Below are 111,620 nucleotides of genomic sequence, written 5' to 3'. Positions count from 1 at the left end.
CGACGAACACGTACGTCAGATAGCGCTGGACCACCATGATCATCGCGTGGCCGTACACGCCGACGGCGATCACGACCAGGGCCGCGACCGCGAAGCACACGGCGGTGGTCGTGGTGGCCGGGATGCCGGGCGCGAGCCGCCGCAGGATCTCCGCGCCGCTCTGCGCCGCGAGCGTGACCAGCACGATCTCCCAGCCGACGTTGGAGATGTAGGAGAACATCGTGGGCAGCTTGTTGCCCTGGTAGCCGAACGGCGCGCGTCCCAGCGTCATCGTCGGCACGCCCGAACGGGCGCCGCCGATGGCCACCAGGCCGACCAGCAGGAACGACAGCGCGTACCCGATCGCGCCCGTGACGATCGCGGGCACCACGCCGAGTTGCAGGCCGACGATGTAGACGCCGAAGGCCACCCCGAAGAGTGACAGGTTGGAGCCCGCCCAGGGCCAGAACAGGTCTCTCGGCCGGCCGCGCCGCTCGCCCTCGGGGACCGCGTTGATGCCGTTCTGCTCGACCGCCATCGTTCCCATGATCGGACGTTACCCGCGTGCGGGGGCTGCGGGCAAAGAAATCATCGCTCAAAGATATTTCCGGATTTGTCGGGAATTATGAGCGCAAGGGGTACGGGCGTCGGGAAGGCGCCCGAGGGGCTTGCCCGTCGGGTGGCCGCCTGGGACAGACACCTGACGGGGTATCCGCGGGAGTCGCCTGAGACGGGCATCCGAGAGGCACTCTTGAGGGGATGCCTGAGGGGTGCCTTGAGGGGGTTGCCTGAGGGGAGTGATCGTGGCGCCGGATACGCGACGGCGCGCACTGGCCGTCTGCCTCGTGGCCGCGTTCATGACGGGGCTCGACGTGAGCATCGTCAACGTCGCGCTGCCGTCGATCCGCGACGGGCTGCACGCCACGGACGACGGCCTGCAGTGGACGGTCTCCGGGTACGCGCTCACGTTCGGCCTCCTGCTGGTCCCGGCCGGACGGCTGGGCGACGCCAGGAGCCGCCGGACGATCTTCATGTGGGGCGTGGCGCTCTTCACCCTCTCCAGTGCCGCCTGCGGCCTGGCCGGCAGCATGAACGTGCTGATCGTGGCGCGGCTGATCCAGGGCATGGCGGCCGGGATGATGAACCCGCAGGTCTCCGGCATGATCCAGCAGATGTTCCAGGGGTACGAGCGGGGCCGGGCCTTCGGCGCGCTCGGCGCCACCATCGGCGTGGCCACCGCCGCCGGGCCGCTGATCGGGGGCGCGCTGGTGACCGCCTTCGGCGCCGATCACGGCTGGCGGTGGGTGTTCCTGGTGAACCTGCCGATCGGGCTCGTGCTGCTGCCGCTGGCCTGGCGGCTGCTTCCGAGGCAGCAACTGGTGCACTGGCGGTCGGAGAGCATGGACCCGGTGGGCGTGCTGCTGCTCGGGATCGGCGTGGCGGGGCTGCTGCTGCCGTTCATCCAGCGGCACCAGTGGGAGGGCGACGCCAAGTGGCTGCTCGTGCCGGCCGCGCTGGTGGTGCTGGCCGGCTTCGTGATCTGGGAACGGCACTACCGCCGTGAGCCGCTGGTCACGCTGGCGCTCTTCCGCAAGCGCTCCTACACCTTGGGCTCGACGATCGCGCTGTTCTACTTCGCCGGCTTCACCGGCATCTTCTTCATCTTCACGCTGTACCTGCAGAGCGGGCACGGCTACAGCCCGCTGCTGGCGGGGCTGGCGATCACCCCGTTCGCGCTCGGCTCGGCCTCGGCGGCCGTGGTCGGAGGCCATCTGGTGGGGCGGCTCGGGCGGCGGCTGGTGGTGATCGGGCTGTCGATGGTGATCGCCGGGCTGCTCGCCACGATGGCGGCCACCGCGCTGGTGCCGGGACAGGCGACCGGGCTGGCGACCGCGCTGCCCCTGCTGTTCGCGGGCATGGGCAGCGGCCTGGTCATCTCGCCCAACCAAGCCATCTCGCTGTCGGAGGTGCCGCCCGAGGGTGGCGGGAGCGCGGCGGGGGTGCTGCAGACCGGGCAGCGCCTGGGGTCGGCCTTCGGGATCGCGGCGGCGGGCACGACGTTCTTCGGCTCGCTTGGTCAGGGGTGGGCGACGGCGTTCAGGCACGGGCTGGTCGTGGTGACGATCTCGGTCGCCATCGCCCTGTCCGCCGCCCTCTACGACCTCTTCCGCACCTCCCGCTCACCCACCTGAAACCACCCTCCGTTCACCCGCGTAAAGCCTCCCGCGACCCTCGCGGACACCCTTGAAACCACCCCCCCTGGCTCATCCTCCGAGCAGCTTGGCCTCCACCGCCGGGTCGAGGCCCACGGCCGGGCGGTCGGGCCGCATGGGGGCCTTCCCGCCGATGCTCCGCAACCAGGCCCACGTGTCGGCGACGGTCTCCTCGACCGGCCTGACCTCCAGCCCGGCCGCCACCGCCTTGCCGACGTCGCCCCCGTACATGAAGTCGTAGCCCTCGCCCGTCAGCCAGAGCGGCAGCTCGGTCCACTGCCGCACCTCGGCCGCCAGCAACCGCTCGCCCTCGACCCAGCGCAGCTCGGCCCCCGACCCGGTCACCCGCGCACAGGTCTCCAGCAGCTCCCGCATCGTGGTGAACCCCGGCGGGCTCACCACGTTGAACGCCCCGCCGACGCCCCGCGCGGCCGCCCGCAGGCACCAGGCAGCCAGGTCACGGGCGTCGATGTACTGCAGCCCCGCCTCCGCCGGGCCGGGCGCGAGCACAGGCCCGCCCCTCGCCATCCGGGTCAGCCACCACGGCAGCCGCCCGACGTTCTCGTAAGGCCCGAGGATCAGCCCCGCCCTGGCCAGCAGCGCCCGATCGCCGAACGCGGCCACGGCCCCCAGCTCGGCCCCCGCCTTGTTGCGCGCGTAGTCGCCGTCACCGTCGCCGGCCGAGGCGGCCACCACGGGCGCGCTCTCGCCGGCCCCGAACGGCACGGGATCGGCGTAGACCGACCGGCTGGAGACGTAGACGTAGCGGCCGGCCCGCTCGGCCAGCAGCGCGGCCGTGTCTCTGACCACGACGGGCGCCCACGACCAGGTGTCGACCACGACGTCCCACTCGCCACGCTCCAGCGCCGCCAGCCCGCCGGGAGCCGACCGGTCACCGCGCAGCGCCGTCACCCCCGCGGGCGGAGCGTGGCTGCCCCGGTTGAAGACCGTCACCTCCCACCCCATGGCCACGGCCTCCTCGACGACCGCCCGTCCCACGAACTCCGTACCGCCCAGCACCAGGACCTTCATGACCCTCACCCTGCCCGCCGCAGCCCGACGGCGGAACCCGTGCACGCCGTCAGCGGAATCGCCCGGAGCGGAATGTGCGGAGAGTAGCCGCCGCGCGCTCAGCCTCCGGCGAAACCCCATGTTGCGAAGCCTCGCGGCGGGTAAAGGTCACACACAGTGATGCTGTGTGGAGGGTGGGATGGGATGTGCGGCTGTTTCCCCGCTCGATCCGGGCACGCCTGACCATGTTGGCGGTCCTGGTGGCGGGCGTCGTCCTCATCGGCTCGGCCTTCCTCACGCTCGGCATCGTGCCCGACAGCCTGCGCGGCGTCGTCCACGGCGGGGTCGAGCTGGCCGTACGCCGGGTCGCCATCGAGGCCCGCGACGGAAACCTGCCCCCGCAGCTTGAGCCGCCGGCCCGCGTACCGCTGCTCCGGGCGGTCGCGGAGGACGGCCGGGTGGTCGCGAGCAGCCCTTCGTTCCCCGAGGCGGCGCGGGTCACGGCGGCGCTGCGGCCGCGCACGTTCGACCGGGTCGAGACCACCAGGATCGAGCTGACCAGGCACCAGGAGGACACCGAGACCAACCACCTGGTCAAGGCCATGCGGGTGCGCACGCCCGACGGCCCCGTCACCGTGTACGGGGCCTCCTCCCTCGCTGACGTGGAGCGCGGCCTGATGGTGATCCACCTCATGGTGTTCCTCGGCATCCCGCTCATCCTGGCGCTGATCGGCGGCATCACCTGGGCCGCGGTCAGGGGCGCCCTGCGCCCGGTCGAACGCATCAGGGCCGAGCTGGCCGAGATCACCGGGCGCGACCTGAGCAGGCGCGTCCCCGTACCCGCGACCGGCGACGAGATCGCGGGGCTGGCCGTCACCACCAACCACACGCTCGACCGTCTTGAACGCTCCGCCGAGACCCAGCGCCGCTTCGTCGCCGACGCCTCGCACGAGTTGCGCAGCCCGGTCTCGGCCCTGCGCGCCCAGCTGGAGGTGGCCGGCGCCTACCCCGGCGAGACCGACTGGCCGGTCGCCGGGGCGCGCGCCCTGGCCGCCGCCGACCGCCTCACCGGCATCATCGACGAGCTGCTGATGCTGGCCAAGCTCGACGCGGGCGCGATCGTCCATCGTGAGGTGGTGGACATGTGCGCGCTGGTCACCGACCAGGTACGCCGCCGCGAAGGCGGAAAGATCCCCATTCATGCGCAGTTGTACGGGGAGGCCCCGGTCTTCGGCTCGTCGCTGCAGCTCGACCGGCTCCTGACCAACCTGCTCGACAACGCCGCCCGGCACGCCGCGATCCGCATCGACGTCGAGGTGACGGTACGGGAGGACCGGGTGGTGCTGACGGTGACCGACGACGGCGACGGCATCGCGCCGCAGGACAGGGAGAGGGTGTTCGAACGGTTCACCCGGCTGGAGGCGGCCAGGGCGAAGGACAAGGGCGGCAGCGGCCTCGGCCTGCCCCTGTCGAGGGAGATCGCCACCGCGCACAAGGGCACCCTCACCGTCGCCGACCACGAGCCCGGCGCCCGCTTCGTCGCCGTCCTGCCCCTGTATCAAGCCTGAGCGCCGTTCGTCCTGCCCCGCACCCGGCGGTCTGGCGCCGCATCGGGCCTAGACTCGGCGGAATGGATCTGCGTGAGCTCGCCGACGAGATCGAGCCGATCTCGGCCCGCTACGCGAGCAGCATCGGGGTCGAACGCGACGACGCCTGGTTCCTGCTCAAGCTGCAGGAGGAGGTGGGCGAGCTGACGCAGGCGTTCCTCATGCTCACCGGCCGGGCCAGGACCAAGGGCCGCACCGAGGAGGAGCGCGACGCCGACTTCCGCGCCGAGCTGGCCGACGTACTGTGTCACGTGGTCCTCTTAGCTCGTCAGCACGGCGTGGACCTGGAGGCGGAGATCGAGCGCAAGTGGCTGGTCTGGAAACGATGAGGGCCCGCCTCCTGACGGAGGCGGGCCCTCGCTCGGTGAGATCGGTCAGTCCACCACGGTGATGCGGTTCGTCGCCGGAGAGGCGATCGGGTTGTCGCGGCCGAGCTGCTCGACGAAGGCGTCGATGTCCAGCGGCCCGCTCCACAGCTCCGTGCCCTCGGTGAAGGCGAGGAAGGCGTCACCGCCGCCGACCAGGAAGTTGTTGGCGGCGACCCGGATCGTCTGGGTGTCCGTCACCGGCACCCCGTCGATCTTCATGTCGGAGACCTTGGAGCCCCAGGCGGCGCCCCGGCTGTAGGTGTAGGTGAAGTTCGCCGACGGCTGCAGGATCTTGGTGAAGGCCTGGTTGTTCGGCCCGCCGGTGAACTGCTGCTCAAGCAGCGTCTTGAGCTGGGCGCCGGTCAGCGTGACGACCTGCATCAGGTTGTTGAACGGCTGCACGGTGAACGCCTCGCCGTAGGTGACGACGCCGTCCCCCTCGTTCGCGGGGGAGCCGGCGAACGCCAGCGACGCCCGTACGCCGCCCGGGTTCATCAGCGCGATCTGCGCGTTGCCGCCCGTCCGCGTGGCGGCGAGCTGGCCGTCGGCGATGAGGTTGCCGAGCGGCGACTCGCCTGACGGCGCGGCCGTGTTCGTGATGTCGGCGCCGATCGTCCCGACCGCCCGGTTGGCGACGGGCGCGACGCGGTCCTTCCAGGTCTGCACGAACGCCGAGATCTCGGGGTCGGCGGTGACCGTACGGGTCACGACGTGGTTGTCCGCGACGACCGAGGCGCGTTCGACGTCCCGCGTCTTGGTGTTCACCTTCAGGTCGACCTGCGTGATGACGCGCCCGAACGAGCCGCCCTGGGAGTACAGGCGGTCCTTGCCGGCCGGGTCCTTCACCTTGCACAGGTACGCCTGGTGGGAGTGGCCGCTCAGGATGAGGTCGATCTCGGCGTCCACCTGCGTGGCGATGCGGTTGCCCGCTCCCGGGACGGCGCTGCAGGCGTCCGGCGACTGTCCGGCGGTGACCTGGTCACCCTCGTGCACGAGGACGACCTGGGCCTTCACGCCCACCAGCCTGAGCAGCTTGGAGGCCACGTTCGCGGCCTTGACCTCGTCAACGAATTTGAGGTCCTTGATCCCCTCGCTCGTGACGATGCTCGGCGTCGTCTGCGTGACCAGCCCGATGAAGCCGATCGGCACGCCGTTCATCCACTTGATGCTGACCGGCGGCAGCGCGGGCACGCCCCAGTCGGCCAGGGCCTGCTTGACCTCGGCCGAGTTCGACCCGCCGAGTGCGGCCAGCGCGTCGGTGCGCTCGCGGGGGTTCTTGAACAGGACGTTCGCGCCCACGTAGTCGAACTTGGCGCCCTTCCACTTGCCGGCCGGCGAGCAGCCGTCGACCGGGTGGCAGCCGCCGTTCATGATGCGGCGCAGCTCGGCGTAGCCCTCGTCGAACTCGTGGTTGCCGACCGCGGCCACCTTGAGCCCCAGCTTGTCCATGAACTCGACCGACGGCTCGTCGTGGTAGGCCGCCGAGACCAGCGGCGTCGCCCCGATGAGGTCGCCCTGGGCGACGGCGATGGTGTTCCTGTCGGTCAGGCCCTTCATGTGCGTGGCGACGTAGGCCGCGCCACCGGCGTCGACCGTGTTGCCGTTCTCGTCCACCATGCGGCCGGAGGATCCGGTCGGCGGTTCGAGGTTGCCGTGGAAGTCGTTGAGCGCGAGCAGCCGGACGGGAACCGTCTTGGGGGCTTTGCCCGCGTCCGCCGGAAGGGTGGTGAACAGGACCCCACCCGTGGCGACGGCTCCGGCCAGCGCCAGCCGGAGGAAGGAACGAGACGTCATGGCCCAAGACGTTACGGCGGGAAGCTATGCAGCCAATGTCGCAAAGGTAACGATTTGCCGGGCTGCTGCATGGCGTTATTTGCCAGTCGGACGCCTAGAGTTCGTTCTGTGACTGCGCGCGTGGAGATCAGAGAACGGCTGGATGACCAGGAGATCGACAGAGTGCTCGCCCTGGTGGCGGCGGCGACGGAGACCGACGGCGTCCGCCCGCTCAACGAGCACGTGATGCTCCATCTACGGTACGGCGGCGATGCGCAGGCGCGTTCGCTGCTGGCGTACGCGGATGACACTTTGGTGGGTTATGCCCACGTCGACCCGACCGACGAGGTCGAGGGGCCGAGCGTGGAGCTGGTCATCCATCCCGCCCACCGCCGCCACGGCCACGGCACGCGCGTGCTCCGCACGGTCATGGAGCTGACCGGCGGCAGGCCCCGGCTGTGGGCCCACGGAGACCACGCCGGCGCCGGCGCCCTCGCCGCCGCCTTCGGCTTCGACCGGGTGCGGTCCCTGTGGCAGATGCGGCGTTCCCTGTTCGCGCCGCTGGCCGCGTACACGCTGCCCAAGGGCGTGAGCCTGCGCACCTTCGTGACCGGGCAGGACGAGGAGGCCTGGCTCAAGGTCAACGCGGCCGCCTTCGCCCACCACCCCGAGCAGGGCGCCTGGACGATGGACGACCTGCTGCGGCGCGAGCAGGAGCCCTGGTTCGACCCCGAAGGCTTCTTCCTGGCCTTCAGGGACGAACGCCTCGTCGGCTTCCACTGGACGAAGATCCACGGCTCGTCCGACCACGGCCACGAGCCGCTGGGCGAGGTGTACGTGGTCGGCGTCGACCCCTCCCAGCAGGGCACCGGCCTGGGCAAGATCCTCACCCTGGCCGGGCTGAGCCATTTGCGCTCGCGCGGTCTCGCCCAGGCGATGCTGTACGTGGACGAGACCAACACGGCGGCGATCCGGCTGTACGAGTCCCTCGGCTTCAACCGGTGGGACGTGGACGTGATGTACGCGCCGGCGGAGTGAACTGAACGTGAGTGGACCTGTCACCCTTCCACGATGGCGTGCAGGACGAAGTAGGACAGAGCAGCCACCAGCGCGGCCGCGGGGATCGTCAGGATCCACGCGGTCACGATGTTCCCCGCGACCCCCCACCGCACGGCACTGAGCCGCTTGGTGGCCCCCACGCCCATGATCGCCGAGGTGATCGTGTGCGTGGTGGAGATGGGCGCCCCGAAGCCGATGGCGGCCCCGTACAGGACGGTCGCCGCCGCCGCCTCCGCGGCGAACCCCTGGGGCGGGTCCAGCGCGATGATGCGCCGGCCCAGCGTGCGCATGATGCGCCAGCCGCCCGCGTACGTACCCAGAGAGATCGCCCCCGCGGCGGCGAGGATGACCCACTGCGGGATGCTGTCCGTCGGCTGCGCGAAGCCGCCGACGGTGAGGGCCAGAAAGATGACGCCCATCGTCTTCTGCGCGTCCTGCAGCCCGTGCCCGAGCGCCATGGCGGCGGCCGAGACGGTCTGCGCGTAGCGGAAGCCGCGGTTCGTCTTGCCCGGCTGGCTGTTGCGGAAGATCCAGTAAATTGCGATCATGATCGCCGCGGCGAGGGAGAACCCGATCAGCGGCGAGAGCACCATCGGGATGACGACCTTCTCGACCACACCGTCCCAGTGCACCACGGTGGCCGAGGCCAGCGCGGAGCCCACCAGGCCGCCGATGAGCGCGTGGCTGGAGGAGGAGGGCAGGCCGAAATACCAGGTGATCAGGTTCCACGTGATCGCCCCGATCAGCCCCGCGGCCACGACGACCAGGCCGTGCGAGCCGTCGGGAGCGTCGATGATGCCCTTGCCGACCGTCTGCGCGACCTGGGTGCCCAGGTGGGCGCCGATGAAGTTCATGGCCGCGGCCATGAACAACGCGGCCCTGGGGGTCAGGGCCCGGGTCGAGACGGAGGTGGCGATGGCGTTCGCCGCGTCGTGGAAACCGTTGGTGTAGTCGAAGATCAGGGCTATGACGACCACGCCGATGACGAGGCCGAGCGTGAGGTCCACCGCTGGTCCTAGCTTTCCTTGACCGCGATCGACTCGACGGTGTTGGCCACGTGCTCAAAGGCGTCGGCGGCCTCTTCGAGCGCGTCGACGACCTCCTTCATCTTCATCACCGTGAGGGCGTCGTACTCACCGCTGAACAGCTTGGCCAGCAGCCTCCGGTAGACCTGGTCGCCCTGGTTCTCGAGCCGGTTGACCTCGATCCAGTACTCGTTGAGGTTCTTCATCGAACGCAGGCGCGGCATGGCCTCGGCGGTCAGCTCCGCCGCCCGCTCCAGCACTTCGACCTGCCGGACGACGTCCTTGGGCAGGTGGTCGATCTGGTAGAGCACGATGAGGTCGGAGGCGGCCTCCATCGCGTCCATGACGTCGTCGAGGTTCGAGGCGAGCCGGTAGATGTCCTCGCGATCGAACGGGGTGATGAAGCTCTCGTTGAGCCGGTTCATGATCGCATGGGTGCGTTCGTCACCGGCGTGCTCGCAGGCGCGCATCTTCTCGGCCAGGGCTTCCCGGTCCGAGCCGTCACTGATGATCTCGACCAACAGACGGGATGCCGTGACCAGGTTGTTCGCGGAGTCGGCGAACAGGTCGTAGTAGCTGTCCTCACGTGGCGTGAGACGCAGGCGCACGTCGTTCTCCAGATGTGCGGGGATGGTCCGTGGAAGAGGTTATGGCTAACCAGGCGAAATGCGAACTTCATGTCACCTTCGCCTAATGGCTACCCGGCGTATGTTGTGCGACACCGCGAATCCGCGTAGTTTCCGGGCTTTCTCTGCAGCTCGAACCACTTCGAGAGCCGGTCAGAACACCTCGCGCGCGGGCGATGCCCTGCTCTTGGTCACCTACTTGTTCCGCTGATGTTCACCTGTTGTTCATCTAGTGCGGATCTTCTGATTCAGATCTTTGTCCGATGGAAGTTCCGGTACGACCGGGACGGGGTCGGCCCCCGCTGACCCTGATAGCGCGAACCGTACTTGCTGGACCCGTACGGATGCTCCGACGGGGAGCTGAGCCGGAACACGCACAACTGCCCGATCTTCATCCCCGGCCACAACTTGATCGGCAACGTCGCCACGTTCGACAACTCCAGCGTCACATGCCCGTTGAACCCCGGATCGATGAACCCCGCCGTCGAATGCGTCAGCAACCCCAGCCTCCCCAGCGAACTCTTCCCCTCCAGCCGCGAGGCCAGATCGTCGGGCAGGCTGACGACCTCGTAGGTGGAGGCCAGCACGAACTCCCCCGGATGCAGGATGAAGGGCTCGTCCCCGCTCGGCTCCACCATCCGCGTAAGATCCGGCTGCTCGACCGCGGGGTCGATGTGCGGATATTTATGATTTTCGAAGACCCGGAAGAAACGGTCGAGCCGTACGTCGATGCTGGACGGCTGGATCATCTCCGGGTCGAACGGATCCAGAGCCAGCCGGCCGGAGTCGATCTCGGCAAGGATGTCACGATCAGATAGCAACACGGGGAGCAACTTACCGGTCGGGTGGGGATGGGGTGCGAAGTTGGGTGGGGCTGGGATTGCTGAAGTGCGCCAAGTTTCCGCTAGAGTGGGGGGACGCGCCTTCGGGCCGCACGCGGGTGTAGTTCAATGGTAGAACATCAGCTTCCCAAGCTGACAGCGCGGGTTCGATTCCCGTCACCCGCTCTCATAGGGAAAGCCCAGGTAGACCGATGGATTCGGTGCCTGGGCTTCGTTGTTTCCTTGGGCTGTTGATCTCTGCGTGCCATTAGCGTGCCATTACTGGCCTCTGCCTGGGAAGACGAAGAGGTCGGAGCTCCTCGATGAACGGCAAGGAACTCCGACCTCTTCCAGAGAGTGCTAGACCCGTGTCGCTATCAGGCGTAGCTCTTGAGCCGCCAGGTGACCGCCTTGTTCTGGTACGGCGGCATGACGTTGGTCTTCGCGATGGGCGCAGTGGTCGTCGGCGCGGTCGTGACCTGCCAGACGCCGCTCTCAGGGCACTTCTCACCGGTCTTCGCGGTGGTGCCGATCGGCTGCTTCACTGTGTCTCCTTTGACACGCCAAGGGAGTCTTTCCCCCTTGCCGAGCACTGAGGAGCTTGATCACATCCCGATCAAATGTCGGCCCTGCGCGGCGCAGGTAAACATCCGAATGCTAGGGTCGCTAACTGCCAAGTAAGAGCGGGCCCCGGCTGCAGGCATAGATCAGGCACCAGCCCTGACCGTCTGTGGTCGGGGTTTTCGTGCTCACTCAGAGTCTAGTGGTACGAACCGACACCCGTGGGGCGCCGGAGCCGAACACGCGCTCGCTTTTGTCGGCAGGGGTTGATGACCTGGCTAAAAGCGATCAAGGTCGGGCGTGTCGGGCGTGTCGGAGGGCCGAACTTGCCCTAGGGCTTGACTGTCTGTCATTGCAGCCCGTGTTGATCGAGCCGTCTATCGATCGCATCCGTGATCACCTTGTCGGCCCCTTTGGCGGCGTGCTGATAGATCATCGCGGCGCGGACGTTGTCGTGTCCCATGCGCGCCATGAGATCTTTGAGGCCCGCGCCCGAGTCCGCGGCGATCATGTTCCCCGTGTGGCGGAGATCATGGAAGTGCAGGCCCGGAACGCCGACCGCCCGTACGGCCTCCATCCAGCCGGAAAGCTTGTTGAACCCGCTCCGGCGCATGGGGCCGCCCTTGATACCGGTGAAGATCAGCGATCCGGCTTCGGGCTTCACGTAGAGCCGCAGGTGCTCCTTGAGAGCCGGGATGATTGCTTGCGGGATGCCGACGATGCGCTTACCAGCCTTGGACTTGGGTGGGCCAAGAACTAGCTCGCCTGTGGAGCGTTCCACGTAAGCCAGGCGTACCCGGACCGTACCGGCGTTGAGGTCGAGGTCTGATCGGGTCAGTGCGGTGATCTCGCCCCATCGGAGGCTGGCGAACGTGGCCAGGAGCACGAAAGTCTGGTAGCGGCGATCATGCGTGCAGTCGGCTTGCCCGGTGTCAATCATCCGCCACAGCGCCCGCTCGGCTTCTGCTCGCGTGGGGAATGCCTCTGGGTAGGTCCGCATCTCACCATGCCTCTGGAAGCGGATGCGGTGCCCTTCGCCTCTCTTGAGCCCCCGGATGCTGCCCACTGGGCGGCGCCCAATCCTGTCCGCCAGCTCGAAGACCTGCCCCACGGAGAGGACCGGTCGCTCTTCGGCGTGCTCGTCGCCGGCCCCGCGGATCCTGCACGGGTTGCGGGAGATGATCCCGTCGTCCTCGGCCGCCGTCATGAGCACGGCACGGAGGAGGCGGTACGCCTTGGCCGCCATGCTCACCGAGACGCCCTTGCCGAGCAGATCCGCCCGCCACTGCCGAATCATCGCCGTGGAGAGCTTGCCGAGCGAGACGTTGCCGAGGTACGGCGTGATGTGCTTCTTGAGCAGCCAGCGGTAGAGATCGATTGTCCTCGGTCGAAGCCCAGGGCGCTGGTCGATCCAGGTTGCCGAATAATCGGCGAGCTTGATCTTGGCCCGCTCGGGGTCGGTCCACGTTCCGGCGAGAATGCGCCCCTCGATCAGGGTGAGCGCCCGGTCCGCGTCACCCTTGCGCTCGTAAGTCTCCTCGCCGGTCCTCATACGCCCATCAGGTCCGGGATAGCGGATCTGGAACCGCCCCGAGGGCAGCTTGCGGATGTTGCCGAAACGGCGGTGGTTGTCCTTGTTCGCCATCAGGCGGCCCTCCCAGTTGCGTCGAAGGCCGTCATGGGCGCGACGGTCCCGGCGACGACGAAGGCGATCAGTGCGGACTCTCGGATGCGGACGTGCCGCCCGACCTTTACGAACTCGATCCGGCGTTCGGCGATCAGTCGGCGGACGAAGCGAACCGAGGTGCTGAGCAGTTCGGCCGCTTCCGGGACGGTGAACAGTTGGTCCAAGATCTCCTCCTCTCAGGCGGCCTGTGGAGTTGCCGAAAGTTCTTCGAGGCGTCTCAGGTGAGCACGCCATCGTTGGCGTTCGGCGATGGATCGAAGGAGCCGGACCCCGATCGGAGCGACATCGGGATCGCCTGGCTTGACCGGCTGCCAGACGTAGCGGTGCGGGTCGGTGGGCTCGTCGGCCTGGCCGAGCGCTTCCAGGACCCAGGTACGACGGTCCTGCTTGTGTTCGGCGAGTGTCTTGTTGCTCCACTTGCGGGAGACGAGGACGCGCCGACCGGCGTAGCCGAGGTGTTCGGGCTTGTGGGCCTTAGACCTGCACCGGCCAGGGACCATGCCCGGCTTGGCGTTCTTGGGCTGCACGCCGTACCGGAGCCAGTTCGGGCAGGTCGGCGAGCACGGCTCGTAGCGGAGGGCATCGACGAAGCGGGCCGCGTGCTCCCGCTGAGCTTGGCCGTCCAAGGTCTCGCCGAGGCTCTTCGTCAGGTACTTGGACAGGTACCGGATGCACTGGTCAGCGTCCGACGACCCGGCGAGTACGCCCTTGACGTCCACCTGGTCACCGAAGCGGATGACGTGCATGGGCTCGTCGCTGAGCTGGTCGAGAGCTTCGTCCCAGGTGGGCAGGACCTCGCCCGTGTCAGGGTCCACGTAGCCGATGCCGTCGTTCCAGACGGGCAGGTGGTCACCCTCGAAGTGGGTTTCATCCGCCTGAGGCCACCAGACCTGGTGATAGGTCGCCGCTGCGATCTGCTTCATCTCGGCGCGCGGCAAGGTGCCCCGGACGGCCATGTGCAGATGCGGAGCGAGCCGTTTCTGAGGCTCCACCGTGGCGAAGTACTGCACGTCGTAGCCAGCGACGCGGCGAAGGTTCTGCACGAACCGGTCCACGAGCTTGGAGAAGTGCAGCGCGTCACGGGCCGCCCGAACGTAGTCGTACGTGTCCGGATCGATGGGAGTGCCGTTCATGACCTTGCCGTAGCTCGGCAGGGTGAGCGTGACGAACAGAGAAGGCCGGTAGATCTTGCCGTCCGCCGCCTCGAAGGTTCGCCCCAGAGTCGTGCTGGCCATCTTTCGCTTGGGCAGGTCGGGCGCGTCCTGGCGGCGCTTGGTGGAGCGGACGCGCTTGGACCCTGTACGACCGAGCACGTTGCCGCGCATCCCGGCCTCGTTGATCTCGATGTCGAGCCCGGTGAGCATGGCGTCCAAGTCGGAGGTGTCGCCGCCGGCCTTTTCCTCCTCGTCGCGCTTGGCCTGCATGTCGGCCCGGAACTCGACGAGCCAGCGCTGCCCATCGGTCGGTTCGTCGGGCGTGATGATCGGCTCCTCGTCGAGGTGCCAGCCCTCGCGGCACTGCGCCATCCGGAGCTGCCGGTTGCGCTTGGCGCACGGAGGGCACTTGCTCTCCAGCGGTGAGCCGCACGGGACATCGATGACCTCTGACTTGCCGGTCGTCATGTCGAGCCGCTTGAGCGCCACGGGCCGGATGCAGACGCCGTGAAGCTTGGCGATCTCCTCGGCCACGTCGCGGGCGAGCGGTTGAGCCATGCGGACAGCGCGCGGAGTCTTGCGGTCGTTCAACGGACCTCCTCTTCGATCTCGGGAAACGTGAGCGCGGTCTGTCCGCACTCAGAGCACTCGACCAGGCCGCGCACCGTGTCGAGCCAGAGGACATTCAGCGCACGGCACGAAGCGCAGCGGAGGCCGTCAAGGAAGTGAGCCAGGGTCATCGGACCTCACCGACCATCGCGCGGATGTCGTCGTCGGAGACGTACGCGGCCCGGACACGGATCGGATCGGGACTGGTCTCCAGCCGCACATATCCGACGCCCGCGCCCCGCTCCGGACGAGAAGAGATGCGATCGGCCAGCGCGCCGCGATCCCTCGCCCCGTCACCGAGCACCATGTCCACCTGCTCCGACTCGTCGAGCCGCAGAGCGATCTTGTCCGGGAAGAGGTTGCGGATGTTCATGACCTCCTTGCGAGGGTCCTGGAGCGCCGCCAGGACGCCGACGCCGACCGCGCGTCCTTGAGTGGTCAGCGTGGCCAAGGCAGCGGAGATCCGTTGCTTGAGCTGTCTGTCGGCCTGGTAAGCGGTCAGGAACGCCACCTCATCGACCACGACCAGGACGAAGGGGTCGTCGAGGGTAGGCGTGTGTGATCGCTGGACTCCGGCGAAGCGAGCCGCACGCTTCTGCATGACGCTCACGGCCTCGTCGAGCAGGTCAGCGCAGTCAGCGGGATCGGCCGCGTACCGACCGCCGAAGAGCGCCTTGCCGTACGACAGCTCCATGAGCTTCGGATCGAGCGCCCAAACCTCCGCCAGGCCCGCATGCATCGCAGGCATGAGCCCACGAATCGCTGACCAGATGATCGAGCCCTTGCCCGCCCCGGTGGCACCGGCGACGATGACCTGAGTCCCGTGCAGCCGGAGAAACCAAGGCGAGCCGTCCTCTTGCCTGCCGATCTCGACCGGCCCGACGGTCGGCGTATCGGGAATAGGAAGCGCTGCTATCGGTGTCGCCAGCGGATCGTGACGCGGGAAGGTCAGCCCGAGCTGACCGGCCTTGACCACTGAGATGCGGCACGTCTCCGATCCGAAGCCATGGGACAGGTTCTCGATCCTGTCGGACCAGTCCTTGACCGCTTGGCCGTCGAGCATGCGAACGGTGAGCCTGTCGGCCCAGGAGTCGGAGGTGACCTTGACCAGCCGCGGAATGTACTCCCGTCCGCGTATGTGCCGAGCGAGACCAGCGACGGTCATGACCGGCTGCCAGTGCCGCCGATAGATCCAGAACCAGCGGACGAAAGCGAGCAGCCGCCAGCCGATCCACCGCGCGAACGTCGGCCTGTCGAGGATTGCCCAGGCGCCCATGGCCACGAGAGCCGGAACGACGAGCAGCAGCGCGACGCGCCAGCCGTACACGAGGCAGAGCCCAGCAGGAACGGCGATGGCCGCCAACGCGATGGGATGCCGCCAGATCAGCCGGAAGAGGCCGGCTACGAACCGGGCGATGAAGATGACCAGAGTGATGATGGCCGGGGTCTGCACCACAGCCGGTTTGAAGACCACCGCCGTGTCAGGGGTGGTGGAGACGATGCGGTGCGGCTCGTCGCCGGGCATCCTCTTGAACATTAGGGTGAAGTCCTTCCTTGCATGTCGCGTGTGTGCGGAAGACCGAGGGGCCGCCGGAAGTTGCCGCTTCCTGCGGCCCCGCTGAGCATCAGGCCGCCTCGCTGTCGGTGGCCTTGTCTGACTGGCCGGAGTGCAGTCGTTCGCAATCGGCCAGGTACTGGGCAGCGGCGTTGAAGATCTCGCGAGCAACGGTCAGGTCGTCGTCGGTCACCGGCCCTGCGGTCGAGACGGTCACCGAGGCGTCCGAGGCGTTCAGGTCGAAGCAGGGCTTGCCGTTCTCCCCGAGCCAGGCGCGTGCCCGCAGCTCCACCGAGCAGAAGGCGACACTGAACCGCGACGGCTGATCGGGCCGCATGGAGACGGTGACGTAGGTGTATGGGCTGAGCGTCATCGACCCGCCACCCCCAGCCCGTTCGGCAGGCCGTGGAACATGCGCTCCACCGCGCCCGCGAACATGGCGGCCTCCCGCGCCAGACTCCGAGCGAACTCGACGTCGTCGAGGGTGACGTGATCGTTGGCCGATGTGGTGACGAGCACCTGGGTGCCGCCGAAGACGAGCCCCAGGACCGGCGACCGCTGCGGATACGGATGGTTCCGCACATCAGCGCCCTGGCCGACCTTGAGATTGATCGTGCTGACCGGACGAGCCTTCTGCCGCCCCATTACGCCGCGTCCTTGGCAGCGGCCGTCGCCTTACTGGCCGGACGAGGAGCACGCATCTCGCGAACCTTGATCGAGTACGCCAGCCTCCCGGCCTGGTTGACGTACGGCGTTGCGGTCATGTGGTCGAACTCGACCGGCGTGAACGGTAGCCCGGCCATCGGAGCCGGAGGAACCGGCTGCACCGGGCTGAGGATCTTGACGGAGACGGTCTTCTGAGCCGCCTTGAGCGTGGGGTCGGCGTCCATGACGCTGACCTGCCAGACGAGCTCTGCACTCTGCTTGTCGCGGGTCTGGACGAAGCGCCCGTTGGTCGAGGCGTCGAAGTCCTTGACGGGCTCGACCTCGCCCACGATGTAGCAGCCGTGCGGGAAGACCATGTCGAACGTGACGGGGATGGGACCTTGCAGTGCCATGAAGCCTGCTCCTAGCTTGTCGTCTTGTCGCTAACTCGTCTTGTCGAGTTGTCATGAAGGTACCCGCAGGTCAGAGACTTGACAACACGAGTTAGCGGGATTTCTTCAAGATCTTTTGCGAGCTAGGAAAAACCCACCCATAAGCTATGCGGCAAATAGGGTCTTTTCATGGAATGGAAAGAAAATCGCTAAGGCGAGGAATTTCCTGACTTGGGCCGATTGTCGTGAATGATTGCGCTGTAGAACAGGCCCCGAACTAGAGCGAGTAGGAGTCTTCCAACTCGTGCAGGTCTCCGGGCAGCACTAGGTCCACAACAAGCACGGGCCGCCCTCCACCGTTGAACACGCTGGCCAGCACTCCGAGAACGGGCGCACTCTTGCGAATCTCCATGAGCTTGGCTTCGTCTGTTGAAGGGTGCCTGGCGCTCAGTCGTTCGACGACGTGTTGCAGCTTGAGACCCTTGCTCGCTCGGAGATGTTCCCTGATGCCGGCGGTGAGAGGCTGCGCCTCGCCGAGCTGCGTTCCCTCGGCCTGATGCACCGGACACCACACGGTGAACAGGTCCGTCGGTCGCTCATCATCGCGAAAGAGAACACGGCGACGTACGACCGTGGATCCCTCCGGCACGTCCAACAGCTTGGCCACTGCCGCACTGGCTGCCAATGATCCGGCGTCGATGACCGTGCTGTTCTCGTCGGCTTCCACACGATCCAGGACAGCGCGTCCCGGACGGGGATTCTGGCTGGATGCGCCCGGCGGGGCAGCCTTCACGAAGGATCCCTTGCCGTGTTCCCGCTCGATGACTCCACGGAGCTGGAGAACTTGGAGGGCGCGGACGACAGTCGGACGGCTCACCTTGAAGTCTCGAACAAGCTGCGTCTCGGAGGGCAGCAGAGAGCCAGGCGGATAGGTCCCGTCCGCGATCTTCTGCCTGATCGTCTGCACGATCTGGGCGTACTTCGGTGGCGCGAACTCTTCAGAGGACATGACGACCATCCAACAACTCGACTTGTCGTAAAGCCTAGTTCGAGTTGGACAGCCTGTCTCCCCTCAGCTACAGGAAGCGTACGAGCTGGTGGAGGAAACCATCTGACTGCGCAACAGACAGCCCCTCCACCAGCACCAAGACGCGACGGAATGGCACCCCTGTACTCGCCAACCGCCGCGCCCGCCTATCGAGCCTCACCATTGAGGAGAGCAATCCAGACGTCTTGCGCCTTCTTGGACTGCCAGCGATACGTCTCGTCAACCTGCTGCACCACCCCATCGAGACGCGTAGTCCGACGGATATAGGCAAGACCACCCTCGCGACACCGTTCGTAAACCGTGTCCTCGCACTCGCAGGTGTACTCGATCACGCGCGGTGGACCCTGCTCGCGGACGACCTCCCGCCAGATCAGGCGCATGTGGTTCGGCCGAGGCGGACCAACATGAGGCGCAAAACAGCCGACGTAAATGTTCACAGCAGCGCACCCGCCCGTCCGGTCCCGTTGCACCGCCAGCAGTCATCGCGGTGGCGGTCATCGGGACCGACATCGCCCGAGCTGTTCTCGGCCACCACCACGGCCCGGCGGAGGCTGATGTATTTCCAGCCCCGCCCTGAGCAGGAGTTACACGGCGCAGTCATGCAATGAGGATTGCCCGAGGATCTGTCACGTCTCGATCGCGCACGAGTACCGTCTGTGATCGACTCGTCTCTGTTCGTCTCCTCTTTGTCTCGTCCGAGCCCGTCTCTGTCGCTAACCTGGGCCTATATGGCACCCCAGCCCGAGGCGCGGATCATGACTGACCAGCCGATCCTGTTGAAGACTCTCCTGACGCAACGCCACTGGCAGACCTACAGCACGTTCTGTAAGGAGTACGACAAGGCGGCCAAGAAGGTGGACCCGTCATTGCAGGGAGGTTGGCCGAGCCGGGCGCAGCTCCACCGGTGGCTGAACGGGGAGCTCAAGGGCTTGCCGTACTCAGGCCACTGCCGCGTCTTGGAAGCGATGTTCCCGGGCAGGTCGGCACATGAGCTGTTCACCGCGACCGCCGTCGAGATCCCCGCACAGAGAACAGACCCAGAGCCAGTCAGAAGGGCCGGCCCCGACATCGCAGCCTGCGCCATGCCGCAGATAGCCGATGTGACCGCTGTCTTCAGTAGCCGCTCGGCCTTCTCCTCCGCTTACCCGGCATCGTTGATGTTCGGCGATGCGAAGGAGATCAACGCAGCAGGCCTGTCGCTCAACATCCTCTGCCAGAGCTACCCCGATCACCAGCTCAAGCGTCTGCTGGACTCCGGCACGCGCATCCGCTGCCTCTTCCTCGACCCGAAGGGCCAGGCGATTCGCGCCCGTGAAGCAGAAGAGGGCTACACCGACAGCACCCTGACAACCCTCACAGCGCTCAACATCAGCATGCTGACCAGGCTGCGCGATCGGCTCGACACCACGTCGGCCCAGCGCCTTGAACTCCACGTCTACGACGAGACGATCCGATTCAATCTGATCATCGTGGACCGGGCGTTGTGCGTGGTCCAGCCGTACCTGCCGGAGGCACGCGGAGTCGATTCACCTACGTTTGTGATCACAGACAACACCGCTGCAGAGGGGTTGTTCCCCATCTTCGACCAGGTGTTCAGGGATATGTGGGAGCGGAGCAAACCCGTATGACCATCGACGCCCGGACTCTTCTCCCCATCGCTGAGCGTGCCGTGTCGATGGCCAGCGAAATCATTCGTACCAAGGCTCCCGGCGTCATCACGGCCAAGGGTGACCGGGACATGGCGACGGAGGTGGACTACGCCGTAGAGCATGCCGTGCGGGAGTTTTTGTCCCGCGAGACGCCTGAGATCGGATTCCTTGGCGAGGAGGAAGGTGTCAGCCATCTGGGCGACGGCCTCATGTGGGCGCTGGACCCCGTGGATGGAACGGCCAACTTCCTGCACGGCATCCCACTCTGCGGTGTCTCTCTCGGCTTGGTCGATAAGGACACGCCCACACTCGGAGTGATCGACCTGCCGTTTCTCAACCTTCGCTACTCGGCGGCGGAAGGTGCCGGCGCTGTCGTCAACGGCTGCGCAATCCGGGTAAGCGATGCCCGCGAGTTGCAGACCGCAATCGTGGCGATCGGTGACTACGCCGTGGGGGAGAACGCCAGCGAGCGTAACCGGCCACGGCTCGCCCTGACCCAAGAACTCGCCGCTCGCGTTCAGCGCATCCGGATGTTCGGCTCAGCTGCAATCGATCTCGCCTGGGTGGCGGACGGCAAAATCGACGCCAATATCATGCTCAGCAACAACCCCTGGGACACCGCAGCGGGCGTCATCATCGCCCGAGAGGCGGGAGCCACCGTGGTGGACTTGGACGGCAGTTCACATAACATGGCTGCCCACGCCACTATCGCAGCGAGTCCACAACTCGTGGCTGATCTCGTTGAGATTGTCGCCGAAGCTAGACTATCCAGCGATAGTAGATCTCGTTCGAAGACAGAAGAGTTGCGCTAAACCCGCTACCTATTCTGCGCATCCAAAATCACCTCGGTTGCAAGAAGGCGTATCAACTGCACATCGGGAGCAAGAGACTCTGCTTCATCGCTCCTGGGAAGCAGGACACGTTCATTAGCGAAGCGGGGGTCGTCCTTTGCGTGAACAATTCTATTGCGTATCTTGTAGACTCGGCTGGCGATCTGATCCAGGATATCTCTATTTGGATTATCGGAATTCAGTGCCTCTACCCCCTTGATCGGTCCCTTCTTTGAGAAGTGATCTCTCATGCCTTCTTGTTGCAGGAAACTGATCACCCGATCTCGGCGGACACACTCGGTGATCAGTGTGTTGAAGTGAGCGGCCTCATCGGGCCGCACGGCTGCCTCGGTAACTGTCAAGAGGCGCATCAACGCCTCATCGCGAGATTTGTCGAAAAGCGGATCGCTAAGCTCCTTGCGCATTTGGCGGATTGCGCTTCTTCGGGCCGCCATTGGAACGTAGTACTCTAGGCTCTGATAATAAGACAGAAACGCGAGCGGCAGGTTGCCCAATGCAGAGCTGGCGAAGTTAAATAGAGATGCAACCTCAGTGCGAACTGACACCTCTGGGAAGCGCGCAGCCGGGATCGGGTCGGAGGAGCGCATTCGCGACGCACGCGAAGAAGGAACCTCTCGTCGCTCGACGTTTAGCACCAGACTGTTGCGTACATCTAGTTCATAAAGTAGTGATTGGAGAAGGTCTTCAATTTGCTGAATAAGTTCTTCGCTGCTCAACGATCCCTGGAGGTCAAACTTGATACTTCCGTAGAACCGATCCAATTGAGACCCGACGCGGGGATGATATATTGCGCCCAGCGGTGAGATATTTGAAATCTCAATGCAAGTCCGCCCATCTGGCGCTGTTAGATGTACGCGTGGACTTTCTGCAATCTCGCGCACCGTGATGTCATATCGACACATCATTGCAGGCACCATATCTTCAGGTGCCCTATGTGGGCAGGATGAATTGGAGTCCGCAGTGAGTCTCGATATCCTGCTCCCGATCCAATCTGGACGACCGAAATTGTTAGTTACCAGAAGTTCAGCAACGCCCCTCTTTGGTGATATGTAGCCCAGGTAGATAGGGTGCTCTCGCACCTCCCAAGATACTTGTCGCTCGAGAATAGAAACCACGCTGCGCGGAAATCTCAGCTCGCGTCGAATCATGCGTCCAATTCTCGGTCCCTGAACTGAGATGCTATCCAAAGATGCAAGTGTAAATTCAAACCCTAGAGCCTTGAGGGCAGATGCGACCCCACTTTCGGTTTCGGTCAGATCGTTCTGTAGGTCGGGTCGAGTTGCGTTCGTTGTGGCGTCTTCGATCTCCCCGTCATCATCGCTCAGCAGGCGAGGCATCTCTTCTGTCATAAGGCTCCAATCATCAAGTACTAAATATCACATAACGTAAGCATGGTCGGCGGTGATACCGGTTCGTTGCTGAATTGTTCTTGTGAGTATCAAGGGCGGCGCTCCGCGCCGCCACGCGGCCCGCTCGCGGCCACACGCTGCGCGTGCGGCCTGGGGGCCGTTCTCGCGCGCGCCCGCGCTCGGGCCGCGCAAGAGTGTCAGAGCGACCGGGAGACCCAATGGACAAGCCGCCCGAAGCTGACTCGCGATACGATGCCATTCGACGAATGATGCGAAGCCGTGGAACAAAACATGGAGTGATTGCCGACATTCGATGCCCCAAGGACGGCCGCCGCCTGGCTGCGTTGCTTCAGCTACACGACGGGTTCTGGCTGTGGCACGTTGGCATCCGATTCTCTCGCTCGCTTAGCCGGTACGAGGCCGAAGCCCAGTTCAGTGACGCGTATGACGGCTACGTTTCAGAGGCCGACAGAGCGGCGATCCGTGAGGCTGGACTCGAAATTTTACCCGAGGGCGAACGCCTGGATCTCATGGATGAGGTCATGCATGTCATCATTCAGAGCGACGAGCCCATCCAGAGTTACAGGCTGCCCAACTGGACCATTGGGGGCCTTCCCAGCATCGCAACCGGCACGTGTCGATGCCATCGCACGTACCTTCTGGAGCTCTTCGAGCTGATACGCGCCGCCGCTGCCAAGGTCGAGGGCGTAGGCGCTCGCTCGACGGTCCATGTCCGTCCGAGGGCGATTGAACGGTTCCCCTTTCATCGATCGGACGAAGTCTGATGATCTGCTAGTCTGCAGCAAAACCACAGAGCTCGTGCGTGACACGCCACCTCCGCGAGATGAGCACCGCGGATGGCCCCCTGGGGGATGCGTGTTCGCCATGTCCTCGTCTGTCGCAACCGTGATCGTCTGCGCGCTGCTGATGTTCCTTATCATGGCTCTCGTGGCGCTCAGAAATGCACCGCCAGAGCAGCGAGTTCCCATCCTGAACGCTCTGGCCCGGCTTGCGCGCGCAATCTTTCGTGGCCGTTAAGGCGGCCTCCGGCAGGGGCACTCCGGCTCCGGGATGATCACCGCTTGAGCCTGAGGTTCGTAGGTGGCTGAGGTGGAAGCCTGATCATCCCGCCCGCCATCGACCCGGGACAAGCCGAGCAGACCAGGGCCACGGGTACCAGATCGTTCGTCCGGTAGGGCGCTCCATCTGGTACCCGTGGCCCTGGCCCGCTTCCCCTTCGGGCGGGTCGACGGCAGACGGGATGATCAGGCGGGCGGGGTACGCGCGTCGCGCGAGAAACACCAGGTCGCGGGGCGATCGTCGTGCCATTAGCGTGCCATTAAGGGCGGTAACGAGGGGTCAACCACGGTCACTCACGACCGGCCTCAGACCCAGGTCAACGCCCCTACAAGGCAAGATCCCTGCAATTCCCAAGCTGACAGCGCGGGTTCGATTCCCGTCACCCGCTCCAACCGCTTCCGGGGCCTCACTGCATGGCCTTCCACGTGGAGCGCTCCGCGCCCTGGTGTTCCAGACCGCGCCTCCCAGGGGGCTCCGCCCCCTTCGACCCCCTGAAAACCCCGCTCGCTTCGCTCGCCTTCGGGCCCGCCCATTGCCTGGTTACGCGGTGGGCTGGCTGATGCTCGCCCCGAACAAGCCTCGCTGACGCACGGATTGTCCCTTCCGGGTCTAGCCACCGGGTCGTTGCAAGATTGCCGCCCCTCCTCCCCTGGGCCGGCTGTCGATCTCGACGACGGATCACACAGCACGCCTCCGCCAGGCGTTCCAGCATGGGAATGGTCGGTATGGTCCGCCTGCCTCGAAGCGTGCCAATGCCGGCTACTTCAGCCCAGTGCGCTCCGCCAGTTCAGCCGCGCCGCACGGACCGAACTCTCCGACCGGGATTGTCGCGCCGCCGCACAGATGCATCTCGTCACGGCGTAAGCACCACACGCGCTTGGGACGATCGCCGGTCCACGCAGCGTTCCTCACCGCAGCTCTATGGAGAAAGTCGAAGGGGTGTCCCACCCCGCAGCTTCCGCGACAATCACCACGTGATTGATCACTACCGCAGTCTGTTCAGCCGGCAGCAGCGGTTTGAGGACGCCCTCTGTTGGACTGTGGTGCAACCCCTCGATGAAGAGATCACGGTGGACGATCTCCTGCGGTGGCTGAACGGAGGCCGTGATCCCGAGAAACGCACCATGGCGTATCCCGGAGAGGAGGCCGGTGAAGAGGACTTGCCTGTGCTCTTCGTCTACGAAGGTGAAGGAGCCTGGGGTTTCCTCGAGTTCTCCTACGGCTTCGCGACACCCGATCACATCCTCACCGAACTCAGCAAGGAGTCACGCGTGTGGATGACGACCTGGCACTTCAACGGGGGATACACGATGCTCCACGCAGCCGACGGCAAGATCCGGGCACGGATGCGGAACTTCATCTTCGCCGAGCACACCTGCCAAGAAGGTGATTTGAGTGTCCTGGCCGAGTTCCGTTCCATGCTCAAGGGCCTAGACACGGAGGATTACCGCGGCAAACGCAGCGCAGCGTTCGCCTTCATCGAGTCGTCCACTGGCATGGGTATCGAAGCCGAATGGCTGGACGTGGAAGAGGCACCCGTCTACATCCTTGACAACTGGAACGAGGTCTGAACCGCGGTGCTCGACTCCAGCGCTGGTCAACGCCAAGCCCACGCTTCCGGCGTGGGCACTCCGTCTCCGGGATGATCGCCGTGCGGAGTGCTTGGGCCCTTTTAATTCGCATGTTGAAGATCCGCTGACTTCCAAGACACCTTCGTCGCGCCAGTGCCCCGACGCGCTGCCATACGGCTCACCAAGCAGGTACGAGGGCGGGCTTGCCAGCGGATCACCACGAGTATCGGTGGCTCACGCGGGCACTGGCAAGTGCGTGCCCGCTGCGTGCCCGTTCGGGGAGCGACCAGCGGGGAGTCGCGGGGACTCACGGTCACTCGACCGGTATATGTCCACGTCAGCGTTTCCCCTGTTCAGAGGTCATGATTTCGAAGGGGTTCCAAGCTGACAGCGCGGGTTCGATCCAGTCACCTGCTCCAATCGCTTCCGAGCCTCACTGCATGACCTTCCACATGGGGCGCTTCGCGCCTTGGTGTTTCAGACCGTGCCTCCCAAGGAGCTCCGCCCCCTTCAACTCCCGGCCTGCTCGCTTCGCTGCCCGTTGCCTGGTTACACGATGGGCTGGCTGATGCCCGTTCCGAACAAGCCTCGCTGACGCTCGGATTGCCCCTTTCGGGCCTTCCCGCCGGGTCGCCACAAGATTGCCACCCCAACGACCCTGGGCCGACTGTCGATCTCGACGACGGATCACACAGCATGGCCGTTCGCACGACCATCGGAGCAAGTCCCAAGCGCATGCCTGACCCTGTGGAACGCGTTTCAGCTCGGGAAACAGGCGCCGTGTCCTTGGCAGCGGTCGTCGCCTGCGCCTCCGGCCGGAGGGAGGCTGGCGACTGGAGACAAATAGCTCCGCAGAGGTCTCAACGGCGTGTCGCCTTTGCCGCCCGTTGCGTGACTACGCGGTGACCCCTGTGCTCGCGCCGAAGAATGAACGCCTCTGTATCTGATCGTTTCTTGCGTTGTTCTCGATCCTCCACGCAGCTGGCGACGCAGCGCCATGCAGCCAGGTTGTAGCTGCTGGCGCTGCTTCGAGTTCAGCCGGCCTCACGCAGCGGTTGGAACTCGACGCTGAGTCGCATCTCCAGAGCCTCTGCCAGACGTTCCAGCATGGGGATGGTCGGCATAGTCCCGCCCGCCTCGAAGCGTGCCACTGCTGGCTGCTTCAGCCCGGTGCGCTCCGCCAGCTCAACTTGTGTCAGCCCAAGCTGCTCGCGCCGCAGCCTGACAGCTTCACCCAGCTCGAACCGGATCTTAGCCGCCTCATAGGCCGCTCCAGCGCCGGGGCGACTCATGATTTCGGACTTCCTGTCGGCCCAAGTCCTGCGCTCGCTCACTCCGCTCACTCCTCATCAGTGGTGTGCGCCTCAGTGATACACCGCTGTAAGGCCCGCCACGCACGACCGATCTCAGCGCTCTCCCGCATTCGCTGTTTGCGGAACACTGTCAGCATCACGATTCTCCGCCCCGGGGCAACCCAGTAGGTGATTCGCACCGTTTCTCGCTGGAGGTGAAACCGCAGCTCCCGCAGCTTGCCGCAGCGTTGACGGGTGTAGGGCTCGTCGAGCAGGACACCACGCGCGGCCAGTAGGTCGATGTAGAACGCCGCTGTTTCCTGATCTTCCTGATCAAGCGTGTCGAACCACTCATCAACCTCTGGCTCCAGTTCCACCTCACCCCAGTTCATAACACGGACGTTATAGTGCGGGCAAGAGTTCGGTCTTGGAGACATGAAATTGCCCTGTTAAGTGCCGCATGGGGTGGCGGGCAACGTACATACGGCCGCCAATGTCCCACTCACCCTGGCCCGCTTCCGCTTTGAGAGGGCTGGCAGCAGACGGGATGATCAGCCGGGCGAGGCGTACGCATCGCCCGGGAAATAGCAGATCGCTGGCTGATCGCCAGGTCATCAGCCAGCCATTGACCGGGTGGCGAGGGGGCGATCACGGTCACCCGGGGGCCTCGGGCTGTGAGGGATGAGCATGGCGTCGATGGCGTACTTGTGCCCGTCCAGGCCGGCATTGGACAAGAGCTTGGCGGCGCGGCGAGCGATTGGTTCAGTGATCGGCACGCTGACGAGGCGGGATAGCGTCCACTTCAGGCCTGCCGGTTGACGTGAGGGTGGACTACCTCGACGAGAGCGGCGGCAGAGGTGATGACACCCAGGTCGTCAGCGCGGGCGAGGACAAGGCAAGTGGTGACCGTACAGTCGCTCGACCGGCGTATGCCCAGGTCGGCGTTTCCCCTGGGCGGTGGCTACGATCTTGAAAGAGCTCCCAAGCCGACAGCGCGGGTTCGATTTCCGTCACCAGCTCTCACCCTGAACGCTCAGGCGGGCCGATGGATTCGCCACCTGAAGTTACCTAGGGTTGTTGATCTCTGCGTGCCAATAGGAGGAGAGAGGTGTCCGGTGCACGAGCACTGCTGTGAGTTGATGGCTCGTCAGGTCACTTGGGAGTGCGATCGGCATCCGGATGTGTCCGACTGCCCAGATGCGCTGGTCAAGTTCGATGAGCGGTTCGTCGAGTACGGCTTACTCGTCCACGACGGTGGCAATTCCTTCATCGGCATCTCCTTCTGTCCCTGGTGCGGGACACGGCTGCCGGAATCCCAGCGGAACCGGTGGTTCGAAGAGCTGGAGGCGCTTGGGATCGACCCAGGGGACGATGCGATTCCGATCGAATATCGCGATGGACGCTGGCTGCAATCCTGATCTTGTTGAACCCGTTCCTGCGCATCGCGCCGCCCTTGATGGAACGCTTCGGCTCTGAGCTTCACGCAAAGGCGCAGGCGTTCTCTCAGAGCTGGGACGATCGCCTGGTTGAAACAGCTCAAAGAAGGAAGGTCATGGCCCGCTCGGCCACAACCGGCGCCGTTTTTCCATGCGGGCCGAAATGGTTGAGGCCGTTCAGGGTTTCGAGCGTGGCGTTGGCGAGGGTGTCGCGAAGAGCCTCGAACTCGGCTCTGCCGGCGCGCGCGGTACGGCTCCCGCAAAGGAGCAGCACCGAAGCGTTGACGGCCGCGAATTCGGCGAGCCTGCCCTGCTGAGCCGCAATCTGCTCGTGCTCGGCCACATTGGCCTGCAAGAGGGGCCGCATCCGCTGCCAGCTCGGCCCGCGAAAGCCGATGCGCAACGCAAAACGCAGATACCAGTACGGGAGCTTGGTCATGAAGGCCGGTGCCCCACCGGACCCCCGGATGAAGTGAACGAACGCGCCATAGGGGTCGCCTGCGGCCAGCCGTTCCCGGTAAGGGGACATCCAGCCGGTGGGGACGGGAACGACGGGCACTCCGGGCTCGTAGACGACGATGCGATCGAACACCTGGGACGACCGTGCGGTCTCGAGGATGACGAGGCCGCCGTAGCTGTGACCGAACGCCAACCGGGCTCCGGTCTTCGCCTGGACCGCAAGAAGATCTTCTACTTCCTTCCCTAAGTCGTACTGGGGTCCTTGAGGGCCGCTGGCCCCACGCCCGCGCCGCTCGACGAGGTGCACCGTAAAGGACCGGGCCAGTGCGGAGGCCAGCGGCAGGTAGTCCTCCGAGGTGCGCAGGGCGCCGCCGAGCACAATGAGGTCCGGTCCGGTGCCCATCGTCTGGTAGCCGATCGGTGTGCCGTCAGCTGATGAGACGGTGTTCTGGTGGGCCGGCGGAGTTTGAATGCTCTGATTCATTCGGTTCTCTCCCGTTCTGCGCGGTCGAAGGTGGCCAGCAGTCGCGCGGTGTGCTCGGCGTACTCGGCGTACGGCACACCGCTGTGTGCGACGAGTGCGGCCATCCGCTCTTCGAAGCCCTGCTGGACCGACGCCACCAGTTGCTTTCCTTTGTCCGTGAGGCTCAACTGCCGGCGGTGCCCTCCGGCCGGGTCGGGCTGGACCTCGAGAAGTCCCTCGGTGGCGAGGATGGCGGTCATGCGGCTCACCGACGGTTCGGTCACACCGAGAGAGTCGGCAAGGGCTCGTTGCGTCGAGGCGCCCAGTTCTCCCACGAGGGTCAGCGCCAGAAAGCGGCTGTACGAGATGTTGTGCTCCGCCCGCAGGATGCGATCAGCCGCCCGGTCCAGGAGGGCAGTGAGCACGTGCAGGTTGAAGCTCAGCTTTCGTTCCACACTTGCAATTTAGCATCCTAACTTAGGAAGGCAAGTTAGTGCTTGGGTCGGTTCTCTCTCAGGTGGTGACCGTGAGTCGCAGGCTGCCGACATCGGCACGCACGGCCAACTTGGGGGTGGTGCAGGAGCTTGATCGCCTCGCCACTATCGACCCGGGGCGGGCCGAGCAGATCAGGGTCGGCTTCTCCATTCGGATGGGTCGACGATGACGGGGTGATCAGGAAGGGGGAGAACGTGCGAGTTCGCAGCCCGAAGACTGTCGCTACCGCCTGCTACTTTCTCGGTTCATGGATCAGAAGGCATGGACGATCGACGATCACTTACAAGACAAGCCCGACGCATCGGTAGCCCTGTACCACGAGTTCATCAGGCTGGTTGAGGCGTGCGGACCGTTTACGTACGCGGTGTCCAAGGGCATGATCACCGTCAAAGGGACGCGTCGCGGATTCGCCGGAGTAAAGCCAGACGCGCGAGGGCTTCGAGGGTACTTCGACATCCAGCGCACGATCAGTGACGATGCTCGCATCACCGGTGTGTCTCCGTACACGAAGCGGCTGTTCGTTCATGCTTTCCGAATCGCTGATCTCACCGAGCTTGATGAGGAATTCGCTGGCTGGCTTCGCGAGGCGTACGAAGTGGGTCAAGGCGGACACCTGGGAACGCCGCGAGAAGGTTAGGCCCGACACGAGGTGTGAGGTCCTGGTCGTTCTCTGGTCCTGAGTATGCCGCGATGGTGGAGGAGGCTCGCCTGAGTCGGGTGGGTGCGCGGACGGAGTCTCCGTTCCCAGGCTGTCTCATGAGAAGTTGCGCTGATGGGCAAGATCGAGACGTAGGAGTTGATGGTGGCCAGGAAGTCGCAGCAGGAACCGCCACCCAGTGACGCTGAGACTGCCGAACATATGCGGAGCCTGGCTGAACTCTTCGTGGAGCACACACGCGAAGACGGATACTCCTTCGACTGGGACCTCGCGTTCATTCACCATCTTGACAATTACTGTGCCGAGTTCGTCGCGTCGAAGCCACCTCCCGAGGTCATTCACGGCGTGATCATGGGTGCGGGGGCTTATCTGGGCGAGATGATCGTTCGGAACGGCGACTGGAAATGGGTTTACTGCACGGAGGAGAAGGCCGCTGCGGTGGAGAGCCCCGACGAACTTCGCGGCTATCCGCACAATAAAGTCGCCAAGCGGATCCACAACGGGAGCGAGCATAACCTTGAGGCGTTCTTCAAGTACGCCATGACCGGCGAGGCGCCGCACGGGACAGTCGCTCGTGTCAGCAAGCCTTCGTTGGGAAAACGGCTGAGGCTGAGGTCGAGAGCCTGATCGCCGTGCCATCGTTGGTATCAAAGCGACGGTTCCGCGGTCGCGCCCGTGCGGTCCTTTCCATGCGAGGGTGTCGCCTGGGGGTCGGTTTCGTGCAGGAGTCGCGCGGGCTGAGGTGCAGGAGTCGCTTCTGCGGCGTGGCGGCCGCGGCCTCGCGGCAGGCGGATCAGGTGCAGTACGAAGGCCACCGTCTCGTGCAACGCGGTGGCGACGACTGCGGCCGCGATCGCAACCAGTGCGACAACACGAGGGACGCGGCTCACTTAGAACTCCAGTAGTTGGCTGCTGAGCTTTGTGAGGAAGGGCGGTGGAGGTACGTCTGCCGGGCGGATGCTGTAGCCAGGGAATCCGCCCCATGCGAGCGACAGGCGCAGGTAGCCAAGCAGCGAAATGGGCGCCCATTCGCATTCGAGTTGCGGGTCGGGGTGCGCGGCCGGGAGATTGACGTACTGGTCGCCCCCGCTGAAGTTCTCTTTGGCTGCTCTGTCCGGTGCGATGCTGAAGTTGAAGCCGCTGGCGTGAAAGGCGCACGGTTCCTCTTCCCCTGGATCCGTACACGCACATCCCAGGTCGAGGTCTCCCACCACTGAGCTGAGCTGGTCCCAGAGCATTTGGCCAGAGTGGAGAACCAAAGGGTCGGGGCCGACATCGCAGGACTCGTGGAGAGGCGTGTGGTAACGAACGTGCGGCAGCAGTGAGCCGCCGTCGCCGCACAAGTCGACGGAGCCGACGATCGTCAGACAGGCGCGCACGGACAGGGGGAGGGGGCCGATGACCGTTTCGGCCTTGGCGATTGCTTCGAGATCGGTTGTCGTGGGGGACTGCCGGGCGGTGTCGGGAGAGGCGAAGGCGTAGTTCGCGGACGAAAGGCGATCGACCAGCACATCGAGGTTGGTCGCAACTCGGTGCATGGTCTCGAATGCCACCTCTTCGGCATCCTCCCGAAGGTTCTCGGGCACGCCGGCGGCCCCATGGGCGCTTATTTCATTCCACACGGCGACGTGCTCGCCTGACCGATAGCGGCTTGTCCATGAGGCCACGGGGATCATGGTAGATCGGGTGCCGAGTGGAGGGGGCGGCGGACGCCTGCGGGTTGAGGGTGTGGGGTGGGTCAGGTGTCGGTGGTGCACCGTAGGAGGCTCGATCTCGGTGGTGGTGGTGTCGTCGTCGGCGACGAGTGGGTGCCTTCGGGTACCGCCAATGTGGCGCCGTGATCAACAAGTCGCCTGGATTACCGTTTCTGATCGTCTTCTCGGTCGCGGTCTTCCTCCTGTTGATATGGGCCAGCCATCCCTCCTGGTACGGGCCCGAGACGTTCAAGCTCGGGATCCCCATCGGATTCGCCTTGTTTCTCTATTGGACCATTCGGATCACGTCGGCCGACCACAAAGCGAAGGCGCCGGTCGGTTCGCTCCGCAGTGCGCTCGTGCCGTGGTACGTCGCTATCGGTGTCGTGATCGTCCTCGTTGCCAATGCGCCGTTCTGGATCCGCTATGCCGATGACGCGTCGTTCGACGGTGCGGTCTGCGCCCTCGTGTTCCACCACATCAGGAATCGGGAGCAGTTGCTGGGCGAACTGCGCCGTGTTCTGCGACCGGGTGGATGGCTCCTGGTATCAACCAGCCACCCCACAGCCGACTGGCGTCATTTCGGAGGGTCGTACTTCAGTCGCGACTGGAGTGACCTGGTTCTCGCCGGTGGCGAGCATTCGATTCACTACCAGCGCACGCCGTTGGAGAGCTTTATGAGTGAGCTCCTGGGCGCCGGGTTCGTGCTGGAGCAACTGGTCGAGCCGCGGCCCGCGCCCGCCTTGCGGGAGGTCGACGAAGCCAGGTATGACAAGCTCCGCCGAACCCCGTCCTTTCTTGCCGTGAGATTGCGGCGTCCCTGATCGTCGGGTCGGCACTGATCGGGGGCGATAACATGACGTTCGTGGCGGATTGGGTGCTTCGACCGGCTTCGGTGGCAGATGTCGAGGCGGTGGCCGAGTTGCGGGCCGTGGTGTTGCGGCCGGATCTTGAGCGGCTCGGGCGATATGACGAACAGCGGGTGCGGCAGCGGCTGCGGGACGGGTTCGCGCCGGCGCACACCTGGATGATCGAGGTGGATGGCGCTCTGGCCGGGTGCGTGGCATTGCGGTCGGCGGAGGACGCCTACTGGCTGGAGCACTTCTATCTGGGGCCGGAGGTGCAGGGCAGGGGCGTCGGGACTGCCGTTCTGGGCGGGCTGCTGGAACGGTGTGATCGCGAGGGCGCCGTGGTTCGGCTGAACGTGCTGCAGGGCAGTCCGGCCCGCCGGCTGTACGCGCGGCACGGGTTCACGGTCGAGACCGAGGATGAGGTGGACGTGTTCATGGTGCGTCACCGGCACCCCGCCTCGGCCGGTGATCGGCCGGCGGAAATGGGGTCCGGCAGCTCTCATCCATGACGCGGCCGTCGAGGGGCTGGTTGCCGGCTGACCGTACGTTCGGCTGGACGAGTGCGAACTCGAAGCGTAGAGGGGCCGGTGGTTGTTGAGGGTCCTGCGACTGCCGCTGGCCAGGGCTGGTTGGACTTCCACTCGTGGGCGAGGGTCGCGTACACGCATTCGGTGCCCCAGCGGTCGCCGTCGAGATGGCTTTCGACGAGGCGGGCCTCGCAGCGCATGCCGAGGCGTTCGCACACGTTCGCGGACCCGGTGTTGAGCGCGTCGAGGCGGGCGAAGAGCCGGTGGGTGCTCAGCTCGGCGAAGGCGACCGAGGCGGTCGCGAGCGCCGCCTCGGTCGCGTAGCCCCGGCCGCCGTACGCGGGGTTGAAGATCCAGCCGATCTCGGTCTGGCGCGCCCGCGTGCTCGCCAGCTTCAGCACCACTTCGCCGATCACCGTCGCCTCGCCGGTGCGGCAGACCGCGATCACCAGGTCATCGCCGTCCTCGGTCCACGCCTGGTCGGCCGCGCGCCGGGTCAGGCTCTCCGCGCACTGCTCGCGGGTGAGCGGCGGACGGTAGAGGTAGCGGGCCACCTCGGGCAGGCTCTGGTACGCGTACAGGTCATCGAGGTCGTCCAGCCTGAACCGACGGAGTGTGAGCCGTTCGGTGGTGATGGGCAGGGAGAGTGCGGTCATCGGCTGGGTGTCTTCCCTTCGTCTGCGGTCGCGTCAGCCTAGTCGATCGCGCGATGTCCGAATTGGGTGCCTGTTCGACCTGCCTTCTGGGCGCGCGGCCGTTGGCGGCGGGCTGTGGAGGGCGGGTGTGGCTGGTTGAAGGGGTCGGGACGGGCTCGATACGGTGAGTGCGCCTTGACAGGCAGCCGTTTGGCTGCCTAAATGGAAAGGCAGCCAAACGGCTGCATATCGACAAGCGGCGACACGGGTACGAGGGCGGGCATGGACGAGGTGTTCAAAGCGCTGGCTGATCCGAGCAGGCGCGCGCTGCTCGACTCGCTCAACGCCCGCAACGGGCAGACGCTGCGCGAGCTGTGCGCCGGACTCGACATGGCCAGGCAGTCCGTCAGCAAGCACCTCGCGGTGCTGGAGGAGGCCGGGCTCGTCACCACCGTACGGCGGGGCCGGGAGAAGCTGCACTACCTCAACGCCGCGCCCGTGCACGAGATCGCCCACCGGTGGATCAGCCGCTACGACCGGGCCAGGGTCGAAGCCCTGGCCGACCTGAAACTCGCTCTGGAGGACGCCCCGATGGACGCGCCGACCTTCGTCTACACCACCTACATCCACACCACCCCGCAGAAGCTCTGGCAGGCGCTGACCGAGCCCGCCTTCACCCGTCGCTACTGGGCCACGGAGTTCACCACGGACTGGGCCCCCGGCTCGCCGATGACCTGGGACAACCACGGCGTGCTGATCAGCGACCCGGAGCAGGTCGTCCTGGAGGCAGAACCGTACAGCCGGCTCTCCTACACCTGGCACGCCATCACCCCGGAGCTCGCCAAGCGCTTCGAGTGGGACGACGAGATGCTCGCCCGGTTGTCCGGCGAGCCCCGCTCGAAGGTCACCTTCACGATCGAGGAGTCCGGGCAGGTCGTGAAGCTCACCGTCGTGCACGACGGCTTCGAGCCCGGGTCGATGCTGGCCGAGATGGTAAGCCATGGCTGGCCGAACGTGGTGGCGAGCCTGAAGTCGCTGCTGGAGACCGGGGAGCCGCTGCCGGACGATTCGTGACCTCGACGATCGCCGTGGATGGACGTTGCCGCGACTCGGCGGAGCCTTTTGGCCCCGCCGAGTCGCGGCTTTCTAATCGCTGAGTGGAGGGGAGCCGCCGGTCAAGGTGTGGTGAACAGCCACCATTGTGGGGTGCCGTTCTGTGCGCAGAAGTACGACACCCACTGGCCGGCCTGCTGTCCTTGGTTGCCGGACACCCAGCAGACCTCGTAGCCGGCGTAAGGGTCGTAGACGGACTGGGCCGTCGCGGGAGTGGCGGCGACGCCCAGCGCCAGGCCGGTGGCTGCGACGAGGCCGGCGAGCAGACGGGCTCGATAACTCATGATCGTACCTTTCGGTGTGATGTCGTTCGCCGGGCGCGCGCGGGGAGGGGTTGGGCGCTGCACCATCGGGTGATCGGGGGTGGGTCAGCAGGCGATGTGGAGGGAGAACGGGCGGTCGTCGTCGACGGTCCTCGGGTGCGGGGCGGAAGGGGTGGCCGTGCGGACGAAGAGCGTTCGCGGGCCTACGGCGCCGACCAGGATCGATGAGCTGCCCGGCCCGGGGTCGTTGCCGCCGTTGGTGTTGATCGTGCCGGTGAGGGAATCCCGAGCTTTGGGGGTTGCGGTCGGCTGGGATTCGTTGAGTGGCGTGCTATGCGGGAAGGCAAGGGGGATGATGGAGGATTTTTGGTGATTTCGGGGTTTTGCGGCTTGGAATTCGGCGTACGGCTCAGCTGGTGGTGCTGGTTGTTCTGTGGATCCAGGTTTTGTAGGCCGCGGCGTCGGTCCACACGCCGGGGCCGACGCAGTTGGGGTCGGTCTTCTCGTCGCCGTCGCGGCTGGTGATGCCGACCAGCTCCCAGCGGCTGCCGAACCTGCGCACCATGGGGCCGCCGGAGTCGAGCATGCAGCTCTGCGCCTTCTTGGTGGGGTGCTGGGAGCAGATGTCGCTCGCGGCGTCGATGCCCGCGCACCGGCTGTCGGGGACGATGTCGCTGTCGAGCTCCTGGAGGGTGATCGGCGGCTCCGGGCACTCGTTTCCGTCTTCGCAGGTCATGCCCCAGCCCAGGAGGCGGATCTGGGTCTTCGGGGCGCCTGGCCCGGCGGCGATCCCGATCGGGGTCTCGCGGACCGGGCGGTCGAGCTTGAAGAGGGCTATGTCGTGTCGCAGGTCGTTGGGGTCGGCGGTGTAGTCGGGGTGTCTGACGATCTTGGTGACGCGGCGTACGCTGCCGCCCTTCTCCACGTTCGTACCGCCGACCTTGGCGCTGACCTGGCGGATCGGGACGTGTGAGCAGTGGCCGGCCGTCACCACCCACTGCGGGGCGACGAGAGTGCCGCCGCAGTAGTGCACGCCTTTGCCGTCGCGCAGGGTGACGGTGAAGGAGTAGTTTTCGGTGGCGTCGCGGCCGCCGATGATCGCGTTCGCGGGTGGCGCGGTCGCCGCCGCGAAGATCGCCGCGCTTCCGATCACCGCCGCGAGGGTGAGGCTGCGCGCCCGGCCACGTCCGGCTCGGTGACCGGCCGCGAGCGGCAGGCTCCGCGTCCGGTCGTGGCCGGGCTGGTCGTCGGCCGCGAGGGTAAGGTTGTGTGCCTGGGCGCGTCCGGTCTGGGCGCCGCGCTTGGTGAAGATGCCGGTGAGTGCGTGTCGGTTCGTCATGGCGTCAACGGTCGCGGAATCGAGGGCCGGGGACATCGGAGCACGGTCTGGTCCTGGAGTTCATACCGTGGTCTGAGTCGGAGGCGGGTCGGTACGGGCTAACGTTCGGCCATGACCGATGACCTCCGGCCGCCGCTGCTGCTGAGGCTGCGGCCCGCGTTCCTGCTCCTCGGCGACCTCGCGCTCGCCGTGTTCCTGACGTCCTTCGCCGTGCTGGCCGTCATCGAACAGCTGCCGCCGGACGGGAGCATCGAGCCGCTGCCCGTCATTGCCGGCGTGCTCATGGGGGTGCCGTTGGCGGTGCGCCGCCGGTGGCCCGTGCCGGTGCTGGCGGTCGTGGCCATGGCGAGCATAGTGGCGGTGGCGCTGCGGTGGATGCCGCCCCACGCGGCCGTCGTGCCCGACCTGCTTCTCGTCTTCGCGATCTATCCGGTGGCCGTGACGGAGTCGTTGCGGCGTGCCGTGACCGCGCTCGTCCTGTCCGTGGGCGGGTTCGCGGGGGCGGTGCTCTTCGCGGTGGCGCAGGAGCCGCGGCCGGATTGGGGCAGGTCGTTACCCGTACTCGCCACTCAGATCATCGTTCCGGTCGCGGTGTGGGTGGTCGGACGGGCGGTGCGCGCTCGTCGGGAGCACGAGACGCAGGCTGTCCGGCAGGTGCTGACCGACGAGCGGCTGCGCATCGCGCGCGACCTGCACGACGGCGTCGCGCACAGTCTGAGCCTGATCACGGTGCAGGCGTCCGTGGCCCTCCACGTCGGCGACGAGCGGCCCGACGAGGCCCGCTCCGCCCTGACCGTCATCGAGGACACCAGCCGCGAGGCCGCCAGGGAGTTGCGGCGCATGCTCGGCCTGCTGCGCGCCGTCGACGAGGATCCGCAGGACGCGGCGCAGTTGGAGCCGGCGCCGACCGCCGACCGGCTGGCCGAGCTGGCCGACCACGCCACCTCCGCCGGGGCCCAGGTCGCGCTGCGCATCGGTGCCGGGATCGACACCGTCCCGGCTACCATCGGGCTCGCGGCCTACCGCATCGTGCAGGAGTCCCTGACCAACGTGATCAAGCATGCGGCGCCGGCGCGCTGCGTGGTTCGGGTCGACAGGACGGACAACGCCATGGAGATCGAAGTCACCGACGACGGCCGCCGGGCGCTGATCGGCCATCCTGTGGGCGGTCATGGGCTGATCGGAATGCGCGAACGTGTCGCTGTTTATGGCGGCGAATTCAGCGCTGGGCCGATGGCGGGGCGGGGATTCCGGGTGCATGCGAGGCTTCCGCTGGAAGGGGTGCCTGCGTGAGTGGGGACTGGGCGGAGGTGGCCCTTTTGGTGGCGGGTGGTGTCCGCGGGAACGGGGTTCGGGGGCAGGTGGGCCTGCTGGTGGAGGTTTGTCCGAGTGGTTGGGTTCGGGGTGCGGGTGAGGTCTTCCGCTGGTGGGGGTGGTCGCGTGAGTGGGGTCTTGGTGGGGAGGCTCGCGTGAGCGGGGTGTGGGTGCAGGGGTGTCCTTCGGTGGAAGGGGGGTTCGGGTGAGTGGGGTTCGGGTGCTGATCGCTGATGATCAGCGGTTGCTCAGGGCCAGTTTCGGGGTGCTGATCGGCGCCACTCCTGGGCTGGAGGTCGTCGGGGAGGCGGAGAACGGGTTGCAGGCCGTTGCGCGGGCCGCCGAGTTGCGGCCGGATGTCGTGCTCATGGACATCCGGATGCCCGAACTCGACGGGATCGAGGCGACGCGGCGGATCTGCGGGGATCCGGCGACCGCTGGGGTGAAGGTCCTGATTCTGACCACCTTCGACCTGGACGCCTATGTCTTCTCGGCGCTGCGGTCGGGTGCCAGTGGGTTTCTGCTCAAGGACACCCCGCCTGGTGATCTGCTCTCCGCGATCCGGGTCGTGGCCGGGGGTGAGGCGCTGCTCGCGCCCTCCGTGACTCGGCGTCTCATCGGGGAGTTCGCCAAGCAGCCGCAACCTCGGCAACGGTCGTCCCGTTCTCTGGATGGTGTTACGGCGCGGGAGCGTGAGGTGCTCAAGCTGGTTGGGCAGGGGTTGTCGAACACTGAGATCGCTGAGCATCTCATTGTCAGTATGGCCACCGTGAAGACGCATATGGGGCAGTTGCTGGCCAAGTTACATGCGCGCGATCGGGCCCAGCTGGTGATCGCCGCCTATGAGAGCGGGCTGGTCAGCGTCGGTTAGCTGTGCTGTGTCGATGTGGAGTGTGGTCGACACAGGTGGTGGGGTGGGCGCTGAGTGCGGTGTGGCGTCGGTGGTGGTGGGTCGTTGTGTCGCTGGTCGTGCTCATGGCGGGGATTGGTCGTCCCGCGTTGATGGTGATCAGTGCAGCGAGTCGTTGTGTCGGCCGGTCAGTTCTTCGATCAGGGCTTTGGCCAGGGTGTTCGTACGGTCCTGGTTGTCGTCTAAGGCGATGATCACGAAATTGGAGCGTCGGTCGGCCAAGCGGGCGAGTTGTGTGGTCAGGCCGGGCCAGCTGCCGCCGTGTTGGTAGATGCGGTGGCCTGCGTGTTCGCGGATGCCGAGGGCCCAGGCGTAGTCGAGTTCCGTGCCGTCGTCCAGGCGGGCGGGTGTCTGTAGGAGGGCGGAGATGCCGAGTTTGTCGTGTTCCAGTGCTTGGTTCCAGCGGATGAGGTCGGGGGCGGTTGACCAGACGCCGCCGTCGCCGAGTGAGAGTGGTGCCGGGTAGTGCGGGTCGAGGGGTGCGGCTCCGGGTGGATGTGGGGCCGGGCCGGGCCAGAAGCGGGTGGCGGTCATTCCGAGTGGGGTGAACAGGTGGTCTCGGGCGAAGTCGGGCAAGAGGGTGGTCGCGGCGCGTTCGACGATGACGGCCAGGCAGACGTAGCCGGCGTTGCAGTAGCGGAACTCGGCTCCTGGCGTGCTCGCGAGGTGGTCGAGTCGGGTGAGCGCGTGGATGACGCTGGACGTTGTGTGGTCGAGGTTCGTGCGGTCTAGGTCGTCGAACTCGATGCCCGTGGGCAGGCCGCTCGTGTGGGAGAGGAGATGGCGCACTCGTACGGTGGCGGCCCAGGAGGGGAACTCGGGCATCCAGTGCGCCACGGTCGATTCGGTGTCCAGTCGGTCTTGGCGTACGAGCAGAGCGGCGCAGGCTGCCGTCAGTTGTTTGGACAGGGAGGCGGTGTAGACGATCGTGCTGGGGGTGAGAGGTTTTCCGGCCAGGGTTCGTCCGCTGGTCAGGAAGACGGGTGGGGTGCTGTCGTGCTGTACGCCGACGATGAGGGGGTTGTGGGCGCGGTAACCGGCTGTTCTGGTCAGCGCGGTGATTCGGTCATGGAGGCGGGATTCGGGGGATTGATCGGAGTGCGGTGGCATTGAGGTGAACCGGTCTTGCGGTAGTGGGGAGGTTCCGGCCGGTTCATGGGCTGAGGGCCCGTTGGACCTTTCGATCACCGGTTCATTATTCAAGCGGGTATGGCCGGATGTACATCGGCGGTCATGGGGAGCGTGGTGTGAGTTGGGTGAGGCGGGTTTCGACGTAGTGGTGGCGGTCGGGTGGGAGGGGGCGGGCGGTCAGGGCTCTGTGCAGGAGGTTCGCGTCGTAGCCGTGGGTGGACAGGTGGTCGAGGAGGGGTTCGTAGCGGTCGGGGCGGTCGCGTAGGAGTTCTGTGGCCAGGCGTAGTTCCAGGCGGACGACGGGAACGTGGTGTGGGCCGCATGGGATCAGGACGTGGTGTCGCCATGGGCCGACTCCCATGCACTCCATCGCGTCGGAGTCGGTTTCCTGCTCTACCGTGCTGATCTCCACCTGGACACCGTGCACCTCGTATCTGGTGAAGTACTGGGAGCTTTCTGGGATCCAGGTCGGCGGGTACAGGCAGGGGTGGGAGGAGAGGGCGGTGGCGAAGGTGTTCACGTCTTCGCGCCGTGACACCAGGAGGTCGACGTCGCCGGTGGGGAGGTGGACCCCTTGGAGTAGGGCGGCGCTGGTGCCGCCGACGCGGTAGGGAGGGGCGCCGCTCGTAGCCGTCAGGGCTGTCAGGGCTGTGAGGGCTGTGAGGGTCGTTGACAGGGCCGAGGTCACGTCCGCCGGCCGCAAGGATGCCGCATCGAGTCCCATGACGATCAGCGTACGGATCGGGGCGGGGGCTTGGTCAGGGCTGTGGAGGCTTGATCGGGGCTGAGGCCGGTGGGACGGAATGTCGGGTGAGCGCCTCTGGCAGGGCTATTTCGGCAGCGTGCTTCTGGCGGGAGGCTTTCGGGAGGGCGCTTCCGGCGGACGCCTTCAGTGGGGTACTTCGGCAGTGAGTGCGTGCGTTCCTGCAGGACGCTTTCGGCGGGGTGCCTGCAGGGTGCTTCGGCGGGAGGCTTCTTGGAGGGTGCTTGCGGCGGGATGCCTGCAGCAGGGTGCTTCGGTGGACGCGTTCGGGAGCGTGCTTCCGGCAAGAGGCTTCCGGCAAGAGGCATTCGGCAGGGGGCGAGGAGGGTGGTGGTCCTCGCCCCCTGCGTTGCCTAGGTCTGGTGGGTCTTCGGTATGGGGTGGTGGGTGGTGGGTTCTCTGGGCTGAGGAGATGGGGGTCTTTGGTTGAGGTGGTGGGGCGGGGAGAGGCTCGCCACTTCATCTTGGTCAGTGGTGGTGGGCCGGGGTGGGTTCTGGGGTCTGCTTCGTAGGTTTGTGGCCGAGGCGGCTGGGCCACCAGGCGCGGGCGCCGAGGTCTCGTACCAGTGCCGGGACCAGCAGCGAGCGCACCACGAGGGTGTCGAGCAGGACGCCGACGGCGACGATGAAGGCGATCTGGACGAGGAAGGCCAGTGGGATCACCACCAGCGCGGCGAAGGTGGCCGCCAGCACGACTCCGGCGGAGGTGATCACCCCGCCTGTGGTGACCAGGCCGCGTAGTACGCCCTCGCGGGCCCCGTGGCGGGCGGTTTCCTCGCGTACGCGGGACATCAGGAAGATGTTGTAGTCCACGCCCAGCGCGACCAGGAAGACGAAGCCGTACAGAGGCACGGAGGCGTCGCTGCCGGTGAAGCCGAGCAGCGGGAAGACCAGGGTGGAGATGCCGAGGATGGCCAGGAAGTTGAGCGCCACGGTGGCCACCAGCAGCACGGGCATCGCCAGGGAGCGCAGCAGGACGATCAGGATGAGCAGGATGATCGCCAGGACGACGGGGACGATGAGCAGGGTGTCCTGTTTCGCGGTTTCTGTCGTGTCGTAGCGCTGGGCGCTGTAGCCGCCGACCAGTACGCCGTTCTCTCCGTGCAGGGTGGCGCGTAGTCGCTGGACGGTTTCCTGGGCGGCGTCGCTGTCCGGGGCGTCGCGCAGGGTGGCCTCCACCAGCACGCGTCCGTCGACGACCTTGGGATCGACGCCCGGGCGGCCGCCGGCGCTCACGGTGGTGGCCTCGGAGACGCCCTTGACGGTGCGGGCTTTGTCGATGATCGCCGGAGCCCGGTCGGCGGGGGCGACGATCACAGCGGGCTGCCCTGAGCCGCCGGGGAAGTGCTCGCTCAGCGCCGCCTGCGCGGACACCGACGGCGCGTCGTTCACGAACGTCTCGTCCAGCGGTACGCCCCTGGCGTTGAGCTGGGGCGCGAGCAGGGCGAGGGCGACGAGGGGGAGGACCGAGGCCACCCAGACGAGGCGGCGGCGGCGGTCGACCAGCGCGCCGACCCGGCTCCACAGCCCGTGCGCGCCCGCCTCGGACGGGCGCGGGCGGGCCGGCCACAGGGCGGCGCGGCCCAGCAGCACCAGGGCCGCGGGCAGGAACGTGAGCGCGCTGAGCGCCGCGCAGGCGATGCCGATGGCGCCCACGGGGCCGAGCGCGCGGTTGTTGGTCAGGTTGCTGAGCAGCAGGGCGAGCAGGCCCAGCGCCACGGTGGCGGCGCTGGCCACGATCGGCTCGACCGAGCGGCGCAGCGCGATGCGGCCGGCCTGGTAGCGGTCGGCGCCGGCGGCCAGTTCTTCGCGGAAGCGGGCGGTCAGCAGCAGCGCGTAGTCGGTGGCCGCGCCGATGACCAGGATGAACAGGATGCCCTGCACCTGGCCGTCGACCCGGACGATGTCGCGGTCGGCCAGGAAGTACACCACGGCGCACGCCAGCCCGAGCGCGAAGACCGCGCCGGAGATGATGATCAGCGGGAGGAGCACGCTGCGGTACACGGCCAGCAGGATGATCAGTACGGTGATCAGGGCGACGCCGAGCAGCACGCCGTCGATGCCGGCGAAGGCGTCGGACAGGTCGGCCCGGGTCGCGGCGGGGCCGCCGAGCTGCGGCTTCAGGCCCTCGACCGGCAACTTCGCGCCGATCTGCTCCAGGGTGTCGCCGAGCTGGCCGCCGCTGAGGTCGGGGCTGAGCTGGACGACGCCCCGCAGCGCCCGCTTGTCGTCGGAGCCGAAGGCGGGCGTGGGCGTGCCGACGACGCCGGGCGTGCCGGGCAGGGCGGCCAGCGCGCGGGTGGCCTCGGCCTGCTGTTCGGGGGTGACGTTCGCGCCGCTGGACGTCCACACGACGATGAGCGGTTGCGTGTCACCCTGGCGGAACTTCTCCTGTGTCTCCAGTACGCGTGTGGACTCCGCGCTCTCGGGCAGGAAGGCCGCCTGGTCGTTCGTGGAGACCTCGGTGAGCTTGCCGGCGAACGGTCCCGCCCCGCCGCCCACGGCCAGCCAGGCCAGGACCAGCAGCGCCGGGACGAGCCAGCGGATCGATCGCCGCGCCACGAGTCGCCCTTCGCTAAAGTTCAATCATTGAGATTCTCAATCATTGAGTTAATGTAGCATGGCTCCATGGACGGCGGCGGGGAGGGGGACATCGACCTGAGGTCGTTCGCGACCCGGTTGCGCCGGATGACCGCCGAGTTCAACCGCATCGCCCACGAGTTCGCCAACGAGCAGAGCCTGCACACGACGGACGTTCAGGCGCTGATCAAGATCTTTGACGCTCCGACGCCGATCACCCCGGGCAAGCTGCGCGACGAGCTCAATCTCACGTCAGGTGCGGTGACCGCGTGCCTCGATCGGCTGGAGCGGGCCGGGCACATCCGCCGGGTTCGCGACGTGCACGATCGGCGCGTCGTTCATCTGCACTATCGCGACGCGGCCAAAGAGCTGGCCGCCGCCTTCTTTCGGCCGCTGGCAGGCAGCACTGAAAGTGTGTTGCGGCGGTTCAGCCCCGACGAGCTGCGTACCGTGGCCGCTTTTCTCGATGCGATGAATGAGGAGCTTGGGGTGTTGCGGTCCGCACCGGGCCCCGGCTGATCTGACGCTCCCATCAGGGTTGGTTCGGTGCTCGGGCGTTCCTGTTACGGCTGGTCCGGGGTTCTGTCGGTGGCGAGGTGCTTGATGAAGCGGTTGAGCGCGTACGGGCTCCGGAAGACGTGCAGGCGCGCCTGGCGGGCGTGCGTCGCGATCGCCGAGAGGAGCAGCGGCCGGCTCCGGCGGCGGTAGCCCCAGACCCAGATCCAGAAGTCGGCGCGTTCCCTGGAGCGCCGGATCGCCCGCCACGCGCAGCGCCAGAACGAGAAGTCCAGCAGGATGACGGTGTCCGCCGCTCGGAGCCGGACGTCGAGGACGTCGTACGGCCCCAGGTCGCCGTCCATGATCCACCCTTCGGCCCGGACGAGTTCGCCCTGGACGGCGGCCCACGGCTCGGGCGGCGTCGCTTCGAGACCCGCACGCCAGAAGTGCTGGTCGAGCTCGATGACGGGGAGCCCGGTGACGGCCCCGAGGCGGGCGGCCAAAGTCGACTTCCCCGACCCGCCACGTCCCAGGATCACGACTCGTCGCATGCCTGTCATGGTCGCAGGCCGGCGCTCGTCGCACGGCCCGGGACCGGCGGGTCGTGGCATCATCCGCCCCATGGAAACCCGGATGTTCTTCGTTCGCCATGGCGATTCGCACCACAAACGGGACGGCGTGGTGGGTGGTCCGGAAGGGTGCCGCGGGCTTACCGATGAAGGCCGTGAGCAGGCTGCGCTGGTCGCACGTCGGCTCACCGCCGACATTGGTGCGGGGAGAGTGGCGATCTACACCTCGCCGCTGCCGCGTGCCGCGGAGACCGCCGCCGTGATCTCCGCCGCCGTCGGTCTGCCGGCCGTACCGGATTGCGGTCTTTGTACGTGGCACACGCCGAGTGAGGCGGACGGTCTCAAGCAGGAGGAATTTCTCGAACGGTTCGGCGTCGAGGGCGGGGGGCTCTACCGGCCCTTTCAGCGGGGGAACGAGACCTGGGCCGAGATGGTGACCCGGACCAGCCGTACCATCACCGAGCTCGCCCACCGTCACCACAGGGGAAGCGTCGTTCTCGTCGGTCACGCCGAGACGGTCGAGATCTCCTTCAATGCCCTTGGACTGTTGCCGATCTACCGCTCGTTCGATCTGACGGTGGCCCCAGGCTCCGTCACCGAATGGAGCACCGGCGAGGATCCCGCGCGGTGGCCGCCGCCGCGATGGACGTTGCGCCGATTCAACGTCGTTCCCGGGGAGGCCGATCGGTCATAGGCGGCGGCCGATGGTGAGGACGGCCGACCAGTGGCGGGTGAGGCGTCCGTCGGGGCGGGCGGCGAGCAGACGGCGGATCTCCTCGTAGAGGTGACGGCGGCGGTCTGGGTCCATGGCGATGTGGCCGGAGAACGTGTCGAGCAGCGCGATGTACTCGTCGGCCGTGTACCGCAGACCCCAGACGTACGGCCGCCGTTCGACGACCGTGAAGAGGCCGGAGTCGTGGAGCTCGGCGGCCGTGTGGTCGGGCTGGATCTCGGGCGGTGGCCACGGGTCGCCGGGCCCCTCGCCCAGCGCGTCGTAGACCTGCTGGATCTCGGTGAAGAACGGGTCGAAGTCCGGGGGGAACGCGTGGTCGGCGTTCCACACGGCCAGGTGGCCGCCGTGGTCGAGGAGAGAGGCGGCCTTGGCGTACTTGACCTTCGGGTCCACCCACTTCCAGGCGGTGGCCGCGTACACGAGGTCGAACCGGGCATCCGCCGGGGGCTGCCAGTCCTCGAACGATGAGGTGATGACCGAGACGCTGGGGAAGTCGGCGAGGTGGTGCCGTGCCTGTGCGGCGAGGGCGTCGCCGAGCTCGATCGCGGTGATGCGGAAGCCCGCGCGGGCCAGCGGCAGCGTCGCCTTGCCTGGACCGCAGCCGACTTCGAGCAGGTGGGTGCCCGATCTGTCAGGCTCGCCACATTCGCCAGGTCCGCTCGGTTCGCCTGGTTTGATGCCTGTGACCGCGAGGAGGTGGGAGTAGAGGTCGGACGGGTAGTCGGGGCGGGCGTGCTGGTAGGTGGTGGCGGCGTGGTCGAAGGTGCGGCGAAGGGGGTCGACGGGCATCCGCCCATCCTGGCAGCCGGGCGGATCCGCCTCAGCCGGATTTATCGCGGGTCGCGGAGGGGTGCGGCTCGTTCGCGTGCGTCGGGGTCGCTGGTCGCGGAAGGGTGCGGACCGCTCGGGTGCGTCACCGGTCGCTGGTCGCCTTCGCCGTTGGCGTCAGCGTCGGCGTCGCTGTTGGCGTGGGCGTGGGCGTCGGTGTCGGTGTCGGCGTCGTCAGGGTTCCGTCAGTCGCGGGTGATGCGGGTGCCGATGTCCTCGCCCTCGCAGATCGCCGTCATCGCGCCCTTCGCGGCCACGTTGAAGACGTGCATGAGGAGACCCTGCTCGTTGGCCAGGACGAACGCGCTCTCGTCCATCACCTTGACGCCCGCCGCCAGCGCCTCCCGGTAGGTGAGGGTGGTGTAGCGCTTGGCGTCGGGGCTCAGGTTGGGGTCGGTGTCGTACACGCCGTCCACCCCGCGCTTGGCCACGAGCAGGGCGTCGGCGTCGAGTTCCAGGGCCCGCTGGACGGCGGGATAGTCGGTGGTGACGTACGGCTGGCCGATGCCGCCGGCCAGGAGCACGATCAGGTCGCGGCGCAGGTGCCGGTCGGCGCGGAGTCTGATGAATGGTTCCGCGACGGTCTGCATGGGCACGGCGGTCATGACCCGTACGTCCGTCTCCGAGCGGGCGGTCAGGACGCCGCGGAGCATGAGTGCGTTCATGACCGTGCCGAGCATGCCGATGTTGTCGGCCTCCGCGCGGCCGATGCCCCAGCCTTCGGCCATCCGGCCGCGGAAGTAGTTGCCGCCGCCGATCACCACGGCGATCTGCACGCCGAGCCGGTGCACCGCGAGGATCTCGTCGGCCAGCTGGGCCAGGCTGGCCGGGTCGACGCCGGTGCCCGCGGGGCCGGCCAGGGCCTCGCCGCTGAGTTTGACGACCACGCGTGAGTAACGGCGCATGATGCTTCCCTTCGCGGTCGCGCGCGCGGCGACCCGGTCAAGGATAGAAGGCGCGGCGGGGGTGCTGGGAACATGGATCGGACGGTGCCGGGGAAACAGGGGGATGGGGTGGCGGTATGACGGTTCTCGATCGGTACGATCCCGTCGAGCTCGGCGCGCGGCTGGCGCATGTCCGCTGGCTGGCGGGCGGCACCGGGGCGGGGAAGAGCACGCTGGCCAGGGTGCTGGGCGAGCGGTACGACGTGCTCCGCTACGACGGCGACCGGGCCGAGGCCGGGTACGTCGGCCGGTGCACCCCGCTGCGCCAGCCGTACATGTGCGCCTTGTTGCGGATGTCGAAGGAGGAGCGGTTCGCCGCTCGCACGCCGGAGGAGATCTTCCTGTCGATGCCGAGCCTGCACGGGGAGACGTTCGAGTTCGTGGTCGAGGATCTGCTCGCCCTTCCCGCCGACCGGCCGGTGCTCGTGGACGACTTCCGTACGCTGCCGAGGGAGGTCGCGCCGCTGCTGGAGTGGCGGGAGCAGGCCGTGTTCCTGCTGCCGACGCCCGAGTTCCGCCGCCGGGCCCTGGGCGAGCGGTACGCCGATCCGGATCGTGCGCGGGCCAACTGGGGGGATGGTGATCATGCGGCCGCGCTGGCGGCGCGGCTGGGGCGGGATGAGTTGTGGGACGAGGAGGTACGCGGGCAGGCCCGTGAACGTGAGCTGGCCGTGGTGCGGGTGGACGGGTCGTGGGGGGTTGAGGAGCTGGCGGATGAGGTGGCCGCGATGTTCCGCCTGAGCGAAGGCGGATGAGCGGGGCTCTCTGAGCGGCGGTGGGTGAGCGGCTGCGGCTGGGCGAGGGGCATCAACCGATCGGTGGATGTCGGGGCGGGCGGGTGGCGGAGATCCTCAAGGCATGACAGCCATCGAGCTCAAGGCCCTGACCAAACGGTACGGCGACCGCACCGCCGTGGACGGGCTGACCTGCACGATCGAGCCCGGCCGGGTCACCGGATTCCTCGGCCCCAACGGCGCGGGCAAATCGACGACCATGCGGATGATCCTCGGCCTCGACCGCCCCGACGCGGGCAGCGCGTACGTGGGCGGGCGTCGCTACACCGACCTGCCGGCTCCGATGCGTGAGGTCGGCGCCCTGCTGGACGCCCGTGCCGTGCACGGCACCCGTACGGCACGCGACCACCTGCTCTGGCTGGCGCACGCGGCAGGCCTCCCCGAGAGCCGGGTGGACGAGGTGCTGCGGCAGGTGGGGCTGGAGTCGGTGGCCCGCAGGCGGGTGCGGACGTTCTCGCTCGGCATGAGCCAGCGGCTCGGCATCGCGACGGCGCTGCTCGGTGACCCGGCGGTGCTGCTGTTCGACGAACCGGTCAATGGGCTCGACCCCGAGGGCGTGAAGTGGATCAGGGAGCTGATGCGCGGGCTGGCCGGTGAGGGGCGTGCCGTGCTGGTGTCCAGCCATCTGATGAGTGAGATGGCGCTGACCGCCGATCACCTGCTGATCATCGGCAGAGGGCGGCTGATCGCGGACGTGGCGACGGCGGACTTCGTCCGGCGCAGTTCGGGGGTGCTGGTGCGGGCCGACGATCCGGAGCCGCTGGTCAAGCGCCTCGCCGGGGCGGGCGCGGACGTGCGGACGGAGGCGGACGGCGGGCTCGTCGTCGGCGGCATGGAGCCGGGGGAGATCGGGCGGGCGGCGCTGGCGGCGGGGGTGGCGCTGTCGGAGCTGACGCCGCGGCGCACGTCCCTGGAGGAGGCGTACATGGAGCTGACGCGGGACAGCCTCGAATTCAAGGCGGTGGCGGCATGACGGCGCAGGTGTTGCGGTCCGATCAGTCTCGGGTTAAGGGTGGTGGCGGCATGATGGCGCGCGCGTTGCGGTGTGAATGGACCAAGTTTCGTACGGTTCCGTCCAACCTCGTCACGCTGACGGCGGCGGTGGTGCTCATGGTGGGGCCGGGCGCGCTCACCGCCTACCGCGCGGCGGAGGGGCATCAAGGGGTGTTCGACGCGGCCAACGCCAGTCTGTACGGCGGGTTCCTGTTCGCGCAGATGGTGGTGGGGTCGCTGGGCGTGATGGTGGCCAGTTCGGAGTACGCCACGGGCATGATCCGTACCAGCCTGACCGCCGTCCCGCGCAGGGCGCGGCTGCTGGCCGCCAAGGTGACGATGTTCGGTGCGGTGGCGCTGGCCGCCGGGCAGGTGGCGAGCTTCGCGTCGTTCCTGCTCGGGCAGGTGGTCATCGGCGCGGCCGGTGCGCCCACGGCCTCGCTCGGGCAGCCGGGCGTGCTGCGCGCGGTCGCCGGGATGGGCGTGGTGTGGGCGCTGGTCGGGCTGGTCGGCGTGGCGCTGGGGTTTCTGCTGCGGGAGACGATGATCGCCACCACGGTGCTGGTGGCGATCAACTTCATCATCCCCATCATCGGCCCCAGGCTGCTGCCCGAGGCCGTGGGGGAGACGGTGATGACGTACTGGCCCATCGCGGCCGGGCTGCGGGTCGCCACGACCGTGGCCGACCCGGCGCGTCTCGGGCCGTGGGCGGGTCTGGGGCTGCTGGCCGCCTTCACCGCCCTGCTCCTGGCCGCGGCGTTCGCCGCGTTCAGGACCCGAGACGCATGAGCCCAGGCGTCGGCGTTCGGGTCCCGAGACGCGAGGGGTCAGCCGTCGGCGTTCGGGTCCCGAGACGCGAGAGGCCAACCGTCGGTCTTCAGGGCCCGAGACGCGTGAGGTCAGCCGGTTCGGTCGAGGTGCTGGTCGAGGAGGTGAAAGAAGGTGTCGCCGCGGACGATCTCGAACGGATCGCTGAGCAGGGACCCGAGCTCGGCGATGTCGCTCGGCGTCCAGTTCCAGGCGTTGATCGCCCCGGCGATGAACAGCGGCGACTTGCCGTCCCAGCCCTCGATCTTCTTGACCAGCGTGTCCCGGTACTCCTGCGCCTTGCCCTGCGGCGAGAAGTTCCCGATGACGGGCAGGCCCGCCGGATGGATCTGCAGGTCACCCGACTCCCACGACTGGATGATGCCGCGCAGCGGGGTGTTCTTCCGGTACGAGGACACGATCCGCTCGTCGAAGGGCACCCAGCCGTTGCCTTCGGCGTTGCGGTGGTTGTAGGCGTAGACCAGGTCCAGGCCCGTACGGCGGAGGAAGCGCCCGGTCAGCTCGGTGTAGGCGTCCACGTCCTTCTCGGGCCAGGAGCCCGGGTAGGTGTAGCCGGCTCCGGAGGGGCCGGCGATCAGCAGGTCGTTGGCGGTGGCCGTGCGCTGGTAGTGGGAAAGCAGCGCCGGGCCGATCTCGGCCAGCAGCGGGCTGACGGTCCAGTTGGTCGGCACGCGGCCCCGGGCGGGGTCGTCCCAGAGCTGGCGCATCCTGCGCTGGCAGTACTGGATGTTGTCGCCCTCGCCGACCGTGAGCGTGAGGTAGACCTTGTTGCGCAGGGTGGCCGGCGGCCTCGGGCGTACCTTGCTGGAGACCTTGGCGGCGACGCCCGCGTGCACGGTGGCGTTCATGTAGTAGTCGGCGGGCACCACTTCGACCGCGTGCTGCGAGGCCCGGTCCACGCCGCCCCACTCGCCGGCCACGTCGTTGGAGAACCAGCCCGCGTACGGCGTCGTGGGCTTGACCTTGGTCAGGATCTCGTCGAGCAGTTCGCCGGTCTGGCCGGTGGGCGGCAGCCAGAACACCATGGCCCGCATCGCCGTCGTGTAGTCGCGGAAGTAGGGGAACGGCTCGACCCTGGTGGGTGCGGTGGTCGTCGCGGTGACCAGGAACTGGTTCCACAGGTCCACCTCGACGGTGAGCTGCTGGGTGCCGGCGGGCGCGGTGAAGCGGTAGATGAAGTAGCCGCCGCCGTCGGAGAACCGGTTCTCGTCGCCGCCGATCGAGGAGTTGAGCCCGTCGAAGAGGAACGGGGTCTCGGCGTCCGTCCCCGGCTTGAACGAGGCGATCTGGGCGCCGTCGGCCTTGACCACGACCGAGCCCACGGAGGCGCCCCAGCCGTCGTCGCCGAGTGAGTCCTGGAAGCGCAGGTAGACGCCGTCCTGGCCGGACAGCTCCTGGCTGAGGTCGAACGTGCGGACCTCGCGGTTGGAGGAGTCCCTGATGCGCTCGGTCTCCCTGGCGATCTCGCGCCACTGCACGTCGTCCACCTTGACCGTGCGGGTCGGCGGCAGGCCGCTGAGCAGGGCGTGGGTGCAGCGGGGCCACAGGTTGTCGAGCTGCCAGCGGTAGAGGCCGAGGATGTCGTCCGCCTTGAAGCGTCCGCGCAGGTCGGTGATGGTCCGCAGGCCGTACTGCTTGGCCTGCTCGGCGGTGGCGGCCACGGCGTTCTCCAGGCCGGCCAGGGTGGTGGCGACGTTCACCGAGTCGGGGACGTCGGGGTCGTGCAGGATGGCGCCGCGCACCTCGCCCCGGTAGCGGGCGACCAGGTCGAGGGGACGCTCGTGCCGGGTGACGGCGGCGCCGGTGCTCGCTAACCAGGTGTTGTCGTAACCCTCGGTGGTGTAGTTGAAGTAGAGGCGCGGACGGCGGCGGTTGACCACCCCTTGGAGGGTGGCGAGGAGTAGCTGGTCGTTTCCGTGGAGGGTGCTGATGTCGGCGAAGTCCAGGCGGGTGGCGCGGCCGAAGCCTGGCAGAAGGGGTGCGGGGGCGCTGGTCGTGGCACCGGCGGGGCCGGCGGGCAGGGAGATACCCAGTCCGCCGGCCGCGAGGACCACGCCGTTCGCCCACAGGAATTCACGTCGGGACACCATCGGCGTTCACTGCTCCTTGCGAGGAGACCGTCTGATGACATCGTTGTCAGACAGCGTTGTCATAGGGACCGTAACAATGTCACGGAACGTTGTCTATGGTGTAAAGCGCGCGGTTAGCTCAATCCCGGCAAGCGCGCTGAGACCGTACTTTCGGCCGGTACACCTGCGGTGCCCGGCTCCCTAGCCTTGGCCGCGTGCGTGTGCGGGAATGGCAGTCCGACCTCGGTCTCGTCGTGGCATCCCTGGCGGTGATCGGCTGCTTCGCCCAGCGGGTCGCCGACAGTTGGGGCAGCTCCTACTGGGTGTTCGGGAGTGCGGCGGGCGCGGTGGCGTGCGCGCTCGCCCTGGTACGCCGTCGTGACCGGCTGCGGACGGCCGTCGCGGGCCTGGCCGTCGCCGTCGTCGCCATCCTCGTCGCCCGGTCGGCAGGACTTCCCGCCGAACCCGGGCCCGGCCTGGCGTTCGGCCTTTCGGTGCTGGTCGGCTCCGCCGTCAGGGCGCTGCCCGCGCGGCAGGCTGCCGGGATCGCGGGCGGCGGGCTGGCCGTCGTCGCGGCCTCGTCGTTGTCCGGGTCGACGCATCTGGCGGTCGTGGTGCTGAACGGCGGGGCCTGGCTGGCCGCCGTCGCCGCCGGTCTCGGGCCGCGGCTGCTGGCGATGCGCAGGGAGGCGGCCGCCGAGCGCGTACGCCGGCACGAACGGCTGCTGCTGGCCAGGGAACTGCACGACGTCGTCGCCCACCACGTCACCAGCGTCGTGCTCCAGGCCCAGGCCGCCCGGCTCGTCACCCGCCGCGATCCTGGACTGACGGAGGACTCGCTGGCCGGCATCGAGGCCGCCGGCTCCGAGGCGCTGGCCGCGACCAGGCGCGTGGTCGGCCTGCTGCGCGAGCCCGGCTGGGCGGTCTCCGGAGGCGCAGGTGGCTCCGGTGGTGCAGGAGGCTCGGGAGGTGCAGAAAACTCAGGAGGCGCAGGAGGCGCAGGAGGCTCGGGAGGTGCAGGAGGTCTTGGGCCGGTCGAGCGGCTCGCGGAGCTGGCCGGGCGCTTCACTGGGCCGCCGGTGCGGCTGCTCCTGCCGGACGGGGAGCCGGCGTGGCCGTCCGAGGTGGCCGGGACGATGTACCGCGTCGTGCAGGAGTCGCTGACGAACGTGTCCCGCCACGCGCCACACGCGACCTCGGTCACTGTCAGCGTCACACGACAGGAGGACAGGCTGGTCACCGAGATCACCAACGACGCCTCGCCGCCTCAGCAGGGGAGCGGTGGGTGGGGGCTGGTCGGGATGCGGGAGCGGGCCGAGGCGCTCGGTGGTGCGCTGGAGGCGGGCCCGCGTGCCGACGGTGGCTGGACGGTCCTGCTCACCCTGCCCCTGCCCATGGCGACCCCCGTACGGGAGCGCCGATGAGCATCACGGTCCTGCTGGCCGACGACCAGCCGATGATCCGCGCCTGCCTGCGCCTCATCCTGGAGGACCAGCAGGACATCCGCGTGATCGCCGAGGCGGGCGACGGCGCCGAGGCCATCGCCATGGCCCGCAGGCAGCGCCCCGACGTGTGCCTGGTGGACGTCCAGATGCCGGGCCCCGACGGCGTCGAGGTGACCGCCGCCCTGGCCGGGCCCGGCGTCCGCGATCCCCTCAGAGTGATCGTGCTCACCACGTTCGACCTCGACGAGTATGTCTACGGCGCGCTCCGCGGCGGCGCCGCCGGCTTCGTGCTGAAGGACGCGGGCCCTGAGCTGCTGGTCGAGGCGGTACGGGCCGCGCACGCGGGCGAGGCGTTCATCTCGCCCTCGGTCGCCCCGCGCCTGCTGCGCCACCTGACCGCCACCATGCCGGGCCCCGAAGCCGGCGGGCCTGCCCAGCCGCTGTCCGGGCGCGAGGTCGAGGTCACCCGCGCCGTCGCCCGAGGCCGGACGAACCGGGAGATCGGCGCGGAGTTGTGCATCTCGCTGAGCACGGTCAAGGGGCACGTGGCCGCCGTCCAGGCCAAGCTCGGCCTGCGTAACCGCGTGGAGATCGTCGCCTGGGCGTACGGGAGCGGCCTGCTGCGCTGACAGGCCCGGCTCAAGCGGGCGGTTGCCGCAGTCGCCCCGATCGGCTCCGGCGGCGTTTCGGAAGCCGATCGGATCGGCTCCGGCGGCGTTTCAAAAGCGATCACCATGGGTAAGGCCGACGGTAATTCTGAGCTGCCTGTACTTCAGGAGCCCCAGATGTCCCTTATCACGCTCACCCCCGGCGCACGTGAAGCACTGAGCGGCGACGAGATCGTGTTCTTCGACTGGCATGTGACCGGTCTGTGCTGTGCGGACGCTGGGGAGTTCTCGGTAAGGCCGCTGCGCCGTTCCCGGTTACCCCGCCGCGCCCGCCGCCTCGGGGAGACCGGCCTGGTGTACGCCCATCCGACCGCCTGGGTGCATCTCGCCGAGCTGCCTGTGACGATCGACTGCCGTCCGCTGTGGCGCTGGCGGCGGTTCACCACCGATCTGCCGCCGGACGCCGGCCTGCGCTGCTGCCTGGGGCGCCCTATATATGGCCCTATATAGGAGGTAACCGGTGAAGCTGCGTTCCATCATCATCTGGACGGCGGTGGCGATCGTCGGCGCCGTCGGATGGGCGGTGCTCGCCTTATCGAGAGGCGAGAACGTCAACGCGGTGTGGCTCCTCTGCGCCGCGCTCGGTTCCTACGCCATCGCCTACCGGTTCTATGCCCGCTTCATCGTGCGCAAGGTGCTGCGCGCCGACGACCGCCGGGCCACCCCGGCAGAGCGGCTCGACAACGGCATCGACTACCAGCCGACCGACCGCCGGATCCTGTTCGGCCACCACTTCGCCGCCATCGCGGGGGCGGGGCCGCTGGTCGGGCCGGTGCTGGCGGCCCAGATGGGCTACCTGCCCGGCACCATCTGGATCATCGCGGGCGTGATCTTCGCCGGCGCCGTGCAGGACATGGTGATCCTGTTCTTCTCCATGCGGCGCAACGGCAGGAGCCTCGGGCAGATGGCCCGCGAGGAGATCGGGCCCGTCGGCGGGGCGGCGGCGCTCATCGGGGTCTTCGCCATCATGATCATCCTGCTCGCGGTGCTGGCGCTGGTCGTGGTCAACGCCCTGGCGCAGTCGCCGTGGGGTGTCTTCTCCATCGCCATGACCATCCCCATCGCCCTGTTCATGGGCTTCTACCTGCGGGTGATCCGGCCCGGCAGGGTCGTCGAGACCACGCTGATCGGGGTCGTGCTGCTGATCCTGGCGATCATGGCGGGCGGCTGGGTGCAGGAGTCGAGCTGGGCGTCGTTCTTCACGCTGAGCCCGTCGGCGCTGGCGCTGTGGCTGATCGCGTACGGGTTCGTCGCGGCCGTGCTGCCCGTGTGGATGCTGCTGGCGCCGCGCGACTACCTGTCGACGTTCATGAAGATCGGCACCATCGTGCTGATCGCCATCGGCATCGCCGTCACCGCGCCCCCGCTGCAGACGACGGCCTTCACCGACTTCGCCTTCAACGGCAAGGGGCCGGTCTTCGCCGGATCGTTGTTCCCGTTCGTCTTCATCATCATCGCCTGCGGGGCCCTGTCGGGGTTCCACGCGCTGATCTCGTCGGGCACGACGCCGAAAATGATCCAGAAGGAGAGCCAGGTCCGGATGATCGGCTACGGCTCCATGCTCATGGAGTCGTTCGTCGCGGTCATGGCGATCACGGCGGCCTGCGTGCTGTCCCCCGGCCTCTACTTCGCCATGAACGCCCCCGCCGGCGTCGTCGGCGCCACCGTGCAGTCGGCCGCCGAGGCGGTCACCAACCTGGGCTTCGTCATCACGCCCGGCGAGCTGCAAGCCGCGGCGGCGGCCGTACAGGAGGAGACGCTGATCGCCAGGACGGGCGGCGCGCCCACGCTGGCCGTGGGCATCTCGCAGATCTTCTCCGGCTTCCTCGGCGGCGCGGCGCTGCAGGCGTTCTGGTACCACTTCGCGATCATGTTCGAGGCGCTGTTCATCCTCACCACGGTGGACGCGGGCACGCGGGTGGGGCGGTTCATGCTCCAGGACACGCTCGGCAACCTGTGGAAGCCGATCTCCCGGGTGAGCTGGTGGCCGGGGCTGATCGCCTCCAGCGCCGTGGTCGTGGCGGCCTGGGGCTACTTCCTCTACCAGGGGGTCAACGACCCGCTCGGCGGCATCAACCAGCTCTTCCCGCTCTTCGGCATCGCCAACCAGTTGCTCGCTGCCGTGGCGCTCACCGTGGCGACGACCGCGCTGATCAAGAGCGGCCGGCTCAAGTGGGCCTGGGTGACGGGTGTGCCGCTGGCCTGGGACGCGGCCGTCACGCTGACCGCGAGCTACCAGAAGGTGTTCTCCACCGACCCGACGCTCGGCTTCTTCGCCCAGCGCGACCGCTACCAGGCCGCGCTCGACCAGGGGCAGCTGCTCGCCCCGGCGAAGACGACGGACGCGATGCGGCAGATCGTGGTCAACTCGACCGTGGACGGCATCCTGGCGGCGCTGTTCGCGATCCTGATCATCGTGGTGATCGTGGACGCCGCCCGCGTCTGGATCAAGGCGATCAGGTCGCCGGAGCCGCTGCCGGACGCGGAGGCGCCGTTCGAGGAGTCGAAGCTGCTGGCCCCCGCCGGGCTCATCGCCACCCGCGAGGAGAAGGAGATGATGGCCAAGGCCGCACAGGGAGGCTGACCCGGCGGCCAGGGACGTTGACCACACGTTCGAATGTGGGTTAGGTAGGTCGGGTGGCCGCTGATGAGACGCGCGACGGGGTCGCCCTGACCAACCTCGACCAGCCGCTGTTCGACGGCGCCGAGGCGACCAAGCGTGACCTGGTCGACTACCTCGACGCCGTCAGCGACCGCATCCTGCCGGTCCTGCGCGGCCGGGCGCTCTCGGTGATCCGCGTGCGCCCTGGCCAGCCGCCGTTCATGCAGAAGAACCTGCCCAAGTACGCGCCCGACTGGGTGAGGTCGGTGACCATGTGGGCGGATTCGTCGCGGCGGCAGGTGACGTACGCGCTGTGCGACGACCGCAGGACGCTGCTGTGGTTCGCGAACCAGCGGGCGGTGGAGTTCCATCCGGCGCTGTTCGTCGGCGACCATCCCACCCACCTCATCCTCGACCTGGACCCGCCAGAGAACTCGCCAGAGAACCCGCCCGAGCACCACGACTCCTTCTCGCTGGCCGTGCGCGGCGCCTTCCTGGTCCGCCAGGCGCTGGCGGACGCCGGCCTGGCGGGCGCGGTGAAGACGAGCGGGGCCAAGGGCGTGCATGTGTTCGTCCCGGTGGCCGAGGGCACCGCCCCCGACGACCTGGCGGCGGCCACCAGGGCGCTGGCCGCCCGCGCCGAGCGGCTGGATCCCGCGCTGGCCACCACCGCCTTCATCAAGGAAGACCGCGAGGGCAAGGTCTTCCTCGACTCCACCAGGGCGGGCGGGGCCACGGTCGCCGCCGCCTACAGCCCGCGCATCCGGCCGGGGGTGCCGGTGTCGTTCCCGGTGGCCTGGGCCGACCTCGACCGGGTCTCGCCGCGCGACTTCACCCTGCGCACCGCCCCCGGGCTGCTGGGGCGGGCCGATCCGTGGGCCGAGCACATGCCGGCGCCGCAGCGGCTGCCGGCCGACCTGGTCGAGGAGGGGCACACGATCCCGATCGCCCGCGTCCAGGCGATGCACGAGGGCAAGCGGAGGGCCCGCGCCCGCCGCGCCGAATAGTGTCCGGATTTTGCCGCGTGAGTGGGTCTTCTCAGCGGTTCCCGGCCGGGTTACGTTTCCGTTCGCGGCGGCTCGGGGTGAATCGCCGCCGCGATTCCCGTCCAACCCTGGGGGAACCTCCATGCGAAGAACGCTCATCGTAGTGATCGCCGCTCTCTCCTTACCGCTGGCGCTGGCGACACCGGTCCACGCGGGCGGCCTCGACGACGTGTTCGCCAAACTGCTCGTCAAGCAGGTCAAGGGCAGCAACGTCAAGAAACATCTCGACGCGCTGCAGGCCATCGCCACGGCCAACGGCGGCAACCGCGCCGCCGGCTCGCCCGGTTACGACGCCTCCGTCGACTATGTGGCGGGCAAGCTGCGCCGGGCCGGGTACAAGGTGACGCTGCAGCCGATCAACTTCGTCGAGAGCTGGTCGGAGAACAGCGCGCCGGTCCTCGACGTCACCGCGCCGAGCGCGAAGTCGTTCGTGCCGAACGAGGACTTCTTCACCTTCCAGCCCTCCCCGTCGGGCGACGTGACCGCCCAGGTCCAGGGCGTGGACCTGACCCTGCCGCCGACGCCTGAGCCCACCTCGACCAGCGGCTGCGAGGCCGCCGACTTCGCCGGCTTCGTGGCCGGCCGCGTCGCTCTCGTCCAGCGCGGCACCTGCCCGTTCGTCAACAAGGTGCAGAACGCGGCCGCGGCGGGCGCGAGCGGGCTCATCGTCTTCAACGAGGGCCAGCCGGGACGTACGGAGGCCAACCCGCTGGACATCGGCGAGTGGCGCGGCGGGATCCCGATGGTCTACGCCGACTTCGCCGTCGGCCAGGAGCTGGCCGCCACCGCGGGCGCGACCGTGCACCTCAAGGTGGACGCCAACCTCGTGCTCGGCACCAATGACAACGTGATCGCCGAGTCCCGCGGCGGCGACCCGCGCGATGTGGTCATGATCGGCGCCCACCTCGACAGCGTCCCCGAGGGGCCGGGCATCAACGACAACGGCTCGGGCAGCGCGGCGATCCTGGAGGTCGCCGAGGAGATGGCGAAGTACCCGGTCAAGAACAAGGTCCGCTTCGGCTTCTGGGCCGCGGAGGAGATCGGCCTGCTGGGGTCGGACCAGTACGTCGCGGCCCTGTCGCAGGCGCAGCGCGACCGGATCAAGGTCTACCTGAACTTCGACATGGTCGGTTCGCCCAATTACGCGTACATGCTGTACGACGGTGACGACTCCGACGCCGAGGGTTCGCCGGCCGGCCCGCCCGGATCCGACGAGATCGAGCGGCGGCTTGAGCGCTTCTACGACTCCCGCCACCTGCCCACCATCGGCACCGACTTCGACGGGCGCTCCGACTACGGGCCGTTCATCGCGGTCGGCATCCCGGCGGGCGGCATCTTCACCGGCGCCGAGGGCATCAAGACGCCGGAGGAGGCGGCGCTGTTCGGCGGGACGGCGGGGATCGCGTACGACCCCTGCTACCACCAGGCGTGCGACACGATCGCCAACGTCAATCCCAAGGCCCTGGATGTGGACGCGGACGCGATCGCCGACTCGGCGGCGCGCTTCGCCTTCAGCCTGAAGGGCATCCCGAAGCGCACGGCGGCCAAGACGGTGGCCAACAGTGGGGCGGCCCTGTCGGCTGAGGGCACCCGCTAGAGACACAGGTAGTGACGCGGGGCCGGGCGGACGCACCCGCCCGGCCCTCGCTCATGAGAGCCGGCCCTTGCTCATGAGAGGCGGTCAGCTCGCCGGGGACGGGTAGCTGACCGGGCTGCGGTGGCCCTGCTCGTCCACCGCGCGGATGCCGAACTGCGCGTTGTCCTTGGACAGGCCCTCCACGGTGTACGAGGTGACGTTCCCGACGAAGCGGGAGTGGGTCCACGTTGGCTCGGTCGTGTCCCGCCAGAGCACCTCATACCCGGAAATGTCGGGCTCGGGGTTGGCGTCCCAGCGCAGGTCCGTGTCGTTCGTGAGCCGGCTCGTCACGATCGCCGCCCGGCCCGGCGAGCGGGGACCCCGCGCCAGCGCCGCCAGCGCGGCCACGTTCACCTGCGTCACCCGCGCCACGTAGTCCGGCTCCACGTACGGCAGCAGGTCACCGTACTGGACGCCGTCCTCCACCCGGATGTCCTGGTGCTGGTGCCGGTAGTCCTCGTGCACCTCCGTGAACCGCACCGCCGGGTAACCCTGCTGCAGGAACGGGATCTGGTCGCCGCCCCGCAGGTAACGGTCGCGGCGGTAGTACAGGCGGGCGTCGAAGCGCGGCACATGCTGGCCGGCCGTCTCGTTCACGAAGCGGGCCAACTGCCGTGACACTCCGTCGTTCTCGCCCCCGACCGACTGGCGGACGGCGGCCTGGGCCGGGGTCTCCGAGGTGGGCACGCCCTCCGAGAACACCCGGACGGCCTTGGCGTCCCGCCCGTTCTCCCCGTCGGCGCTGCCCACGATGTCGTTGGTGAACATGCCCTGGATGTCGACGTTGTTCTGCTTGGCGTCCTGGGCGAAGTGCGCGGAACCGTACAGGCCCTGCTCCTCGCCCGCGACCGCCATGAAGACGACGGTCGCGTCGAACGTGCGCCTGGCCATCACCCTGGCCGCCTCGATGGCGACCGCGACCCCTGAGGCGTCGTCGTTCGCGCCGGGGGCGTCGCAGGTGACGTTCATGACGTCGCTGCAGCGGGAGTCGTAGTGGCCGCTGACCACGTACGTGCGGCCCGCCGACGCGTCCTGGGTGCCGCGCAGCGTCGCGACGACGTTCGTGATCACCGTGGGGGTGGGCACGCGGGGGGAGACCGGCTGGACGAACGACTGCTTGCGCACCGTCATGCGCCCGCCGGAGGTGGCGGCGATCCTGGTGTACTCGTCGTAGATCCAGTCCCGGGCGGCGCCGATGCCGCGTACCGGATCGTCCTGGCTCGACAGCGTGTGCCGGGTGCCGAACGAGGCGAGCTTGGTGATGATCCGGCCGAGATTGCGCGCGTCCACCTGCTGGACCATCTTGTCGATCTCCGGATCCCTGAGCGGCCGCGCCTCGGCGGCCGGGGTCAGGATCGCGGCGAGCAGGACGGCGGCCAGGGCGGGCAGTGCCGCCTTTCTGACAGTCGCTCTTCGGGCAAAGGGGGAGGCTAAGGGGGATGCCAAAGGGGATGCCAAAGGGGATGCCAAAGGGGATGCCAAAGGGGATGCCAAAGGGGATGAAGGCATGGCACGGCTCCACGAGGGTGAGGCGGGCCGGCCCTGGCGTCCCGCACGAGGGCCGGCCCGCGAGGGGGAGCTAGTTGGTGATCTTGACGTCGTCGACGCCGGCCTCCACCAAGGAGGCTCCCGAGGCGTCGGCCGCGTCGATGACGATGCGGACCGTCTGGCCGGCGAACGCGTTCAGGCTCGCCGTGGCGGTGGTCCAGGCGCCGTTGCGGTTGGAGGCGGCGCCGGTCTGGTTGAGCACGGTGGCCGTGGTGGCGCCCACGACGCGGACCCGGAAGTAGTCGGCGCTGGAGGAGTTGGAGCCGTGCGCCAGATACCAGGACAGCGACAGATTGAGCGTGCCCGCCGGTAGCGTGATCGGTGGCGACTGGATCGAGGTGACGCCGCCGTCGATGTCGAAGTCGCCCGCCGACGAGCCCGCCATGCGGCCGGTGACCAGGTCGTTCGTGCCGCTGACCGTGGTGCCGAGCTGCTTGGCGCCGCTGGAGGTGGTCGCCGCCGGATCGCCGCGCTCCCACACGCCCGTGGTGGCCGTGTCGGTGCTGGTCGGGTTGACCGTCCAGCCCGTGGCTGTCTCGAACGTGTCCTGCCAGATGACGGCCGGCGGCACGGCGGTGCCGATCGTCCACACCGCGTACGCGATCGCGTCGGCGTTCCGGTCGAGCGCGGTGTCGTTGATGTTGGCGGTCGTGTCGCAGGAGCGGTGGTAGCAGACGTCGAACGCCTGCCCGGCCGTGCCGCCCCACAGGCCGGCCTGGGCGGAGCTCTTGATGCCCTCCGCGCCGGTGAACGTGCCGCCCGCCGGGATGCCCACCGCGATGAAGGGCCCGTAGTCGGAGCGCCCGTCGAAGTCGGTGCCGCGGGTCGGCACGCCGATCGAGGTGAAGTAGTCCTGGAGAGTACGCTCCAGGGCCGCCGATCCAGCCGGTCCTGGGCCTGAGCCCGTTCCGTCGGAGTTGTCGCCGTCGTAGATGAAGTATCCGGCGTTGGGGGAGCCGACCATGTCGAAGTTCAGATAGCCCTTGATCCGCGCCCGCTCGGCGGCCGGCAGGTTGTTCACGTAGAACTGCGAGCCGCGCAGCCCCTGCTCCTCCGCGCCCCACCAGGCGAAGCGCAGATGCTTGACCGGCTGGAGCGACTGGCGGGCCACTTCGAGCGCGGTCTCCAGGATGGCCGCGCTGCCTGAGCCGTTGTCGTTGATGCCGGGGCCGGCGGTGACGCTGTCGAGGTGGGCGCCGACCATGAGGACGTCGTTCGGGTCGCCGCCGGGCCAGTCGGCGATGACGTTGTAGCCGGTGGCGCCGTTGTAGGTGAAGGACTGCAGGACGGTGCTGAAGCCGGCGGCGTCGAGCTGGGACTTCACGTAGTTCGCCGAGGCCAGGTAGCCGGGCCGGCCGTGGGCCCGGTTGCCGCCGTTGGCGCCGGCGATGGACTGGAGCTGGGACAGGTGAGCCTTGACGTTGGCCAGCGAGAGGTCTGGCGCCGTGGCCGCCGAGGCGGGCGCGGGCGCCATGAGGGCGGCCAGGGTGAGGGTGAGTGCTGCGATCGCCGCGACGAGGGGTGATCTCATGCCGTTTTTCCAGGTCAGGTGCCTAGATAAGAGCATGGCGGCGCCTCCATCCGAGGTCGAGGGTGGAAGATCCCGAGATGGTGCTCTATGGAAGGTAACGCCGCAAATGGGGTTCGCCTAGGGCCGGGGGCAGCTCGGGGCGGCCCCTCGCGTTCGCCGGGGCCGGGGCGCGGGTGACTCAGGGCACGGGTGACTCGGGGCGGGTGGCTCGGGGCGCTACGACCGCGCGGGCAGCTCGGCGCGCAGGGCGGCCAGGAGCGGCTCTGGGGAGTCGGCGAAGAAGCGGATCGAGGTGACCTCGGCCCGGCGGCCGAGCGGGCGGACCACGGTGATCGGCTCGGTCAGCTCGACCGTCACGTTCGTCTGCGAGGAGACGGCCACGCTGACCCTCCCGCCTTCGACGGTCACCATGTGCCCCGCCCCGTACGCCCGCCCACTCCGTACGGAGGCGATCAGCTCACGCGGCACGCGTACGTCGAAGTAGGCGCCGTACCGGATCCGCAGCTCCGCGGCGGTCAGCACGTGGGGCCGGGTGACGCAGGCCGCCACCAGCATGGCCACGAAGAGCAGCCCATACACGTCGGCGACCAGCACCGCGTACCGCAGCCAGGCGGGCACCCCGAGCGAGACCAGCAGCAGATCGAGTACCACGGTCTCGACCGCCATCGCGAACGTCATCAGCGTCATCATGAACGTCTGCTCCTTGCTGTACGTCACCACGGTCGCGCCCGCAGGCACCCCGTGCCGGCGGCGCACGATCCACCGTCCGATGGCGGCCAGGCCCTTGAGCTCGAATCCGATGATCCGCAGCGCGGCTTTGAGCATGACGTTCCTCTTCTCGGCGAAGGTCTCCCCTCCGATGAGAAACGTTGACGTCGCGTCAAGGTCAAGTCCCGGCGAGTGCCGGCGGAAGGATCGATACCCATCGCGGCACCTGGGAGAGATTTTCCGGAATTCGCTTGAACCGTGCTCCGGCCGACGGCGTACAACCTTTCGGAAAACGGGACCGCCGGTGGCCGGAATTGACGCATCTGAACCGCGTCACAGCGAAATGCCGGTGGGCCCGCTGCGCTGACCGGATGCTCAACGGGGACGGCGATGGAATTTCAGGGATGGAGCGACGGCCTGGCCCTTCGGCCACGCGATTACCTGGGAAGGGGCGAATCGCTCGCCGACGTCGTCAGGGCGGCGGGGCCGTACCAGGGAGAATCGCTCTACCTGCTCGCGCTCGGCACCGCCACCACCTTGGCCAGGCTGCACCTGGGCGGGATCGCCGGGCTGCGGCTGCACCCGGGCAACGTGGTGATCGGGGCGGGCGGGCAGGCGTCGTTCGCGGCGGGGCCGCGTGACAGCGAGTTCCCCGCGCAGGACGTCAAGGACTGGGCCGACGTGGTCGTGTTCGCGGCGACGGGGCACGTGGCCGGCCGCGGCGCGGAGCCCGATCTGGACCGGCTGCTCCCGGCCTTGCGCGCGGTGATCGACGAGTGCCGCCGTCCCGACGCGGTCGCCCGCCCGACCTCCGTCGACTTGGTGCGCATCCTGCTCGGCCACTCCAGCCATCCGCGCGGGGTCACCGTGCACGAGCTGCTGCTCGAGGCCGAGCGGCGGACCAGGCCGTACGAGCCGGAGCCCCCGGCGGCCGACCCCGCACCCGCGCCGCTCTGGCGCCGGCCCGCCTACCTCGCCGGGCTGGCCGTGGGCGTGCTGGCCGTGGCCGTGGCGGCCGGGACGGTCGTCCTGGTTTCCAGCCGGGCGGCCGCGCCGCTCGCGAGCCCGGCCGCGAACGACATCGCCGCCGCCGTCGGCCGCCGTACGGCCACGTTCGAGCAGCGGACCGAGGTGCCGCGTTACGGCGAGACGGTCGTCGCCGACGGCCGGCTGAGCTTCGACGCGAACGCGGCCACGGCCTACGATATGAAGCTGACCTGTGGGAACGCTCCACGCACCACCCGCGTGTCCCTGGTGGGCAGGAGCGGGGTCGCGGCCGGCGTGCCCTTCGACGCCGTCCGGCCGCCGCTGGAGCCGTGCGACCAGAGCCGCGCCCCGTCCGTCCGCGACCTCAGCTCGCCGCACTCGATCCAGGCCCTGATCGATGCGGCCGAGTCGAACGTGACCAGCACGCCGGAGGCCGGCGGGCGCACGATCACCGGCTCGGCCCTGGCCCACCGGATCAGGGGCGAGGAAAGCCTGGCCGCGTACGCGGGAACGAGCGCGGAAGGACCGGTCGAATTCACGCTGCGGGTGGACTCGAAAGGGCTGCCGGTCAGCCTGAAACTGCACATGGAAAGCCGGGCCGACGGCACGAGGGACGTCGAAACCGTTTATCGGGATTGGCGCCTGTTCGAGGCCATCGAGGGGGAGACGCCGAATGGCTGAGGAATTCAGCGCCGACCGCCGCGAGGCCGCGAACGTGGCCCGCGATCTCAAAGCCATTCGCGCGGCACTGGACGGCGGGAACGCCGGCGCGCTCGACGCGCGGACCGGCTCGGAGAAGGTGGACGAGGCCGTGCGGAGATTCTTCGCGGAGTCGTCCGACAACCGGGAGCGGATGAACGCGCTCCTCGAACGCGCGGCCGGCCTGCTCGACGCCCTCGTCGAAGGCACGGGCACCCTGGACGGCTCGCTGGCCGACTCGCTCACCACCGGCTCAGGAGGGGCGTGATGAGGACCTTCGCTCTCGGCGTGCTCACGGGCGTGCTGGTCGCCACGATCGTCGCGTCGCTGCTGTTCGCGCTGACCGACCACACCTCACCGGCGACCACGACCCGCTCCGTCCCCGTCAAGGCCCAGTTAGGAGACGGCTGATGGCCGACCTGCCCTTCGGGTTCACCGTACGGGTGCCCGAATCCTGGTACGAGTTCGACGTCTGGCGCGCCGGGCGTACCGGCGACCTGGCCCGCCTGGTGGACGCCCGCGTCGCGGCCGAGCCCGTGCTGGCCCCGCACCGGCCGGTGCTGCTGAAGGTGTTGCGCGAGGTCGCCGACGTGGCGGCCAGGCACGGCGCGGTGTTCGGCGCGGCGATGACCGACCACGTGGAGGACGTGGGCACGGTGCTGGCCACGCTCATGGTCCTGCACACCCAGGGGCGGGCGGACCCGAGGGGCAACACCGTCGAGGAGATCGCCTCGGGCATCGTCGCGATCCCGCCCACGCCGGGCACGCCCGTCTGGCGCGACGTCGAGATCGTCGAGCTCCCCGCGGGCCGCGCCGTACGCGTGACCGGCGTCGAGTCCGGCGAGATCGAGTCGGCGGTCATGCAGACCCTCGTCCCCGTGCCCGGCGGCCACGGCGTGTTGGACCTGGTGATCGCCAGCCCGCACCTGAGCCTGGCCGAGCCCATGCTCGACCTGTTCGACGCGATCAGCGCCACCCTGGCCTGGTCGGACCCAGAAGGAGAGTGAACCGTCATGGCCGCAGGCACCCATCACCTGAGCTTCCCGCAGGTGGAGAACAGCGCGACCCGGCTGGCCAAGGAGAAGGAGGACATCGAGACCCGCCTGACCCAGCTCAAGGCGATGATCGACCAGCTCGTCGGCAGCGACTTCGTCACGGAGCGGGCCTCGGGCAAGTTCCAGCAGGACTACGAGCAGTGGAACACCGGCGCCCGGCAGGTCATGCAGGGCCTGGAGGGCATGAGCCAGTTCCTCAAGACCGCCATCGCCAAGCACCGCGAGCTGGACGCCTCGCTCAGCGGCGGCGCGGGAGCGTGACGACGTGCCGGGCGGATGGGAAGTGCTCGGGCTGGCCGGCGACCCCGCGCCGGGGGACCCGGGGCAGGTGCGAGGTCTCGCCGACCGGCTGCTCAAGGAAGCGCGGCTGGCCGAGGACAACAGGGGCAAACTGGGCGTCGTCTCAGGTGACGGCTCCGCGCTGAAGATGCGCGGCGACTACGCGGCCAAGTACGCCGAGGCGCTGGCCGAGCTGCCGGGCGAGCTGGCCAAGCTGGGCAAGGCGTATCGGGGCGCGGGCGAGGCGCTGATGACGTACGCGGGCAGCCTGGAACAGGCCAAGACGCAGGCCGGGGCCGCGCTGCGCCAGGGTCAGACCGCCGACGCCGCCTACCAGGGGGCGCTCAGGGAGGTGCAGGCCCATCTGCCCGCCGCAGCGGCCGTACGTAGTCTGCCCGAGGTCGAGTCGGCCGTCGGCGCCGCGGACGCCACGGTGCAGGCGGCGGTGCGGCCGGCGGTGCAGCGGGCCCGCGCCGCCGACGCCGACCGCTCGCGCGCCCGCCGCATCGCCGACGAGGCCGCCCGCCTGCGCGGGGACGCCGAGAACCGGGCGACGAGGGAGATCGAGCAGGCGCTCGAAGGCAGCGGCATCAAGGACAGGTCCTGGCTGCAGCAGGCCTGGGACACGATCTCCGCGCCGTTCAGGTCCTGGGACGACTTCGTGGCGTTCGCGGGCACCGTGGCGATGGTGGCCGGGCTGGTGGTGCTGGTCATCGGCACCGGTGGATTAGCAGGGGCGATCCTGGCCGGGGTGGCGCTGGCCGCGAGCGCGGTGGTGCTGGGGGACGCGCTCAACAAGTACCGGCAGGGCAGGGGGTCGCTGGGCCAGGTGGGCATGGCCGCGCTGGGCGTCCTGCCGGTGGGGCGGGGCCTGGCGCTGGTGGCCAAGGGCGCCAAGGCGGTGACCGGCCTGCGCGGCGCGGCGGGCTCCGTACGCGCCGGAGGGGGTGTCGTGATCGGCACCGGCGCGCTGGGCCGAGGCGTCCCCGGCGCGGTACTGGGCGCACGGGCCGGCCAGCCGGGCGCGTCGCTGCGATCGGCGCTGGACGCGGGCGGCGCCCGCGCCACGACGGCCGCGACCACCTCGTGGCAGCGCGGCCGCCAGTTCTTCAGCCAGGACCCCGTGCACTTCCCGACCGGGGTCGTGCTGCTCCCGCAGACCGACGTCGAGCTGCCCGGCACGCTTCCGCTCCGCCTCGAACGCACCCATCTGTCCGGCTGCCGCACCGGCCGCTGGTTCGGCCGGTCCTGGGCCTCCACCCTGGACCAGCACCTGGAGGTGGACGCCGACGGCCTCTACCTGGCCACCGAGACCGGCGCGCTGCTCACCTTCCCCCATCCGGAGCTCGACGGCGAGTCCCGCCCCGGCAGCGGGCCCGTCCTGGTCCTGCGCGAGACCGACATCGGGTACGCCGTCACCGACCCGCTCACCGGCCGCACCACCCACTTCGCCGAGACCACCGAGCCCGGCGTGCTGCCGATCGCGGCGATCACCGACCGCAACGGCGCCAGGATCGACGTCCGCTACACCGACGGACTGCCCGCCGAGGTCGTCCACTCCGGCGGCTACCACCTCGACATCGAGACCCATCAGGGTCGCATCGTCGAGATCCGCCTGCGCGGGGCGGGGCAGACGCTGCTGTCGTACGCGTACGACGAGGCCGGCGACCTGACCGAGGTGACCAACTCCTCCGGCCTGCCGCTGCGCTTCACCTACGACGACGACGGCCGGCTGACCCGCTGGCGCGACCGCATCGGCGCCTGGTACGCCTACACCTACGACCTGGAGGGCCGCTGCGTCTACGGCACCGGCTCGGCGGGCGTCTTCAACACCGAGCTGTCGTACGGCGACGGCGTCACCAGGGCCTGCGACTCCCTCGGCCGGCTCACCGTCTACCGGTACAACGAGCTGCTGCAGGTCACCAGCGAGACCGACCCGCTCGGCCACACCACCCGCTACCTCTGGGACGAACGGGACCGGCTGCTCGCGCGTACCGATCCGCTGGGCCGTACCACCCGCTACGCCTACGACGACGCGGGCGCGCTGATCTCGGTCACCAGGCCCGACGGCGCGCGGCGCACCTGCGAGCGCGACGCCCTGCACCTGCCGGCGACCATCACCGACTACGACGGCAGCACGACCACCCTGCGCCACGACGAGCGCGGCAACCTCGTCGCCGACCCGTCCGCCAGCTACGCCTACGACGAGCACGGCCACCTGACGGCGATCACCGACGCGCTCGGCCACACCCACACCGTCGACAACGACCCCGCCGGGCTGCCCGTCGCGATCACCGACCCGGCGGGAGCCACCACGACCTGCGTACGCGACCCGTTCGGCCGCGTCAGCGCCGTCACCGACCCGCTCGGCCACACCACCCGCCACACCTGGACGGTCGAGGGCAAACCGGCCACCCGCACCACCCCGGGCGGCGCCGTCGAGCGATGGTCGTACGACGCGGAGAACAACCTCGTCGAGCACGTGGACGCCATGGGCGAGATCACCCGCTTCGAGATCGGCCCCTTCGACGTGCCCACCGCCCGCACCACCCCCGACGGGGCGCGGATCGAGTTCACCTGGGACACCGAGCTGCGCCTCACCCAGGTCACCGGCCCGCACGGCCTGACCTGGACCTACACCTACGACCTCGCGGGCAACCTGGTCGAGGAACGCGACTTCGACGGGCGGGTCCTCACCTACGTGCGCAACCCGGCCGGCAACCTCACCGAGCGGATCAACGGCGAGGGCCAGTCGACCAGCTACGTCTACGACGTCCTCGACCGGCTCATCGGCCGGCGCGCGGGCGACCGGCTCACCACGTACGACTACGACGCGCTCGGCCGTCTCACCCACGCCGCGAACCCCGACGCCGACCTGACCGTCACCCGCGACGCCCACGGCCGCGTCATCGCCGAGACCTGCAACGGCCGCACCCTGACCTCCGCCTACGACGCCCTCGGCCGCAGGGTGCTGCGCCGCACGCCGTCCGGCACCGAGACCATCTGGACCTACGACGCCCGCGGCCTTCCCCAGAGCCTGGAGACGAGCGGCCAGACCCTCCACTTCGACCACGACCCGGCCGGACGCGAGCTGTCGCGCACCTTCGGCGCCGGCGTCTCCCTGACGCACGAGTGGGACGACGACTCCCACCTGCAGTCCCAGACCCTCACCAGGGGGCCGGGCCGGCGCGTGGTCCAGCGGCGCACGTACGGCTACCGCAGGGACGGGCAGCTGACGGAGATCGACGACCTGCCGTCCGGCCGCCGCCGCTTCGACCTCGACCCGGTGGGCCGCGTCACCGCCGTCCACGGCGCCGGCTGGTCGGAGAGCTACGCCTACGACTCCGCCGGTCGGATCACCGACGCCGCCTGGCCCGCGCAGGGGGACGGCCAGGGGCCGCGCGCCTACACCGGCACCATGATCCGCCAGGCGGGCCGCACCCACTACGAGTACGACCGCCAGGGCCGCACGATCGTGCGCCGGCGCAAGGGCCTGTCCGCCAAACCCCGCACCTGGCACTACACCTGGGACGCCGACGACCGGCTGACCCACGTCACCACCCCGGACGGGGCCCGATGGCGCTACCTCTACGACCCGCTCGGCCGCCGCATCGCCAAGGAACGCACCGACGGCTCCCAGCGCACGGACTTCGTCTGGGACGGCCTCACCCTGGCCGAGCAGTCGGCCGACGACCGGGTGACGGCCTGGGACTGGGCCCCCGGCACCTTCCGCCCCCTGACCCAGACCGAACGTTCCCAGGACCAGGTGGACGAACGTTTCTACGCCATCGCCACCGACCTGGCGGGGACGCCGTCCGAGCTGGTGGACGCCGGGGGCGAGGTGGCCTGGCGCACCCGCCGCACCCTCTGGGGCGCCTCCCCGGGCGCGCTCACCACCGGCCCCGATTGCCCTTTGCGCTTCCCCGGCCAGTACGAGGACGCGGAGTCGGGCCTGTACTACAACTATCTGCGCCACTACGACCCGGACTCGGCCCGTTACGCCACCTCGGACCCGATCGGCCTGAGGGGCGGCTGGGACCCCCACGCCTACGTCCCCAACCCCCACACCTGGATCGACCCCCTGGGCCTGAGCCCGTACGGGATCTGGAGCTCGACCAGCAGCAGGACCTCGGTCGAGAACGCCTACGGCCACTGGCGCAGTCACGGGGCCGAGTTCCCGCACCTGAACAACGCGAAGGAATACGTGGAGGAGGCGACGGACTTCCTGACCGGCAGCGGTCCTGGGACTCTCACGAGGCAGCGGCCGAACGGCGACGTCGTTCGTTACAATCCCCAGACCGATCAGTTCGGGGTGCTGAACGCGCAGGGTGCTCCACGGACGTACTTCATCCCCGACCCACAGGTACACGGCCATCCGACGAACCTGGACTACTTCAATGCCCAATGACGGCGACCCCTACTGCCGGGTGTGCGGCCTTCTGCAATCCAGCCCGCCATGGGGCGATGACGGCAGGTCGCCCACGTGGGAGATCTGCGCCTGCTGCGGCACGGAGTTCGGCTATCAGGACGCGACACCGGCGGGTGTGCTGCGGGCCAGGCAGGCGTGGGCGGCCAAGGGCTACCCGTGGTTCCAGGAGTCGGAGCGGCCCGCCGGCTGGCGCGTGGAGGACCAACTCGTCCACGCCCAGCAGCTCTGAGGACCGCGGCTCAGAGCACCGCCAGCTGAACCAGCTCCACCTTCCTGGCGGTCCCCAGGTACCCCCGCCCCACAGGCCCCGCGAAGAACTGGTCGGGTTCCAGGTTCACGCCGTGTTCCCGCGCGTTCACCCGGTTCGTCGGGGTCAGCAGGCAGCGGGTGCCTGATCTGAGCATCTCCGTGACCTCCCCGGACAGCGAGCGCCGGTGCCCCTCCAGGAGCGGGGTCGCGTCACCGGCCAGGACGAGCGCGCGCCGGCCCAGTTCGGCCGGGGCGAGGATGTCCTGGAGGAGGGTGGGCAGGGTGTCGAAGCCCTGCTCGCGCGGCGTGACGGTGAGCTGGTCGAAGTCGTCCACGACGACCGCGTACCGCTCGCCGGCGAACGACTCGGCCGCCTCGCGCAGGTCGGCGTCGGTGAAGGAGGTGCCGGCCAGAGTTTCGGCGCCGGGGAGGGCGTGGGCCAGCGGCGACCTGGGCGGCGCGACGGCCAGGACGTGCACTCCGGCCCGCAGCAGCCTCGTCGCCAGGACCAGCGCCGCGTTGCTGCGCCCCGAGCCGGGAGGCCCGGAGACCAGCACCAGGTGCGGGCCGAGGTCGAACAGGTCCAGCTCGACGGGCACGACGTCGGGCCCACCGATCCCGACGGCCGCGCCGGGCAGCCGGTCCAGCGGGACGTGCGCCGGCAGCGGCGGGAACGTCTTGACCGAAGACAAGAACTCGCGGCCGTGCCGGGGCCGGCCGGGCGGCGACGGGACGCGTTCCGGCGGCAGGCACACCTGGACGTGCAGCCCCGAGGCCGCCTCGATCGCCCGCCCCGGCAGGACGGGCGGTGACACCATCCCCGACGACAGGTACGACCGCCGCGTCTCCTCCCGCGCGAACGGCAGGAACAGCCGCCGCGAGAACAAATCGGGCGTCTTGCCCCGCAACATGTCGTGCCCGCCCGCGGCCACCGTGTGCACGCCCACCGGCGGCCCGCCGGCCACGATCGAGCGCAGCGTGGCCAGCAGCGGCGTCTCGAAGAAGTCGGGATTGCCACGGTCCTCGAAGCACTCCCACCCGTCGATCACGAACACGATGACCGGCGCGGCCGGTTCCCCCGGCGACGCCTGTGCCAGCCGCCGCCGCTCCACCTCGCCCGCCAGCCACGTCACTATGCGCCTGATCCGGTCGGGCTCGCCCGCCCCCGCGACGGCCCCGCAGTGCGGCAGGTCCGCGTACGCGACCAGCCCGCCCGGCCGGTGCTCGACCACGTACAGCCAGACCTGCGCGGGCGAGGTGCGGGCGGCCAGGCTGGAGATCAGCGTCCGGCAGAACGTGGTGCGCCCCGACTGCGGCCCGCCCGCCACCATGAGCCGCTCGTTCCCGCGCAGGTCCAGCGCCATCGCGGGCTGCGCCTGGTTCGCGGGGTCGTCCGCCAGCCCGTACGGCACCCCGCCCGCCCCCTCGACCTCGCTGAGCGGAAGCGAGGCGGGCAGCGGCGGCAGCAGCGGGCGGAACGGCGGCTCGGTGGGCAACTCCTGAGCGGCGGCGAGCACCGCGGCGATGGCCAGGTCCTGATCACTGCGGCCGGCCCGAGGCGCACCGGCCGACGAGGGCCGCGGCAGCCCGAGCGCCGGCCAGGGGGCGAGCCGCGCGGTGGCGGGGGCCGCGCCGGTGGGCGGCGGGTCGCCCAGGTAGCCGGTCTGGAACAGCTGCGGCGTGCGCTGCTCGCCGCCCACCCGCATGATCATGCCCCGGCCGCGCAGCCGCGACGGGATCGTGGCCGCGTCGGGCACGCCGAGCACCTCGGTGCTGTCGGAGGGCTCGTTCTGCCGCAGCGTGATGCGCAGCGAGATGTTGTTCTTCAGCTCGGGCGAGAGCTTGCCCTGCAACGACTGCGTGGCCAGCACCAGGTGCATGCCGAGCGAGCGCCCCTTGGCGGCCACGTTCACCAGCTCGCGCAGGAAGTCGGGCGAGGTCTCCAGCACCCGGGCGAACTCGTCGAACACCATGACCAGCCGGGGCAGCCGGCCGCCCGCGTTCCAGTAGGCGTCGATCTCCCCGCCGTACCTGGCCAGGATCGCCTCGCGGCGGCGCACCTCCGCGCGTACGGAGGCCAGCACCCGCCGCGCGGCGCTCTCGTCGAAGACGTCGGCCGCCGTGTCGCCGGTCGAGCGGATCAGCCCGACCACGTGCGGGCAGTGCTCGAACGGCAGGAACGCGCTGCCGCCCTTGAAGTCGACCAGCACCAGGTTCAGCTCGTCCGGCCGGTTGGCCAGCAGCAGCGAGGTGACCAGCGTCTGCAGCAGGATGCTCTTGCCCGCGCCCGTCGCCCCGCCGAGCATCGTGTGCGGCCCGTCGGCGGCCAGGTCCACGGTCACGGGCCCGGAGCCGTCGGCCCCGATGCACACCCTGGTGGTGGGCCCCGGATCGGCGGCCCAGCGCGCCAGTACGGCCTCCGCAGCGGGAACGGGCAGGCCCAGGGCGTCCAGCAGGCGTACGGAGGCGGGGATGACGCTCTCGGCCCTGGCCAGCGTGAGCCGGTCGCGCATGGGGGCGACCGCGCGGGCGATGCGTTCCGCGGCCTGCTCCCCGAGGCTCTCCGGCTGCACGGACACCGGCAGGCCCTGGCGGCCCCTGGTGAGCAGCATGCCGGCGCCGTCCAGCTCGCAGACGCCGCGGCACTCGTTCAGGCTGCGCTGGTCGGCGCAGATCACGTACACGCCGACCGAGGGGCCCTCCCTGAGCACCTCCTTCATGCCGGGGATGTCGCGTAACGCGCGGGCTCCGTCGAGCACCACGACCACGTCCTCGGAGAAGCGGTGGTCCCTGACCTTGAGCCGCTCGGTGACCAGGTCCTTCAGCTCCTCGATCCGCTCCGTCCTGGTCTCCGGCGTGTTGCCGATCAGGCAGGGGACGGGGGCGTCCACGTTCAGGTGCGGCAGCCAGCGCGCCCAGGCCAGGTGCTCGCCTCCCGACGCGGTGATGAGGACGAGACGCAGTTCGTCGGGCGCGCGCAGCGTGCCGAGCTGGATCAGCAGCCAGCGCAGCAGCGCGTCCACCGGCTCCGGCGGGCCGATCACGCCCAGTACGCCGATCTCGCGCAGGTCCACGGTGACGGGCACCCCGCGCAGCGCAGGCTCGGCGAAGCCGGGCCACGGCTCGCCGTCGAACGCGATCGTGGCCGGCTCGTCGGCCACCCCGACGCGCAGCGTCAGGCCGTCGGGGGAGTCGGCGTTGCGCGGCCACAGCCCGGGACCCTCGTGGGTGGCGGCGAACGTCAGGTCGACCTCGTCGGGCGCCACGACGTGCCGCAGCCACTGCTCGTGCACCACGTGCTGCCGCATCCGCTCGACGGTCTCGTGTTTGCGCTGGTCGAACTCGCGTTCTTTCTTCCTGCGCTGCCGTCCTTCGACCCACTGGGTGGCGAAGAACGTGATCGGCGTCAGAATTCCGAAAAGCAGAAAATATGGACTTTTCAACAGGATGGCCATCGCGACCGCAATGGGCAGCGGAAGAAGTGAAGAAAGGAGCGCCACGGCTATATTGCGCGGCGGCGTCTCGTTCCTGGGCAGGGTGAGGCGGGCGCCGGGAACGGCGGGGGCGGGGGAGAAGGCCCGGTCGAAGTCGATGTGCCCGTCCCTGCTGGAGGTGGTCCGCAGCCGGGCGGACGGCAGCGGCGCCCAGCGCAGCCGGTCGTCGCCCACCTGGAGCACCCCGTCGGGCCGTAACACGACCGGGCCGCGCACGGGGAGCTCGTCCACCAGCGTGCCGCTGCGTGAGCCGAGATCGACGACCGTGGCCTCGCCGGTCCACGACACGTCCAGCCGGGCGTGCCGCCGGGAGACCCTGTGGTCGCGCGGCAGGCTGATGTCGGTCCACTCGCGGCCGATCACGTGGCTGCCGGGGCTCAGCCAGACCACCTGGCCGGCGTCGGGCCCGGCGAACACGCGGACGGCTCCCGCCGCGGCGAGCGGACGCCAGGGCGGCACCCGCTCGGGCTCGCCGACGCTGATCGTGACGCCCGGCACCAGCGGGCTGTCCGCGACGGTGGCGTCGGGGTCGAGCTTGCCGCTGCCGACGTAGCACGGGCGGCCCTTGACGGGGAACGGCAGCGCCCGCAGCAGGGAGCCGACTGTGGTCTCGGGCTCCGCCGTCACCTCGACGTCGGCGGAGGTGGAGGCCGCTGGATCGCGGATCGTCAACCGAATGATCATGATCCCCTCTCCAGGGGACTGAAGCACGATTTAACGGATATTTCCAGTGAGGTGGCGAGACGGGCAAACTACCTGACCCGGAGGCTCGGCCGAGGCTAGAGTGTCAATTCTCAATATCAGCGGAGCGAGCGCGATATTTCATGATATCCGCCGCGCGAGGGAGCACGCCCCCACGTGAATCACCGCGTAACCGACGAGGCCATGGTCCGAGCCCTCTATCGCGAATACGGCGCCCCCTTGATGGCCTTCGCCATCAGGCTGACGGGCGGCGATCGGCGCTGGGCCGAGGACGTCGTCCAGGAGACCCTCGTCCGCGCCTGGCGCAACATCCACGATCTCCGTACGGACTCCGGCTCGTTGATGCCCTGGCTGGCCACCGTCGCCCGCCGCGTCGTCATCGACAACCGCCGCCGCTCCGGCTCGCGCCCCCTCGACACGGTCGAGGACATCTCGGACCGCGTCCAGCCCGTGGCGGCAGAGGACGAGCGGCTGCTCAGGGAGATCGTCGTGACCGACGCGATGATGTCGTTGTCCCCGGCCCACCGTCAGGTGCTCACAGAGACGTTCCTGCTGGACCGCAGCGTCCAGGAGGCGGCGGAGACGATCGGCGTGCCCGTGGGCACGGTGAAGTCCCGCGTGTACTACGCGATGCGCGCGTTGCGCGTCGCGCTTGAGGAAAGGGGGGTGACGTTGCCGTGATCGGACAGCGTCACAGCAACAGGGGGGTGACGCCATGACGGAGGTACACCACGAGGACGTGGCCGCGTACGCGCTCGGCCTGCTCACCGACGACGAGCGGGCCGATTTCGAGCGCCATCTCGGCATGTGCCCGATCTGCGCCGCCGAAGTGGGGTCGTTCGCGGCGATGGGAGAGCTGATCAAAGGGGTGCACCCCGACGATCTGCTGCCGCATCCGCCGGACCAGCAGGTCGAGTCGCTGCTGGTACGCCGTGCGGCCACCGAGCGCAGGCGCCGCCGCTTCCACCGGGGGTTCATGAGCGCCGCCGCCTGCCTCGTCGTCGCGGCCGGGGTCTTCCTCGGCATCAGCTCCTTCACCAGCGGGCCCAATCCCGACAGCATCCACAGCCCGGCCAGAGCCCTGCTCATGACCGGCCGCACCTACGCACTGAACGATCCCTCCACGGGGGTCTCGGGGCTCGTCGGCGTGGAGGACAAGGGGTGGGGAACCCATGTCGCGCTGGAGCTCAAGGGCGTCAAGGGGCCGCTGCAGTGCCGGCTGCTGGCGGTCGGCGACGACGGCCGCTCCGAGGTGGTGGCGAGCTGGGGCGTGCCGGAGAAGGGGTACGGCGTGCCGGGGGCCGAGGATCCGCTGCTGCTGCACGGCGGCACCAGCCTGCCCCAGTCCGAGCTCAACCACTTCACGGTCCAGACCTTCGACGGCCGGATCCTGGCTTCCGTCGCCGTGTGATCCGGTCCGGACGAGTGTTGGGGGAGGGCGCGAGCTCACAACGCCTGGAGCAGGGCGCGTAGCTCGCTGATCTGCTTGGGCTCGGCGATCCCGTCCCACGGTGACAGGGCGGCCAGGCCGGCGTCCTGGTGCTCGGCCGCCCGGTCGCCACGCAGCCTGCCCAGGTGCAGGTGGGCCAGCGCGGTGCTGACCCCGAACGGGGGCAGCCTCGGCTCGGCCTCCTCCAGCAGCGCCACCACGGACTCGGCCGCGTGCCCGGGGTCCTCCAGCAGCACCCCGGCCCGCTGCACCAGGCAGCGGGCCCTGCCGGTCTCGTCCGCCGTCTCCTTGTAGAGCTCTTCGGCCTGCTCCAGGTGGGAGCGGGCGTCGAAGGACTGGCCCAGGTAGTGGTGGGTGAGCGCGAGCAGTTCGTGGGCGTGCGCCTGCGCGCCGGGGTCGCCGGCCCGCCTGGCCAGGTCGAGGGCGCGGAACAGCACGGCCCTGGCGTCGGCGTACAGGCTGCGTGCCTCCGCGCCCCTGCCGTCGTGGTCGAACGTCTGGCCCTTGCGCATGAGGAGGGCCGCGACGTTGGTCATCCTGATCGCGTGCCCGGTGACGTCGCCGCCGGACAGCGCCTGACCGTACCGTACGAGTGCCGACTCCACGGCGGTGAACTCGTCGCCCCCCGCCAGCAGCAGCGCGGCGTGCTCCAGGTGCAGCTCGGCCGGCCACGACTCCACCCTGACGCGCAGCTCGGCCGCCTGGTTGAAGTGCTGGCGGGCCTTGCGCGGATCTCCCCAGGTGAGCTGGATCGCGCACTGGCGCAGCTCGGCCGTGGCCTGCACGCGCTCGTCCCCGAGCGCCTTCGCGGCGGCGGACAGCGCGGCCGCCGCCCGCAGGCGGTCCTCGTGCCGCTGTTCGAGCCGGAACCAGGCTTCCAGGCCGTCCGCGATGCGCCCGAGCGCGCGGCCGGTCTGGCGTCCTGGCACGGCGCCGGCCAGGACCTGGAGCAGCACCCGGTCCTCCATCGCGAACCAAGTCCTGGCGTCGTCGGCGGGCAGCCGGGCGGCGTAGGCGGCGGCCTGCTCGGCGAAGTGCTCGACCAGGCGGCGCCAGGCGGCGTTCTCCCGTGGCGTCCCGGACGCGCCGCTGTCCCTGAACGCGCCGGTCACCCTGACGCGGGTCATCCGTACGTTCTCCACCAGCCCGAAGTCCGCCAGCTCGGTGATCGCGTCTTCGGCGGAGGGCACCCCGAGCAGCGCGGCGGCGGCCTGATGGTCGACCTCGGCGATCGGCAGCCCGGCCAGCAGGATGAACAGCTGCTTGGCCGTGGGCCGCAACTGCTTGATGCTCAGGTTGAGCACGAAGTCGAGCGTCTTGTCGATGGACAGGTTCCGCAGGTCGTCCACCAGCGACTGCAGCGGCACGTTGGGGTTGCCCGCCAGCCAGCGGCCGACCCTGACGATCTCCAGCGGGCTGCCCAGACAGGCGTCCACCAGCAGCGCGAGCGCCTTCGGATCCCGGGTCACGCGGTCGTCGCCGATGTGGCGGGCCAGAAGCGCCCGCCCGGCCTCGGGGGCGAGGGGGCCGAGCTGGATCGGCTCCGCGTGCTGCGGCAGCTCGTCGGAGAGCGTGCCCGCCACCACGATGTGCGCGCCTGGCACTCTGGTCGGCAGCCAGTCGACCTGGCTCCACGTGCTGACGTTGTCGAGCAGCAGCACGCAGCCGGTGCCGGTGAGCGCCTCGATCACCTGCGCGGTGGCGTCCTGGGGCTCCTGGATGGCCCCTGGCGGCCGGTTGAGCGTGCGCAGCACCCGCTGGGCGACGCTCAGCGGCGTCTCCGGATGGTTCCTGTCGGGGCCGCGCAGGTCGGCGTAGCGCTGCTTGCGGGCCTCGCCGGCCAGGTCCCACATGGCCCTGATCGCCACCGAGGAGGTGCCCGAGCCCATCGCGCCCTGCACCACGACCAGGCCGCGTTCCAGGGCCAGGTCCTTGATCTGCTGGAGCTCGCCGTCCCGGCCCACCAGGCCCTCCGGCCGGTCGGGGAAGGGCATGGGGGCCAGGGCGGGGCGGGCGGGGCGTTCGCGGCGGCGGCGTACGAGGTGGGTGATCCAGCCGGCCGCGATCGGGAAGGGCAGGGCGAGGATCGCCAGCAGCCAGGTCGGCAGGTCGCCCGCGAGCTGCTTGATCAGCTCCTCCTGGAGCAGCAGGAAGGTGCCGCCCGCCGTCACCAGGCCGCCCGTACCGAGCTCGGGCAGGTGGGCCGTGGCCCGCCGGTGCAGCCGCGACAGCCGGAAGCCCAGCCGGTCCTTCCGCGAGATGTCCGTCATCGCCGCACCTCCCGGCAGCCCGGCCGGCGGTCGTACGAACCCGTCATCGCCGCACTCCTCGCGTCAGCCCCCGGTACAGGCGGCGGGCGGTGACGGCCACCACGAGCACCGGCACCGCGGTCGCGATCACCGCCTGCGCCGCCAGCGGGCTCGCGGCGCTCATGAAGTGGCGGGCCTGCTCCAGCAGGATCAGCGGCAGGTGATCGCCCGACGGCCAGTTCAGCAGCAGCCCGACGACCGCGTCGTTCCAGACCAGGACGAACGCCAGCACCCCGGCCAGCACGACGGCGGGCCGCGCCTCGCGTACGACGTGGAACAGCTCCCAGCGGTCGCGGGCCAGCATGGGGGCGGGCACCTGGACGAACGCGTTGTGCAGGACCAGCACCGCCAGCGGGATCACCAGCGCCGCGTGCACGATGGCCAGCGCGGGCGCGGTGCCGATCGGGCTCAGCCAGCGCTGCAGCGGCACGGCGAACGCCTGCGGGGGCAGCGCGGCCAGGGCCACCGAGACCAGCAGGACGGGCCGCCAGGCGCGGCGCGGCAGCAGATGCTCGTGGGCCAGCACGTACGCGGCCGGCACCGCGGCCAGCAGCACCACGCACACGACCGCGAAGGCGCGCAGGAACGTGGTGCCCAGCGCGGCGGTGAACCCGTCGTCGGCGAAGGCGTCGGCGTACGAGGCGAGCGTCCAGGGACCGCCGCTCCACCACCCCGACCGGGCGGCGACCTCAGGCTCGCGCAGGGACGTGAGCAGCAGCGCCACGAACGGCAGCAGCCACAGCGCCGACACCACCGCGCACAGCGGCCACAGGCGCCGCCCGCGCGCCGGAGGGGGCGCGGGCGGCGCAGGCTCGGACCAGCTCACCCGCCCCCGCAGCCCGAGCAGCGCCAGCGAGGCCGCCCCCGCCACCAGCAGCGACATCAGCACCGCGAGCGCCGCCGCCCCCGCGTCGCCCAGGTCGTCGTTGTGCCGCCACCAGAACAGCCCGCCGCCCTCGACCAGCGCCTGCATCGACCCGGGCGCGCCCATCAGCACCAGGTCGAACACGCGGGCCGCGGCCACCAGCGCGAACACGTACGCCAGCGCGGCCGGCCCGGCGAGCGCGGGCAGCACCACGGACCAGATCCTGCGCCGCCGGCGCACGCCGAACGCCCTGGCCATCCGCAGCAGCCCGGCCGGCAGCCGCGCCAGGGCCTCGTGGAAGACCAGGAACGCGATCCCGGCCCATTGCCAGACGAACGCCAGCCCGAGCACCAGCCAGATCCAGCCGGGGCCGAGGAAGGGCGTGTCGGAGCCCAGCAGGGCGGCGAACAGCCCCCGGTGGTGATTGGTGTCGAACAGCAGCCGGAAGATCGCCCCCGTGGTGAGCGGGGAGACCACGGCCGGCAGGACCAGGACGACGCGCAGCACCCGGCCGGGCAGCGGGCCCGCGTTCCTGGCCAGCCAGGCCAGGCCCAGCCCCACGGCGCAGACGACCAGGACCAGCACCCACCACAGCAGCGTGTTGCCGAGCGCCTGCCAGGCGTGGACGTCGCTCAGCACGCCGGACCACGCGCCCGGCCCCGAGAGGCTGATGCCCACGGTCACCAGCAGCGGGGCCAGGATGACGCCCGCAGACAGCAGCACCGCCAGCAGCAGGTAGAGGAAGGCGTGCCGGCGGCTGAGCCGGTGCCCGACGGCCGGCACCCCGGCGTCGTGATGCGGCGCCACCTCGAACAGGAACGCGTTCCGCTCACTCATCGCGCACCCCCGCTCATGAACCGCACGCTCACGAACCGCCCGCTCGCGTTCCGCCTGCTCGCGTACCGCCCCCTCGCGTACCGGCCGCTCACCCGTCGCCCTCCCCGGCGGCGGCCACGATCTTGTCGCGGGCGGCGGCGGCCGCCCGCGCGGGGGCCGCCGCCTCGGCCGCGACCTCGGTGAACAGCTCGGTGAGCACGCGCCACAACCCCCTGCCGTCGCCGCCCTCCAGCGGCCCGATGAGCCGGTCGGACAGGTCGTAGTGGCGGTTCGCGCCCTGGCTCAGTTCTTGCGCGGGTCCGGCCAGCAGCGGGTGGGACGGCTGGCTGAACGGCGTCAGGAAGCCGCCGTCGTCGACCCAGGCGGTCAGCGCGTCACGTTCGCCCGGCACCCGGGGCCTGGTCAGCCAGTCGACGAAGGTGACGGCGTCGGGACCGCCGCCGCGCATGGCCACCGCGACGTCGCCGCCGACCACCAGCGGCGGCTCCTTGCCCTGGTGGGCGGGGAAGCGGAAGTGCCCGGCGATGTCCGCGCCGCCGTGCAGCTCGATGACCGGCAGCGCGAAGTCGGGCGCGGCGACCAGGTCGGCGGTGCGGTAGGTGAAGACGTCGAGGATGGAGTCGTGGAACTGCATGGTCAGCGCCCGCCGCCCCTGCTCGGGGGTGAACGCCTCACGCCAGATGTCGGCGAGCAGCGTGAGCGCCTCGGTCACCTGGGTCACGCCCCACCAGTCCGCGTTGCCCTTCCCGGCGGGCGGGAAGAGCCCGTCGTAGACCTCGGGGGCGTAGGCGAGCAGGACGTTCTCGAACCAGTCGCTGAGCACCCACCCGTCGGCCGCCCCGATCGCCAGCGTGCCCGGCGCCGGCCTCCAGGTGGCCAGGTCGGCGGGTTGCGTCTGCTCTCCCGCGCGGTGCCACACGAGCGACTTGTGCGCGAGCTTGAACCAGGTGCCGAGCTCCTCCCCGCTCCCGTACGGCGTCACGAGCCGCCGCCAGAACCCGGGCTGCGTGTGGCCGCCCTCCCTGGGCCGGACGCGGGGGCGTACGAGAGGGTCGAAGAGCAGCCCCAGCCGGGGGATGACCGCCACGTCGGGGATGACGTCCTGGGCGGGCCCGCGCAGCAGGGCGCTGATGTTGTCGCCGGCCGAGTAGACGCTGACGGGCCTCCTGAAGCGCTCCACGAACGCGTCCACCACCCGGCGGAACCTGCCTAACTCCGCCCCGCTCCAGACCACGGCGACGCGCAGCGGCGGCTGCGCCGCGCAGCCGGCCAGCGCGGCGCCCGACAAGACGCCCGGCACGGTGGCGAGCAGCGCCCTACGGCTGAGCGGCATCTTCGATCTCCCAGTAGTGAGAAGGGGAGGCGAGGCTGGCCACCCTGGTCCTGTCGTCGGTGACGACGAGCACGGCGAGCCCGGGGTCGGCGCCGAGGGCGCCGCTCACGGCGGCGTGGCAGGGCCCGCAGCCCGTGCGGTCCTCGATCACCATCACCTTGACGGGCAGCAGCCGGCACAGGGCGCGGGCCAGCGCGACGCTCAGCCGCTCGTCGTGGGCGAGTTCGTGCGGTCGTGAGCGGAGAAAGCCCTGGATGTCCAGCCGCCTGGCCATGTACGCGATCCGCCCGTGCACGAACGACGGCGCCAGGTCGTCGCCGGCGGCCAGCGCGAGGTTCCGTTCGACGGTCAGGTGCGGCAGCAGCCCGGCGTTCGCGGGGACCAGCCCGATCTCGCGCTCCGCCGGCAGCCGCATGGTGACCTCCTCGCCGCCGACGCGGATCCGGCCGCCTAAGGGCATCTCCAGGCCGAGCAGCAGATCGGTGAACGCGTCGGCCTCGGCGGCGTCCGCGGCCACCACGACGGCGGTCTGGCCGGGGTCGAGCGTGAGCGGATCCGGGGCCAACCGGCGCCTTGTCCCGCGCGGGTCCCAGGTGAGGCCGGTGATCTCCAGAAGTGACACGTGTGCAACCGCCGTGAACTCGCGATGTCATCCGCACTTGACGTTTTCACAGTCGGTGGATCACGGCAACGTGATTGCCCGATCCCGCTACGTGCTCGCCGCTTGATCCGCTCGTGCCGGCCGCCCGGCCCCGCCGCGTGCGCGCCGGCCGATCCGCTACCTGCTGGACGGCTTCCGCTACGCGCTCGCCCGCCTCGCGGCGAAGTGGGCGCGGAACCAGTCGGTGGCGTGGCCGGCCACGGCGTCCAGCGCGCCGGGCTCCTCGAACAGGTGGGTGGCGCCGGGCACGATCACGATCCGGCTCTCGGCGGCCAGGCGTTCCTGGGCCCCCTCGTTCAGCTCCAGCACCACCGGGTCCCTGCCGCCCACGATGAGCAGGGTCGGCGCGCGTACCGCCGCCAGCCTCGGCCCGGCCAGGTCGGGCCGGCCGCCGCGCGAGACGATCGCGGCGATGTCGTTGCCGGGCGTGGCCGCCGCCCACAGGGCCGCCGCCGCTCCCGTGCTGGCGCCGAAGTAGCCGATGGGCAGGCCGACCGCATCGGGCTGCTCGCGTGCCCACGCGGTGCGTTCCAGCAGCCGCGCGGCCAGCAGCCCGATGTCGAAGACGTTGGACCTGTCGGCCTCCTCCTCCGGGGTGAGCAGGTCGAACAGCAGCGTGCCCAGGCCGGCCTCGTTGAGCGCGCCGGCCACGTACCGGTTGCGCGGGCTGTGCCGGCCGCTGCCGCTGCCGTGCGCGAACAGCACCAGGCCCTGCGCCCCGTCAGGAACGATCAGATCGCCGGACATGCGTCCCTCCTCTCGCCGCACGCTGCCGCTACCCGGTTACGGACAGCTCTATCAGCTTCCTAGCTGGGCATTTACTCGATATGGAGACCGAAACCGGGCGCAAACCCGCACCCGCCGGCTCCCCGCTCGACCGCATCGTCTCAGGCGGGGCGTCGGCGCTGGCGCTCGTGCGCAGCATGGGGATCGGGCACTGGCTGCGCATGGAGCGGGAGGTGCTGGCTCAGACGGTCAAGGTGACGGGCGCGTGCGTGCTCGGGTGGTGGCTGGCGGAGTACGTACTGCATCTGGACCTGCCGGTGCTCGTGCCCATCGGCGTGCTGCTGACGGTGTCGGCGACCGCGTACAGCACGCTGGTGCGAGGCGCGCAGCAGGTCATGGCCGTCGTCGTGGGCGTGGCGGTGGCCACCGCGCTGGTCTGGCTGATCGGCGCGAACGCGGTGACGCTGGCCGTGCTCGTGGTGGCCGGCCTTGTGGTGTCGCGGCTGCTCAACCTGCCCGCCCAGAACGTGCAGATCCCGATCTCGGCGCTGCTCGTGTTCGCCCTGGGCAGCAGGTACGGCTTCGAGCGCCTCGCGGACGTGCTCCTGGGCGCCGCCATCGGCGTCGCGGCCAACCTCCTGATCGCGCCCCCACGCCACGTGGACAAGGCAGGCAAGGAGCTGTGCGGCCTGTCCGCCGAGCTGGGCGACCTGGCCGACGACATCTCGCACGGGCTGCGGGACGGGTGGGACGCGGGGATGGCCCGCGAGTGGCTGGATCGAGCCAGGACGCTCTCGCAGCGGCTGGAGGACACGGAGCAGGCCGCCGAGCAGGCGGCGGAGTCGGTACGCCTGTCGCTGCGCCGCAGCCGCTTCGACCGCAGCCTGAACCAGGTGGCCGAGGCCGCCACCTGCCTCGACCACGCCTGTCACCAGCTCAGGAGCCTCGCCAGGGGCCTGGTCGACCTCATCGCGGGAGTCCGCGGCCTGCCCGGCGAGCGCGGGGCCGACCTGCCCGAGGCGCTGGCGGACGAGCTGGCGGCGCTGGCCCGCGTCTTCCGCGGCTTCGGGCACTTGCAGGTCGGCCGGGGCCGGCGGGAGGACCTGGCGGACCTGCGCGCGGCCCTGGAGGAAGGGGAGTGGCACCAGCAGCGGCTGGCGACCACGTTCCGGCAGACCAGGCACGCGGAGCTGGGCTCGCTGCAGGGGGCGCTCCTGGACGCCTGCGCGCGCATCCGCCACGAGTTCGACCCGGACTCAGGCCCGCACACCCTCGCCTTCCCGACGCATGATTGATCCATGCGGGAACATCCTGAGCCCGACTGCCGGCTCCACCCCCACCTGGAGACACGCCCCTCGGGCATCGAGGGCACGGGCCTGTTCGCGACCGCCGCCGTACCCGCGGGCACCGTCGTCTCCCGGATGGGCGGTCGCCTGGTGAACGACGACGAGCTGCGCCGGCTGATCGCCGCGCCCGGGTACGTCGACACCATCACGGTGGACGTCGGCCGCCATCTGGTCCTGCCGCCAGGCCGCCCCATCGGCAAGAGCAACCACAGCTGCGACCCGAACCTGTGGTGGACCGGCCCCTACACCCTGGCCGCCCGCCGCGACCTGGCCCCCGGCGACGAGGTCACCAACGACTACGCCACCAGCACCGCCGAGCCCGGCTTCACCCTCGACTGCCGGTGCGGCACGGCGCTGTGCCGGGGCCGGATCACGGGGGAGGACTGGCGCCGCCCCGACCTCCAGGAGCGGTACGGCGAGCACTGGGTGCCGGCCCTGCTGCGCCTCATCGCCCAGACCTGAGCGTGGTGCCGGTCCCGCCGCTGTTCATCTGCCACGCCCAGAATGCCGGTGCCTGGCATACTGCTCGGATGTCCGATTTCGCCGAGTTCCGAGCCAAGGGGCGCGAGGCCCTGCTGTCCGGCCGGGCCACGTATGACAGTCCCATGGCGGACGGCTCCCCCCGCTGGGGAGCCGCGGCCGTGCTGCGGCCCGAGGGTGAGGTCGTGGCCCGCATGACGGACCTGGCCGCCACCCTCGACGCCCCCGGCCACTGGGTGCACGGCGGCCGGACCCTGCACGTCACGATCAGGTCGCTGGAGCCGTACCGTACCGTCATCCCCGCAGATGACCCCCTGCGCCGGGCCTACGGCGCGGCGCTGGCGGAGGCGGCCGAGGACCTGCCGCCGGCCAGGGCGTATTTCGCGGGAGTGAGCCCGCACCCCGGCGGCGTGCTGGTCGGCGTGCACCCGCTGGACGAGACCCTGGACACGCTGCGCAAGCGTTTCGCCGGCGCGCTGGATTCGCGCGGCGTGCGCGATCTGGATCACGGCCGGGTCCGCGACCTCTGGTACGTCAGCCTGCTGCACTTCGCCGCCCCCCTGACGGACGCCAGGCGGATCGTCGAGTGGTGCGACGCCCACGCCGGCGCCGACTTCGGCACGGCCGAGCTGCCGACGGCGGAGATCGTCCAGTTCGTGCTGACGGGCACGACCGTCCGCGTCGACAGCCTGGAACAGGTCACGCTGGGAACCGCCTGATCTCGGCGTTCAGCCCAGCAGCAGCGCCGTGACGAAGTGCAGCAGGTGCCAGGCCACGTAGGCGCTGAGCGAGCAGAACGCCCACTCCTTGCCCCGCCCGATCCTGGCGATCCAGCGCAGCTCCTCGGCCGGCTCGCGCCGCGCCCGCAGGCTGCCCGCGACGAAGTACGCCGAGATCAGCCAGGCCGCCCCCGATACCACGACCAGGGTGAGCGAGAGCGCCGTGAGCACAGGCGAGCCCACGGGAAGGTCGGGCGGCAGGAACTGGCGGCCCCAGACCCCCGCGACCCCGGCGAGCACGACGGCGGTGATCCGCCTGTCCTTACGCGCCTGTCGCTTGAGCCATTGCAGGTCTCGACGCAGATGATTCTTGAGCATCCGGATCACCTCCGAGTGGAGTAGCTGGCCCTGCCAGCTAACGAGAAGATCCGGAAAAGATCTGCGACCTCTGATTTCAAGTTTCCCGACTTATGTCGGCCTTTCACGACAAATTGCGGATTTCCGCGGCGACGCGCTGCGCCTCGAAAACGTCGCCCACCTCTTCCAGCGTCCGCCTGGCGTCCCGGAGATAGGACAGCGCCGCCCCGCGCCGCCCCAGCCGGGCCGAGATCAGCCCGAGCGCCCGCAACGCGCACCCGTGGTCGCGCCGCGTCCCGCACTCCAGGTGCACGTCCCTGGCCTGACGGGCGTACACCAGCGCCTCGTCCGCGCGGTCCAGATCGAGCAGCACCATGGCCAGCGTGGTCAGCGCCGCCGCCCACCGGTCGCGGGTGCCGGTCTCGTTCTGCAGCTCGGCCGCCTCCCTGGCCGGCTCCAGCGCGCGGGCCGGCTCGCCCGCCGTGTGCAGCGCCGTCGCCGTCGACAGCAGCGCGCTGGCCCGGTTGTCGCGCAACTCCTCCCTGATCTCCAGCGACGCCGTGGCCGCCCGCAGCGCGGAATCGTGCAGCCCCAGCGACAGGTACGTGTACGCCAGCGTCTCCTGCACGTCGGCCTCGGCCCGCCGGTTGCCCAGGCCCTGCACGATGTCCAGGGCTTCGAGCGCGTACACGAAGGCCACCTGGGGCAGGCCCTGCCGCCTGCGCACCCGCGCCAGCCGGTTCAGCATGCGGGCCTCCACCGGCTCGTCGTGGATGACCCGGCTGATGACCAGCGCCTGGTTGAGGTAGTCGTCGGCCCGCTGGTAGTCCGACAGCCGCCAGTGCACCAGCCCGATGTCCCCCAGCGTCTCGGCCTTGCCCTGCTCGTGGTGGAGCTCGACCTGCACGGCCAGCGCCTGCTCGTAGTGGTCGAGCGCCTCGTCGTAGCGGGAGCTGTTGCGGGCGATCCGGCCGAGCGCGCACAGGGCCCGGCCGCAGCCGTACTGGTCGCCGGTGGCCGTGTAGCCGGCCAGGGCACGTTCGGCGTCGCGCCGCGCGTCGTGCTGCAGCCGCAGCAGGTCGTAGCTCTCGGCCAGGCAGAGCAGCGTCTCGGCCTCGGCGTGCTCGTCGCCCAGCTCGTGGCAGATGGACAGCGCCTCCAGCCCTTCGGACAGCGCGGCGTGCGGTTCGCCCAGGTCGCGCTGCACCGTGGCCAGGATGATCAGGCTTTGGGCGGTGCCGCGCCGGTCGCCGAGTTCCTCGCGTACGTCGAGCGCCTGGCCGGCGTACTGCAGGGCCAGTTCGTACCGCTCCTGCGACAGGTGCAGCCGCGACAGCGCGTGCAGGCTGCCGGCCACGCCCGCCCGGTCGCCGATCTCCCGGTAGAGGTCGAGGGCCTCCCCGGCGCAGGCGAGCGCCTCCTCGCTGTTGCCCGCGATGCCGTGCACCTCGGCCAGGTCGTTGAGCGCCCGCGCCCGGCCGACGCGGTCGCCGAGCGAGTCGAAGTCGGCCAGCGCCTCGCCGATGAACCTGGCCGCAAGCGTCGAGGGCCCGATGTCGCGGTGGATCGAGCCCAGATGGCCGCGCATCAGCGCGATGGCCCGCCGGTTGCTCACCTGCATCGCGCAGGCCAGCCCGCCCTGCTGGATCTCCAGGTTGTTCTCGTAGTACCGCAGCCGCCTGAACGGCTCGAACACCGCCTCCGCCAGCCGCCAGGCCATCCCGTGCGCGCCACTCTCCTCGGCCAGCCGGACGACCGAGACCAGCGAGCGCCGCTCCGCCTCGAACCACTCGCGCGGCGTCTCCGGGTCCGATGCCACCGCCAGGTAGTGATCGAGCAGCCGCGCCCTGGCCTCGCGCACGCCCGCCTCCGCGTGCCGGCCCAGCTCCCTGGCCAGCCGCTTGACCAGGTCGTGCACCCGATAGCGGGGTCCCGGCAGCGGCTCGACCAGGTACGCCCGGTGCAGCCCCTCGACCGCCAGCACGGCCTCGCTCACCGGCGCGCCGAGCGCCGCGGCCAGCACCTGGGGCGTGAAGTCCCGCCCGGGCAGCAGCCCGACGTGCCGGAACGCCCGCCGCTGCGCCCGGCTCAGCGACTCGTACGCCAGATCGAGCGCCGACCTGAACGCCTCCTCCGGATCGCCCATCAGCAGCCGATCGGGCCTGCGCAGCTCCCGCACCCGCGAGCCGACGCTCAGCCCGGGGTTCTCGGCCAGCTTGGCCGCCGAGATCCGCAGCGCGAACGGATGGTACGAGCACACCCGCGCCAGCTCGGCCAGCGCGTCCCGGTCGGCGGCCCTGGGCGAGCCCTCGCCGAGCACCGCCACCAGCAGCGCCACCGCGCTGCCCGGGTCGAGCACCGGCAGGTCCATGAGGTCGGCGTGCCCGGTGGCGCGCAGCGGCGCCATCCGCGTCCTGCTGGTGACCAGCACCACGCAGTCCCCGCTGCCCGGCAGCAGCGCCCGCACCTGCGCGGGGTCGGCGGCGTTGTCGAGGATGAGCAGCAGCCTGCGCCCGGCGATCCTGCTGCGGTAGAGCAGCATCAGCTCGGCCTCGTCGGCGGCGGGCATGTGCTCGGCGACGCCGAGCGAGCGCAGGATCTGCCCGAGCGCCTCGGCCGGGTTCATCGGCGGCTGGGTGGGCGACTGGCCGCGCAGGTCGATCACGATCTGCCCGTCGGGGAAGCGGTCGGCGTGCATGTGGGCCCAGTGCGTCACCAGCGCGGTCTTGCCCACGCCGGGCAGGCCCTGCACGACCATGGTGTTCGTCCTGCTGGGCCGCTCCAGCCAGGCGGTGAGCTGCTTCAGGCTCTGGTGCCGCCCGGTCAGGTCGGGGACGGTGGGGGGCAGCTGGCGCGGTTTCGGCACCTCGCCCACCGGCAGCGGCTCGGCCGGTCCCGCCGGGCGCGACAGGAACGGGGTCACCTTCCCCAGCCACGGCGCCGACAGGTGCTCCCAGCTCCCGGCGGCGGCACGCAGCGCGGAGGGGTCGGCGATGCGCAGCCGTCGGTAGCCGGGCCGGACCAGCCAGCCCCGCCGCGCCCACTGGCCGAGCTGGCGCTGCACCACGTCGGGCGAGGTGCCGACCAGGTCGGCCAGGGTCTCGGTCGACAGCGGGGGCGGCGACTCCGAGGCCAGCCCGTAACGCTCGTCGAGGTGCAGCAGCCACACCGCCAGCCGGGCGGCGACGGGGGCGCGGGCCAGGGCCTCGTGCCTGCGAGCGGCCACGTTCCTGGCGAACAGCTCCTGGACCAGCGCGCCCGCCACGGCTGTGCCGGCGCTGGCACGCTCGCGCAGCCGCCGCAGGTCGATGGGCCAGACCCGCACCTCGGTCAGCGCGTCCACCCGGACGCGGTCGGCGGGGCTCCAGAAGGCCAGCTCGCCCACGAGGTCGCCGTCGCCGCGCAGGTCGTGCACGACCTCGCGCTCGCCGGACGGGCCGTATTCGCGGGCGTAGCCGTAGTCGATGACGTAGACGCTGGTCGCCGGCCGTAACGGTGAGCAGATCACCTCGTTGCGGCGGTAGAGGCGGGGACGCGTGCCCTCGTCGACCAGCGACCTGAAGAGCCCCATCGGACACCACCCCCTTCAGGACGGCGGTGTCCCCCACGTGACAGCGGTCGCGCGGCCCGTACGGCGACCTGTCACATCAGTGGAGCGCAGCGGCAACCGGCTGTCAATCAGCTGCCGGGGGGGAGATCAGACGTTGGCGGCGTCGGCCCGGTCGGGCACGAATCGGTAGCCGACATTACGGACGGTGCCGATCAGGGATTCGTACTCGGTGCCGAGCTTGGCGCGCAGTCGCCGGACGTGCACGTCGACCGTCCTGGTGCCGCCGAAGTAGTCGTAGCCCCACACCTCCTGCAGCAACTGGGCCCGGGTGAAGACCCGGCCGGGGTGCTGGGCGAGGTATTTGAGCAGCTCGAACTCCTTGAAGGTGAGGTCGAGCACGCGCCCGCGCAGCCGGGCGGTGTAGGTGGCCTCGTCGATCGACAGGTCACCGCTGCGGATCTCGTCGGGCACGTCTTCAGCCGTGGCCTGCGAGATGCGGCCGGTGGCCATGCGCAGCCGCGCCTCCACCTCGGCCGGCCCGGCGCTGTCGAGCAGCACGTCGTCGGCGCCCCACTCGGCGGTCATCGCGGCCAGCCCGCCCTCGGTCACGATCACCAGCAGCGGGCAGTCGATCCCGGTGGTGCGGATCAGCCGGCACAGGCTCTTGGCCTGCACCAACTCCTTGCGCGCGTCGACCAGGACGGCGTCGGCGGGTGGAGTGTCGATCAGGGCGGACGCCTCCGCTGGAGCGACGCGGACCGAGTGGAGCAGCAACCCGAGCGCCGGGAGCACCTCGGCGGACGGCTCGAGGGCGTTGGTCAGCAGCAGCAGGTTGCTCATTACGGCCTCCTCAAACGCGCAAGGACCCGGGGGCTTCGTCGCCCAGGTCCTGTAGGTGAGGATATCCCACGAGTAAGTCGCGTCCATTGCGCGTCCAACTGGTGAACAGCGCGTCAACCGAAACATGGTTGTTAAGGACGGCGCACAATGGACGCAAACCGATTGTGAGGCAAGGCATGGCCACGGGAAAAATACGTTATTGGGCGGCGGCCAAGGAAGCGGCCGGTGTCGCCGAGGAGCCGTTCGACGCGCTCACGCTTGGTGAACTCATGACGAAAATCACACAAAATCGTACAGAACTGGCCCGAGTTGTCCGGCGCTGCTCGTTCTTGATCGACGGTACGCCGGTCGGGCGGCGACCCCACGACGAGGTGATCCTCGGCGACGGCGCGACGGTGGAGGTGCTGCCCCCCTTCGCCGGGGGGTGACGCGGCGCTTTGCGGGGTGATGCAGCGCTTTACGGGGGAAGGAGCATGCCAGTCGGTAGGCTTCTGACCCCCCGCTCATGACAGGGAGCCCCATGCGTAAGCTGATCGTTTTCCTGATCGTGCTCATCGTCCTCCTTGTCGCCGTCGACCGGGTCGCCGTGGCCGGGGTCGAGCGCGACCTGGGAAACAGGATCGCCGCCGCGGCCGACCTGTCCGGCCCGCCGACCGTGTCCATCGAGGGCATCCCGTTTCTCACTCAGGCCGCGTCGGGGCACTATCCGGAGGTACGGTTCGATCTCGGCACCTTCAACTACGGAGGCGTGCCGGTCAAGAACCTGCGGGGCGCCGCCTACGACGTGACGGCGCCCCTCGCCGACGTCCTCCAGAACAGAGCCAACATCGAGGCCCGTCGCGTCACCATCAGCGGCACCCTCACCAGGGCGACGATCGACAAGTACGCCCCCGAGGGCGTCAAGATCGGCGGCAACGGGCGGCGGCTCACGGCGTCGGGCGAGGTGACGATGGGGGTGAACAAGGTGAAGTTCAACGCGGAGATGCGGATCGAGGTCGCCGACGGCGGCATCAAGCTCCAGGCCGAGAAGATCCAGGGCGTGCCCGTGCCCGGCCAGCTCGCGCAGCTGATCTCCTACACCATCCCGTTCAAGGGAGACCTGCCCTTCGACGTCAAGGTCACCGGCGTCAAGAGCGTGGCGGAAGGGCTCGAGTTCTCCGCCGAAGCGTCTGACGTGCCGATCCGTGGATGAGCCTGAACCACTTCGCCCCGCCGTTCGTGATGAGGGTGTGAGTACAGCAGGCACCGCCGACGAGGAACTCGTGAGGACCCTCTTCGACGAGCACGCTGGGCCCCTGTACGGCTACGTTCTGCGACTGACCGGTGACTCGGGGCGGGCGGAGGACGTCGTCCAGGAGACGCTGCTGCGTGCCTGGCGACATCCCGACGCGCTGTCCGACCGTCCCATCCGCGCGTGGCTGTTCACGGTGGCCCGAAATCTCGTCGTCGATCAGCACCGCGCGAAGAAGGCGAGACCGCAGGAGACCGGTGACGAGGCGCTGGCGGTGCTGCCGGCGGACGACGAGCTGGAGCGCGCGGTCGAGTCGTGGGCGGTGGCCGGGGCGCTGGCGGCGCTGCGGCAGGAGCACCGCGAGGTGCTGCTGGAGGTCTACTACCGGGGGCGATCGGTGAAGGAGGCGTCGGCGACGCTGGGCATTCCGCCGGGCACGGTCAAGTCCCGTACCTACTACGCGTTGCGCGCCCTGAAACTGGCGCTGGAGGAACGGGGGCTGGCACCGTGATGACGTGCGAGGAGGTGCGGATCGCGCTGGGCGCCCACGCCCTCGGCGCGCTCGACCCGGAAGAAGCACTGGAGATCGACCACCACCTGGCCACCTGCGAGGCGTGCGGCGCCGAGCTGGTGGAGCTGGAGGGCGTGAGCGCCTTCCTGGGCAAGGTGTCGGAACGCGACGTCGAGTTGGTGGCCAGCCCCCCGCGCCAGGTGCTCGACCGGCTGCTGAACGACCGCGTCAGGCGCAACAGGCGCGGCCGGATCCTGATGTCCGTGGCCGCCTCGGCGGCGGTCCTGGTGGTCGGCGGCACGGTGTGGACGGCCGCCGTCCAGGTCAGGCCGGCCGCTGAATCCGCCGCGGCGGGGGCACCCGCGGACGCCCGGAGCTCCCGGGCGGTGGATCCGGACGCGCCCCGCGTGCTGCAGGACGACGGCTCCGCCGAGCGGGCCGCCCCCGCCGAGCCCGCCCCCGCCGAGCCCGCCCCCACCGAGCGCGCCCCGGCCGAGTCGGCGCAGCCGCGTAAGGCGATGCCGTCGGCGAGCGCCACCGGGCAGGCCGAGAGCGACGTGTCGCCGTACGGCGCGGCCACGCCGAAGCCGTCCGCGAGCCCCATGCAGAGCCGGAAGGCGGTCGAGAACGGCCGCGAGTTCAGCGGCGCCAACAGGGCCGCCGACTACCGGGCCACCGTGCTGGCCTGGCCGACCGGCACGGGCACCGAGCTGGGCGTACGCGTGAGCGGCGTGCCGGTGGACACGAACTGCGCCCTGGTCGTCGTCGGCGTCGACGGGCGGCGCGAGACCGCGACGGAATGGGTGGTCAGCCGGGAGTCGTACCAGGACAAGGCGGTCTTCCGCAGTGAGACGACGATGAGCGTGCGCGAGATCGCCAGGTTCGAGATCGTGGATCGGAAGGGCGCGCGGCTGGTCGTGGTGACCGTCCCGGCGAAGGCGCGCCGATAATCCCCATCTGCCTGGAAGCAATCGCGGGCGTCCGTGGTTGCATCGAGGGATGACGGGATTGTGGGTGGTGCTGGCGACGCTGGCGCTCGGGACACTGATCGGGGTGATCCGCCTGCGCCGCGACGGCCGCATACGCGACACGGTGAGCGACACAGCGGCCGCTACTGGGGCCGCCACTGGGGCAGCTACTGGGGCCGACACGGGCGGTGAGCGGCTGTCCGCCGCCGACCTCGGCTCGGGGCTGGGCGAGCGGGCCACGCTCGTGCAGTTCTCGACCGCCTTCTGCCAGCCCTGCCGGGCCACCCGGCGGATCCTGGCCGACGTGAGCGAGCTCGTGCCGGGGGTCAGCCACGTCGAGATCGACGCCGAGTCCCGGCTCGACCTCGTCCGCCGGCTGGACATCATGCGCACCCCGACCGTGCTGGTGCTCGACCAGGCGGGCCTGATCGTCAAGAGGGCGTCCGGTCAGCCGCGCAAGGCCGACGTCCTGGCCGCGCTGGCGGACGCCGTACCGGAGTCGTGACGGTGAGCCCCGTGAGCCCGACTGCGAGCCCGGCTGTGAGTCCGACTGCGCGCTCGACTGTGATGCAGGCCACATTCGTCTCACCAACCGGACGAGATGTGACAGATGTCGAGACGCCGAGTAGTGTCGTGCTCATGAACCCGACGACAGAGCTGCTGACGAAGCGGCGCGCGGTTGATTTCTGCCGTGTCGCCACCGCGCTCTGTCGCGCTGCCTGAGGACGATCTCGCGCGGACTTTCGATCCGCCCCAAATCGACCCCTTCAGGAGCATCCTGCGATGCGTGCCGATCCTAGAGCGCTGCGCTTCGGCGCGGCCATCACCACCCTGGTCCTCGCCTCCGTCCTGGTGACGGGGAGTTCCTGGCTGCTCGCCGCCCAGACGGTGGTCTTCGCACTCGGACTGGTGTGGCGCTCACCGTACGCGATGCTCTTCAAGGCGCTGGTCCGCAGCGCCCCGAAGGAGACCGAGGACGCCCGCCCGCCCCGCTTCGCGCAAGGGGTCGGACTGGTCTTCGCGGTCGTGGGTCTGGCCGGATATCTCACCGGGATCACGCCGCTGGCCCTCGTGGCCACGGCCGCGGCTCTCCTCGCCGCCTTCCTCAACGCAGCCTTCGGATTCTGCCTTGGCTGCGAGATGTACCTGCTCATTCGCCGTCTACTGCCCGCCGCCAAAATGGAGGTATCCCAATGAGCCGCTCCGCCGCCCTGGTGGACGCCGACTGGGTCGAGGCCAACCTCGACACGCCCGGAGTCGTCCTCGTCGAGGTCGATGAGGATGTCAGCGCTTACGACAAGGGCCACATCCGTGGCGCCGTGAAGGTCGACTGGCGCACCGACCTACAGGACCCGGTGCGCCGCGACTTCGTGGACAAGACCGGCTTCGAGGCCCTGCTGTCCGACCGAGGCATCTCCAACGACGACACCGTCGTGCTCTACGGCGGTAACAACAACTGGTTCGCGGCCTACGCCTACTGGTACTTCAAGCTTTACGGCCACCAGAACGTGAAGCTGCTCGACGGCGGGCGCAAGAAGTGGGAGCTCGACTCGCGCGAGCTGGTCCGCGACGTGCCCGAGCGGGCCAAGACGCAGTACGTCGCCCAGGAGCAGGACACCGCGATCCGCGCCTTCCGCGACGATGTCGTCACCGCGATCGGCAAGCTCAACCTGGTCGACGTGCGCTCGCCCGACGAGTTCACCGGCAAGCTGCTGGCCCCGGCCCACCTCCCGCAGGAGCAGGCCCAGCGCGGCGGCCACGTGCCCACCGCGCGCAACATCCCGTGGTCGAAGGCGGCCAACGACGACGGCACGTTCAAGTCCGACGACGACCTGCGCACCCTCTACCAGGAGGCCGGCGTCAACTTCGGCAAGGACACCATCGCCTACTGCCGCATCGGCGAGCGCTCCGCGCACACGTGGTTCGTGCTGCACGAGCTGCTGGAGCAGGCCAACGTGAAGAACTACGACGGTTCGTGGACCGAGTACGGCTCGCTCGTGGGCGTGCCGATCGAGCTGGGGGAGGCCCGCTGATGTCGAGCGCAGCACAGGGGTGCGGAGCACCCGAACAGACCATCGCGTTGCCGGCCGGGATCGACCTGGCCAACCAGGCCGTGATCCAGGGCGTCGTGACCGGCGCCGGCACCGCCTACGCGCGGCTGCTCGACCACTCCGGTGAGTTCACCGGCGAGGTCGTGGTGTCCGACGACGGCATCTTCCGCTTCTTCGCCGCTCCCGGCGACTGGACCGTCCGCATCATCGCGGGCGGCGGCGTCACCAGGGACGTCCAGGTGGAGGCCAAGCTGGGCGAGGTCGCCCAGCTCGCCGTGGCCGTCTGACCCGTCACACGCGTTGATTCGGCAGGGGCCCGCGTCCGTCACGGACGCGGGCCCTCGCGTGTGCACGGGCGCAGGTTCTCGGCCTGCTCACAAGCGTGCGGCCTCGGTGTGCAACCGTCTCCCGCCGGGTGGTGTTGTAGAGGACGTGAGTGATTCCGACTGCGCTGACCCGGTGCGCAAGGCACTGCTCGACGACCTCGACGAGGGGTTCGCCGAGCTGTACGCCGCCCATCGCGGCCTGGTCTTCTCGACCGCGCTGCGGCTGAGCGGGCGCTGGCCCGACGCCGAGGACCTCACGGCGGAGACGTTCCTGCGCGCGTACCGGGCGCTGGCCGGATACGAGCGCGACCGCGTCGCCCAGCTCCAGCCGCGGGCCTGGGTGATGACGATCCTGATGAACGTCTGGCGCAACTGCGCCAGGACCAGGTCCCGCAAACCGCCGCCCGACCTGCCCGGCGAGCCGGTCGACGCCGTCGATCCGCACGAGGACGTCGAGGCGGCGGCCGTCCGCCGCGAGACCGGCGACGAGCTGGCCGGGCTGCTGGCCCTGCTGCCCGAGGAGCAGCGGGCCGCGGTCGTGCTGCGGCACGTCGTGGACCTGCCGGTCAGCGAGATCGCCACCGTGCTCAAGATCCCCCAGGGTACGGTCAAGTCGCACGTGTCACGGGGGCTGAAGCGGCTACGCGCACTGGGAGGTGCCCGATGACCGAGGACGAACTGCTCACCGGACTGGCGGCGCTGGCCGCCGAGCCGCCGGACGGGCTGCTCGACCGGATCGCGGCCCGCTGGGTCAGCGTGCCGGGGCCGATCGGGGAGCTCTCGGTGGCCTTCACCGAGGAGGGCGTGGCGTACGTGCACGCGGGCGGCGGGTTCGCGCAGGCGCACAGGAAGCGCTTCGGCCGCCCGCTGCTGCCCGCCGCGCGCCCGCCCGCCGGGCTGCTGCCCGCGCTGCGCACCGGCCGGTCGGCCGGGCTGCGGCTGGACCTGCGCGGCGTGAGCGACTTCCAGCGTGACGTGCTGGAGGCCGTCCGTACGATCCCGCGCGGCGAGGTGCGCCCCTACGCGTGGGTCGCGGCCCGCGTAGGACGGCCCAGAGCGGTGCGCGCGGTGGGGACGGCGCTCGGCCACAACCCGGTGCCGCTGCTCATCCCGTGCCACCGGGTGACCAGGTCGGACGGGGTCCCCGGCGACTACGTGTTCGGCGCCGCGGCCAAGGAGCGGCTGCTGCTGGCCGAGGGGGTCGATCTGGACCGGCTCCGCCGGCTGGCAGGGGAGCGCGTCTTCTACCTGGCCAGCGACACGACCGGCGTGGTGTGCTTCCCGACCTGCCACAATGCCAGGCGCATCACCCCAGCACACCGGCACGGCTTCCGCAGCCTCGCTCAGGCGAGGGCGGCCGGCTATCGCCCCTGCCGCGCCTGCCGCCCCGCTCAGCCCGATCCTTCGTGATTTGTCAGATCGGTTTGGTGGGGTAACGCATGAGAAGGGTGGCGCGGACGACGTCGGGTCCGTGCGCCCGGTAGCCGTGCGGCACGTCGGAGACCCACGAGATGTGGTCACCGGGCCCGGCGGTCAGCGGCTCCTTGATGGGGCCGGCGCTCAGGGTGCCGGTGAAGACCGTGACGTGCTCGCTGACGCCCTCGTGATGGGCGGGTGAGGTCTGGGTGAGGCCGGGCGGAACGCGTACGCGGTAGAGCTCGTAGGTGACGCGGTCGTCCTCGAACACCTCGAGGAGCTCCGCCTCGATCGCCGTGCCGCGCATGATCTGCGGCTCGGGCGGCGCGTCGAGTATCGCCCCGATCGGCACCCCGAGTTGCGCGGTGATCGCCCACAGCGTGTCGAGCGTCGGGTTGCGGGTGCCGGTCTCGACGCCCGACAGCGTGGCCTTCCCGATGCCGGCGCGCTTGGCGAGCTCGGAGAGCGAGACGCCGCGGGCCTGCCGCAACTGTCGCAGTCGCTCTCCCACCACGCGGGGATCGGTGTCTATGGCCGGCCGCGAATCCATACCGCCATGGTGCCGCAGAATCGGCGAACTGATGAGCCCCGGGACCGGCCGATGCGCCGGCCGATGCGCCGGCCGATGCGCAGGACGGCACCCGTAGCCGCGTGTCCATGATCGATCTGCGGAGAGTGACCCTCTTCGGGTGTTGCGGCTGCGACATGAGGGACAGACCGATACGATTCCACAGATGTCCGGATCGACAGGTGTGATGGTGCCTCCGCGACCTGGGCCTACGCCGGCTCAGCGGATGCCGTCGCCGTACTCGCTGCCCCTGCACGCACTGCGTCTCGCGGGGAAGTGCGCCCTGCCCTTGATCTTCTGGTTCGCCGCCGGCCAGTTGACGCGCTTCGTGCTGATGTACGCGGCGACGGAGGTCGCGTACGGCGACTTCCGCCAGGTCCGCCTGGTGCTCGTGATGACCCTGCTGACGCTCATCGTGCTGGCGGCGATGACGGTCACGACCGGCATGCTCTACACCCTGCGCAGCTCCCTGTGGGAGATCCGCGCGAGGGAAGGGGTGGCGGACGAGCGCTTCTTCCGTGCGCTCGACCGCGTCGCCCCGGCATTCGCGGTGCTCTACCTGGCCTGGGGCTTCCAGAACCGGGACGCCAGGGACACCATCCAGATGGACTACTTCCACAACTTCCAGGAAGGGCTGAACAACTCCCTCTTCGGCGAGGAGAACTTCGTCGGACGGGGGCTCATCGACCTCGACTGGCGGGTGTCGATCGGCGCGATGGTCGTCACGTTCGGTCTGAAGCTGCTCTTCGCGAAGCTCGTCGAGAACGGCAAGGGGAAGTTCGCCGGCTTCGGCGCCGCCTTCTCCGAGTTCGCCTTCGTCTTCTACGGCCTCAACGGCACCGTCGCCATCGCGGACGCGCGTTCCGAGTGGATGGAGCACCGCGCGGTGATCGCCGACACGAAGGACGTCTGGACCAAGGCCCAGGAGAACCTGCCGCTGTGGAAGGACGTCACCGCGGTGTTCGACGACCTCTGGCCGATCTTCCTCGACTCGGTCGCCGTCCCCCTCGCCTGGCTCACGGTGGCGATGCTGGTGTTCGGCGCGTACTCCGACGAGACCCGCACCCTGGTCAAGGGCACCAGGCTGGAACGGGGCGTCGATCGGCTCGAAGGCGCCCACGACCTCACGCAGAAGTCGTTCGACCAGGTCACCGGCGGGTTCAAGGACCGCTGGCTGCCGCTGGCCAACTCACTGCGGATGATCTACCGGGCCGGGCTGCCGCTGTTCGGCATGATGTGCCTGTGCTACGTGGCGCTCGACGTGGGCGGCCAGTACGCCGACCGCGGGCTGCGCACGCTCATCGGCTCGCAGTCGGAGTGGCTCTGGGCCGTCCAGGGGCCGCCGCTGGCGTTCGTCCGCGACTGCGCCGTCACCGTGCTGACCATGGCGCTGCTGGCGGCCACGTACGACATCGCGGCCACCAGGGCCCGGCTCAGCGGCGAATCACTCGACGACGTCTGAACCGGACGCCCGACCACGTCCGAACCCACGCTCAACGGCGTCGGCCGGACACTCGACCACGTCCGGGCCGGACCCCTCATTCCCGCCTGAACCCACGCTGACCGGACGCCCCACCCCGCCCGGACCGACGCTCAACGGCGTCGGAACCGCAGCACCTCGGTGTCCTGCGGCATCTTCTCGATGACGTCGCGCTTGAACAGGTCCTCGGTCGGGGTGTCCGAACGGTAGTTGCTCGGCCTGAGCAGCAGCTCCACCTCGTCCGCCACCTTGGTCGGCACGATCGCCCCGGCGAGGATCTTGTACGCTTTGCCCACCTCCAGCCGGTCCGTCGGCCGGTTCTCGTCCGAGGAGATCTCCACGACCCAGGTGCGGCCCGCGCGGTCCGTCAGCTTCATGTCCCTGGGGTTGGCGGTCATGGTGGCGCTGCTGTCGTCGAGGGCCTTCTTGGTGACGTCCACCTGCAGCCAGGTCACCTCGGGGCCGTAGCCGCCGTTGCCGGGCGGCATCTTCATCGGCTTGACGGAGCCCGTCCACTCGATCTTGTTCACCGTGACCGGCTGGCCGGCGGCGACCACGATCTCCTTGGTCTTCTCGTCCGTCTGGACGGTGTAGAAGCCGTAGCCGTCGTAGGTCTGGGCACCGGTGATCAGCAGCGACACGAGAACCGCGCCGACCCCGATCAGCACCTTGCGCCGACGCGACATCCCAGAAGCCGCCCGCCCCGCCCCGGGCGTGCCCTGCTGCGCCGCTGTAGTTGCTTCTCCCGGCTGCCCCGGATGCGCCGGCTGTCCCTGCTGTCCTGGATACGTCGGGCCCGCCGCCGGAAGCGGCATGCCCGGCTGCGGAGAGCCCGCCGGATACTGCGGCCCAGGGCCCATCGCCTGCTCGGCCCCGACCGCCGGCGGCAGTTCTGGGCCCGCGACCGGGGTGTCCTGGTCGGCGTGCCGGCGCCCGGTGTAGGGGAGAGCGGGCGCGCCGACGGCGGGGAGGGGCTGGGTGGCCATGCCGGGCGGCTCGGCGGCCTGGGGGGTCTGGGCGGGCGGCCAGACCTGCTGGTCCGGATGCGCGTGCCGGCCGCCCTGACCGGCGCGCCCCTGAGGCGCGGGAATGCCGTATCCGGGAACGCCCGGCCTCTGCCCTGGCTGCTGCCCCTGCGTCGCCGCCCGCCTGCGGGTCGGCCTGCGCCGCAGCAAGGGAGTCTCCCGCCGCCCCGGCTCTCCGCCGGCCGGCGGCTCCTGCCCGAAACCCGCCTGAGCCGCGGCGGTCGGATCCTGCCCGTAGTCCGCCTGAGCCCCAGCGGCCTGCGGGTCCTGCCCGTAGCCAGCCTGGGGCCCCGCCACCTGCGGGTCCTGGCCGTAATCGGCTGCTTGAGCCCTGGAGGCTTGCGGGTTGCGGCCATACCCCGCCTGGGGTCCATAGCCGGCCTGAGGTCCGGAGAGCAGCGGGTCCTGTCCGTGGCGGGGTTGCGGTCTGGGAGGCAGGGCGTCCTGGCCGGGGCGCGCGTCCTGACCGAGGAGCGGGCCGTAGGGCTGGGTCGCACCGGCCTCATACGGCGCGCCCGGCGCCGGACCCTGAGCGGGCCCCTGCGAGAAGCCCTGCGGCGGACCCTGTGGAGAACTCTGCGGCGCACCTGGCATGGTGCCCTGTGGGGCGCCCAGCGTGGGGCTCTGCGGAGGGCCCAGCGGCGAGCCCTGTGTGGGACCCAGCGGGGAGCCCTGCGGCGTGCTCTGAGCCGGAGGGAACTCCACGGCCGGGTGCGCGCCCCGCCCCGACGGCGGTGACTGCCGATCAGGCGGCGGCTGGAGCCCGGCGGGCTGCTGCGGACTGGCCGGCGGCTGCACGGGCGGCGGCCGCAACCCGGCAGGCTGCTGCCGGCCGGCCGGCGGAGGCTGGAAGCTGCCAGGGACCTGCCGCCCAGAGGGCGGGGGCTGGAGGCCGTCAGGGAGCCGGTGGCCGGACGGAGGCGGCTGGAGGCCCTCAGGGAGCTGCTGACCGGAAGGTGGCGGCTGGAGACCGTTGGGGGTCTGGCGTCCGGAGGGCGGGGGCTGGAGGCCGTCAGGAGCGTGCTGACCGGCCGGTGGGGCCTCCCGACCCGACGGCGGACCCTGCCGGGCGGGTGGCGGGGCCTGGGGGCCGGATGGCGTCGGTGGGTCGTCGGGCTGCCTCTCGCTCCTCGGCGAGAACCAGTCGCGCTCCTCGTTCGTACTCATACCGCGATCACTTCTTGTCAGTCGAGTAGACGGCCTGCGCCGACGTGGCCAGCTTGCGCGCGCCCTCCTCGTCCAGGCCGAGATCGATCTCGACCTCCGGCTGGTACGACTCGACGAGGAAGGAGCCTGGGAGAGCGTACGTGACGGTCGCCCCCGCCAGGGCCGCCGGCGGCACCTCGAAGTAGGACTGGCCGGTGCGCCAGATGTCCGGCTGCACCCACTTGTCGGCCAGCGTCTGGCTGCTGCTCACCCGGTCCGTGGCGTCGAACTTCTTCCCGTCGGCGGTCGTCAGCACCGGCTGCCCCAGGTGGTACGGCTTGAGGGTGGACTTGGCCCTGACCTTGAGGACGAGGAAGATCTGGTCGGTCTGGACGGTCTTGTCGCCGCTCTTGATCGACTTGGCCGCGAAGAAGTCCTCAAGTTGCAGGCTGAAGCGCCGCGCGTCCACGATGTCGCCCTTGGCGCCGCTGTAGACGAGCGGATCGCTGGTTTCGAGCTCGGACAGGTGGAAGCTCTGCACCCACATGGCGACGGCGATCAGCGCCACCCCGGCGAGCGCGGCGAGCGCCTTGGTCGCGGCGCCGCCGCCCGACCGGCGCTGCGCCCGCCTGGCGCCGCGGGCCGGGGCCATGGAGGAAGGCTGCTGGGTGGTGGTCACGTCGTGCCCTCCTTCTTGACCGGCAGCACGACCCGTGCCTTGATCTCGGGCATCTGCTTGTCGCCGACCTCCTTGCTGGCCACCGACCAGTACGGCAGCGCGGCGACGGGGTCGGCAGAATACTCGAAGGCCCCCACGTCGAGCGTGATCTTCTCCGGCGGCTGCTCGTTCTCCTTGAGCCGGTACCGCAGGACGACCTCGCTCCGCACCCCCGGGTGCAGCTGCCTGCTCTCCCCGCCCTTGACGCGGACGAACGTGAACGGACCGGCGTCCTTGGAGAAGGCCGGCGTGATCTTGAGGAGGGAGCCGGCGAAGTCACCGGCCGTGACGGCGCTCTCGAGCTTCTCCGGCGGCATCCCGATCCCGGAGGTGTCGTCGCCCAGGTTGACGACGTCGAAGACCAGCTCGACGAAGCGTTTGTCCTCTTCCCAGTCGAACTGGGCCTTCTCCACCGTGACCCGTGACCCGACGAACTTGGTGGAGTAGCGGCCCTGGTCGAGCACGGCGCCCGGGCTCAGGGTCTCCGGTTCGTCGGGAGCCTCGCTGAGTCCGCCGAGCAGAGCGGTGATGCCGACGACCGTGAACGCCGTCAAGGCGATCGCGGGCACCACTACCGGGCGTCTGGGCTTGTCAGTGCTGCCGCCGGAGGGTTCCGTCATGGGTAAGGATGGTAATAGGTATCGCTTGTCCCATCTGCCGCAATGCTCCCATCGGACTGGTCGAATTGCCGAGAAACCCTGCCGCTACGGGCCTTGTAGCTCATACGCTGTCACGGAGCGGAAAGGGCTGATCCCTACTCCTCATGACATACCGGCGGCCGGAGGGTCACGTGGCGGACGTGCATCCCGAGCATGCCCAGCTCCAGGCGGACCGCATCTACCTGGGCTGGCAGTACATCCTGCTGCACCCCGATCCAGGCCCGCCGCCCAGGCGCCCCTCTCCCGCCGAGGAGCCGGCCGCCGAGGCCGAGGACGATCCCGCCCGCCTCGAACTGCTGCGCCGCGAGCGGCTCCAGGAGGACATGCTCAACCGGCCGGTCCGGGTCTTCCGCCTGTTCATGCTGGTCCTGACCGTGCTGATCCTCGCCGCCGCCCTGGCCGGCTACCTGCCCTGGTCGTTCGCCCTGGTCGGGCTCGTGGCCGCGGGCGGCGTGGCGGCCGTGTGCAGCTTCGCGCTCATGCAGGGCGACCGCGCGGTCCGCTACCGGGTGCTGGAGCAGCAGGCCCGCGACGAGCGGCAGCAGCGGGAACGTGACAAGGAGCTGTTCAAGGCGCAGGAGGAGCACGCCCAGCGCTACCGCGAGTGGCAGGAGTCCAAGGACCGGCACGACAAGCAGCTCACCTGGTACGCCGTGGCGGTGCCCGACGAGATCGACCGCATCGACGTGGCCGGCGGGACCTTACCCGGCTGGTCGGCGCTCGTGACGCTGCTCGGCGCGACCCGGCTCTACAGCGGCGGCCACCTGACGGTGCTCGACCTGTCCGAGGGCGCGATCGCCAAGGACCTCATCGAGCTGGCCCGCAAGGGCGGCGACGACCCGCTGGTGTGGGTGCTGCCGGTCGACCTGCCCAAGCTCGACCTGGGCGCCACGCTGAAGCCCGAGGCGTTCGCCGACGTGCTGGCCCACGTCGTCAGCGTGAGCGAGGAGCACCGCACCACCCGCGACCTGAGCTTCGACAACGCCATCCTGGAGCGGGTCCTGGAGGTGCTCGGCGAGAACGCCACGATCAGCCAGGTCACCGCCGCGCTGCGGGCGCTGGCGCAGGTGGGCGACCCGCGCGACGACCTCAGGTTCGGGCTGATCACCGCGACCCAGCTCGAACGCATCGGCACGCTGTTCGGGCGCGGCGTCAGCGACCGGGTGGTGATCGAGCGGGCCTGGGCGCTGGAGTCGCAGCTGCGCAAGCTGGAGACGCTGGGCACGCAGGCCGTACGGCTGCCGCCCGCCAGGCTGCGCGTGGTGAGCATGGACCGGCAGGCGGGCGTCTTCGGCAACCGGGTGCTCGGCACGTACGTGGCCACCGCCCTGACCCACATCCTGCGCCAGTCGCCCGCCTCCGACCGGCCCTGGTACCACACCATCATCGTGGCGGGCGCGGACAAGCTCAGGGGCGACGTGCTCGACCGGCTGATGGACGCCTGCGAGACCTCCCGTACCGGCCTGGTGCTGACGTACCGGTCGCTGACCCCGTCCGTACGCGAGCGGCTCGGCAGAGGGCACGCCGCGGTCGCGTTCATGCGGCTCGGCAACGCCGAGGACGCCCGGGTCGCCAGCGAGCACGTCGGCACCGAGCACCGGCTTGAGCTGGCCCAGCTCACCGAGACGATCAGCGACTCGCTGCCGGGACTCGACGGCGGCTACACCTCGACCGTCGCGCAGATCGACGACGAGGAGCACGAAGGGCGCGACGAGAACCACGACGACCTGGCCGGCGACATCACCGAGTCCACGGAGTGGGGCAGGACCGCCGACAAGATCGCGGAGAAGGAGCGGGTGCTGCAGCGCTCGCGTGAGTTTCTTGTGGAGCCGCACCAGCTCCAGCAACTACCCACGACGTCCGTGATCGTCACGGACGCCACGGCAGAGGGGAGGCGCGTACGCCTGGCAGACGCGAACCCGGCCATCCTCACCTTTCCCAAGACCACGCTCGGCGAGCTGGACGACGTGCGCGAGGCCGTACTGGCGCTCGATCCCAGGGCCGGGGACGGCGACGGAGAGCCGCCGCCGAACCTCGGGCCACCACCGCCACGCCTGGACTGGCGCAAGGGCAGGCAATGACATGGTCAATGTCAAGGTGACGAGCTGACGGTTGGCGGAATTTAACAAAGAACCGTCTGTGGGGGAATGAAATGCAGCCGAGTGTCTCGCTGAGCGGGCCCTGGTATCGAATCCAATCGATCGCAGCACCCTCGCGAAGCTCGTCGGCAGAGTGGGACTTCGTCACCGTGCTTCCCGCGGTGCTGTCGGCGGCGCAGCGCGACCGGCCTTTCGTCATCGGCTGGCTGTCGAGAGGATCGGGGGCGCCGCTCGAACTCATCACCAACGCGGGGCCCCTGTCGCCGCCGCGCCAGCCGCGCCGGGCCACCGACACGCCCGGTCACCCGAGCGGGCCGCAGCCGTTGCTGTTCCCCGGCGGGGCGCGCGGCACGGAGCTCGACGAGGGCTATCTCGCCGACCTGGCCGACCTGGTGTGGGCTCCATGCCCGGGGCGGCAGGCGCCGCCGCTGGGGAGCAGGGGGCGCGAGTTCGACCCCGACGAGCTCAAACGGCCGACGCTGTTCGAGTCGACGCTGGTCACGCTCATGTCGCGGCCCTTCGCCTGGCTCGTCGTCGCCGAGCCGACCGACCTGCTCGACGCCGAGGTGGCGCACCTGCGCACGCAGCTCAACGTGCTGCGCCAGTACGGCGACGCCTCAGAGCGCTCCCGCTTCGACGCCGAGCGGGCCGAGCGGCGCATGCAGGAGCTGGACGCCTTCCGCGAGGCGGGCCTGTGGAACGTGCGCGTGCTGGCCGGCGGCGCCACCGCCGACGAGCTGCGGCAGATCGCACCCGTGCTCGTGGGGTCGGTCGAGATGAGCCATCACCCGTACCGGCTGCGCAGTTCCCACGGCGCCGCCTACGCCCTGTCGGAGGCGCTGGCCGTCACCATGCAGGACCCGTCCGACGGCGCCGCGGCGCCGTTCGCGGCCACGGCGGGGGCGCTGGCCGCGCTGGCCGGGCTGCCCAGGCGGGAGGTGCCCGGCGTGCGCGTGCTGGAGTCCGGCTTCTTCGACGTCACCGCCGAGTCGAACGAGGGCGCCACCGGCGGAGAGCTGGAGCTGGGCGAGATCCTCGACGGCCAGGACCGGGGCGTGGGCACGTTCCGGGTGCCGCTGTCCACGCTCAACCGGCACGCGTTCGTCACGGGGGCGACCGGGTCGGGCAAGTCCCAGACCGTACGGCACCTGCTGGAGCAGCTCAGCAGGGCCCGCATCCCGTGGCTGGCGATCGAGCCGGCCAAGTCCGAGTACGCCGCCATGGCCGGCCGCGTCGACGACCCCGTCACCGTGATCAACCCGTCGGCCCCCGACGGCGTGCCGTTCAGCGTCAATCCGCTCGAACCCGAGCCCGGCTACCCGGTCCAGGCGCACATCGACATGGTCAGGGCGCTGTTCATGGCCGCGTTCGACGCCGAGGAGCCGTTCCCGCAGATCATGTCGCTGGCCCTGCAGCGCGTCTACGAGGCCACCGGCTGGGACGTGGTCACCGGCGGCGCCGTGCCGGGCTCCAGCGTCCCGCCCAGCGTGCCCACGCTCGAACAGCTCCAGCAGCACGCCATGGACGTCATCAAGGAGATCGGGTACGGCCGCGAGGTGCAGGCCGACGTCGAAGGCTTCATCTCGCTGCGGCTGCGCTCGCTGCGGGTGGGCTCGGCCGGGCGCTTCTTCGAGGGCGGCCACCCCGCCGACATCGGCGGCCTGCTGGAACGCGACGTCGTGCTGGCCATCGAGGACGTGGCCAACGACGAGGACAAGGCGTTCCTCATGGGCACGCTGATCATCAGGATCGTCGAGCACCTGCGCATGCGTGCCAGGCGGGAGCGCAGCCCCGAGTTGCGTCACGTCATCGTGATCGAGGAGGCGCATCGCCTGCTGCGCGACCGCGGCCAGGGCCGGGCCTCCACCCATGCCGTGGAGCTGCTGGCCGGGCTGCTCGCGGAGATCAGGGCGTACGGCGAGGGCATCGTGGTGGCCGAGCAGATCCCCACCAAGCTCATCTCCGACGTGGTCAAGAACACCGCGCTGAAGGTCGTGCACCGGCTGCCCGCCGAGGACGACAGGTCGCTCGTTGGGGCCGCCATGAACCTGAGCGAGGAGCAGTCTCGCCACGTGGTCTCGCTCCAGCCGGGCTCGGCCGCGGTGTTCGCCGACGGCATGGACCGGCCGCTGCGGGTGCGCGTGCCGCTGGGGGAATCCAGGGAGAAAGTGCTGCCAGGACCGCCGCCGCCCATCCGGGGGCGCAGGTCGGCCGCGTGCGGGGCGCAGTGCCGTACCGGGCAGGCGTGCACGCTGGTGGAGCTGCGCGAGGCCGACGTGCTCGCCGACGCCTCCGACTGGGCCTGGCTGCGCATCTGGTGCGACACGGTCGTGCTGGCCTTCGTCAGCAACCGGCCGCTGCCCGGCGTGCCGCGCGCCCTGTCGGCCGCCTGGGCCGACCTGCCGGCGCGGCGCAGGGAATGCCTGCTCGCCACCCTCGTCGAACGTGCGGTGCAGCGGCGCGCCTGGTCGCTGCGGAGCTGGTTCGATCCGGCGCTGCTGACGGAGAAGGCCGCCGAGACCGCCACCCGCCTGCTGTCAGGACTCGACGGCGGCGGCGAGCGCCCTGGCGCGTCGTGGGTCATCCCGCAGGTGCGCTGGCTGCACGAGGCCGACCGGCTCTTCCCGTACGGGCAGCCGGCCCCGAACCTGCGCAGCCCCGCGCCGCCCATGGAGTACGCCCTGTTCCGCCCGCCGAACGGCAACGGCTCGGGCGACCTGATCCACGCCGAGCTGCTCGGCCACCGGGCCAAGGCGCTGCGCCACCATCCGCTGTCGATGGAGGTGGAGCACAACCGGGCGCTGGCCTGGCGGGTCATCCTCGGCGACGACGAGGCCGAGGCCGTGCAGCGCGACATCGTGACGGTCGCCATCGGCGTCGAGGCCTCGGCCAGGATCAGGCACGTGGGGCAGACGATGGGGGCCGGCTGGCTGGAGGGGGTGCTGTCGTGGCCGCGCAGGTTCGTGCTGCCGTTCGAGCAGGGCGGCGCTCCGGAGATCGCCTTCGCCGAGCCCGCCCCTTCCCCCGCCTGACCGCCGCCGGCTAGCCGGCGGGCTGCGTTTTGCTGTGGTTCTCCAGACTTGGGGTCAACGACGACTAGGATCCATGCACATGACCCAGCTTCCTCTGCGGGCCCAGCTCGCCAGCGCCCTGGGCCGCAGTGCCGCCACGCTGTCCAGGATGACCGGGCGTGGTGACGGCTCGGTGATCGGCGGGCGGGTCGGCCTGATGCTCGAGCCCGACCTCCTGCGCCAGCTCGCCAGAGATCGCAAGCTGGCCCTCGTCAGTGCGACCAACGGCAAGACCACCACGACCAGGTTGATCACGTCGGCGCTGCTGGAGCTCGGCGAGGTGGCCACCAACGTCTTCGGTGCCAACATGCCGGCCGGCCACGTCTCCGCGCTCTCCCAGCACAAGCGGGCCCCCTACGGCGTGCTGGAGGTGGACGAGAAATACCTCCCGGAGGTGCTCGACACCACCGGCGCCAGCGTCGTCTGCCTGATGAACCTCAGCCGCGACCAGATGGACCGCGCCGCCGAGATCTGGCTGCTGGCCCAGAAGTGGCGCAGGGCGCTGTCCGGCAAGCCGACCCACGTGATCGCCAACTGCGACGACCCGCTCGTCACCTGGGGCGCCTCGACGGCCGCCAAGGTGACCTGGGTCGCCGGCGGGCAGCGCTGGAAGGAGGACTCCTGGTGCTGCCCCGAGTGCGGCGGCCCGCTCGACCGCAAGGACGCCGACTGGGCGTGCAGGGAGTGCACGTTCCACCGGCCCGAGCCGCAGTGGGTGGTCGACGACGACGCGGCGATCGACCCCCAGGGTCAGCGCTGGCTGCTCGACATCCAACTGCCCGGCCAGGCCAACCGCTCCAACGCGGTGATGGCGCTGGCGGTGGCCGACGCGTTCGGGCTGCCGGTGGAGCAGGCGCTGCCCAGGTTGCGCGAGGTCACCTCGGTGGCCGGCCGCTACACCACCGTCGAGCGTGACGGCAGGCACGCGCGGCTGCTGCTGGCGAAGAACCCGGCGGGCTGGCTGGAGGCGTTCGACGTCGCAGACCCGCAGTTCCCGATCATCCTGTCGGTCAACGCGCAGGGCCCCGACGGCCGCGACACCTCGTGGCTGTGGGACGTCGACTACCGCATCCTGCGCGGGCGGCCCGTCTTCGTCGCCGGTCAGCGCCGGCTCGACATGGCGCTCAGGCTCGACGTGGCCGACGTGCCGTTCACGCTGTGCGGCACGTTCTCGGAGGCGCTGGCCATGCAGCCGCCCGGCCGGGTCGACGTGATCGCCAACTACACCGCCTTCCAGGACATCCGAACGGAGTTCGGCCGTGCCGTCTGACAGTGCCCTTCGCATCGTCTGGATCTACCCCGACCTGCTGAGCACCTACGGTGACCAGGGCAACGTTCTGGTCCTTGAGCAGCGGGCACAGCGCAGGGGCATCGAGACCGAGACGATCCACGTACGCTCGGCCGACCCCGTTCCCGAGACCGGCGACATCTACCTGATCGGCGGCGGCGAGGACCGGCCGCAGATCCTGGCCGCCGAGCGCCTGCGCAGGGACGGCGGCCTGCACCGGGCCATCGCGCGCGGGGCGGCCATGCTGGCCGTGTGCGCCGGGTACCAGATCATGGGCAGCACGTTCGGCGGCGAGGAGGGCCAGCCGGTCGACGGCATCGGCCTGCTCGACATCGCCAGCACCCGGGGTCCGGCGCGGGCCGTGGGCGAGCTGGTGGCAGAGGTGGACGCCGCGCTCAACCTGCCCACGCTGACCGGCTTCGAGAACCACATGGGCGTCACCAGCCTCGGCCCCGGCGTCAGGCCGCTGTCGCAGACGATCAAGGGCGTGGGCAACGGCGACGGGTTCGAGGGCTGCTACGCGGGCCACGTCGTGGGCACCTACCTGCACGGCCCCGCGCTGGCCCGCAACCCGGCGCTGGCCGACCTGCTGCTGTCATGGCGGGCCGGGGAGCTGGCCCCGCTCGACGACTCCCGCTACGAGGCCCTGCGCCAGGAGCGGCTGACGGCCGTCCTGCAGAGCTGACGTCATCGCCCATTCCGGCCTCGGTCGCGTTCGATCAGCGGGGTGAGCCCGTCGAGCAGCGCGCCGAGGCCGAACGCGAAGAGCCGGTCGAGGTCGAGGTCGAACTCGCCCAGCTCGTCCAGGAGCTGGACGAAGGCCGGATAGTCCCTCGACTCGCCGATCCAGCGCAGCTCGTCGCCCTGCTCGTCCATCCACTCGTCGGCGGTGACCCCGGTGGCGGCCTGGGCCCGCCGTTCCTTCTCGATGTTGGCCGCGATGCCCTGCACGTAGCCGTAGAGCGTGATCTGCACGTACATCCTGGTCTCGGCGTCGAGCCCGCTGCCCGCCAGCGCCCGCATGGCCCACTCCGTGTGCCGGAGCAGCGCGGGTGAGGGCACCGGCCGGGTGATCGAGCTCAGCCCGGCCATCCACGGGTGGGCGCGGTAGGCGGCCCACTGCAGGCGGGCGATCGTCTCCAGCCCGGCCCGCCAGTCGTCCGGCTGCTCGTCGGGCAGCGTGAACTCCGCGACGGCCGCGTCCACCATGAGCACCACCAGGTCGTCCTTGCCGCCCACGTGGCGGTAGAGGGACATGGTGGCCACCCCCAGCCGGTCGGCGAGCGCGCGCATGGTCAGCTCGGCCAGCCCGTCCGCGTCGGCGAGCTCGACGGCCGCGCGCACCACGCGCTGCCGCGTCAGGTCGTGCTCGGAGGCGGTCGGCCTGGGCTTCCGGCCGCGGGCCCGCGCCACCACGGTGCCGACGCGCGGCTCGGCCACCACGACGCCCTCCCTGGCCAGCAGCGTGAGCGCCTTGGCGGCGGTGGCCAGGGCGACGTTCCAGTCGCGGGCCAGCTGCCTGGTCGAGGGCACCCGCTCGCCGGGGCGCAGCCTGCCCTCCGCGATGCGCCGCTTGATGTCGGCCGCGATCAGGGCGTGGGGAGGGGTGGTCATGCGTCCTCCTGTACTAGGACAGATCCTCTCACTATAGCCTTGCTGCCTGCTGTATGTACTGCGTACATTCAGGTCCGCGTACAACGTCAACAGCAAGGAGCGGATCATGAGAGTTCTCGTGTCAGGGGCGAGCGTCGGCGGGCCCGTGCTGGCGTACTGGCTACGCGGGCACGGCCATGACGTCACGGTCGTCGAGCGCGCCCCCGCCCCGCGCAGGGGCGGCCAGGCCGTCGACATCAGAGGCGCCGCGCTCACCGTGGCCGCGCGCATGGGCCTGCTGGAGCGGATCAAGGCGCGGCGCACGACCATGCGCGGCATGTCCATGGTGGACACGGCCGGCAACGAGCTCATGCGCGACGAGGAGAGCACGCTGAGCGGCGGACGTTTCGACAGCCCCGACGTCGAGATCATGCGCGACGACCTCGTCGCCATCCTCCTCGGCGCCTCCGACGCCCGCTATCTCTACGGCGACTCGATCGCCATGCTGAGCGAGGACGGCGAGGTGACGTTCGAGAGCGGCCGCGTCGAGCGCTACGACCGCGTCATCGGCGCCGACGGGCTGCACTCCAACGTGCGCCGGCTCGCCTTCGGCCCGGAGCGGCAGTTCGTGCACCACCTCGGCACCTACGTCTCCATCTACACCGCCCCCAACTTCCTCGGCCTGGACCGCTGGCAGACCTGGTTCAACGAGGGCGAGGCGGGCGGCGCGCTGTTCAGCGACCGCGACCCGGGCGAGCTGCGGGTCAACCTGGGCTTCAGGTCCGAGGTGATCGACTACGACCACCGCGACGTCGAGGGGCAGAAGCGGCTCGTCCAGGAGCACTGCACCGGGGTCTTCGAGGCGGAGCGGCTGCTGAAGGCGATGTGGGAGTCCGACGACTTCTACTTCGACGCCATGGCCCAGGTCAGGATGGAGCACTGGACGAAGGGGCGGGTCGCGCTGGTGGGCGACGCGGGCTACTGCGCCTCGCCGCTGTCGGGGCAGGGCACGAGCCTGGCCATGGTGGGGGCGTACGTGCTGGCGGAGGAGCTCGCTCGCGACCCGCATGCGGCGTACGCGCGCTATGAGGAGCGGATGCGCCCGTTCGTCGCGGCGAACCAGGCACTCGCCCACGAGAACCCCGGCCAGGGGGCCGCTCCGGAAAGCGTCCAGCGGGCGGCGGCCGGCATCACGCTGGACTGACAGGGCTTAACCGCTACGATTTCCCGCCATGACGGGTATCAGACTCACGTTGGCCGCCCTGGCGGCCACCGCTCTGACGTTGACCGCCGCCCCCGCCGCCCTGGCAGCGGAGGCCGGGATCACGGACGAGGTGACGATGACCCTCGGCAAGGACGGCACCCTGCACGTGGTCGAGAAGATCACCGGGGCTTCCGGCGGGCTCAAGCGGACATTCATCACCAGGACGCGGTACGACGACGCCAACGACCGCCTCTACCAGATCGCGAACGTCAAGGGCGGCACCCTCAGCGGCGACGTGCTCACCGTGACGGGCGAGACCGTCGAGTACGACGTCAAGGGAGCGGTGACCACGTCGGGCGGTGTCGAGGAGCTGCGCTGGTTCGCCGTGAACGGCTGGAACCAGCAGGTCGCCAAGGCCACGGTCAAGGTGAGCGGCCCCGGGCAGGTCCAGAACCTGTCCTGCTTCGCCGGCGAGCTCACCTCCGCCATCGGCTGCACCTCGGCCTCCATGGACCACTCGGCCACCCAGGCGGACTTCGAGCAGGAGGCGATCCCGGCCGGCCAGGCCCTCACCGTCGTCGTCGGCTACCCGAAGGGCTCAAGCGGCGGCGCGCCGATCCTGGAGCGGCGCTTCTCCCTGGCCGCCGCCTTCACGCTCGACACCGTCACCGGCGGCGCGCTGGCCGGCCTGCTGGTGCTGCTGCTCGGCGGCGTCGCGCTGATCTACTGGACGCGCGGCAGGGACGCCAGGGTCGCCGGGCACGAGGGCGGCGCGGTCGATCCGGTGCAGAACGGTCACTTCTCCCCGCCCGACGGGGTCCGGCCCGGTCAGATCGGCACCCTGGTGGACGAGCAGGCCGACGTGGTCGACGTGACCGCCACCATCATCGACCTCGCGGTCCG

General features: G+C 69.7%; 105 protein-coding genes and 1 tRNA gene (2 of these 106 only partly in view). 58 read left to right on the top strand and 48 right to left on the bottom strand.

The annotated features are described in order from the left end of the window. Positions 1-526, bottom strand: partial view of a cytosine permease gene (locus tag AB0C27_RS19675; protein ID WP_357845859.1) — the 5' portion only. Its footprint begins 893 nt before the window's first position; only the first 526 of its 1,419 coding nucleotides appear in the window; its start codon is at positions 524-526; its stop codon lies beyond the left edge, outside the window. A 256-nt stretch (positions 527-782) separates the two neighbouring features. On the opposite strand from AB0C27_RS19675, the gene AB0C27_RS19670 reads away from it, so the two are divergent. Further along, positions 783-2,171: an MFS transporter gene (locus AB0C27_RS19670; protein WP_357845857.1), complete on the top strand. Its 1,389-nt coding sequence runs from the start codon at positions 783-785 to the stop codon at positions 2,169-2,171. A 72-nt stretch (positions 2,172-2,243) separates the two neighbouring features. Here AB0C27_RS19670 and AB0C27_RS19665 read toward each other — a convergent pair whose 3' ends face one another. Further along, positions 2,244-3,224 carry an NAD-dependent epimerase/dehydratase family protein gene (locus AB0C27_RS19665; protein WP_357845855.1) on the bottom strand — a complete coding sequence of 327 codons (981 nt, stop codon included), beginning with the start codon at positions 3,222-3,224 and terminating at the stop codon, positions 2,244-2,246. Positions 3,225-3,409: 185 nt separating this feature from the next. Between AB0C27_RS19665 and AB0C27_RS19660 the strand changes: the two genes are divergently transcribed. Then, entirely contained in the window at positions 3,410-4,771 is a 1,362-nt protein-coding gene (locus AB0C27_RS19660) for an ATP-binding protein (RefSeq protein ID WP_357845853.1), read from the top strand. Positions 4,772-4,833: 62 nt separating this feature from the next. Then, positions 4,834-5,139 carry a MazG nucleotide pyrophosphohydrolase domain-containing protein gene (locus AB0C27_RS19655; protein ID WP_357845852.1) on the top strand — a complete coding sequence of 102 codons (306 nt, stop codon included), beginning with the start codon at positions 4,834-4,836 and terminating at the stop codon, positions 5,137-5,139. Positions 5,140-5,184: 45 nt separating this feature from the next. Here AB0C27_RS19655 and AB0C27_RS19650 read toward each other — a convergent pair whose 3' ends face one another. Next, positions 5,185-6,972 (bottom strand): bifunctional metallophosphatase/5'-nucleotidase, encoded by a 1,788-nt coding sequence (locus tag AB0C27_RS19650; protein WP_357845851.1) that lies wholly within the window; start codon positions 6,970-6,972, stop codon positions 5,185-5,187. A 108-nt stretch (positions 6,973-7,080) separates the two neighbouring features. Here AB0C27_RS19650 and mshD point away from each other — a divergent pair, with 108 nt between their 5' ends. After that, positions 7,081-7,989 carry a mycothiol synthase gene (gene mshD, locus AB0C27_RS19645; protein WP_357845849.1) on the top strand — a complete coding sequence of 303 codons (909 nt, stop codon included), beginning with the start codon at positions 7,081-7,083 and terminating at the stop codon, positions 7,987-7,989. 20 nt (positions 7,990-8,009) lie between these two features. On the opposite strand, the gene AB0C27_RS19640 is transcribed toward mshD, so the two are convergent. The 3 genes from AB0C27_RS19640 to dcd form a co-directional block, all read right to left on the bottom strand. Next, entirely contained in the window at positions 8,010-9,017 is a 1,008-nt protein-coding gene (locus AB0C27_RS19640; RefSeq protein WP_357845847.1) for an inorganic phosphate transporter, read from the bottom strand. Positions 9,018-9,025: 8 nt separating this feature from the next. After that, a complete protein-coding gene (locus tag AB0C27_RS19635; protein ID WP_106243913.1) occupies positions 9,026-9,643 on the bottom strand; it encodes a DUF47 family protein in 618 nt (205 codons plus the stop codon). Positions 9,644-9,909: 266 nt separating this feature from the next. After that, the gene (dcd, locus tag AB0C27_RS19630; protein ID WP_357845845.1) at positions 9,910-10,485 is read right to left on the bottom strand and encodes a dCTP deaminase; all 576 of its coding nucleotides are present in this window, start codon (positions 10,483-10,485) and stop codon (positions 9,910-9,912) included. A gap of 112 nt (positions 10,486-10,597) precedes the next feature. Between dcd and AB0C27_RS19625 the strand changes: the two genes are divergently transcribed. Further along, a tRNA-Gly gene (locus AB0C27_RS19625) sits at positions 10,598-10,668 on the top strand. Between the two features lie 191 nt (positions 10,669-10,859). Here the strand turns inward: AB0C27_RS19625 and AB0C27_RS19620 are convergent. The 9 genes from AB0C27_RS19620 to AB0C27_RS19580 form a co-directional block, all read right to left on the bottom strand. Then, a complete protein-coding gene (locus tag AB0C27_RS19620) occupies positions 10,860-11,027 on the bottom strand; it encodes a hypothetical protein (protein WP_357845844.1) in 168 nt (55 codons plus the stop codon). 365 nt (positions 11,028-11,392) lie between these two features. Further along, entirely contained in the window at positions 11,393-12,688 is a 1,296-nt protein-coding gene (locus AB0C27_RS19615) for a site-specific integrase (RefSeq protein ID WP_357845842.1), read from the bottom strand. Beyond that, the gene (locus AB0C27_RS19610; RefSeq protein ID WP_357845840.1) at positions 12,688-12,894 is read right to left on the bottom strand and encodes a helix-turn-helix domain-containing protein; all 207 of its coding nucleotides are present in this window, start codon (positions 12,892-12,894) and stop codon (positions 12,688-12,690) included. Before AB0C27_RS19610 ends, AB0C27_RS19615 begins: the two co-directional genes overlap by 1 nt. A gap of 12 nt (positions 12,895-12,906) precedes the next feature. Continuing rightward, entirely contained in the window at positions 12,907-14,442 is a 1,536-nt protein-coding gene (locus tag AB0C27_RS19605) for a replication initiator (RefSeq protein WP_357846638.1), read from the bottom strand. A 178-nt stretch (positions 14,443-14,620) separates the two neighbouring features. Then, positions 14,621-16,018, bottom strand: a complete 1,398-nt coding sequence (locus AB0C27_RS19600) for a cell division protein FtsK (RefSeq protein WP_357845838.1) — start codon at positions 16,016-16,018, stop codon at positions 14,621-14,623. 100 nt (positions 16,019-16,118) lie between these two features. Then, a complete protein-coding gene (locus AB0C27_RS19595) occupies positions 16,119-16,421 on the bottom strand; it encodes a hypothetical protein (protein WP_357845836.1) in 303 nt (100 codons plus the stop codon). Continuing rightward, positions 16,418-16,693 carry a hypothetical protein gene (locus tag AB0C27_RS19590; protein ID WP_357845834.1) on the bottom strand — a complete coding sequence of 92 codons (276 nt, stop codon included), beginning with the start codon at positions 16,691-16,693 and terminating at the stop codon, positions 16,418-16,420. Before AB0C27_RS19590 ends, AB0C27_RS19595 begins: the two co-directional genes overlap by 4 nt. After that, complete coding sequence (locus tag AB0C27_RS19585) at positions 16,693-17,106, bottom strand: plasmid replication, integration and excision activator (RefSeq protein WP_357845832.1); 414 nt, start codon at positions 17,104-17,106, stop codon at positions 16,693-16,695. The genes AB0C27_RS19590 and AB0C27_RS19585 overlap by 1 nt, the downstream gene beginning before the upstream one ends. A gap of 256 nt (positions 17,107-17,362) precedes the next feature. Next, the gene (locus AB0C27_RS19580) at positions 17,363-18,094 is read right to left on the bottom strand and encodes a GntR family transcriptional regulator (RefSeq protein ID WP_357845830.1); all 732 of its coding nucleotides are present in this window, start codon (positions 18,092-18,094) and stop codon (positions 17,363-17,365) included. Positions 18,095-18,888: 794 nt separating this feature from the next. Here AB0C27_RS19580 and AB0C27_RS19575 point away from each other — a divergent pair. Further along, entirely contained in the window at positions 18,889-19,761 is an 873-nt protein-coding gene (locus AB0C27_RS19575) for a DUF5919 domain-containing protein (protein WP_357845828.1), read from the top strand. After that, positions 19,758-20,594: an inositol monophosphatase family protein gene (locus AB0C27_RS19570; protein WP_357845826.1), complete on the top strand. Its 837-nt coding sequence runs from the start codon at positions 19,758-19,760 to the stop codon at positions 20,592-20,594. Before AB0C27_RS19575 ends, AB0C27_RS19570 begins: the two co-directional genes overlap by 4 nt. A gap of 5 nt (positions 20,595-20,599) precedes the next feature. On the opposite strand, the gene AB0C27_RS19565 is transcribed toward AB0C27_RS19570, so the two are convergent. After that, positions 20,600-21,982 (bottom strand): hypothetical protein, encoded by a 1,383-nt coding sequence (locus tag AB0C27_RS19565; protein ID WP_357845824.1) that lies wholly within the window; start codon positions 21,980-21,982, stop codon positions 20,600-20,602. A gap of 218 nt (positions 21,983-22,200) precedes the next feature. Here AB0C27_RS19565 and AB0C27_RS19560 point away from each other — a divergent pair, with 218 nt between their 5' ends. Then, complete coding sequence (locus tag AB0C27_RS19560; protein WP_357845822.1) at positions 22,201-22,767, top strand: hypothetical protein; 567 nt, start codon at positions 22,201-22,203, stop codon at positions 22,765-22,767. 1,269 nt (positions 22,768-24,036) lie between these two features. Next, positions 24,037-24,633 carry a hypothetical protein gene (locus AB0C27_RS19555; RefSeq protein WP_357845820.1) on the top strand — a complete coding sequence of 199 codons (597 nt, stop codon included), beginning with the start codon at positions 24,037-24,039 and terminating at the stop codon, positions 24,631-24,633. Positions 24,634-25,667: 1,034 nt separating this feature from the next. Here AB0C27_RS19555 and AB0C27_RS19550 read toward each other — a convergent pair. Both AB0C27_RS19550 and AB0C27_RS19545 read right to left on the bottom strand, forming a co-directional pair. Next, entirely contained in the window at positions 25,668-25,967 is a 300-nt protein-coding gene (locus tag AB0C27_RS19550) for a helix-turn-helix transcriptional regulator (protein WP_357845817.1), read from the bottom strand. A 5-nt stretch (positions 25,968-25,972) separates the two neighbouring features. Then, entirely contained in the window at positions 25,973-26,317 is a 345-nt protein-coding gene (locus AB0C27_RS19545; protein WP_357845815.1) for a type II toxin-antitoxin system RelE/ParE family toxin, read from the bottom strand. Positions 26,318-27,040: 723 nt separating this feature from the next. On the opposite strand from AB0C27_RS19545, the gene AB0C27_RS19540 reads away from it, so the two are divergent. After that, the gene (locus AB0C27_RS19540) at positions 27,041-27,343 is read left to right on the top strand and encodes a hypothetical protein (RefSeq protein WP_357845812.1); all 303 of its coding nucleotides are present in this window, start codon (positions 27,041-27,043) and stop codon (positions 27,341-27,343) included. A 118-nt stretch (positions 27,344-27,461) separates the two neighbouring features. Here the strand turns inward: AB0C27_RS19540 and AB0C27_RS19535 are convergent, their stop codons facing one another. Next, complete coding sequence (locus AB0C27_RS19535; RefSeq protein WP_357845809.1) at positions 27,462-28,304, bottom strand: alpha/beta hydrolase; 843 nt, start codon at positions 28,302-28,304, stop codon at positions 27,462-27,464. Continuing rightward, positions 28,301-28,738 (bottom strand): MarR family transcriptional regulator, encoded by a 438-nt coding sequence (locus AB0C27_RS19530; protein WP_357845806.1) that lies wholly within the window; start codon positions 28,736-28,738, stop codon positions 28,301-28,303. Before AB0C27_RS19530 ends, AB0C27_RS19535 begins: the two co-directional genes overlap by 4 nt. Positions 28,739-29,025: 287 nt before the next feature. Between AB0C27_RS19530 and AB0C27_RS19525 the strand changes: the two genes are divergently transcribed. Both AB0C27_RS19525 and AB0C27_RS19520 read left to right on the top strand, forming a co-directional pair. Beyond that, positions 29,026-29,415 (top strand): DUF5655 domain-containing protein, encoded by a 390-nt coding sequence (locus AB0C27_RS19525; protein WP_357845803.1) that lies wholly within the window; start codon positions 29,026-29,028, stop codon positions 29,413-29,415. A gap of 162 nt (positions 29,416-29,577) precedes the next feature. After that, positions 29,578-30,063, top strand: a complete 486-nt coding sequence (locus tag AB0C27_RS19520; protein WP_357845800.1) for a hypothetical protein — start codon at positions 29,578-29,580, stop codon at positions 30,061-30,063. 263 nt (positions 30,064-30,326) lie between these two features. Here the strand turns inward: AB0C27_RS19520 and AB0C27_RS19515 are convergent, their stop codons facing one another. Continuing rightward, complete coding sequence (locus tag AB0C27_RS19515; RefSeq protein WP_357845797.1) at positions 30,327-31,103, bottom strand: hypothetical protein; 777 nt, start codon at positions 31,101-31,103, stop codon at positions 30,327-30,329. Positions 31,104-31,273: 170 nt separating this feature from the next. On the opposite strand from AB0C27_RS19515, the gene AB0C27_RS19510 reads away from it, so the two are divergent. Both AB0C27_RS19510 and AB0C27_RS19505 read left to right on the top strand, forming a co-directional pair. Continuing rightward, the gene (locus AB0C27_RS19510) at positions 31,274-31,954 is read left to right on the top strand and encodes a class I SAM-dependent methyltransferase (RefSeq protein ID WP_357845794.1); all 681 of its coding nucleotides are present in this window, start codon (positions 31,274-31,276) and stop codon (positions 31,952-31,954) included. A 71-nt stretch (positions 31,955-32,025) separates the two neighbouring features. Further along, entirely contained in the window at positions 32,026-32,490 is a 465-nt protein-coding gene (locus AB0C27_RS19505) for a GNAT family N-acetyltransferase (RefSeq protein ID WP_357845791.1), read from the top strand. Here the strand turns inward: AB0C27_RS19505 and AB0C27_RS19500 are convergent. Beyond that, positions 32,481-33,164, bottom strand: coding sequence for a GNAT family N-acetyltransferase (locus AB0C27_RS19500; RefSeq protein ID WP_357845789.1), 684 nt, complete (start codon positions 33,162-33,164; stop codon positions 32,481-32,483). The genes AB0C27_RS19505 and AB0C27_RS19500 overlap by 10 nt on opposite strands. Positions 33,165-33,425: 261 nt before the next feature. On the opposite strand from AB0C27_RS19500, the gene AB0C27_RS19495 reads away from it, so the two are divergent. Beyond that, positions 33,426-34,217 (top strand): metalloregulator ArsR/SmtB family transcription factor, encoded by a 792-nt coding sequence (locus AB0C27_RS19495; RefSeq protein WP_357845786.1) that lies wholly within the window; start codon positions 33,426-33,428, stop codon positions 34,215-34,217. A gap of 101 nt (positions 34,218-34,318) precedes the next feature. Here AB0C27_RS19495 and AB0C27_RS19490 read toward each other — a convergent pair whose 3' ends face one another. Both AB0C27_RS19490 and AB0C27_RS19485 read right to left on the bottom strand, forming a co-directional pair. After that, positions 34,319-34,540: a hypothetical protein gene (locus tag AB0C27_RS19490; protein WP_357845783.1), complete on the bottom strand. Its 222-nt coding sequence runs from the start codon at positions 34,538-34,540 to the stop codon at positions 34,319-34,321. Between the two features lie 388 nt (positions 34,541-34,928). Further along, positions 34,929-35,858, bottom strand: a complete 930-nt coding sequence (locus AB0C27_RS19485) for a serine protease (protein ID WP_357845781.1) — start codon at positions 35,856-35,858, stop codon at positions 34,929-34,931. A gap of 111 nt (positions 35,859-35,969) precedes the next feature. Here AB0C27_RS19485 and AB0C27_RS19480 point away from each other — a divergent pair, with 111 nt between their 5' ends. Beyond that, on the top strand, positions 35,970-37,151 hold the full coding sequence (locus AB0C27_RS19480) for a sensor histidine kinase (protein WP_357845778.1): 1,182 nt from the start codon (positions 35,970-35,972) through the stop codon (positions 37,149-37,151). Between the two features lie 241 nt (positions 37,152-37,392). After that, on the top strand, positions 37,393-38,043 hold the full coding sequence (locus AB0C27_RS19475) for a response regulator transcription factor (RefSeq protein WP_357845775.1): 651 nt from the start codon (positions 37,393-37,395) through the stop codon (positions 38,041-38,043). Between the two features lie 138 nt (positions 38,044-38,181). On the opposite strand, the gene AB0C27_RS19470 is transcribed toward AB0C27_RS19475, so the two are convergent. The 3 genes from AB0C27_RS19470 to AB0C27_RS19460 all read right to left on the bottom strand — a co-directional run bounded on the left by AB0C27_RS19470 (position 38,182) and on the right by AB0C27_RS19460 (position 42,538). After that, positions 38,182-39,192, bottom strand: a complete 1,011-nt coding sequence (locus tag AB0C27_RS19470) for a serine hydrolase domain-containing protein (protein ID WP_357845772.1) — start codon at positions 39,190-39,192, stop codon at positions 38,182-38,184. A gap of 121 nt (positions 39,193-39,313) precedes the next feature. Further along, a complete protein-coding gene (locus AB0C27_RS19465; RefSeq protein WP_357845769.1) occupies positions 39,314-39,937 on the bottom strand; it encodes a hypothetical protein in 624 nt (207 codons plus the stop codon). 507 nt (positions 39,938-40,444) lie between these two features. Beyond that, on the bottom strand, positions 40,445-42,538 hold the full coding sequence (locus tag AB0C27_RS19460; RefSeq protein WP_357845766.1) for an MMPL family transporter: 2,094 nt from the start codon (positions 42,536-42,538) through the stop codon (positions 40,445-40,447). A 66-nt stretch (positions 42,539-42,604) separates the two neighbouring features. On the opposite strand from AB0C27_RS19460, the gene AB0C27_RS19455 reads away from it, so the two are divergent. Beyond that, the gene (locus AB0C27_RS19455; RefSeq protein ID WP_357845763.1) at positions 42,605-43,075 is read left to right on the top strand and encodes a MarR family winged helix-turn-helix transcriptional regulator; all 471 of its coding nucleotides are present in this window, start codon (positions 42,605-42,607) and stop codon (positions 43,073-43,075) included. 44 nt (positions 43,076-43,119) lie between these two features. On the opposite strand, the gene AB0C27_RS19450 is transcribed toward AB0C27_RS19455, so the two are convergent. Continuing rightward, the gene (locus AB0C27_RS19450; protein ID WP_357845760.1) at positions 43,120-43,605 is read right to left on the bottom strand and encodes a hypothetical protein; all 486 of its coding nucleotides are present in this window, start codon (positions 43,603-43,605) and stop codon (positions 43,120-43,122) included. 70 nt (positions 43,606-43,675) lie between these two features. Here AB0C27_RS19450 and AB0C27_RS19445 point away from each other — a divergent pair, with 70 nt between their 5' ends. Beyond that, the gene (locus AB0C27_RS19445; protein WP_357845757.1) at positions 43,676-44,317 is read left to right on the top strand and encodes a histidine phosphatase family protein; all 642 of its coding nucleotides are present in this window, start codon (positions 43,676-43,678) and stop codon (positions 44,315-44,317) included. Here AB0C27_RS19445 and AB0C27_RS19440 read toward each other — a convergent pair. Next, entirely contained in the window at positions 44,312-45,145 is an 834-nt protein-coding gene (locus AB0C27_RS19440) for a class I SAM-dependent methyltransferase (protein WP_357845754.1), read from the bottom strand. The genes AB0C27_RS19445 and AB0C27_RS19440 overlap by 6 nt on opposite strands. A 224-nt stretch (positions 45,146-45,369) precedes the next feature. Continuing rightward, positions 45,370-46,089, bottom strand: coding sequence for a UMP kinase (gene pyrH / locus AB0C27_RS19435; protein ID WP_346105286.1), 720 nt, complete (start codon positions 46,087-46,089; stop codon positions 45,370-45,372). Positions 46,090-46,205: 116 nt separating this feature from the next. Here pyrH and AB0C27_RS19430 point away from each other — a divergent pair, with 116 nt between their 5' ends. From AB0C27_RS19430 to AB0C27_RS19420, 3 genes are all read left to right on the top strand, one after another. Continuing rightward, positions 46,206-46,883: a hypothetical protein gene (locus AB0C27_RS19430; protein WP_357845751.1), complete on the top strand. Its 678-nt coding sequence runs from the start codon at positions 46,206-46,208 to the stop codon at positions 46,881-46,883. Positions 46,884-46,986: 103 nt separating this feature from the next. Beyond that, positions 46,987-47,895, top strand: coding sequence for an ATP-binding cassette domain-containing protein (locus tag AB0C27_RS19425; protein ID WP_357845749.1), 909 nt, complete (start codon positions 46,987-46,989; stop codon positions 47,893-47,895). A 50-nt stretch (positions 47,896-47,945) separates the two neighbouring features. Continuing rightward, the gene (locus AB0C27_RS19420) at positions 47,946-48,704 is read left to right on the top strand and encodes an ABC transporter permease (RefSeq protein WP_357845746.1); all 759 of its coding nucleotides are present in this window, start codon (positions 47,946-47,948) and stop codon (positions 48,702-48,704) included. A 110-nt stretch (positions 48,705-48,814) separates the two neighbouring features. On the opposite strand, the gene AB0C27_RS19415 is transcribed toward AB0C27_RS19420, so the two are convergent. Beyond that, positions 48,815-50,833 carry a GxGYxYP domain-containing protein gene (locus tag AB0C27_RS19415; RefSeq protein ID WP_357845743.1) on the bottom strand — a complete coding sequence of 673 codons (2,019 nt, stop codon included), beginning with the start codon at positions 50,831-50,833 and terminating at the stop codon, positions 48,815-48,817. Positions 50,834-51,027: 194 nt separating this feature from the next. On the opposite strand from AB0C27_RS19415, the gene AB0C27_RS19410 reads away from it, so the two are divergent. The 6 genes from AB0C27_RS19410 (at position 51,028) to AB0C27_RS19385 (ending at position 58,170) form a co-directional block, all read left to right on the top strand. Beyond that, positions 51,028-52,236, top strand: a complete 1,209-nt coding sequence (locus AB0C27_RS19410) for a histidine kinase (RefSeq protein ID WP_357845740.1) — start codon at positions 51,028-51,030, stop codon at positions 52,234-52,236. Further along, the gene (locus tag AB0C27_RS19405) at positions 52,233-52,886 is read left to right on the top strand and encodes a response regulator transcription factor (RefSeq protein ID WP_357845737.1); all 654 of its coding nucleotides are present in this window, start codon (positions 52,233-52,235) and stop codon (positions 52,884-52,886) included. Before AB0C27_RS19410 ends, AB0C27_RS19405 begins: the two co-directional genes overlap by 4 nt. A 156-nt stretch (positions 52,887-53,042) precedes the next feature. Beyond that, positions 53,043-53,375 carry a hypothetical protein gene (locus AB0C27_RS19400; RefSeq protein ID WP_346105272.1) on the top strand — a complete coding sequence of 111 codons (333 nt, stop codon included), beginning with the start codon at positions 53,043-53,045 and terminating at the stop codon, positions 53,373-53,375. A gap of 10 nt (positions 53,376-53,385) precedes the next feature. After that, positions 53,386-55,509: a carbon starvation CstA family protein gene (locus AB0C27_RS19395; protein ID WP_357845733.1), complete on the top strand. Its 2,124-nt coding sequence runs from the start codon at positions 53,386-53,388 to the stop codon at positions 55,507-55,509. A 53-nt stretch (positions 55,510-55,562) separates the two neighbouring features. Then, entirely contained in the window at positions 55,563-56,534 is a 972-nt protein-coding gene (locus AB0C27_RS19390) for an ATP-dependent DNA ligase (protein WP_357845730.1), read from the top strand. 121 nt (positions 56,535-56,655) lie between these two features. After that, positions 56,656-58,170, top strand: a complete 1,515-nt coding sequence (locus tag AB0C27_RS19385; RefSeq protein ID WP_357845727.1) for a M28 family metallopeptidase — start codon at positions 56,656-56,658, stop codon at positions 58,168-58,170. Between the two features lie 84 nt (positions 58,171-58,254). On the opposite strand, the gene AB0C27_RS19380 is transcribed toward AB0C27_RS19385, so the two are convergent. The 3 genes from AB0C27_RS19380 to AB0C27_RS19370 all read right to left on the bottom strand — a co-directional run bounded on the left by AB0C27_RS19380 (position 58,255) and on the right by AB0C27_RS19370 (position 62,113). Continuing rightward, positions 58,255-59,655 (bottom strand): M28 family metallopeptidase, encoded by a 1,401-nt coding sequence (locus AB0C27_RS19380; RefSeq protein ID WP_357845724.1) that lies wholly within the window; start codon positions 59,653-59,655, stop codon positions 58,255-58,257. Between the two features lie 133 nt (positions 59,656-59,788). Next, the gene (locus AB0C27_RS19375; RefSeq protein ID WP_357845722.1) at positions 59,789-61,288 is read right to left on the bottom strand and encodes a M28 family peptidase; all 1,500 of its coding nucleotides are present in this window, start codon (positions 61,286-61,288) and stop codon (positions 59,789-59,791) included. Between the two features lie 216 nt (positions 61,289-61,504). Next, a complete protein-coding gene (locus AB0C27_RS19370) occupies positions 61,505-62,113 on the bottom strand; it encodes a hypothetical protein (protein WP_357845719.1) in 609 nt (202 codons plus the stop codon). 273 nt (positions 62,114-62,386) lie between these two features. Here AB0C27_RS19370 and AB0C27_RS19365 point away from each other — a divergent pair, with 273 nt between their 5' ends. The 7 genes from AB0C27_RS19365 to AB0C27_RS19335 are packed head-to-tail and all read left to right on the top strand — an operon-like array spanning position 62,387 to position 69,674. Beyond that, entirely contained in the window at positions 62,387-63,664 is a 1,278-nt protein-coding gene (locus tag AB0C27_RS19365) for a hypothetical protein (protein WP_357845716.1), read from the top strand. Beyond that, complete coding sequence (locus AB0C27_RS19360; RefSeq protein ID WP_346115460.1) at positions 63,657-63,950, top strand: hypothetical protein; 294 nt, start codon at positions 63,657-63,659, stop codon at positions 63,948-63,950. The genes AB0C27_RS19365 and AB0C27_RS19360 overlap by 8 nt, the downstream gene beginning before the upstream one ends. After that, positions 63,950-64,093 (top strand): hypothetical protein, encoded by a 144-nt coding sequence (locus tag AB0C27_RS19355; protein ID WP_357845713.1) that lies wholly within the window; start codon positions 63,950-63,952, stop codon positions 64,091-64,093. The genes AB0C27_RS19360 and AB0C27_RS19355 overlap by 1 nt, the downstream gene beginning before the upstream one ends. Next, positions 64,093-64,689 carry a hypothetical protein gene (locus AB0C27_RS19350; RefSeq protein WP_357845711.1) on the top strand — a complete coding sequence of 199 codons (597 nt, stop codon included), beginning with the start codon at positions 64,093-64,095 and terminating at the stop codon, positions 64,687-64,689. Before AB0C27_RS19355 ends, AB0C27_RS19350 begins: the two co-directional genes overlap by 1 nt. A 6-nt stretch (positions 64,690-64,695) precedes the next feature. Continuing rightward, on the top strand, positions 64,696-64,998 hold the full coding sequence (locus AB0C27_RS19345; RefSeq protein WP_346115457.1) for a WXG100 family type VII secretion target: 303 nt from the start codon (positions 64,696-64,698) through the stop codon (positions 64,996-64,998). A gap of 4 nt (positions 64,999-65,002) precedes the next feature. Continuing rightward, positions 65,003-69,424 (top strand): DUF6531 domain-containing protein, encoded by a 4,422-nt coding sequence (locus tag AB0C27_RS19340; RefSeq protein ID WP_357845707.1) that lies wholly within the window; start codon positions 65,003-65,005, stop codon positions 69,422-69,424. Next, entirely contained in the window at positions 69,414-69,674 is a 261-nt protein-coding gene (locus AB0C27_RS19335) for a hypothetical protein (protein ID WP_357845704.1), read from the top strand. The genes AB0C27_RS19340 and AB0C27_RS19335 overlap by 11 nt, the downstream gene beginning before the upstream one ends. 10 nt (positions 69,675-69,684) lie before the next feature. Here AB0C27_RS19335 and AB0C27_RS19330 read toward each other — a convergent pair whose 3' ends face one another. Further along, positions 69,685-73,872, bottom strand: coding sequence for an FtsK/SpoIIIE domain-containing protein (locus AB0C27_RS19330; protein WP_357845701.1), 4,188 nt, complete (start codon positions 73,870-73,872; stop codon positions 69,685-69,687). Between the two features lie 201 nt (positions 73,873-74,073). Here AB0C27_RS19330 and AB0C27_RS19325 point away from each other — a divergent pair, with 201 nt between their 5' ends. Continuing rightward, positions 74,074-74,571, top strand: coding sequence for a sigma-70 family RNA polymerase sigma factor (locus AB0C27_RS19325; protein ID WP_346103364.1), 498 nt, complete (start codon positions 74,074-74,076; stop codon positions 74,569-74,571). Positions 74,572-74,605: 34 nt separating this feature from the next. Then, positions 74,606-75,301 (top strand): zf-HC2 domain-containing protein, encoded by a 696-nt coding sequence (locus AB0C27_RS19320; protein ID WP_357845698.1) that lies wholly within the window; start codon positions 74,606-74,608, stop codon positions 75,299-75,301. Between the two features lie 35 nt (positions 75,302-75,336). On the opposite strand, the gene AB0C27_RS19315 is transcribed toward AB0C27_RS19320, so the two are convergent. From AB0C27_RS19315 to AB0C27_RS19295, 5 genes are all read right to left on the bottom strand, one after another. Next, positions 75,337-77,610 (bottom strand): tetratricopeptide repeat protein, encoded by a 2,274-nt coding sequence (locus tag AB0C27_RS19315; RefSeq protein ID WP_357845695.1) that lies wholly within the window; start codon positions 77,608-77,610, stop codon positions 75,337-75,339. A gap of 43 nt (positions 77,611-77,653) precedes the next feature. Beyond that, complete coding sequence (locus AB0C27_RS19310) at positions 77,654-79,351, bottom strand: ABC transporter permease subunit (protein ID WP_357845692.1); 1,698 nt, start codon at positions 79,349-79,351, stop codon at positions 77,654-77,656. A gap of 88 nt (positions 79,352-79,439) precedes the next feature. Next, on the bottom strand, positions 79,440-80,684 hold the full coding sequence (locus AB0C27_RS19305; RefSeq protein WP_357845689.1) for a hypothetical protein: 1,245 nt from the start codon (positions 80,682-80,684) through the stop codon (positions 79,440-79,442). After that, positions 80,668-81,306: an ATP-binding cassette domain-containing protein gene (locus AB0C27_RS19300; RefSeq protein ID WP_357845686.1), complete on the bottom strand. Its 639-nt coding sequence runs from the start codon at positions 81,304-81,306 to the stop codon at positions 80,668-80,670. The genes AB0C27_RS19305 and AB0C27_RS19300 overlap by 17 nt, the downstream gene beginning before the upstream one ends. 177 nt (positions 81,307-81,483) lie before the next feature. Further along, positions 81,484-82,092: a hypothetical protein gene (locus tag AB0C27_RS19295; protein ID WP_357845683.1), complete on the bottom strand. Its 609-nt coding sequence runs from the start codon at positions 82,090-82,092 to the stop codon at positions 81,484-81,486. A gap of 80 nt (positions 82,093-82,172) precedes the next feature. Here AB0C27_RS19295 and AB0C27_RS19290 point away from each other — a divergent pair, with 80 nt between their 5' ends. The 3 genes from AB0C27_RS19290 to AB0C27_RS19280 all read left to right on the top strand — a co-directional run bounded on the left by AB0C27_RS19290 (position 82,173) and on the right by AB0C27_RS19280 (position 84,616). Next, entirely contained in the window at positions 82,173-83,366 is a 1,194-nt protein-coding gene (locus AB0C27_RS19290; protein ID WP_357845680.1) for an FUSC family protein, read from the top strand. A gap of 3 nt (positions 83,367-83,369) precedes the next feature. Then, a complete protein-coding gene (locus AB0C27_RS19285; protein ID WP_357845678.1) occupies positions 83,370-83,879 on the top strand; it encodes an SET domain-containing protein-lysine N-methyltransferase in 510 nt (169 codons plus the stop codon). A 68-nt stretch (positions 83,880-83,947) separates the two neighbouring features. After that, positions 83,948-84,616 carry a hypothetical protein gene (locus tag AB0C27_RS19280; RefSeq protein WP_357845675.1) on the top strand — a complete coding sequence of 223 codons (669 nt, stop codon included), beginning with the start codon at positions 83,948-83,950 and terminating at the stop codon, positions 84,614-84,616. A 9-nt stretch (positions 84,617-84,625) separates the two neighbouring features. On the opposite strand, the gene AB0C27_RS19275 is transcribed toward AB0C27_RS19280, so the two are convergent. The 3 genes from AB0C27_RS19275 to AB0C27_RS19265 all read right to left on the bottom strand — a co-directional run bounded on the left by AB0C27_RS19275 (position 84,626) and on the right by AB0C27_RS19265 (position 89,363). Continuing rightward, the gene (locus AB0C27_RS19275; RefSeq protein ID WP_357845672.1) at positions 84,626-84,994 is read right to left on the bottom strand and encodes a hypothetical protein; all 369 of its coding nucleotides are present in this window, start codon (positions 84,992-84,994) and stop codon (positions 84,626-84,628) included. Positions 84,995-85,097: 103 nt separating this feature from the next. Beyond that, on the bottom strand, positions 85,098-88,544 hold the full coding sequence (locus AB0C27_RS19270; protein WP_357845669.1) for a tetratricopeptide repeat protein: 3,447 nt from the start codon (positions 88,542-88,544) through the stop codon (positions 85,098-85,100). 126 nt (positions 88,545-88,670) lie between these two features. Next, entirely contained in the window at positions 88,671-89,363 is a 693-nt protein-coding gene (locus AB0C27_RS19265; RefSeq protein ID WP_106244044.1) for a response regulator transcription factor, read from the bottom strand. Positions 89,364-89,539: 176 nt separating this feature from the next. On the opposite strand from AB0C27_RS19265, the gene AB0C27_RS19260 reads away from it, so the two are divergent. The 11 genes from AB0C27_RS19260 to AB0C27_RS19210 all read left to right on the top strand — a co-directional run bounded on the left by AB0C27_RS19260 (position 89,540) and on the right by AB0C27_RS19210 (position 95,860). Then, positions 89,540-89,791 (top strand): MoaD/ThiS family protein, encoded by a 252-nt coding sequence (locus AB0C27_RS19260; RefSeq protein ID WP_357845666.1) that lies wholly within the window; start codon positions 89,540-89,542, stop codon positions 89,789-89,791. 92 nt (positions 89,792-89,883) lie between these two features. Beyond that, positions 89,884-90,555: a DUF2993 domain-containing protein gene (locus AB0C27_RS19255; RefSeq protein ID WP_181307779.1), complete on the top strand. Its 672-nt coding sequence runs from the start codon at positions 89,884-89,886 to the stop codon at positions 90,553-90,555. Between the two features lie 37 nt (positions 90,556-90,592). Next, entirely contained in the window at positions 90,593-91,105 is a 513-nt protein-coding gene (locus tag AB0C27_RS19250; RefSeq protein WP_346103123.1) for a sigma-70 family RNA polymerase sigma factor, read from the top strand. After that, entirely contained in the window at positions 91,105-92,055 is a 951-nt protein-coding gene (locus AB0C27_RS19245; protein ID WP_357846635.1) for a zf-HC2 domain-containing protein, read from the top strand. Before AB0C27_RS19250 ends, AB0C27_RS19245 begins: the two co-directional genes overlap by 1 nt. A gap of 49 nt (positions 92,056-92,104) precedes the next feature. Continuing rightward, entirely contained in the window at positions 92,105-92,578 is a 474-nt protein-coding gene (locus tag AB0C27_RS19240) for a thioredoxin family protein (RefSeq protein WP_357845663.1), read from the top strand. Between the two features lie 62 nt (positions 92,579-92,640). Further along, a complete protein-coding gene (locus tag AB0C27_RS19235) occupies positions 92,641-92,796 on the top strand; it encodes a putative leader peptide (RefSeq protein ID WP_357845660.1) in 156 nt (51 codons plus the stop codon). A 60-nt stretch (positions 92,797-92,856) separates the two neighbouring features. After that, positions 92,857-93,270, top strand: a complete 414-nt coding sequence (locus tag AB0C27_RS19230; RefSeq protein ID WP_346103127.1) for a DUF4395 domain-containing protein — start codon at positions 92,857-92,859, stop codon at positions 93,268-93,270. Further along, positions 93,267-94,106: a sulfurtransferase gene (locus AB0C27_RS19225; protein WP_357845656.1), complete on the top strand. Its 840-nt coding sequence runs from the start codon at positions 93,267-93,269 to the stop codon at positions 94,104-94,106. The genes AB0C27_RS19230 and AB0C27_RS19225 overlap by 4 nt, the downstream gene beginning before the upstream one ends. Further along, positions 94,106-94,411: a DUF1416 domain-containing protein gene (locus AB0C27_RS19220; protein WP_106244064.1), complete on the top strand. Its 306-nt coding sequence runs from the start codon at positions 94,106-94,108 to the stop codon at positions 94,409-94,411. The genes AB0C27_RS19225 and AB0C27_RS19220 overlap by 1 nt, the downstream gene beginning before the upstream one ends. 145 nt (positions 94,412-94,556) lie before the next feature. Continuing rightward, the gene (locus AB0C27_RS19215) at positions 94,557-95,117 is read left to right on the top strand and encodes an RNA polymerase sigma factor (protein ID WP_357845652.1); all 561 of its coding nucleotides are present in this window, start codon (positions 94,557-94,559) and stop codon (positions 95,115-95,117) included. Further along, the gene (locus tag AB0C27_RS19210) at positions 95,114-95,860 is read left to right on the top strand and encodes a methylated-DNA--[protein]-cysteine S-methyltransferase (protein ID WP_357845649.1); all 747 of its coding nucleotides are present in this window, start codon (positions 95,114-95,116) and stop codon (positions 95,858-95,860) included. Before AB0C27_RS19215 ends, AB0C27_RS19210 begins: the two co-directional genes overlap by 4 nt. A gap of 4 nt (positions 95,861-95,864) precedes the next feature. Here AB0C27_RS19210 and AB0C27_RS19205 read toward each other — a convergent pair whose 3' ends face one another. Further along, on the bottom strand, positions 95,865-96,416 hold the full coding sequence (locus AB0C27_RS19205) for an XRE family transcriptional regulator (protein WP_357845645.1): 552 nt from the start codon (positions 96,414-96,416) through the stop codon (positions 95,865-95,867). A gap of 184 nt (positions 96,417-96,600) precedes the next feature. Here AB0C27_RS19205 and AB0C27_RS19200 point away from each other — a divergent pair, with 184 nt between their 5' ends. Next, positions 96,601-97,896, top strand: a complete 1,296-nt coding sequence (locus AB0C27_RS19200; RefSeq protein ID WP_357845642.1) for a hypothetical protein — start codon at positions 96,601-96,603, stop codon at positions 97,894-97,896. 131 nt (positions 97,897-98,027) lie between these two features. On the opposite strand, the gene AB0C27_RS19195 is transcribed toward AB0C27_RS19200, so the two are convergent. The 3 genes from AB0C27_RS19195 to AB0C27_RS19185 form a co-directional block, all read right to left on the bottom strand. Further along, positions 98,028-99,236 carry a hypothetical protein gene (locus AB0C27_RS19195; protein WP_357845639.1) on the bottom strand — a complete coding sequence of 403 codons (1,209 nt, stop codon included), beginning with the start codon at positions 99,234-99,236 and terminating at the stop codon, positions 98,028-98,030. An 877-nt stretch (positions 99,237-100,113) separates the two neighbouring features. After that, complete coding sequence (locus tag AB0C27_RS19190) at positions 100,114-100,764, bottom strand: hypothetical protein (protein ID WP_357845636.1); 651 nt, start codon at positions 100,762-100,764, stop codon at positions 100,114-100,116. Next, positions 100,761-101,423, bottom strand: a complete 663-nt coding sequence (locus AB0C27_RS19185) for a hypothetical protein (protein ID WP_357845633.1) — start codon at positions 101,421-101,423, stop codon at positions 100,761-100,763. The genes AB0C27_RS19190 and AB0C27_RS19185 overlap by 4 nt, the downstream gene beginning before the upstream one ends. Positions 101,424-101,593: 170 nt before the next feature. On the opposite strand from AB0C27_RS19185, the gene AB0C27_RS19180 reads away from it, so the two are divergent. The 4 genes from AB0C27_RS19180 (at position 101,594) to AB0C27_RS19165 (ending at position 108,605) form a co-directional block, all read left to right on the top strand. Next, positions 101,594-103,543 carry a hypothetical protein gene (locus tag AB0C27_RS19180; protein WP_357845630.1) on the top strand — a complete coding sequence of 650 codons (1,950 nt, stop codon included), beginning with the start codon at positions 101,594-101,596 and terminating at the stop codon, positions 103,541-103,543. Between the two features lie 167 nt (positions 103,544-103,710). After that, positions 103,711-106,593: an ATP-binding protein gene (locus AB0C27_RS19175; RefSeq protein ID WP_357845627.1), complete on the top strand. Its 2,883-nt coding sequence runs from the start codon at positions 103,711-103,713 to the stop codon at positions 106,591-106,593. 79 nt (positions 106,594-106,672) lie between these two features. Further along, positions 106,673-107,902 (top strand): MurT ligase domain-containing protein, encoded by a 1,230-nt coding sequence (locus AB0C27_RS19170; RefSeq protein WP_357845624.1) that lies wholly within the window; start codon positions 106,673-106,675, stop codon positions 107,900-107,902. Then, positions 107,892-108,605, top strand: a complete 714-nt coding sequence (locus AB0C27_RS19165; RefSeq protein ID WP_346103147.1) for a glutamine amidotransferase — start codon at positions 107,892-107,894, stop codon at positions 108,603-108,605. The genes AB0C27_RS19170 and AB0C27_RS19165 overlap by 11 nt, the downstream gene beginning before the upstream one ends. 2 nt (positions 108,606-108,607) lie before the next feature. Here AB0C27_RS19165 and AB0C27_RS19160 read toward each other — a convergent pair whose 3' ends face one another. Next, positions 108,608-109,534: a TetR/AcrR family transcriptional regulator C-terminal domain-containing protein gene (locus tag AB0C27_RS19160; RefSeq protein ID WP_357845621.1), complete on the bottom strand. Its 927-nt coding sequence runs from the start codon at positions 109,532-109,534 to the stop codon at positions 108,608-108,610. 106 nt (positions 109,535-109,640) lie between these two features. Here AB0C27_RS19160 and AB0C27_RS19155 point away from each other — a divergent pair, with 106 nt between their 5' ends. Together AB0C27_RS19155 and AB0C27_RS19150 are read left to right on the top strand one after the other, a co-directional pair. Next, positions 109,641-110,717, top strand: a complete 1,077-nt coding sequence (locus AB0C27_RS19155; RefSeq protein WP_357845618.1) for an FAD-dependent monooxygenase — start codon at positions 109,641-109,643, stop codon at positions 110,715-110,717. Positions 110,718-110,745: 28 nt separating this feature from the next. Further along, a protein-coding gene (locus tag AB0C27_RS19150) for a DUF2207 domain-containing protein (RefSeq protein WP_357845615.1) crosses the window boundary here: on the top strand, positions 110,746-111,620 show its 5' portion. Its footprint extends 736 nt past the window's final position; the window shows 875 of its 1,611 coding nt (coding positions 1-875); the start codon lies at positions 110,746-110,748; its stop codon lies beyond the right edge, outside the window.

It is taken from the genome of Nonomuraea sp. NPDC048882 (assembly GCF_040649755.1).
Lineage (GTDB): Bacteria > Actinomycetota > Actinomycetes > Streptosporangiales > Streptosporangiaceae > Nonomuraea > Nonomuraea maheshkhaliensis.
This window is presented reverse-complemented; position numbering and strand designations above follow the sequence as displayed.

Excerpts from the sequence above, each read along its gene's own strand:
- AB0C27_RS19225 (WP_357845656.1), top strand. The coding sequence starts at position 93,267 with ATGAGCCGCTCCGCCGCCCTGGTGGACGCCGACTGGGTCGAGGCCAAC.
- AB0C27_RS19650 (WP_357845851.1), bottom strand. The coding sequence starts at position 6,972 with ATGACGTCTCGTTCCTTCCTCCGGCTGGCGCTGGCCGGAGCCGTCGCC.
- AB0C27_RS19295 (WP_357845683.1), bottom strand. The coding sequence starts at position 82,092 with ATGTCCGGCGATCTGATCGTTCCTGACGGGGCGCAGGGCCTGGTGCTG.
- AB0C27_RS19220 (WP_106244064.1), top strand. The coding sequence starts at position 94,106 with ATGTCGAGCGCAGCACAGGGGTGCGGAGCACCCGAACAGACCATCGCG.
- AB0C27_RS19255 (WP_181307779.1), top strand. The coding sequence starts at position 89,884 with ATGCGTAAGCTGATCGTTTTCCTGATCGTGCTCATCGTCCTCCTTGTC.
- AB0C27_RS19420 (WP_357845746.1), top strand. The coding sequence starts at position 47,946 with ATGATGGCGCGCGCGTTGCGGTGTGAATGGACCAAGTTTCGTACGGTT.
- AB0C27_RS19465 (WP_357845769.1), bottom strand. The coding sequence starts at position 39,937 with ATGGGACTCGATGCGGCATCCTTGCGGCCGGCGGACGTGACCTCGGCC.
- AB0C27_RS19205 (WP_357845645.1), bottom strand. The coding sequence starts at position 96,416 with ATGGATTCGCGGCCGGCCATAGACACCGATCCCCGCGTGGTGGGAGAG.
- AB0C27_RS19200 (WP_357845642.1), top strand. The coding sequence starts at position 96,601 with ATGTCCGGATCGACAGGTGTGATGGTGCCTCCGCGACCTGGGCCTACG.
- AB0C27_RS19580 (WP_357845830.1), bottom strand. The coding sequence starts at position 18,094 with ATGTCCTCTGAAGAGTTCGCGCCACCGAAGTACGCCCAGATCGTGCAG.
- AB0C27_RS19360 (WP_346115460.1), top strand. The coding sequence starts at position 63,657 with ATGGCTGAGGAATTCAGCGCCGACCGCCGCGAGGCCGCGAACGTGGCC.
- AB0C27_RS19160 (WP_357845621.1), bottom strand. The coding sequence starts at position 109,534 with ATGACCACCCCTCCCCACGCCCTGATCGCGGCCGACATCAAGCGGCGC.
- AB0C27_RS19240 (WP_357845663.1), top strand. The coding sequence starts at position 92,105 with ATGACGGGATTGTGGGTGGTGCTGGCGACGCTGGCGCTCGGGACACTG.
- AB0C27_RS19285 (WP_357845678.1), top strand. The coding sequence starts at position 83,370 with ATGCGGGAACATCCTGAGCCCGACTGCCGGCTCCACCCCCACCTGGAG.
- AB0C27_RS19560 (WP_357845822.1), top strand. The coding sequence starts at position 22,201 with ATGGACAAGCCGCCCGAAGCTGACTCGCGATACGATGCCATTCGACGA.
- AB0C27_RS19335 (WP_357845704.1), top strand. The coding sequence starts at position 69,414 with ATGCCCAATGACGGCGACCCCTACTGCCGGGTGTGCGGCCTTCTGCAA.
- AB0C27_RS19330 (WP_357845701.1), bottom strand. The coding sequence starts at position 73,872 with ATGATCATTCGGTTGACGATCCGCGATCCAGCGGCCTCCACCTCCGCC.
- AB0C27_RS19260 (WP_357845666.1), top strand. The coding sequence starts at position 89,540 with ATGGCCACGGGAAAAATACGTTATTGGGCGGCGGCCAAGGAAGCGGCC.
- AB0C27_RS19605 (WP_357846638.1), bottom strand. The coding sequence starts at position 14,442 with ATGGCTCAACCGCTCGCCCGCGACGTGGCCGAGGAGATCGCCAAGCTT.
- AB0C27_RS19430 (WP_357845751.1), top strand. The coding sequence starts at position 46,206 with ATGACGGTTCTCGATCGGTACGATCCCGTCGAGCTCGGCGCGCGGCTG.
- AB0C27_RS19275 (WP_357845672.1), bottom strand. The coding sequence starts at position 84,994 with ATGCTCAAGAATCATCTGCGTCGAGACCTGCAATGGCTCAAGCGACAG.
- AB0C27_RS19290 (WP_357845680.1), top strand. The coding sequence starts at position 82,173 with ATGGAGACCGAAACCGGGCGCAAACCCGCACCCGCCGGCTCCCCGCTC.
- AB0C27_RS19485 (WP_357845781.1), bottom strand. The coding sequence starts at position 35,858 with ATGACGAACCGACACGCACTCACCGGCATCTTCACCAAGCGCGGCGCC.
- AB0C27_RS19370 (WP_357845719.1), bottom strand. The coding sequence starts at position 62,113 with ATGCTCAAAGCCGCGCTGCGGATCATCGGATTCGAGCTCAAGGGCCTG.
- AB0C27_RS19155 (WP_357845618.1), top strand. The coding sequence starts at position 109,641 with ATGAGAGTTCTCGTGTCAGGGGCGAGCGTCGGCGGGCCCGTGCTGGCG.
- AB0C27_RS19400 (WP_346105272.1), top strand. The coding sequence starts at position 53,043 with ATGTCCCTTATCACGCTCACCCCCGGCGCACGTGAAGCACTGAGCGGC.
- AB0C27_RS19440 (WP_357845754.1), bottom strand. The coding sequence starts at position 45,145 with ATGCCCGTCGACCCCCTTCGCCGCACCTTCGACCACGCCGCCACCACC.
- AB0C27_RS19525 (WP_357845803.1), top strand. The coding sequence starts at position 29,026 with ATGGATCAGAAGGCATGGACGATCGACGATCACTTACAAGACAAGCCC.
- AB0C27_RS19520 (WP_357845800.1), top strand. The coding sequence starts at position 29,578 with ATGGTGGCCAGGAAGTCGCAGCAGGAACCGCCACCCAGTGACGCTGAG.
- AB0C27_RS19315 (WP_357845695.1), bottom strand. The coding sequence starts at position 77,610 with ATGACGGACATCTCGCGGAAGGACCGGCTGGGCTTCCGGCTGTCGCGG.
- AB0C27_RS19575 (WP_357845828.1), top strand. The coding sequence starts at position 18,889 with ATGACTGACCAGCCGATCCTGTTGAAGACTCTCCTGACGCAACGCCAC.
- AB0C27_RS19265 (WP_106244044.1), bottom strand. The coding sequence starts at position 89,363 with ATGAGCAACCTGCTGCTGCTGACCAACGCCCTCGAGCCGTCCGCCGAG.
- AB0C27_RS19665 (WP_357845855.1), bottom strand. The coding sequence starts at position 3,224 with ATGAAGGTCCTGGTGCTGGGCGGTACGGAGTTCGTGGGACGGGCGGTC.
- AB0C27_RS19535 (WP_357845809.1), bottom strand. The coding sequence starts at position 28,304 with ATGAATCAGAGCATTCAAACTCCGCCGGCCCACCAGAACACCGTCTCA.
- AB0C27_RS19470 (WP_357845772.1), bottom strand. The coding sequence starts at position 39,192 with ATGCCACCGCACTCCGATCAATCCCCCGAATCCCGCCTCCATGACCGA.
- AB0C27_RS19565 (WP_357845824.1), bottom strand. The coding sequence starts at position 21,982 with ATGACAGAAGAGATGCCTCGCCTGCTGAGCGATGATGACGGGGAGATC.
- AB0C27_RS19600 (WP_357845838.1), bottom strand. The coding sequence starts at position 16,018 with ATGCCCGGCGACGAGCCGCACCGCATCGTCTCCACCACCCCTGACACG.
- AB0C27_RS19445 (WP_357845757.1), top strand. The coding sequence starts at position 43,676 with ATGGAAACCCGGATGTTCTTCGTTCGCCATGGCGATTCGCACCACAAA.
- AB0C27_RS19320 (WP_357845698.1), top strand. The coding sequence starts at position 74,606 with ATGACGGAGGTACACCACGAGGACGTGGCCGCGTACGCGCTCGGCCTG.
- AB0C27_RS19455 (WP_357845763.1), top strand. The coding sequence starts at position 42,605 with ATGGACGGCGGCGGGGAGGGGGACATCGACCTGAGGTCGTTCGCGACC.
- AB0C27_RS19310 (WP_357845692.1), bottom strand. The coding sequence starts at position 79,351 with ATGAGTGAGCGGAACGCGTTCCTGTTCGAGGTGGCGCCGCATCACGAC.
- AB0C27_RS19305 (WP_357845689.1), bottom strand. The coding sequence starts at position 80,684 with ATGCCGCTCAGCCGTAGGGCGCTGCTCGCCACCGTGCCGGGCGTCTTG.
- AB0C27_RS19415 (WP_357845743.1), bottom strand. The coding sequence starts at position 50,833 with ATGGTGTCCCGACGTGAATTCCTGTGGGCGAACGGCGTGGTCCTCGCG.
- AB0C27_RS19210 (WP_357845649.1), top strand. The coding sequence starts at position 95,114 with ATGACCGAGGACGAACTGCTCACCGGACTGGCGGCGCTGGCCGCCGAG.
- AB0C27_RS19365 (WP_357845716.1), top strand. The coding sequence starts at position 62,387 with ATGGAATTTCAGGGATGGAGCGACGGCCTGGCCCTTCGGCCACGCGAT.
- AB0C27_RS19230 (WP_346103127.1), top strand. The coding sequence starts at position 92,857 with ATGCGTGCCGATCCTAGAGCGCTGCGCTTCGGCGCGGCCATCACCACC.
- AB0C27_RS19585 (WP_357845832.1), bottom strand. The coding sequence starts at position 17,106 with ATGGCACTGCAAGGTCCCATCCCCGTCACGTTCGACATGGTCTTCCCG.
- AB0C27_RS19350 (WP_357845711.1), top strand. The coding sequence starts at position 64,093 with ATGGCCGACCTGCCCTTCGGGTTCACCGTACGGGTGCCCGAATCCTGG.
- AB0C27_RS19235 (WP_357845660.1), top strand. The coding sequence starts at position 92,641 with ATGCAGGCCACATTCGTCTCACCAACCGGACGAGATGTGACAGATGTC.
- AB0C27_RS19495 (WP_357845786.1), top strand. The coding sequence starts at position 33,426 with ATGGACGAGGTGTTCAAAGCGCTGGCTGATCCGAGCAGGCGCGCGCTG.
- AB0C27_RS19500 (WP_357845789.1), bottom strand. The coding sequence starts at position 33,164 with ATGACCGCACTCTCCCTGCCCATCACCACCGAACGGCTCACACTCCGT.
- AB0C27_RS19490 (WP_357845783.1), bottom strand. The coding sequence starts at position 34,540 with ATGAGTTATCGAGCCCGTCTGCTCGCCGGCCTCGTCGCAGCCACCGGC.
- AB0C27_RS19595 (WP_357845836.1), bottom strand. The coding sequence starts at position 16,421 with ATGACGCTCAGCCCATACACCTACGTCACCGTCTCCATGCGGCCCGAT.
- AB0C27_RS19185 (WP_357845633.1), bottom strand. The coding sequence starts at position 101,423 with ATGACGGAACCCTCCGGCGGCAGCACTGACAAGCCCAGACGCCCGGTA.
- AB0C27_RS19270 (WP_357845669.1), bottom strand. The coding sequence starts at position 88,544 with ATGGGGCTCTTCAGGTCGCTGGTCGACGAGGGCACGCGTCCCCGCCTC.
- AB0C27_RS19545 (WP_357845815.1), bottom strand. The coding sequence starts at position 26,317 with ATGAACTGGGGTGAGGTGGAACTGGAGCCAGAGGTTGATGAGTGGTTC.
- AB0C27_RS19245 (WP_357846635.1), top strand. The coding sequence starts at position 91,105 with ATGACGTGCGAGGAGGTGCGGATCGCGCTGGGCGCCCACGCCCTCGGC.
- AB0C27_RS19480 (WP_357845778.1), top strand. The coding sequence starts at position 35,970 with ATGACCGATGACCTCCGGCCGCCGCTGCTGCTGAGGCTGCGGCCCGCG.
- AB0C27_RS19375 (WP_357845722.1), bottom strand. The coding sequence starts at position 61,288 with ATGAGATCACCCCTCGTCGCGGCGATCGCAGCACTCACCCTCACCCTG.
- AB0C27_RS19385 (WP_357845727.1), top strand. The coding sequence starts at position 56,656 with ATGCGAAGAACGCTCATCGTAGTGATCGCCGCTCTCTCCTTACCGCTG.
- AB0C27_RS19590 (WP_357845834.1), bottom strand. The coding sequence starts at position 16,693 with ATGGGGCGGCAGAAGGCTCGTCCGGTCAGCACGATCAATCTCAAGGTC.
- AB0C27_RS19615 (WP_357845842.1), bottom strand. The coding sequence starts at position 12,688 with ATGGCGAACAAGGACAACCACCGCCGTTTCGGCAACATCCGCAAGCTG.
- AB0C27_RS19570 (WP_357845826.1), top strand. The coding sequence starts at position 19,758 with ATGACCATCGACGCCCGGACTCTTCTCCCCATCGCTGAGCGTGCCGTG.
- AB0C27_RS19425 (WP_357845749.1), top strand. The coding sequence starts at position 46,987 with ATGACAGCCATCGAGCTCAAGGCCCTGACCAAACGGTACGGCGACCGC.
- pyrH (WP_346105286.1), bottom strand. The coding sequence starts at position 46,089 with ATGCGCCGTTACTCACGCGTGGTCGTCAAACTCAGCGGCGAGGCCCTG.
- AB0C27_RS19170 (WP_357845624.1), top strand. The coding sequence starts at position 106,673 with ATGACCCAGCTTCCTCTGCGGGCCCAGCTCGCCAGCGCCCTGGGCCGC.
- AB0C27_RS19355 (WP_357845713.1), top strand. The coding sequence starts at position 63,950 with ATGAGGACCTTCGCTCTCGGCGTGCTCACGGGCGTGCTGGTCGCCACG.
- AB0C27_RS19655 (WP_357845852.1), top strand. The coding sequence starts at position 4,834 with ATGGATCTGCGTGAGCTCGCCGACGAGATCGAGCCGATCTCGGCCCGC.
- AB0C27_RS19405 (WP_357845737.1), top strand. The coding sequence starts at position 52,233 with ATGAGCATCACGGTCCTGCTGGCCGACGACCAGCCGATGATCCGCGCC.
- AB0C27_RS19345 (WP_346115457.1), top strand. The coding sequence starts at position 64,696 with ATGGCCGCAGGCACCCATCACCTGAGCTTCCCGCAGGTGGAGAACAGC.
- AB0C27_RS19450 (WP_357845760.1), bottom strand. The coding sequence starts at position 43,605 with ATGCGACGAGTCGTGATCCTGGGACGTGGCGGGTCGGGGAAGTCGACT.
- AB0C27_RS19280 (WP_357845675.1), top strand. The coding sequence starts at position 83,948 with ATGTCCGATTTCGCCGAGTTCCGAGCCAAGGGGCGCGAGGCCCTGCTG.
- AB0C27_RS19325 (WP_346103364.1), top strand. The coding sequence starts at position 74,074 with ATGGTCCGAGCCCTCTATCGCGAATACGGCGCCCCCTTGATGGCCTTC.